The sequence below is a fragment of the Chitinibacter tainanensis DSM 15459 genome (assembly GCF_000429785.1).
GTDB classification, from domain to species: Bacteria; Pseudomonadota; Gammaproteobacteria; order Burkholderiales; family Chitinibacteraceae; genus Chitinibacter; species Chitinibacter tainanensis.
Genome location: NZ_AUCN01000019.1, coordinates 117,013 through 198,594, shown reverse-complemented (window position 1 = coordinate 198,594; position 81,582 = coordinate 117,013). Strand labels below are relative to the sequence as shown.

The following is an 81,582-nucleotide window of genomic DNA, read 5'->3' as shown; positions in this document are numbered from 1 at the left end:
CCTTCCCATCCCGAACAGGACAGTGAAACGCCTCAGCGCCGATGATAGTGCGGGTTCCCGTGTGAAAGTAGGTCATTGCCAGACTCCCCTAAAGAAGCCCAGCTCAGAAGAGCTGGGCTTTTTGCTTTGGGCCGCGGAAGTGGAAGAGCGCAGAACAGAAGCAAAGCGAAGCCCAACACAACACCCACGACAGACAGCAGCACCGCGAACCGGCCGTGCCCAAGCTTGCGGCGCAAACCCAACCCCCAAAACAAAGCCCAGCGTAGCTGGGCTTTGTTCATTCAGGCATGGAATACAGTAATCGTGGCTGATGTGAATGGATTTTTAGTGGGGGTATATCTCTTAGGCTATTAATATGTATGGTCTATGGGGGGGTACCCAGCCTAGTATTCATCTCGGTTAATTTCAAACCTTAGAGCAATATTTAGCTCGTCCGTGCTTTTTGCAGATTACGTGGCGTGTCGATCACATTTCCGCGTTGCAACGCGCAATGATAGGCCAGTAGCTGCAGTGCAATCACATAGGTGATCGGGCTGAGGCTACCTAAGCCGGTTGGCATGTGGATAACATGAAAACGCTCGCTGGAGGCAAGATTGCCATCGCTTAACACAAAGATCTCGCCGTGATTGCTGCGGATTTCGTGCAGATTGCTTAGCATGCGCTCGGCGTGTTCATTCCAGGGCAGGCAGGCAATGACCGGTAGTTCTTCATCGATGAGCGTAATTGGGCCGTGTTTGAGCTCGCCAACGGCATGGCCAGTGGGTTGCTTATCAGTAAATGTGCATCACTCAATGCTGAAAATAAAGCGTTGTATCTTTGATTCTTGCTGCTCTGTTAATTGTATGAATTGCCAACCTGAGCGAATTGATTTAAGTCCATTCGTGAGCAATTGCTCTGATTGGGAGGCGAGGCAAAGGCTGCAACAAATAAAGCCGATGCCGGGTAGTTCAATCCGACACTGTGTGAGTACATCACCGATCGCGAGATCTAGTTCGGGGTAAAACCCAAGAAAGCCCACACCACTTAAGCTAATGTCAGATATGCGGACATCAATCGGGTCTGTTGCGGTTTGCAAAATACAGCGTGCATTGATTTGCTGAGGGATCTTGGCTCGATATAGGTTGCGACGTTGAGAATCAAGAGTCATTAGAAAAGCAGCTCTTTGATTTCACCGAGAGGCTGTGCACCGGCTTCGTCTGTGTTGCCGCCACCACTCAAGCCTAATTCACTGTTGGTGTTGGGGAATTCTTGCAAATAGTACTCAGAAATTGGTCCGCGCTCAGTTTCTGTCGTCTTGGTGATGATGCCTTCCGGAACCGGGCGGGTTAGCTCAGGAGTGGCATTTAACGCGCTGCTCATGAAGTTTACCCAGACTGGCAAAGCGGCAGCTCCACCAGTTTCTCTTGCCCCAAGACTGCGAGGTTGATCGAAGCCAATCCAGGTAATTGCAACCAACTTCGGGCTATAGCCAGCAAACCAAGCATCAAAAGCATCATTGGTGGTGCCGGTTTTACCCGCAAGATCGTTACGCCCTAAGGCCTTGGCTTTGGTTGCCGTGCCCATTTTAATAACATCACCCATCATGCTGGACATGATAAAGGCATTGCGTGGATCGAGTGTACGAGGTGCGTTTTGACCTGCGATTTCTGGTTGGGTTTTGGCAAGAATTTTACCGCGACTGTCTTCAATCCGATCAATGAAATAAGACCGCACCCGAAAACCGGTATTAGCAAAGACGGCGTAGCCTTCTGCCATTTGTAAGGGCGTGACACTACCTGCACCAAGCGCCATGGTAAGGTAGGCTGGGTGATTTTTTGGGGGGAAGCCAAAGCGAGTAATGTGCTGTTGAGCATAGTCTGGCCCAATGGCTTGCAAAATTCGAATAGAGACTAAGTTCTTGGAAAGGGTTAACGCTTTCCGTACCGACATCATGCCGGAAAAAGACCCATCATAGTTTTTAGGTTCCCAGCGCTGACCGTTGGCATCTGATTGATCGATGACGAGTGGTGCATCATTAATTTGCGTGGAAGGGGTTACGCCACGCTCAAGCGCGGCAGAGTAAATAAATGGCTTAAAGCTAGAGCCTGGCTGGCGCCATGCCTGAGTAACGTGGTTAAAATTATTGCGATTAAAATCAAAGCCGCCGACCAACGCGGTTATTGCGCCGTTGTCAGGGTTGAGCGCCACCATTGCGCCTTCAACTTGTGGTAACTGTGCAATCGTCCAGCCTTGGGCACTTGCGCGCACGCGAATGATCGCGCCGGGTCGTATCCGATTGGCTGGCGGGGCTTTCTCGGATAGCGCTGATCTAGCAAATTTGAGACCGTCGCCCTTTATGGAGATACGCTCTTCACCCTTGATGTAGGCTGTTACTTCTTTGCTGGAAACGGAGATTGCAACTGCAACTTTTAATTCATCAGCATCTTTAGTGTTGGCAAGGGCTTCATCTAGCAGGTCTTCTGATCCCGACTTGAGCAAGTTAGTGTCGACAAACCCTTCAGGGCCGCGATACCCGTGTCTCGTGTCATAGTCGATCAGGCCCGTGCGTAAGGCATCATAGGCAGCTTGCTGTTGTTGGCTATTGATCGTGGTGTAAACCTGAAAACCATCGGTGTACGCTGAGTCTTTATATTTCTCATGAATCATTTGCCTTACCATTTCGGCAACGTATTCTGCGTGAATTGGATAGGCATTACTACCACGCTGCACTTGGATTTCGGCCACTTTTGCGACTTCATATTCCGCAGTCGTGATCATTTGTAATTCGTGCATGCGGCGTAGCACGTAAAGTTGACGTAGCTTTGCTCGTTTAGGGTTAACGACAGGGTTGTACGCTGAAGGTGCTTTCGGTAGACCCGCCAGCATTGCAAATTGGGCGATACTGAGTTGATTCAGCGGCTTGCCGTAGTATGTTTGAGCTGCCGAAGCAAACCCGTAAGCGCGCTGTCCTAGGTAAATTTGGTTGATATAAAGCTCAAGAATTTGATCTTTTGAAAGATTGTGTTCAATTTTGAACGATAATAGTGCTTCGTTGAACTTTCTTGATATTGTCTTTTCGTTGGATAAATAGAAATTTCTAGCTACCTGCATCGTGATAGTGCTGGCGCCAGATCTCGCTTGGCCGGAGATTAAATTACCTGCAATTGCACGAACTACACCTAAATAATCGATGCCGCCATGTTGATAAAATCGCTCATCTTCCGCGGCCAGAAGTGCATTGATCATTTGCTTGGGAACCTGATCAATTGGCGTGAAAGCTCTGCGTTCCTCGCCAAATTCACCGATTAATACCTTATCTTGAGTGTAGATGCGTAAGGGGACCTTAGGCTTGTAGTCCGTGAGGGCCTCCAAGGATGGGAGCTTGGGGTATGTTACTGTAATCGCCATCACAACGAGCGCAGCTGCAAGCAGGGATAATCCGCCAGCTACGGCCAACAAGCTTAAAAATATTTTCTTGATCATTGCGATAACGAGTATTTGTTTATAGAGTTGGTTTTAAGCGTAATGTACTGCGAATACCTGTTTGTTGCAAAAAGCATCTTCCGCAGAATGTGAGCTTTACACTTAGTTAGCCCCACTGCTAGCATTTTTTGCATGATATAAAAGAGGATTATTGCGTTGAACCTCGATTTCTTAAAGCCATCAGCTCCCCCGCTTGTCGGGGTGGACATCAGTGCCTCTGCGGTCAAGATGGTAGAGCTGAGCCAGACGGGGCGCAATTTTAGCCTAGATCGCTATGTGATTGAGCCTTTGCCCAAAGATGCTGTAACGGATAGCAACATCACTAATCCAGAGGCTGTTGCGGAGGCTGTGCAGCGTGCTTGGAAACAACTAGGTAGCAAGGTAAAGAACGTTGCTGTGGCTTTGCCTGCATCGGCAGTTATTACCAAGAAGATCCTTGTTGCTTCAGGAATGAGTGAGCGGGATCTTGAGATGCAGGTCGAAACGGAGGCGAATCAGTACATTCCGTTTTCTTTGGATGAAGTGAATTTAGATTTTCAGGTGCTCGGTCCTGCACCTAACAATCCTGACGAAGATGAAGTACTCATCGCTGCCGCAAAAAAGACTAAGGTAGAAGAGCGAGTCGCAGCCATCGAAGACGCGGGGCTTAAGGCTGTGGTACTGGATGTTGAGTCTTATGCAACTCAAGCCGCTTTTGAGTTAATGCGTCCGCAACTGCCTAATGGTGGTGAAAATCAAATTGTGGCGGTGGTGGATATTGGCGCCACAGCCATGCACATGAATATCTTCAAAGATGGGCAATCGATTTATAGCCGAGATCAAGGCTACGCGGGTAACCAGTTAACCCAAGAGATTCAGCGTAAATTCAATATGTCATCTGAAGAAGCTGAATCTGCCAAGCGTCAAGGTGGCTTGCCAGATAATTATGAGCCTGATGTGCTCCAGCCCTTCATGGATACGATGGCATTAGAGATCTCTCGCTCTTTGCAGTTCTTCTATACATCAAGCAATTACACGACAGTTGATCATATTTTACTGGCCGGTGGGTGTAGCGTGATTCATGGCTTGGATGAGGCAGTTTCCAGCCGCACTCAGGTGGCAAGTACTATGCGGGCCAATCCCTTCTTTAGTATGTCTACTGGCAAGGTTCGTGGTAAACAGATTCAATTAGATGCGCCTTCGCTCCTGATCGCGTGTGGTTTGGCTATGCGGAGGTTTGATCCTGCATGATACGTATTAACTTACTTCCTCATCGCGAGGAAAAAAGACTGGCAAGGCAACGGCGTTATGTTGCATTGCTCGGTTTCTCATTCGTTGCGGCTTGTTCGATCGTTCTCGCGGGTTACCTCTTGTTAGCAACTAAGATAGAGGCCCAGAATGAGCGGAATCAATTTCTGACGGCTGAAAATGCGAAACTCGACAAAGAGATCGCAGAAATCGAAAAGCTAAAGTCAGAGAAGCAGGCGCTTCTGGATCGCAAACAGATTGTTGAACGCTTACAATCCAATCGAACTGAAACCGTTCACATTATGGATCAATTGACACGGCAGGTTCCTGAAGGCGTGTACTTAAAAGATGTTAAGCAAGTGGGAGAGCAACTGACCTTGAATGGCTTGGCCCAATCAAATGCTCGGGTTTCCACTTTGATGCGTAACGTCAATGATTCTCCGGTGTTCGAACAGCCGTTGTTGATTGAAACCAAAGCGGCAAGTGTTGGAAATCAGCGTCTATCTGAATTTACATTGAACATTAAGGTTACCCGTGCTTCTTTGGACGCATCCATGGTCGCGTCAAAACCTGCGGTTGCTAGGGGGCAATAATGGCTGTTACGTTAGACGATTTCAAAAATCTAGATCCCAAAGACGCTGGCAACTGGCCGATAGTCGTTCAGCTGACTTCTGCGGTTGTCTTAGTAACAGTCGTTGTTGCTGCGGGCGTATTTTATTTTTGGCAGCCACAATTTGATGAGCTGGATGCTGGTGTTCAGCAAGAAGAGCAGCTGAAGCAGCAATATCTCGAAAAAAAGAAAAAGGCGATTAATCTTGAAGCGTATCGCCAACAATTGCTAGAGATCCAACAGGCATTTGGAGCATTGCTTAAGCAGCTACCCAATAAGTCTGAAATGGAAACATTGCTGACCGAAATTAATCAAGCAGGCGTTGGGCGCGGCTTGATGTTTGAATTGTTCAAGCCCGGCTCTGAACTAAAAACCGCAGAGTTTGCAGAAATGCCAATCAACATTAAGGTTACTGGCTCGTATCACGATCTCTCTGCATTCGTGAGTGATGTTGCGCAGCTGTCGCGAATTGTTACTCTTGGTGATATTAAACTTTCAGTGCCTAAAGACCCTAGCCTTTTATCTATGGAAGCAACGATTAAAACCTATCGTGCGCTTGATGAGGCGGAGCAACAGGCAATTCGTCAGGCTGAAATTGAAGCCCGTAAAAAGAATCGGCAATAAGAGGGCGATAACATGCTAAGACTTAAAACTATCGCCCTATTGCTTCCCTTCTGCACTCTGCTTAGTGGTTGTTTTTCTGAAGAAAATGCAGATTTGAAAGTTTGGATGCAAGAGCAAACTGAGGGATTGCGTGGTCGGGTGGAGCCGTTGCCGGAGGTTAAGCCGTATCAGCCCTTCGCCTATGAAGCATTTTCTCTGCCTGATCCATTTCGGCCAAGTAAAATGGAGCTGGCAAAGAAAGCTGGTACGGGTGGTATCGCTCCAAACACTAATCGTCCTAAAGAAGTGCTTGAAAACTACGATCTGGAAAAGTTAAGAATGGTTGGCACCTTGCAACAAGGCAAAACTATTCAGGCTCTGGTGAAGGCTCCGGATGGTAATCTTTACCGAGTAAAAACGGGAAGCTACATGGGGCAGGATTTTGGTATGGTTACCAAGGTAACTGAAACCGAAATTACCCTAAAAGAAATTGTTGAAGATAGTGGTGGGGATTGGGTTGAGCGCACCACAACCTTGGGTCTGGATGACGCGGAGCAAAAAAAATGACTTTAACTAGAATTCTCGGTGGTTTCGCGAAGGTTGCGCTGCTGTTGTGGGCTCCGCTTGCATTTGCTGCTGAGGCTGCAAATATTACTGGTATTGAAGTGAGTAATGTCAGTGCAGAAAAGCAGATTGTTAAGGTGATGTTTAGTGGTACACCTCCTGCTGCCACCAGCTTCTCAGTCAATACACCTCCCCGCATAGCGTTTGACTTTGCCAATACAGCAAATCAAGCGGGCAAAAGCTCTGTGCAGGTTAACGGCGCCGCCTTGCGCCTGATTAATATTGCCGAAGGTACTGGCCGAACACGACTGGTATTTAATTTGCAAAAACCAGCAGCCTATGAAACAAAAGTTGATGGCAATGCTTTGCTAATTTCTGTTGATGGGGCAGCTGGTGCCACTACGGCAAAAGATGCAGCACCAGTGAGAGCGGGCACTCAATTTGCCGAATCAAAAGCAACGGGCAAGCGCGAAGGTATTCAGGATATTGACTTTCGCCGCGGCTCATCGGGCGAGGGTAAAGTGATTATTGATTTATCCAGCTCAAATGTCGGCATTGATATTCGCCAACAAGGCAAAAAACTACTGGTTGAATTTTCCAAAGTGGGTTTGCCCAAAACGTTGGAGCGTAGTTTGGATGTGGCGGACTTCGGTACCCCGATCCAGCGTGTAGATACCTTTAGCCAGGGCGATACAGTGAAAATGCTGATTGAGCCAAAAGGTACTTGGGAGTATTCGGCCTATCAAACTGAAAATCGCTTTGTTGTTGAGGTACGCGATACCAGTGACGCTAAAAAATCAGCGCAGAGCAAGCCAAACTACAAAGGTGAGAAACTCTCACTGAACTTCCAGAACGTTGAGATTCGCACTGTGCTGCAGGTGATTGCGGAATTCACCGGCATGAACATTATCACTAGCGATACGGTGAATGGTGCACTCACTCTGCGACTTAAAGATGTGCCTTGGGATCAAGCTCTGGATATTATCTTGCAAGCCAAAGGTCTGGATCAGCGCAAATCTGGCAACGTCATGTGGATTGCACCACGTGATGAGCTAGCATCTAAAGAGAAGCAAGAGCTGGAAGCTAAAAAGCAAATTGCTGAGCTCGAGCCAACTCGTACAGAATATTTCTCACTGAAATATACCAAAGCCGATGAGATGAAAACGGTACTTACCGACGATAAGCAGAAACTGTTGTCGCCGCGTGGTAGTGCTGTCATTGTGCCGCGTACTAACCAAGTGATCGTGCAGGATATTCCATCCAAACTGGAGCAGATTCGTGAATTGATTGCGAAGACGGATATCCCTGTGCGTCAAGTTATGATTGAAGCGCGTATCGTAGAGGCCGAAGATGGCTTTAGCCGCAACTTGGGCGTGAAGTTTCATGGCCTGTACATGAAGAATGATTATGGCGCGGCAGGTGGCTTGACGACTAAAGACTACAAAACAAGCAGTGGTACAACTTATCCGGGCCCTGCCTTGGCTGGGAATACACCGCAAGTTAGCTTACCAGCGGCAGCGATTGGTGGTTTCAATCCAGCTTCGATCGCCATGATGGTAGCGGGTTCTGATGGCTTGCTCGGTTTGGAGCTGAGTGCACTGGAACAAGATGGCAAAGGTAAGATTGTTTCTAGCCCGCGCCTAGTTACTGCAGATCAAGTCGAAGCTGTGATTGAAGATGGTCAAGAGATTCCTTACTCTGAGTCATCCCAAAATGGTGCATCGACTGTGTCCTTCAAGAAGGCAACCCTGTCTTTGAAAGTGACGCCTCAAATCACGCCTGATGGTAATGTATTCATGGATGTCGCCGTGAATAAAGACAGCCGCGGTGAAAATACCCTGAGCGGTCCAGCCATCAATACCAAGCAAATCAAGACTAAGGTTTTGGTGGAGAATGGCGGTACGGTTGTTATCGGTGGTATCTACATCGAAGATACGACCAACACCGTAACTCAGGTGCCAATGTTGGGCGATATTCCTGTAGTGGGCAATCTCTTCAAAAATCGTGCACAAAGTACTCAAAAGCGTGAGTTACTGATCTTCCTGACCCCACGGGTGCTACAGTCAGATCTGACGCTGCGCTAATTATTGAGTAGGCGGTGTAGATCATCGCCTAGCAGCAGCGATTCAAGTAAAATGCCTGGTATGAAAATGCCAGGCAATTTTTTTTTAGTCGGCCTCATGGGGGCTGGCAAAACAACCGTGGGGCGAGCCTTAGCAAAGGCGAGTGGCAAAACTTTTCATGATTCTGATCATGAAATCGAGGCTAGAACCGGTGCCCGTATCCCGACGATCTTCGAACTTGAAGGCGAGGTGGGTTTTCGTGCGCGCGAGGCTGAGGCGATTGCTGAACTCACCCAGCTACAGAATATCGTGCTGGCCACCGGCGGTGGTGCGGTACTCAATCCGGATAACCGGGCATGTCTGCGGCGCAATGGTTATGTGATTTACCTCTGCGCATCGCCTGAAGAACTATATCAACGCACCTGCCACGATAAAAACCGGCCTTTACTGCAGACCGCCGATCCAAAAGCACGCTTAGCCGAGCTGTTTGCTATCCGTGATCCTCTTTATCGTGAAGTGGCCGATCTGGTTATCGATACTAGCAACCAAAGTGTCAATTCACTGCTGCAACTACTGATTAAAGAACTGGAAAAGAACCAATGACCCACATTGTGCCGGTAGACATTGCTCACGCCCCGTACAACATCCATATTGGTCGTGGATTGCTCGCCCAAGCCGAATTGATTGTGGCTCAGCTTGCGCAGCCGCGGGTGGCGATTGTTAGCAATGAGACTGTTGCGCCATTGTATTTGCCGCAGTTAAAACAAGTGCTAGAGGCCAAGGGCGTCACTGTACAGGCCATCATTCTTCCCGATGGTGAGCAATACAAAACTTGGGAATCGCTAAATCAAATTATGGATGCGCTACTCACCGAGCGTGCGGAGCGGAAAACCACCCTAATCGCGCTTGGTGGTGGGGTGATTGGCGATATGACGGGTTTTGCCGCTGCAATTTATCAGCGCGGCATCCCCTTCATTCAAATTCCGACCACCTTGCTCGCGCAGGTTGATTCTTCCGTGGGTGGCAAGACGGCGATCAATCATCCGCTGGGTAAAAACATGATTGGCGCTTTTTATCAGCCCAAGCTTGTGTTGGCCGATTTGGACACTTTAAGCACCTTGCCGGATCGCGAATTTAGCGCCGGCATGGCCGAGGTAATTAAGTACGCGTTTATTGATGACCCTGAGTTTTTGCTCTGGCTTGAGGCGAATATCCAGGGCGTGATGGCGCGGCAGGACGATCTCTTGGCTTATGCGATCGAACGCTGCTGTTTGAATAAAGCGCGAATTGTCGCCGCTGATGAAAAAGAAACCGGCCAGCGGGCACTACTGAATCTCGGCCATACCTTTGGGCATGCTATTGAAGCGGGCTTAGGCTATGGCGCTTGGTTGCATGGTGAAGCGGTTGCCGCAGGGATGGTGTTGGCTGCACATGCTTCGCAAGCGCTGGGGCAGTTGGCGGCCGCAGATGTGGCCCGCGTGACAAACCTACTCTTGGCTGCCGGTTTACCAGTGGTGGCCCCTGATCTTGGCGCCGCGCGCTATAAGGCGCTAATGGCGCAAGATAAGAAAGTAGATGCTGGCAAGATCAAATTCATTCTGCTGCGCCAGCTGGGTGAGGCTTATATTGGTGAGCTGCCAGAATCTGTAATTGATGCCGCGTTGGCAGCGGGCTGCGCAGCTAAATAATCGGCTAGTGAAATCGCTAAAGCGGCTTTGGCCTTGTCGAGCGGCAAGGTCAGGCCGCTTTTTTCTTCGGTGCTGAGCGGGCTAACGATCAGCTCGAATACCTGATCCAGCCCGATATTGGCTGCGCTTCCAGCCAAAAACCATTGCCCATCGCGGTTGGATTCCACCCAGCCTTTTTCGGCCATTTGGTCGAGGAGGTTTTGCGTCGCATCGACCCCTAATCCCACCCGTTTGCGCAGCTCATCGATGTGCAGAATATAAGAATTCGTATGCGCCTTGGCTAACTCGGCCAAAATACTCATCGCTTGCTCAAAGCGCGTGCCATGGTGCTGGCTCCATTGCCAACCATCATTGTGCCAGTACGAAAGCGTCGCAGAAATCACTGCACCCGTCAGCACGATCACCCAGCAGACATACAGCCACAACAAAAAGATCGGAAAGCTGGCGAACGCACCATAGACAAGTTTGTAAGTACCAAATTGTTTTAAGTAGAGGGCAAACAGCCATTTCATGACCTCCAGCAGTGCTGTGGTGATCAGTGCCGCAGTCGTGGCGTGATGGCGCGGTACGAAGCAATTGGGCAGGGCCATGTACAGCAGCGTGAGCGAACAGAACACCAAGAGTGGCGGACCGATTTTGATCAAGCTGAAATCAAAACCGCTGGCAAAGCCGCCGGCCTGATTCGAAATCCAATTGGTGAGTGAAAGGCTTAAGCCGATCAATAATGGCGCCAGGGTTAGGGTGGCCCAGTAGGTTAGCGTGCGCGGCAATAGCTTACGTTGCCGGCGGACGCGCCAAATGTCGTTCACTGATTTCTCAATCGTGGTCATCAACAGGATTGCAGTGGCCAGCAAACCAATCATCCCGAAGGCCGTGAGGCGATCGGCGTTGTCGGCAAATTGCCGCATATACACACCCACGACCTTGCCGGCGGCATCGGGCACCAGATTGGAAATGATAAAGCCACGAAAACGGCTACTCAGCCCGCTGAACATCGGAAAGGCCGAGATCACCGTCAGTGCAATCGTAAATAGCGGTACCAGGGCCAGTAGGCTGGTGTAGGTAAGGCTGCCCGCGGTATTCAGGCAGCGATCAGCCACTAGGCGCTGGCCAACAAAGCGGCTAAAACCCAAAACTCGGCGCCACAGGGGCAGGGGGCTGGAAGCAGTCATCATCACTTTATACCGACAGAATCCCTTTATAATACCGCAAACTTTCTATGAGCCCGATCATGAGCGATATTCTGGTCTTGTATTACTCCACGCATGGTGCCACGCGGCAAATGGCGCAGCTGATTGCCCGTGGTATCGATAGCGTGCCGGGCATGCAGGCGCGTTTGCGTACCGTGCCCCGCATTTCTACCGTCTGTGAAGCCACAGAGTCGGCTATTCCCGCGGCTGGGGCGCCTTATGTGGAGCTCGCCGATTTACAAGAATGCGTCGGTATTGCCGTGGGTAGCCCAACCCGGTTTGGCAATATGGCTGCGCCGATGAAGTATTTTTGGGATTCCACCATCTCCGAATGGCTGCAAGGCACCTTGATTGGCAAGCCCGCCTCGGTGTTTACCAGCTCGGGCACCTTGCATGGCGGTAATGAATCAACCTTGCTCACAATGATGTTGCCGCTGTTACACCACGGCATGTTGATCGTTGGTACGCCTTATTCTGAAAGCGCCTTACTCTCGACCACCACCGGCGGCACCCCTTATGGCCCTAGTCATTGGGCGGGTACGGATTCCAGCCAGCCAATCTCCGAGGCGGAGCGCCAACTGTGTATTGCGCAGGGCAAGCGGCTGGCCGAAGTGGCTCGCCAGCTGATGCAGGGGGCGGCATGAGTTTATCACCCAAGCAGTTGCCTATCTGGCAGTGGCTCACGGTAGCTTGTGTACTGGCCATGGTATTGCTCACCATGCTATGGGAGCTATGGCTTTCACCGCTATACCCCGGGGGGTCATGGTTGGCGGCGAAGGCGCTGATTATGTTGCTGCCACTGCGCGGGCTTTTGCATGGCCGGCGTTACACCTTTCAGTGGTACACCATGTTTGTGCTGCTGTGGTTGCTGGAAGGAATTATGCGGGCGTATGCCGAGCAAGGGCTGGGCCAGATTTTGGCGCTGTTGCAGGTGGTGTTGGCCGTGGTGAGTTATGCGAGCGCTAACTTGTACGCCAAATATTCGCGCCCAAGTCTATTGGCGCAGTATGCCGAGCAGCAATCTGCCGCCTGAGCATATTAAATCGATGCAAATAAAAGCCCCGCCGATCAGGCGGGGCTTTGTTTTTGCGGTGGGCGACCTAGGGCTGGCTCGGGTCAAGTCAGCTTTGAGTGTGAAACGGCAGGCTTATGGCCTTGGTTTCGCGAAATGATCGGGTACATCATTTCGTTCCCGTTGTGGCAAACCTGTGGGGCGTAGCCCTTAAACTGGTTGCGGGTGCACGCGCTCGGCGTTGTTATTGATTTTATTCAGCGCAGAAATATAGGCTTTCGCGCTGGCAACAATAATGTCGGTATCCGCGCCTTGGCCATTCACGATCCGGCCATCTTTGGCCAGACGCACCGTAACTTCACCTTGGCTGTCGGTGCCGGCGGTGATGGCATTCACTGAATACAACTGCAATTCGGCGCCGCTGTTGATCAGCGATTCGATGGCTTTGAAGGTTGCATCCACCGTGCCATCGCCATGCGCCAAGGCGCGACGCTCTTGGCCCGCCTCGGTCATCACCAGCTCAGCCTGCGGTGTTTCACCGGTTTCTGAAACCACTTTCAGCGACACCAGTTTGAAGTGCTCTTGCTCGATCGAGATCAGCTCGTCCGATACCAGAGCATGCAAATCTTCGTCGAAAATTTCGCGCTTTTTATCCGCCAATTCTTTAAAGCGCGCAAAGGCGGCGTTCAGTGCTTCTTCGCTGGCGATCTCGATGCCCAATTCCTGCAGCTTGGTGCGGAAGGCATTGCGGCCCGACAATTTGCCCAGTGTGAGGCGGTTGGTGCTCCAGCCCACTGATTCGGCGCTCATGATTTCGTAGGTTTCGCGATGTTTCAGCACGCCATCTTGGTGAATGCCGGATTCATGCGCAAACGCATTGGCGCCGACAATCGCTTTGTTCGGTTGCACCGGATAGCCGGTGATGGTGGAAACCAATTTACTGGTCGGCACAATTTGCGTAGTGTCGATGCGGGTTTCCACGCCGAAGATGTCTTTGCGGGTGCGGGTGGCCATCACGATTTCTTCCATCGCAGCATTGCCGGCGCGCTCGCCCAGACCGTTAATCGTACATTCCACTTGGCGTGCACCACCCAAGACGGCAGCCAGTGAATTGGCAACCGCCATGCCCAAATCATTGTGACAGTGCGCTGACCAGATCACTTTATCGCCACCCGGAGTTTTCGCGATCAGCTCGCGGAAAAACGCTTCGGTTTTTTGTGGTACGGCATAGCCCACGGTATCCGGTACGTTCAAGGTGGTGGCGCCGGCTTCGATTACGGCGCCAAAAATACGGGCCAGAAAGTCGATGTCCGAGCGCAATGCGTCTTCTGCGGAAAACTCCACATCCGTGGTGTATTCGCGGGCAATTTTCACCGCGTTAACGGCGGCCTCAACCACTTGATCCGGTTCCATGCGCAATTTGTGCTGCATGTGAATCGGGCTGGTGGCAATAAAGGTATGAATCCGGCCGCGTTTGGCATCTTTGATGGCTTCACCGGCCGCGCGCACATCCCGCTCGTTGGCGCGAGCGAGCGAACAGACGGTGCTGTTTTCTATAATGCCGGCGATGGTTTTGATGGCATCAAAATCACCGGGGCTGGCGGCGGCAAAGCCGGCTTCAATCACATCCACGCCCAGTTTTTCCAGCTGGCGAGCAATCCGGATTTTTTCTTCTTTGGTCATTGAGGCGCCGGGCGACTGTTCGCCATCGCGCAAGGTGGTGTCAAAAATAACCAAACGGGTATTGCTCATGGTGTGCTCCTGTTGACTGAATGAGGCAGCGGGTGTGCTGCGCATATAGTGCTGGATATTCAAAGTGCGGCCTTGGCGGGTAGCCAATTGAGCCAGCTTGTCCACTTGGGTGAGGGGCAAGCTGCCGCGTTCACGCCATTTATAAATTGCAGCGCGGGACACCGGGTCATCCGGAAACATGGCATTCAGGGCTTCGGCCAGGTTGCTCGGGCCGCCGAAATCGGCGATTAGACGTTCAATGTCCAATGACATGGGGTTTTTCTCCGCGTTGATGAGTTCAGAATACGGCTTGTTTGACATTGAGTCAAATTTTTTGCGCAAAAAAATGGCGCCAATGTGATTTTGGCGCCACGGTATTCGACTTTTAAATTAATAATTAGACATTATGTCTGATTTTGCTTGGTACGGGGCTTGATGATAAAGCGCCATAACCAGTACAGATAGCCCGAGGCTGCGTAGCAAATGAAGAAACTAAACAACACCAGCGCCGGGCGTGAGGCGCCGATCACCAGCACGAGGGTGGCAATCAGCAGCGACATGAACGGTACTGTTTTGCGCATATGTAGCTCTTTAAAGCTCCAAAAGGGCACATTCGATACCATGGTCAGGCCGGCAAACAGTGTAAATAGCAGTGCGGCATACGGCATGAGCTCGGCCAGATGCAGCAAATCATCGTGGTATTCGATATTGATCCACACCAGCCCTGCCACCAGGGCCGCCGCCGCCGGGCTAGGTAGGCCTTGAAAGAAACGTTTGTCGACCACCTGAATGTTGGTATTGAAGCGGGCTAGGCGCAGCGCCGCACCGGCACAGTAGATAAAGGCAACCGCCCAGCCGAATTTGCCAAAGGGTGAGAGTGCCCATTCATACATTACTAGCGCTGGCGCCACGCCAAACGACACCATGTCGGATAGGCTATCGAATTGTGCGCCAAATTCGGATTGGGTGTGCGTCATGCGGGCTACGCGCCCATCCAGGCCATCAAGAATCATGGCGGCGAAAATCGCCAACGCGGCTTGCTCAAATTTGCCGTTCATCGCCTGCACGATGGCATAAAAGCCACCAAACAAAGCAGCCAGCGTGAATAAATTGGGAAGCAGGTAAATACTTTGGCGGCGCAGATTCAGCGCGGGTTTCTGTTGCATTGCTCTAACCTCGGCGGTCGGCCTACTAGCGGGATGGTCGATTGTAACCGAGCCGCAGGCGGGCTGACAGGGTTTGTCTGCGTGGGGCGGGGTGGCTGCGGTATAATTGCCGCTTTGATTGATAGAGGCCGTTGCGGCTAAGGGGCTGTGGTGTCAGATCGTTTGTTTGTTGCGCTTCAACACGTTTTACCCAAACGTCTCCTCACCGAGTTGCTGGGTAATCTGGCCGGTCGGCAGGCAGGTAGCCTGACCACGCAAGTGATCAAGTCGTTTGTCGCCAAGTATCAGGTCAACATGGCGGAAGCGGCCAATCCCGATCCCGCCAGCTACGCCACTTTCAACGAATTCTTTACCCGGCCACTCAAAGTCGGCGCCCGGCCGATAGCCGCTGCGCCGCTGGTGTGTCCGGTGGATGGCGCGATTAGCCAGCTGGGCAAAATCGAGCAAGAACAGATTTTTCAGGCCAAGGGCAAGCATTTCACCGCCACGGCCTTGCTCGGCGGCGATGCTGCGCTGGCCGCGCCGTTTCGCGATGGCCAGTTTGCCACCATTTATCTCAGCCCCAAGGATTATCACCGTATTCATATGCCCTGCCGTGGGCGGCTGACCGAAATGATTTATGTGCCCGGCGAGCTGTATTCGGTTAATCCGGCGACCGCCCGTGGCGTCGATGCGCTGTTCGCGCGCAATGAGCGTGTGGTGTGCATGTTTGATTCCGAATTCGGATCGTTTGCGCTGGTGCTGGTGGGGGCCACCATCGTGGGCAGTATGGCCACCGTCTGGCATGGCGTGGTGAATCCGCCACGGGCCAATGCGGTATGGCGCAAGAGCTATCTCGACCAGCAAATCGTGCTGGAAAAAGGCGAAGAAATGGGGCGTTTCCTGCTTGGCTCGACCGTCGTGTTGCTCTTTCAGCCGGGCACGCCAGCCTTCGCGCCCGACTGGGTGGCTGCGCGGCCAGTACGCTTGGGCGAAATGATGGCGGCATAAGGGGTATTTGCCGCAGTGTAATATGTGTGGTGCTTTCTGGGGCTATACTGGTTTGGGTATATTGATCTGATCCTGGAGAACACCACATGCGCCGCATTCTCGTTGCCGTCTGTTGCTGGCTGGGCTTGGCCACCACGGCAATGGCGCTGCCCAGCAGCTTGCGCGTGTGCTGGGAAGAGGGTGAAAAGCCGCCGTATCTGATGATTGAAGATAACGGCGCGGTGCGCGGGATTGCCGTCGAGATGCTCACTGACATCCTCTGGCATGCCGGCATCCGCCCCGAACACGTGATCCGCCCGTGGCGCCGCTGCCTAGCGGAGCTAGAAGCCGGGCAGGTCGATCTGGTGCCCAATGCGTCTTACCGCAGCGACCGCGCGCAATACGCACTCTATAGTGATGCGCTCTACGAAACCCATCTGGCACTGTTTTACCGTAAAGACCGTTTTCGCATTCCGCCCCGAGTTACCGACCGCGATAGTATGCAAGGCTTTCGTCTAGGGGGGGTGCTGGGCTTTAACTATGACCAGTATCAGGGCCTGGTGCGCATCGACACCAGCGCGCGCGACCGCGAAATGTTGCTGCGTATGCTGCAGGCCGGGCGGTTTCATTTAGCGCTGGAGCAGGTCGAAGTGGTGCGGATGATGGCGCAGCAAGGCTTGCTGGATTGGCGCGAGCTCGCCTATGTGCCCGACCCGATTGTGCCCACGCGCGCATTTCATGTGTTGATCAGCAAACGTCTGGCTGAGGCGGTGCCGGTGAAGGCGGTGATAGATCGCGGGATTGAACGCTTGCAGCGCAGCGGGCAATGGCAGCGAATTCATGATCGCTATCTAGGGGTATTGGCGGCCACTAATTAATTGATTTGGCTTTGGCGGCAATACTTGGGTGGGTATGTGTCGCTCTGTAGTGCTAGTGGCCAGTCTTGAGTCCAGACCATAATCTTTCGATATAAAAAAACCGGCATTGAGCCGGTTTTTTTATTGACCACTATTTTAGCGAGCGAAACGCGATTGGGCGAGGCGCTAGCGGCGTCGTGTACGTAAAGTACACGAGCTGCGCAGCAACAAAGCCCACTCGCGTTGCAGCTGCTAAAAATTAGTTTTTGGTTTGGTCAACGATCTTGTTCGCTTGAATCCAAGGCATCATCGCGCGCAGTTTGCCGCCTACTACCTCGATGCCGTGCGCTGCGTTGTTGCGACGCGCTGCAGTCATTGAAGCGTAGTTAGTTTGGCCTTCCAAGATGAATTGCTTAGCGTATTCACCAGTTTGGATGTCTTTCAGCGCTTGACGCATGGCTTTGCGCGATTCTTCGTTGATCACGCGTGGGCCAGTTACGTATTCGCCGTATTCAGCGTTGTTAGAGATCGAGTAGTTCATGTTCGCGATACCGCCTTCGAACATCAAGTCAACGATCAATTTCAATTCGTGCAAGCACTCGAAGTACGCCATTTCTGGTGCGTAGCCGGCTTCAACCAGGGTTTCGAAGCCCATTTTCACCAGTTCAACCGCGCCACCACACAGTACGGCTTGTTCGCCGAACAGGTCAGTTTCAGTTTCGTCTTTGAAGGTGGTTTCGATGATACCAGTGCGGCCGCCGCCCACGCCCCAAGCGTAAGAAAGAGCTACGTCTTTGGCTTTGCCAGTCGCGTCTTGGAAGATCGCGATCAGGTCAGGCACGCCGCCGCCGCGTACGAATTCTGAACGTACAGTGTGGCCTGGTGCTTTCGGCGCGATCATGATCACGTCGAGGTCTTTGCGTGGCACAACTTGGTTGTAGTGAATCGCGAAGCCGTGTGCGAAGGCCAGAGTTGCGCCTTGCTTGATGTTTGGCTCGATTTCTTCTTTGTACAGTTTTGACTGGAATTCGTCCGGAGTCAGGATCATTACTACGTCAGCGCCGGCCACTGCAGTTTTAACGTCGGTAACTTTCAGGCCGTGAGCTTCAGCTTTTTTTACAGTGGCTGAGCCAGCGCGCAGACCAACAGTCACATCAACGCCTGAATCTTTCAGGTTGCAAGCGTGGGCGTGGCCTTGTGAGCCGTAACCGATGATGGCTACTTTCTTGCCTTTGATGATTTCTGGGTTGGTGTCTTTATCGTAGTAAACGTTCAATGCCATGATGATGCTTCCTTTGCTTAGTATTGATAATGCTTGTCAGTGTTAAACCCAAAGTTCCCGCGCCTCGTTGCTTTGTCTGGCGTGAAAACTTGTGGTTGGCTGCTTATGGGTATTGCTCTGCAGGTCTTGCCTGTGGTGCTCTACAGGCATATACCCTGCTTATAGTTTTAGAATGCGTTCGCCGCGGCCGATGCCGGAGGCGCCGGTGCGTACGGTTTCCAGAATCACCGACTGATCCAGCGCCTTGATAAAGGCGTCGAGTTTTTCACCCGTGCCGGTCAATTCGATGGTGTAGCTTTTTTCGGTGACATCAATGATGCGGCCGCGGAAGATATCCGCCATCCGTTTCATTTCTTCGCGATCTTTGCCGGTGGCGCGTACTTTGATCAGCATCAGTTCGCGCTCGATGTGATCGGCCTCGTTCAGGTCGATCACTTTCACCACCTCGATCAGCTTGTTGAGCTGCTTGGTGATTTGCTCGATCACATCTTCCGAGCCATGGGTAACAATCGTCATCCGGCTCATGGTGGGATCTTCGGTGGTTTGCACCGTTAGCGAGTCAATATTGTAACCGCGGGCCGAAAACAGCCCGGTGACGCGCGACAGGGCGCCGGCTTCATTTTCAATCAGGACAGACAAAATGTGACGCATTCTTCATCTCTCCTTAGCACAGGTTGCCGTAGTCACGGTTGTTTTCAAAAGGCACCAGCTGCATGTTTTGCATATGCGGTGGCAGATCCATCTGGCTCAGGCCCTTACCGTTTTGTACCATCGGGAATACGTTGGTCTTCTGATCGGTCAGGAAATCCATAAACACCAGGCGCTCTTTCAGGGCAAAGGCTTCGCGCAGCGCGCCTTCCACGTCGCTTGGCTTGTCGATGCGCATACCAACGTGGCCATAGGCTTCGGCCAGTTTCACAAAGTCGGGCAGGGCATCCACATACGACTCGGAATAGCGCGTGCCGTAGAAGAACTCTTGCCACTGGCGCACCATGCCCAGATAACCGTTGTTCAGGTTAATGATTTTCACTGGCGTGTGGTATTGCTTGCAAGTCGACAATTCCTGAATATTCATCTGGATTGACGCTTCGCCAGTTACGCAGGCTACGGTCGCATCGGGGTTGGCCAATTGCGCGCCCATCGCGGCTGGCAGGCCAAAGCCCATCGTGCCCAAGCCGCCCGAGTTAATCCACTGGCGTGGGCGGTTAAATTTGTAGTACTGCGCGGCAAACATCTGGTGCTGGCCTACGTCCGAGGTAATGATCGCATCGCCACCGGTCACTTCACACAGTTTCTGAATCACAAACTGTGGCTTGATGATGGTGTCGTGCGGCTCGTACCACAGGCTGTTGGGTTTGCGCCAATCGTTGATCTGATCCCACCATGCGCTCAGGGCTTTTTCGTTCGGGCGCAGATTGCCTTCTTTCAGTACGGCGATCAGGTCTTTCAGGACTTCTTTTACATCACCCACGATCGGTACATCGACTTTCACGCGTTTAGCGATCGAGGATGGATCGATATCGATGTGCACGATGCGCTTGGCTTGCGATGCAAAATGCGCAGGCGATGAAATCACGCGGTCGTCAAAACGCGCGCCGATCGCAATGATCGTGTCGGCGTATTGCATGGCCATATTGGCTTCGTACGTGCCGTGCATACCCAGCATGCCGACGAATTTATCATCGGTACCAGGATAAGCGCCCAAGCCCATCAGGGTATTGGTACACGGTACATTCAGCAGCCGCACCAACTCGGTGACTTCGGCTGAGGCATTGCCCAGTACGGCGCCACCACCCACGTAGATGAATGGGCGTTTGGCTTCGGCCAGCATTTGGGCGGCTTTTTTGATCTGCCCTGGGTGGCCTTTGGTTGGCGGATTGTAGCTGCGAATCGAAACCGATTTCGGGTATTCGAATACCGCTTTGTGAATGGTGATGTCCTTCGGAATATCGATCACAACCGGGCCAGGACGGCCGGTGGTGGCGATATGGAAGGCTTTTTTCACCGTTGGCGCGATGTCTTTAACATCTTTCACCAAGAAATTGTGTTTCACGATCGGGCGTGAACAGCCGACCATGTCGACTTCCTGGAAGGCGTCCGAGCCGATCATGGGCGTGCCCACCTGGCCGGAAATCACCACCATTGGAATTGAATCCATATAGGCGGTGGCAATGCCGGTAATGGCGTTGGTGGCGCCAGGGCCGGAAGTCACCAGGGCGACACCGATTTTGTGAGAAGAACGTGAGTAAGCGTCGGCTGCGTGAACGGCAGCTTGCTCGTGACGCACCAGCACGTGTTTGAATTTGTCTTGTTTGAAAATCGCATCATAGATTTCCAAAACCGCGCCGCCCGGGTAGCCGAAAACGAACTCTACGTTTTCTTCTGCCAGACACCGCGCCAGAATTTCTGCGCCCGAAATTTCCATCGGTTTTCGTCCTGAGTCAATGTTGATCGGTCATGTTCTGCGGCAATCCGCTCGCCATGGGAGCGATACCCCTCACGCACAGGCGTGCGTATTCATCCGCGGGGCGGGTCAGTGCAGCCAGACGGCTTACGCAGTCGGCCAGCAAAGCCTCATTTATACCGAGCTTTGGCGCCAGAATACAGGCTTTTGGCCTGTTTGAGATACGAGCTTGATGCATTGGCGCAAGCGATCCGGTGCTGCTCGCAACGCTTAACGTCATCGGGCAGCGGGGTGTGACTTGGTGTAGGCCTCTAAAGTTACCCGATGGCGGCGGCGTTGGCAAGTTTTTCTGGCCGTTTCTATTGGGGTTTGCTAGTATCAATGCCCTTGTTTTTGCTGCGATATTTCGCTGCGCTTTACAAAAGGAAACCAATTGTCTTCTGCGGTGACGCTGGATGCCTTTTTGCGCGAGGTCGAGCAACGGGCCTGGCGGCAAGCCTGGATCGCCCTGCGTGATGAGCAGGCGGCGCTGGATGTGGTGCAGGATGCGATGTTCAAACTTGCCAGCCATTACGCCGACAAACCCGCCACTGAATGGCCTTTGCTGTTTCAGCGAATTTTGCAAAACACCATTCGCGATGCCCAGCGGCGCACGCGGGTACGCAATCTGTGGCAGACGCTGTTTTCGGCTCTGGGCGGCGGCCCGCAAGATACGGACGAATCTGATCCGCTGGAGTATTTGCCCGGTGCCGTTGATGAGCGGGCCGATGCGGCCAGCTGGCTCAATAGCAAACAGCACATTGCGCTCATCGAAGCAGGCTTGGCGCGCTTGCCGGCGCGTCAACGGGAAGCCTTTCTGCTGCGTTATTGGGAAGAGCTGGATGTAGCCGAAACGGCGGCGGTGATGGGATGTTCGACGGGGAGTGTGAAAACGCACTGCTCGCGGGCCTGCCACACTTTGGCCGCGTGGCTGCGCGAGCAAGGAGTCACACTATGAATCAGCAAACCCCCGATCAAATTGGCGCGCGCTTAAGTGCGGCCTTGCGCTCGGCGCAACCCCAGACGCGCGTGCAAGCGGCGCTGGCGCAGGCGCGCCGGCAAGCACAACAACCCGCCGTGGCGGCGCATGGCGCGGTGCTGAGCTGGGTAGGGCGGCATCCGCTGGCTGGCGCAGCGCTGATGCTTGGACTGGTGTTGACGGCCGTGTGGTGGCAGCAGCAAACGCCGCTGCGTCCGGCCAGTAATCTGGAACTGACGCAGCAGCTGGTGGACGAAGTGTTGTACGATAGTTTGGATGATGTTTAAGGCCGCACCGCGGTCGGAGTTTACACTTGAAACCGGATGAGCATTTTGAAGCGCATTTAGGCGCTGCTGCCTGGGGCCGCCGACTGGTGGCCTTTATTTATGAGCTGCTGCTGTTGGCGGCGGTCTTGCTGATTGCCGAGGGCGTCTTTCAGGGGCTGATGCAGCTTTTGCTGGGTATCACGCCAGAGCACTTATCTGATGCGCTATGGGCGCGCATACTCAATGGGGTATGGGTGCTGGCGGTGTGTTATGCCTACTTTGGCTGGTGCTGGACGCGCGGGCAAACGCTGGCGATGATGACCTGGCGGATGCGCGTGGCCCCACTCACCGGTGAGTTAAGCTGGCGACAGGCCAGTATTCGCTTCGCGGTGGCCACGGCTTTTTATGCGCCGCTGTTGCCGCTGTGGGTGCTGGCGATTTATTACCCGCAATACCATTGGCTGGCGTGGCTGGGCAGTATCTGGTTTTGCGTGCCGTGGATTACGGCCCGTTTCGATGCCGACGGCCAGTTATTGCATGATCGGCTGGCGAAAACCCGGATCGTGAATTCACCCAGTAAAAAGTAAGCCGGAAGCCGCGCTTCGCTAGTGGGTTTGATATTAAATCTGCAACCGCCTACGGGCGGTTTGTTTTTTATGCCGCTCACGGATGACATGGTGTTGGTGCGTGACTGGCCACGCGGCAAGTGCTGAGGTTGATGCTGCGTATGCTCAGCGCGTCACTCGATTTTCAGCCACAGGCTGCTGTCGTGTAGCGGGGTTTCGGCGGGTAGATTCGGGTTGGTGAGCTGCAGTTTGCGCGCGGAGCGATATTTGCTGAGCGGAAACACCGGCGCGGTCACTGGGTGGTTTTTCATGTATTCCTGCAGGCTGCCATCGTCCACCGCCAGCCGTAGGCCTTGCTCAATCCGCTTTGCCAGGGCTTCATTGCGTTTGGCGGTGAAAAAATACATCGGCAGTTTATACACCAGCAAGAGCTGGTCGTAGATCATCAGCTCACTGCGCTTGAGCCCCGCCATTTCGGCGTACACTTCGTTGAGGCCGCGCGGGAAATAATCGGCGCGGCGATTCAGTAGCATCGGGTACATCATTTCAAAGCGCGGCGGGGTTTCGAGCTTGAGCCCCGCATGGCGCAAAATCGCCGTGTCGGGCCACTGGGCGCCCTGAATGCCGGTGAGTTTGGCCAGCTCTTTAACGCTCTTGATCTGATCAAAGCGGGCTTTATCCGCCTTGCGGATCACCAGCGCGCGATAGCCCAGCAAGCCCCCTAGCAGCGGGATACGAATCGGGCGCAGCATTTGCTCGCGCTCGCGGTCGGTACCGGCCCAATCCAGATCAATGACATCGCCCTGGCTGAGCTCCAGTAGTGCGCGGTTTTGCGACATGTCTGCACGGATCAGCTGAATCCGCGCCGGGCCTTGGCTGGCGGTTTTGTCCAAGGCCAGTTGGGCGAGGCCAATGAAGTAGGCGTGGCTGGTGTCGGCGCTGCCTTGCGGCGGGCGCATGCGCACCACCACGGGGTTGGCCGTGGCCAGCGCCGCATACAGCAGTAATAGTGCAGAAATTACCCAGCGCCCCAGCATCTCGCCATCCTAGTGAATGTTCTGCCTTGATCTTACTCCGAACTGGCGCTAGCTGGCCGTGCTGGCGCTGGGCGGTGCAAGATTCATGCAACAGGCATAGCTTGGTGTTGCAGGGGTATATCGCCGTAGGGCCTAGATCGTCTGCTTTCTAGGCTGATACCGCTGGCGGTATGTGTAGAGCGCCAAGGCAAGTAGCGCCAGCGCCCAGCCCACGATGACCGGCGTATCGCCCCAGCGTTGATAGGGCGTAGTGCCGATCTGGTGACGCACAGTGCCATTGAGTACGCCGCGGGTTTGCGCGGGTAGACTGCTCACCAGCTCGCCGCGCGGATTGATAATCGCGGTTTTGCCGGTGTTGGTGGCGCGGATCAGATAGCGGCCATTTTCCAGCGCGCGGGCGCGGGCCATTTCGGCGTGCTGCTCCGCCGCCCACGAGCCATCAAACCAGGCCATATTGGTGAGGTTGACCAGCAGCGTGGCATTGATGGCATTGCGGCGGATTTCGTTGCCAAATGCATCCTCGTAGCAGATATTGGCGGCGATCTGGCCACCTTGCAGCGCAAATGGTGGCTGTACGGGGGCGCCGGGCGAGAGCCCTACCAGTGGCATATTCAGGTAGCGATAAAACACCCCAAACAGCTCGCGCGCCGGAATATATTCGCCAAACGGCACCAGATGATATTTGGCATAGGGCGTGCGCGTAGGCTGGGCCAGATCGACTGCGGCATTAAAATGCTGCTGCCCGTCGGCGCTGCTGGTGGCCGTACCAAAAATAATACTGGCTTGGCGCTGGTGCGCGAGCGCGCGTAAATCATCCAGATACCAATCGGGAATCGCCCCGAAAAACGCCGGAATGGCGGTTTCCGGAAACACAATCAACTGGCCTTGGCTTTGCTGGGTGAGATCGCGATAAATATTCAGGCTATCCAGATACGCGGCCTGGCTCCATTTCATCGATTGCGGGATATTGCCCTGCAAGAGGCTGACCCGCAGCGGCGCGCCGGTGGGCTGCGTCCACTGAATCTGTTGCAGCAGGGCGCTGGTGCTGAGTAGCGCAAATACCAGGCTGGCCCCCAAACGCAGCTCTGCCAGCACGAGCCCGCTGGCGATCGCCAGCAGCCAGCCCACGCCATAGCTGCCGATCAGCGGATAAAACCCGCCCAGCGTCGCCAATTGCGAGCCGCCCAGCGAGGCCCACGGAAAACCAGTAAAAATCCAGCCGCGTATCCATTCGCTTAGTACAAACAGCGTAGGGGCAATCAGGGCGAGTTTGAGTGCTTTGCCAGCGGGCCAGCGCCAAGCCAGCCCCGCTGCCAGCATGGGAAACAGCGCGAGAAACAGTGCAAAGCCAAAGGTACAGAGCGCCGCCATCCAGACTGGCATACCCCCGTGGGTATGTAGGCTGATATAAACCCAGCTGGCGTTCGCCAGAAAATACCCCAGACCCCAGCTCAGGCCATAGACCAGCGCTTGCCGAGTGCTACCGGCATGCTGGATGCCCAGCAGCCACGCCACCAGGCTAAGCGGCAGTAGCCAGAACTGCCCCAACGGGGCAAAGCCGGCGACACTGAGCGCGCCAGCGAGCAATAAGAACGGAATGGCCCAGAGGGGGCGGGCAGGAAAACAGCGCATGGTGAGCTTCGGCAATAAAAACGGGCTGATCAACGATCAGCCCGCAGTGTACCGTGTGATGATGACCGGGTGGTGATCAATGTTCGGCTTCGTGACGTTCCAGATGTTTATCGATCTGCACCGAGTGCACGCGGCGGCTATCGGCGCGCAACACCAGGAAATGATAGCCATCGATGATGGTTTCTTCGCCACGCTTGGGCACGCAACCAAAGGCCAGGGTCACAAGGCCGGCCACGGTGTCGACTTCTTTATCGCTAAAGTGGCTGCCGATGGTCTCATTCAGATCGGCGATTTCGGTTTCGCCTTTCACGCGCCAGTTGCCACGGCGATCGGGGATGATTTGGTCTTCGTCGTCATCGTCGTCGTATTCGTCTTCGATATCGCCAACGATCTGTTCGATGACGTCTTCAATCGTCACCAAGCCCGCCACGCCGCCGTATTCATCCACCACAATCGCCATATGGTTGCGATTATTGCGAAAATCTTTCAGTAGAACATTCAGCCGTTTGGCTTCGGGGATATACACCACCGGGCGCAGGAGATCGCGGACATTAAATTCAACGTCTTCGGCGTAATAGCGCAGCAAATCTTTGGCGAGCAAAATGCCCACCACATTGTCTTTGCTGCCATCAATCACCGGAAAGCGCGAGTGCGCGGTTTCGATAACGCGGGGGATAAACTCGGCGGGCGTGTCGTTGATGTCGATGACATCCATTTGCGAGCGCGGCACCATCACATCGCGCACTTGCATATCGCCGACATTGAGCACGCCTTCGATCATGCCGAGCGCATCGGCATCGAGGAGGTGGCGTTCAAACGCCGAGTGCATGATTTCAACCAGTTCGCCGCGGTTTTCCGGCTCCCGTAACAGGAAATGGGTGAGTCGCTCAAGCCAGCTTAGCTTGGGACTCGGGGACGAGGCATCGTCCATGGTGGATACAGCTCCTTGCAGTAAAAAAAGCCCAGATCAAAGGCGATAAAATCGGCCTTTTTCGCTCCGGTACGGGTCATCATAACCCAAAGACGTGACAATTTCTGTTTCCAGCGCTTCCATTGTCTCGGCCTCGGCATCTTCCAGATGATCGTAGCCCTGCAGGTGCAAGGTGCCGTGCACGATCAGATGGCAGTAGTGCGCCAATAGCGGTTTGCCCTGCTCGATGGCTTCGCGCTCCACTACGCTGCCCACCAGCACCAGATCGCCAGTCAGCGGCATATCGGGGATATGCGGCATGTCTTCGCTGTAGGTGAAGGTCAGGACATTGGTGGCGTAGTCTTTGCCGCGGTAATCGCGATTCAGGCTTTGGCCTTCTTCGGCATCAACAAAGCGCAAGGTGATTTGCGCATGATCGATTTCTGGGGCCAGTGCCGCATTCACCCAGCGGCGCAGCAGGCTTTTGCGCGGAATGGGCGAGCGCTGGCTTTCGTTTTGAATGTCGATTTCCACATTCGGGCGCAGTTGGGTTTTGCTCATGGTGATGATTTGCTTCGTTGGCGTTTTAGTTCGGCATACAGCCAGTTTTTGGCCGGCTGTTCCGCTTGGTTGGCGCAGCGCACGGTGTAGGGCTGGCCGGTGAGGTAACTTTTGCTGGCGACTTCGTTGATAAAGTCTTCCGTGGTTTTGATCTTGTCGCGCGCCTTGCCGAATTTCATCGTCAGGTGCTCTTGCGCCGCTTTGGCGTCGTAGCTGCTGCCGCTGCGGATAAAGGTGCAGCCGGTTTGCCCCACCCAGCGCAGCAGTGCTTGCACTTCCTGCTCGGCGGCTGGGGTAATGGCCTGCGCCGGTAAGCTGGCCAGCAAGGCGAGCGTACAGACTCCGCGGCGCATCATGCGCGGGATTCCTGCGCGGCGCGCTCGGCCTGTTGCTGGGCTTTGCGCTCGGCCGCGGCGGCATCGCGCGCTTGCTGGGCTTTATCGTAGGCATTGACGATTTTCTGCACCAGCGGGTGGCGTACTACGTCTTCGCTGGTGAAGTGATGAATACCAATCCCCCGCACGCCTTGCAGCACTTCCTGCGCATCGATCAGCCCCGATTTGACGTGCTTGGGCAGGTCGATCTGGGTTGGGTCGCCGGTAATGACGGCTTTGCTGCCAAACCCAATCCGCGTTAAGAACATTTTCATCTGTTCGGGCGTACTGTTTTGCGCCTCGTCCAGGATGATAAAGCTGTGATTGAGCGTGCGGCCACGCATAAAGGCCAGCGGCGCAATTTCGATGATGTTTTTCTCGAATAGCCGCGTGACATGGTCAAAGCCCAGCAAATCGTACAGCGCGTCATACAGCGGGCGCAGGTAAGGATCGACCTTTTGCGTCAGATCGCCCGGCAAAAAGCCGAGCTTCTCGCCAGCTTCCACTGCGGGGCGTACCAAGATCAAACGCTTGACGGTATCGCGCTCCAGCGCATCAACGGCGCTGGCCACCGCCAGATACGTCTTGCCGGTACCGGCGGGGCCAATGCCGAAGGTGATGTCGTTATCCTGAATGGTTTTCAGGTAGACATTTTGCCCCGGCGTACGGCCACGCAGATCGGCGCGGCGCGTGCGCAACACGGGCACATCAGTTTCGGTTTGGGCGTCTTCCGGGCCACGGATAATTTCGATCAGCCCCAGCTGAATGTCGTCGACTCCCAGCTCTTTACGCGCCGCTTCGTTGTAAAAATATTCCAGCGCATCAAGTGCCTGATTGACGACCTTGGTGCGGCCAGCGACTTTGAAATGCTCGTTACGGCGCGAAATCGTCACATCGAGCGCGTTTTCAATTTGTTTCAGATTTTCGTCGAGCGGACCACATAAATTGGCCAAGCGGGCGTTATCGATTGGGGTGAAAGCAAGGGTGTCGGTGTGCACTGGGTGATGGGTTCTTTTAACAGAATGCATGGATTATCGCAGAAAATCATCGCTAAGATGGGTTTAGGGCGCGGATCGAATGATTGACTGCCTTGTCATTCTTTGTCGGCTACGGTCAAGTTGCGATGAATTTAATACGCCGCCGATTTTGGCCTCAACCAAGGCATTCAAAATGGGATAAACCAAGATCGGATCCCACGCGATGAGTAGGTAATCAACGCCAGCATTGAGTGCGAGGATGGCGCCAGCTTCGCTGCCACCATCTTGTTCACGTGCGCCTGCCATGCCCAAATCATCGGTGATGAGTAAGCCTTGGTATTGCCAGTCTTGCCGGATTAGCTGTTCGATGACTTTGGGCGATGATGAGGCTGGGCGCGATGCATCCAGTGACGCTAATTTGGCGTGCGAAAGCATGATGAACGAATGGTGGTTATGCAAGGTGCGAAAAGGTTGCAAATCGCTGGCGCTTAATTCTGCGGGCGGGGTATGAATGCTTGCACTATCTGCGTGGGTATCTTCAAAGACGCGCCCTAAGCCGGGAAAATGTTTGAGCGTACATTGCACTTGATGTTCGGCTAAGCCTGCGCAGTAGGCGCGTGCCGCATTCGCAACTTGTACCGGATCGCGTCCCAGTGCTCGGCGGCTGATTTTGGAATATTTATCGTCAGGATTATGAATGCCGTGATCAAGGTCGACGACGGGGGCGAAGTTGAGCGTAATGCCCAGTTGTGCCAACCCTTGCCCTTGCTCGCGGCCGTATTCTTGGGCGGTTTGTGCTGGATGATTGCTGTCGCGCAATAACTGACCCAGTGGCTTTTGCAACGGTAATGGAGGCGACATCCGCGATACCAAGCCACCTTCCTGATCGGTGGCAATGATGAGCGGAGCCAAGCCACTGCGTTGGCGCAAGCTTTGCCAGTTGGCAATCAATTGCCGAATATCATTGGCCTGTTTTCCTTCAATATTGCGACGAGTAATAAACACGCCACCAATGAGGCCACGGCTGATGAGTTCAGTGATTTCACTCTCTTGGGTAAAGCCAACAATCAGGTGTTGGCCGATTTCGTGTGCGATGGCGGGTGGGAGCTCGAAAGCGCGTTGTTGTTGCCTGTGTGCCTCTAGTTGCCAGTGGCCGCTAAACACCATTGACGTACCGCTGAGTACCATCACCAGTGGCCAGCCGAATGGTTTGAGCCGCCATGCGAGCAGCAGCAAGACGCCACCCGTCGCTAAACTCACTGGTAGGGCGATGGCGCGCAGCGCAACGAGTCCAGCAAGATCCCAATGGCGCGACAGCACTAGCAGGCAAGCTGCAGCCAAGATCGTGCAGGCGGAGAGCAAGCCACGAAAAGAAGTCGACATGGTGGGCTTTGTTTGAGCTTAGTTTTTCGATGGAGTTTTTGATGGGGATTGCTTTGAAGGCCTTGTGTATAAATGTCTTGATCAACATACCTGCCATCTTCATATTCTGAGAATGGCAGGTAAACAGCTCAACTACGACTTATTCTTCAATAATCACCAATTCGCCGCCCAAGGTGTGCGGATACACCTTGGTGATGCGTACATCCACCACCTGATTAATCAGGCGCGGGTTGCCCGGGAAGTTGACGATGCGGTTGTTTTCAGTGCGCGCCGAGAGCTCGTTGCTGTCTTTTTTCGAGACTTTTTCCACGATCACACGCTGAACTGTGCCCAGCATATTCTGATTGATTTCGCTGGCGAATTCTTCGATGCGGGCTTGCAGGCGTTTCAGACGCGCGACTTTCACTTCTTCCGGCACATCATCCGGCAGATCGGCGGCCGGTGTGCCCGGGCGGCGGCTGTAGATAAAGCTAAAGCTCGCGTCAAATTTCACGTCTTCGATCAGTTTCATGGTGCGCTCGAAGTCTTCTTCGCTCTCGCCCGGGAAACCAACGATAAAGTCGCTGGATAAGCACAGATCAGGCCGTGCCTCGCGCAGTTTGCGCACCAGTGATTTGTATTCCAGCGTGGTGTAGCCGCGTTTCATGTTCACCAGCACGCGATCGGAGCCGGCCTGCACGGGCAAGTGCAGATGCGACACCAGTTTCGGCAGCTTTTTATAGCAATCGATGATGCGCTGGGTCATTTCTTTCGGGTGGCTGGTGGTGAAACGCAGGCGCTCTACGCCCGGGATTTCATGAATGTATTCCAGCAGCATGGCCAGATCGGCGGTTTCGCCGTCTTCACCTTCCAGAATTTTGCCGCGGTAGGCGTTCACATTCTGGCCCAGCAGGTGGATTTCTTTCACGCCTTGCTGCGCCAGATTGGCTACTTCCACCAGGATATCTTCAAACGGGCGCGATACTTCGTCGCCGCGGGTATAAGGCACCACGCAGAATGAACAGTATTTCGAGCAGCCTTCCATAATCGACACAAACGCCGATCCGCCTTCGACGCGCGCGGGCGGCAGATTGTCGAATTTTTCGATTTCCGGGAAGCTGATGTCCACTTGTGATTCGCCGGTTTTGCGTTTTTCCGCAATCAGCTCAGGCAGACGGTGCAGGGTTTGCGGGCCAAATACCACATCCACATACGGCGCGCGCTTCACGATGGTGTCGCCCTCTTGGCTGGCCACACAGCCGCCCACGCCGATCACCAGATTCGGGTTCAGCTTTTTCAGCTCTTTAATCCGGCCCAGATCCGAAAAGACTTTCTCTTGGGCTTTTTCCCGCACGCTACAGGTGTTAAACAAAATCACATCGGCTTCTTCGGCGTTATCTGTGCGCGTTAGGCCTTCGGCGGCGTGCAGCACATCCACCATTTTGTCCGAGTCATACTCGTTCATCTGGCAGCCAAAGGTTTTGATAAATACTTTTTTGCTCATTGCGTAGACTTCTTCGTTGGGCGACACATTCAAAAAATCAACAGCGCCCAGCGGGCGCTGTGGGGGTATGGCGCTAGCCGGTAATTAATACCTAGGCTGGCGAGCTATACCCTTATTGTTCGTTGGCGATGGCCTTTTGCTGCTCGGCGCGAACCTTCAGCAGCTTGGCTTCATCTTCACTCACCAGCCAAATGCGCCAGACAAAGCCGGTGTTGGGCTCGGTTTGGTACCACACGGTGGCCGATTGCGGCAGCTGGTTGGGCATAATCAGCGTGTTATTCACGCTGCGGATCTGCAGCCCGGGTGCGGTGACATACACTTTGTCGTCCAATTTGACCTGCGGCGGCAGAAAACCCTGCAATTGGGCCAATTTGCCATTGGGCAAGACGCGGGCGGCGAAACTGCTCATTGAAACAGTAAGTAGCAACAAAAACAGCAACTTGCGCATGGGCTAAGCTCCGGTGAGATGGGTGTATGGTAACAAGCTGCGCCCCAAATTGAAAGAAAAATTCAAAAGGGGGTTGACAGCTTTCTAGGGCGCATCTATCATGCTGCTTCTCTTGGCTATGTAGCTCAGTCGGTTAGAGCACAGCACTCATAATGCTGGGGTCACAGGTTCGATTCCCGTCATAGCCACCAGTTAAGAAAAGCCCGCTAATGCAAATTAGCGGGCTTTTTGCATTTCAGCTTGCCCGTCATGGATTGCAATCAATCGCGATCCGGAATGCGGCTAATCACCCATGCCCCAGTGGCCATGCCCACAAGCAAGATGCCCTGCAGCCATTCTCGCCCCTGCAGTAGCCAGAGCGAGATGCCCGCGCTCACTAGCATTAATCCCCAAGCACTATATTTGATTTTCCGTGGCAGACTGTGGTGGGTTTCCCAGTCGCGCAGCGGTGGCCCAAACCAGCGGTGCGCCAGCAGCCAAGCGTGCCAGCGCGGCGAAGCGCGCACAAAGCAGCTGGCGGCAAGCAGAATGAACGGCGTGCTTGGCAGGCCGGGGAGCAAGATGCCGAGCACGGCCAGTACCAAGGCCAGCCAGCCGGTGAGTAAAAGTAAATAGTGTTGCCAGCGGGGAAGAGGTGGGCGCATTGATGAAAGCCTATTGGATGATTCATCTTATGGCTTGAGCGCTGGGCTGGCAATCACGAGCAAAAATGCGGGTTAGCTGGCGGTTTTTCACGAAAAATTAATAATATTCATTCTTGCTTCTGTTTTTTCTTGCGCTAGGCTGACTCTAAATGTGGCGGACGGAGGATGGGTGATGCCAAGTGAATGGATTGAGTTGGGTTTGCTGGTGGTGCTGGTGCTGTGGCTCGGGGTGAGCTGGTATTGCTACCACAAGGAAGGGCGGGTGATGGTTGGTAGTTATCAACCGCCAGCTGATGGGTTTGTGCTGCATTTATATGCCAGCACGCGGCAGCTCACGCAGGATCGATTGCCTTAGCGTGATGGAGTAGCAAAAAGCCGGCGCGAGCCGGCTTTTTTATTGTTGCGAATGGCGACGCGGCGCCGGCCTTGCTCAGAAATCGGGGGCGATTTGCTCGGCGTAGTCGTAGAGTGCGGCCAGAATTTGCTCGGCGCGCTCGTCGCCGGCTTCGTCGAGGCTGTCGGCGAGGCGATCGATCTCGCTGCTGTAGGCTTCCAGGGTTAGCGCGTTTGCGGCGCCGTCGAACAGGCGGGCACTGCGCCATTGCTCCCAGCGTTGCAGCTCTTCTGGATTGAGGCTGGCGGGGAAATTGCGGGCGCGGTAGCGAAATAGCAGCTCTTCCAGCTGGCGATCTTCAAAATGCACGATTTCGCTGGCCAACTGCTCGCCTTTTAGTGTGCGCAGGCGGCTGAGGGTGCGGCGGTCGGTATTGGAAACAAAACCACCGTACAGATTGGCGTCCACATCTTGTTTCTCACCTGCTTCGCGGGCAAAAACTTCGCTCCACGGCAGGGCGCCGGCCTGAGTAAAGGCTTGGGCGTGCTGCTGAATTTGCGCCAGATCGAGCTGCCAGCGGCTGATTTCACTCTCGCGCAGCACTTTTAAATTGCCGACGACGATGGGTGATTTGTTGGCGTGAATAGTTTTGATCGGCAGGCGCGGCGTGTCGCCGAGTTCGTCCTGCCGGCTAAACATTCGCCGGCGGATTTCGGCTGCGTCGAGGGTAAATAGCTCACGCGGATCGTGCGCCAAATCCCAGACGATGATTTCGTTTTTATTGGTGGGATGGGTGGCCAGTGGCCACACAATGGCCAGATTGCCGCGCTCTACGCCGTACATGCCGGAGGTATGTAGTAATGGTCGTGGCTGGGCGAGGTTGATTTCGTCAAACACTCGCTGTTTGCTGCGCAGGGCGAGGCAAAAATCAAATAGCTTGGGCTGTTGCTGGCGGATGAGTCGGGCTAGCGCGATGGTGGCGCGAACGTCCGAGAGTGCGTCGTGAGCGGCTTCGTGTTGCAGCCCATTGGCGGCGGTGAGGTGCTCCAGCTTGAAGCTGACGCGACCATCGTCGTGGCGCGGCCATTCGATCCCATCTGGGCGCAGGGCATAGACCGTGCGCACAACATCCAGTAAATCCCAGCGGCCGCAGCCGTTTTGCCATTCGCGCGCATAGGGGTCGATCAGATTGCGCCAGAATAAAAAGCGCGTGACTTCATCATCAAAGCGAATGGTGTTGTAGCCAACGCCGATGGTTTCCGGGCTGGCCAGAGCGCGCTCGATGGCGGCGGCGAATTGGTATTCAGGGATGCCTTGCTCGCAGCATTGCTGCGGCGTAATGCCGGTGAGTAAGCAGGCTTCGGGGTTGGGCAGGTAATCATTGGCCGGCTGACAAAACAGATTCATGGCCTCGCCGATTTCATTGAGCTCGGCATCGGTGCGTATGGCGGCAAATTGGGCGGGGCGATCGGTTTTTGGATTAACGCCAAAGGTTTCGTAATCGTGCCAGAGAAAAGTCAGGGCCATGATGCTGTCGGCAAACGGTAAAGCGCCGTTATACCTGTGGTGCGCTAGGGCGGCAAGCCGCGGCTGGGCTGCATGTTGCCACTGCAGGACAATACTAGCTGGGGGTATTGTCTCGCATGGCCTGCGGTGCTGGCTTGCAGGGGGATACCCTAATTGCTTTTGCGTGGGCTGAGCGAGCGATAAGGGGCGGCGAGCGGGTCGCCAATAAACACCCCCTGAGCCGGCCAGGCCACGCTTTTCCAGTAGGCCTCTACCGCCGTGGCGCCGTTAATGTAGTGAAACAGCAGCACTTGCGGGTGGGGAAACTTTTGCGGGTAATTGTAGGGCTCGCTCACCGTGCCGTAGCTGGCGGTGGCGCCCGCTTCCAGCCAGCGCAGGCTGCTCATCTGGCTGCTGTCGGTGAGCTGGCCACCAAACGAGGTTAGGTGATCGGCCAGAGCGCCCGGCTGAAATTTCAGCGTCTCGAGGTCGTTCACTTTGGCGAGGCCGGTTTGGTAAATCACGATGTCGCGCTTGCCCTTCAGGCTGTCGGCTTGCAGCTGTTCAATTTTGAGTGGCAGGCCTTTGATGGCTTGGCTAGGTGGAAAGAGGCCGGCGCGCGAATTGCGGGCTTTGTCGCTGGTGGCCACAAAATAGGCGCTGCCTTTGGGTTGATTGCCCCAGGCGGCGAGGCCGGTATCGATCAGTTGTTTGCCACTGGGCCAGTCTTTGGCGGCCAGCAGCATGCTGGGGCGCAAGTGCAGATCGGTAAAGGGCTGGGTGCTGCTGTGATTGAAATACGGTGACTCGGGCGTGGGTTTGCCCATGTCGCTGCAAAGCCCTTCCTGATAGCCGAGGGTTACGCCATAGGTGATGCTTAAGCAATTGACACGGTAAGGTTTGGCCCAGGCGAGTGCCAGCGCCTGAATGTCAGGACCAAAGTACTGTTCGATTTTGCCGCGTAGTTGCTCTAACTCGCCCTCGGTAATCCAGGCGCGATCGGTGGGCAGCTCAATGCGCAGTATTTGCTCGGGTTTGAGCTGGCGCTGCTCGGCGTAATAATCGCCCATTTGCTCCGAAAGCGGGTCTTTACTGTTAATCACGAGACCGAGTTGGCCGCTGTGCAAGGTATAGGGTCGTGCGGCAGGGGTTTCGGCGTGGCTCAAGGTCGCGAGCAAAGTGCAGAATAAAGACAGAAAGATGCGGCGCACGGGCAGTCTCATGGCGGGCAAAATTGGATGATAGCTGCAAATGCGGTGTGTGGCAGCTGGATGCTGCTGAGGCGTGCGTAGGGGAAATTTGGACGAAAAAAAACCAAGCACTTGGCTTGGTTGTTTTCGTTTCAACTCAGAAGAGTTGCTGTGGTCGGGGCGGTGGGATTCGAACTCACGACCACCTGGTCCCAAACCAGGTGCGCTACCAGACTGCGCTACGCCCCGACGACAGAGCCCGAATATTACCGATGCGTTGCCACTCGGTCAAGCCTTTGGCGGGGTTAAAATGGGGTGAATTAGCTAAATCGCTGAGTTGTAAGCACAATGTGTCAGCATTCACTTGGCGGTGGCCAGTGAGTGCGATCTGCTTTACAGGCGGCATCAGGGTAAACGCCTACAATCGGCGTATTCTTGAATGCGCGGGTAAGGGGAAGACGATGCGGGGATGGCGAATGATCGGGGTGGCACTGCTTGTTATGCTATTAAGTGCCTGCAGCAAAATCACCATGGCCAATTACCACAAACTAAGCTCGGGCATGACGCGCAGCGAGGTGGTGGCGATTCTGGGTGAGCCCACCGAGAGCTCGGCCGGCAGTTTGCTCGGGCTGGAGGGGGAGGTGGCCAAATGGGAAGAAGGCAAATTGCGCATCAACGCCACGTTCGTGAATCAAAAGCTGGCCATGCACAGCTTGGAACGACCCGAGTTGGCCAGTCGCGAGTAGTGTGCGTGCATCCCAAAAAAAGCCCGAGGTATTTTGCCCCGGGCTTTTGTTTTTGCGTGGTTTCGGTTCATACCTGGGGAGTGTAGCCCGCCAGAAAAACCCGCACTGCGTGCTCGACCCGGTAATTGATTTTTTCTAGCGTCGGCTCGGCCACCGAGAGCTGCATCTGGCGCACGATGCCGGCATCGCAAAGGGCAAAAAATTGCTCGGCCGCCAGCAGTGGGTCGGGGATGCGCAATACGCCGGTTTGATCCAGATGCGCCAAATAGCGTGAGAGATTGCTCATCGCTACCGCCGGGCCTGAGGCCTCCAGTGCCTGTCCCAGCTCGGGAAACTGCATCACTTCGGCCAGCACAATCCGAAAAAACGTGCGCTGCTTCATTTCGATAAGCCCTTGCAACCATTGCTGGCCGATCAGAGTCAGGATCGGTGCGGGCGGCGCATTGCTGAATTCGGCCGGCGGTGGTGGCGTGCCCTCTTTACAGCATTCGCTTTGAATCAGGGCGACAAATAGCGTTTCTTTGCTGTCGAAATAGTTGTACAGCGTGCCTTTGGAAACGCCGGCCGTTTTGGCGATGCGCTCCATGCTGGCGGCTGCGTAGCCGCTATCCATGAACACCTCGCGTGCGCCGGCCATGATCTGCTGACGTTTGTTTTCACTCGATTTACTGATGGCTGGGGTATTCATTACCAAGGTTCCAAAATTTGATTCTGTTTGCATATTGACCGAACCGTTCAGTCAATATAGCATGGTTCACCAATGCACCCAAATGGTCGTGCTGGCGCAGTGTTGCAAGCTGACCAAAGGCGCAAAACCACCGATTTTCCCATAGGAACGCAGCCCGATGCGACTCCGTCATTCCCTGATTCCGCTGTTGGCCGCCGGCATGTTGTCGGCCTGCGCCGTCAATTTGCCCGCACCGACCGCGGCGCAGCTCGATCCGAATGCCAATGAATGGCAAGCCAGCTCGCCCGTAGCGGCCAAGCTCGCCGAGCAAGCGCAATGGTGGCAGGCCTGGCAAGACCCAGTGCTGTTGCAGCTGCAAACCGCCGCCCAGCAAGATAACCCCACGTTACAGCTCGCCGCCGCGCGGATTCGTGAAGCGCGCGCTAAAGCCTATTCGGCCAAGGCCTACCTCTGGCCTACGCTGAGTGGTTCGGCCAGCGGCACCCGGGCGAAAAACGAGCTGATGTCGCCCGCCAGCGTGAATAACAGCGGCAGTGTGGGGCTGGATGCCAGCTGGGAAATCGATTTGTGGGGCGGCGTGCGCGCAGCCGAGCAGGGGCTGCTGGCCAATCTGGCGGCCCGCACTACCGAATGGCATGACGCCCGCGCCAGCATGGCGGCTGAGGTGGCCAATGCCTATGTCACCTATCGCGCCTATCAGGTGATGCGCCAAATCGTGCAGCAAGATTTGCAATCGCGTGAGCGCAGCTGGCAGCTTACCCAAGATAAAGCCCGCGTCGGGCTCAGCAGCCCGGTGGATGTCGCCTTGCTCGATGCCAGTGTGGCCGAAGGGCAAGCGCAGTTATTTGAAATGCAAGACGGCGAGGCGGTCGCGATCAAAGCCTTGGTGGCGCTCACCGGGCTAGAAGAGAGCGAAGTGCGGGTGTTGCTTGCCCAAGGCGAAGCGGCTCTGCCGGCGCCGACCGGTTTTCAGGTCGCCAGCCTGCCCGCCGAAGTGATTAGCCAGCGGCCGGATATTCGCATCGCTGCCGAGCAAGTCAAAGGTGCGGCCGCTGACGTGGGCGTGGCCAAAGTGGCTCGTTTGCCGTCGCTAAGCCTGTTTGGCGCGATTAGCGTGGGCGAAGTGCGCAGCGGCGGCAGCACCACGGTTTCGGGCACCAGCTGGTCGTTTGGCCCGACGTTGAAATTGCCGATCTTTAATGCCGGCCGTTTGAAATCCGATCAGGATGCCGCCGAAGCGCGCTACGACCAAGCGCTGGCTAATTATCAACAGCTGGTGCGTCAGGCCGTGCGCGAAGTGGAAGAAAACATGGTGCGCCTTGATGGCGCGGCCAAACGCGTTAGCGCCACCCAGCGCGCGGTGGCGGGCTATCAGCGTCAGCTCGATTCGGGCGAGGCCATGTGGAAGGCCGGGGCGGCAAGCTTGTTGGATCTGGAAGTTTCGCGCCGGCTGCTGCTGGGCACGCAAACGCGCCTGATCAGCCTGCAGCGCGAACAATTAGCACAGTGGGTCGCCTTGTATAAAGCCGTGGGCGGCGAATGGCCGCTAGCCGCCGGTGAAGCGCAACCCTAATAGGGTATATGCAGCTAAGCCTTAATGAATAAAGCATACATATTGATACTGGAGTAGGGTAATGAACAAGATTCTGCAAAGCCTGAACCATCCTGGCCTGCGCCAGCGTAAAGTTTGGCTCAGTGTCCTCGCGGCGCTCACCGTGCTGGGCGCCGGAGGTGTGGTGGTGGCCGCCAGCGGTAAAGAGGGCGCAAACGCCGCGGCGTCTGCGCCGGCCAATGCGGTGCTGACGGTGAAACTGATTCAGCCGAAAGTCGTGAACTGGCCACAAGCGATCAGCGCCAACGGCAATGTGCTGGCCTGGCAAGAATCGCAAATTGGCAGCGAAAGTGGCGGTTTACGCCTGATCGAGGTCAATGCCCAGGTGGGCGACGTGGTGAAAAAAGGCCAGCTCTTGGCGCGCTTTAATGATGAAACTATTCAGGCGGAAGTCGCCCAAGCCAAGGCCGCAGTGGCCGAGGCCGAAGCGGCGCAGCAAGAAGCCCAAGAAAACGCCAATCGCGTGCGCCAGCTGGGCAATACCGGCTCGCTCAGCGCGCAACAGATTACCCAGGCACTGACGCAAGAGCGCACCGCGCAGGCGCGGGTGCAGGCGGCCAAGGCACAACTCACCACCGCCCAAGTGCGACTAAATCAAACCCGCGTACTGGCACCGGATGATGGCGTGATTTCTGCCCGTAGCGCCACGCTGGGCGCCGTGGGCCAGCCCGGCCAGGAGCTGTTCCGCCTTGTGCGCCAAGGCCGCCTGGAATGGCAGGCCGAAGTCACCGCCGCCGAAAGTGGTCGCGTGGCCGCCGGGCAAGTGGCCAGCGTGGTGCTGGCCAATGGCCAAACGCTGAAAGGCAAAGTGCGCCAAGTGGCGCCCACCGCCGATCTGAAATCGCGCAATGTACTGGTGTATGTCGATCTGGCTAGCAATGGCCGCCTGAACGAGGCCAAGCCGGGGATGTTTGCCAAAGGGCAGATCGAAGTCGGCAGCGGCCAGGCGCTAGCCTTGCCGGGCAGCGCGGTCTTGCTGCGCGATGGATTTGCGCAGGTCTTCACCGTGGATGCCAATCAGAAAGTCAAACAGCTGCGGGTGAAAATCGGTCGCCAGGCGCAAGGTCTGATGGAAGTCATCGGCCTGCCAGCGGATGCACGCGTGGTGGCCAGCGGCGCGGGCTTTTTGGCCGATGGCGATACGGTGCGTATTGCTAAATAAGGTTGTTCTTGATGTATAGGGCTGCAGGCCTTTTTGGCCGCTGCTTGTGACGATATACCCTATCTAGGAAAGACAATGAATTTTTCTGCCTGGTCGATTAAGAATCCGATTCCGGCCATTATGCTGTTTGTCCTGCTCTCGCTGGCCGGCTTGTATTCCTTCAAGCAAATGAAGGTACAGGATTTTCCGGACATCGAGCTGCCGATGGTGACGGTGACGGCGGTGCTGGATGGGGCCGCGCCGGCCCAGCTGGAAACCGAAGTTGCCCGTAAAATCGAAAACTCGGTCTCGGCGCTGCAGGGCGTGAAGCACGTGTACACCAGCATTACCGATTCGGTGGTGACGGTCACCGTGGAATTCGTGTTGGAAAAGAAAATCGGCGATGCCGTCGATGATGTGCGCGATGCGGTCTCGAATGTGCGCGGCGATTTGCCGGCCGATGTGAAAGACCCGGTGATTGGCAAAGTGGAGTTTTCCGGGGTGCCATTCCTGGTGTACACGATTGCCGACCCCAAGCTGGATGAAGAGCAGCTGTCATGGTTTGTTGATAACCAGATTTCCCGCGCGGTGCGCTCGGTGCCGGGCGTGGGCAGTGTGGAGCGTGTGGGTGGGGTTAACCGCGAGGTACGGGTAGAGCTCGATCCCGAGCGGATGGCGGCGCTGGGTGTGAGCAGCAGTGATATTTCCCGGCAACTGGCACGCACGCAAAAAGATGCCTCGGGTGGCCGGGTAGATCTGGGCGGCAGTGAACAAGCCTTGCGCACCATTGCCACCGTGCAAACGGCGGCCGAGCTTGCGCAGCTGGAGCTGCCGCTGGCCGATGGACGCCGTGTACGGTTGGAGCAAGTGGCGACAGTCACCGACACCATCGCCGAGCGCCGCACGATAGCCCAGCTCGATGGCAAACCCGTGGTTGGTTTTGAGATCACCCGCGCCCGGGGCGCCAGTGAAACAGAAGTCAAAGCGGCGGTACTGAAAGCGCTGAATAAACTGCAGGCCGAGCATCCAAGCCTGACCATTACCAATGCCTATGATATGGCCGAGCCGGTGCAGGAAGGCTTTGATGGCTCGATGCATCTCTTGTATGAAGGTGCGCTGCTGGCGGTGGTGGTGGTGTGGTTCTTCCTGCGCGATTGGCGCGCTACCTTGGTCTCGGCTGCGGCTTTGCCGTTGTCGGTGCTGCCCACTTTCATTGGCATGTATTTGATGGGCTTCACCCTCAATGTGGTGACGCTGCTGTCGTTAGCGCTGGTGGTCGGGATTTTGGTCGACGATGCGATTGTGGAAATCGAAAACATCGTACGCCACCTGCGCATGGGGAAATCACCCTATCAGGCGGCGATGGAAGCAGCCGACGAGATCGGGCTGGCGGTGATTGCCACTACCTTTGCCCTGATTGCGGTGTTCCTGCCCACGGCGTTTATGAGCGGGATTCCCGGTAAATTCTTCGTCTCTTTTGGCTGGACTGCCGCGCTGGCGGTATTTGCCTCGCTGGTGGTGGCGCGTTTGCTCACGCCGATGATGGCGGCCTATATCCTCAAGCCGCTGGTGGGGGAGGAAAAAGAAGGCCGGCTGATGCAGAAGTATCTGCGCTGGGCCGATTGGTGTTTGCGCCATCGCAAACTCACGGCGCTGTTCTCGGTACTGTTTTTCGTGGGCTCGCTGGCCTTGGTGCCGCTGTTGCCGAAAGGTTTTGTGCCAGCCGACGATCGCTCGCAAACGCTGGTAAAAATCGAGCTGCCACCTGGCGCTACGCTGCAGGAAACCTTTGCGCTGGCCGAACAGGCGCGCGCGATTGTTGGCAAAATGCCGGAAGTCACGCAGGTGTATACCGCCGTGGGCGGCGGTAAAGCCGGGGGTGACCCATTTGCGGCCGGTCAATCGAGCGTGACCAAAGCCAATCTGACTCTGACGCTGAAACCGCGCACTGAGCGCAGCCGGACCAAAACCGAGCTGGAAAAAGATTTGCGGGTCGCTCTGCAGGTCATTCCTGGCGCGCGGGTGACGGTGGGCCTAGGGCAAAACGGCGAAAAACTGCAGATGATCATCAAATCGGATGATCCGGAAGCCCTTGCGCAAGCCACGGCCAATGTGGAAAAAGACCTGCGCACCTTGCCGGGCATTGGCGCGGTGATTTCCAGCGCGAGCCTGGTGCGGCCAGAGCTGATTATCCGGCCCGATATGGCTAAAGCGGCCGAGATGGGCGTGACCGGGCTGGCGATTGCCGATACGGTGCGGGTGGCGACGGTGGGCGATTTTGACAATGCCCTGCCGAAGCTTAATCTGCCGGAGCGGCAGATTCCGGTGGTAGTGCGCTTGCCGGATGCCTTCCGCACCGATCTGGAAGCCATCAAGCGCTTGCGTGTGCCTTCAAGCAATGGTGGCGAGGTGATGCTGGGGCAGGTGGCGAGCGTTGAGATCACCAGCGGGCCGAGCGTGATCACCCGCTTTGATCGCGGCCGCAATGTGCAGTTTGATGTGGAACTGAATGGCCGTCCGCTCGGTGAGGTGAGCGCCGAGGCCGATCAGCTGCCGGCCTTTAAAAATCTACCGGCAGGGGTATCGCGCCAGGCCTTTGGCGATGCCGAGGAAATGGGCAAGCTGTTTGCGAGCTTTGGCCTGGCCATGCTGACCGGTGTGCTGTGTATCTACATGGTGCTGGTGCTGCTGTTCCGCGACTTTATGCAGCCGGTAACGATTTTGGCGGCTTTGCCTTTGTCGATTGGTGGCGCCTTTGTGGCGTTGCTGGTGGCCAATAGTGCGTTTGCCATGCCATCGTTGATTGGCCTGATCATGCTGATGGGGATTGCAACCAAGAACTCGATCTTGCTGGTGGAATATGCGATTGTCGCGCGGCGCCAAGGCATGACCCGCTTTGAGGCGCTGATTGATGCCTGCCACAAACGGGCCCGACCGATTGTGATGACCACCATCGCCATGGGCGCCGGGATGTTGCCGATTGCGATTGGTTGGGGGGTAGACCCAAGTTTCCGCGCGCCGATGGCGATTGCGGTAATTGGGGGGCTGATTACTTCGACTTTCCTGTCCTTGCTGGTGATCCCGGTGGTGTTTACCTTTGTGGATGACCTGGTGCAGTGGGTAGCCAAAAAGCGCGGTAAACCTGCGGTGGTATAAGTCTTAAGCCGGTAGCTCAAAGAAAAAGGCCATGCATTGCATGGCCTTTTTGCTTCGGCGGGGGGCTTTATTTGCGCGCCAATGCCAGCATGCCACCGACCGCAAAAAAGGCCGCGCCACAGCCGCGGTTGAAGGCGCGAATGCGGCCCCCCCCTTGTAGCCAGCTTGCCATGCGGTTGCCGCCCCAGGCATAAGCAATTTGCCAGCTGATTTCGATCACAAAAAACGAAGCCAGCAAAATGGCCCATTGCGGCCCTTGCGGGAGTTTCAGATCAATAAACTGCGGCAAGAATGCGCCGGCAAACAAAATGGCCTTGGGGTTGGAGAGCGCCACCGCGAGGCCAGTCTGAAATCGCGCTTTGGTACTATTGGCGTTCGCATCCGGAAGGCGTAGGGTGTCGCCTGCTTGCCAGCATTGAATGCCCAGATAAACCAGATATAAAGCACCAACTACTTTTAATACGGTGAAGAGGGTGACCGAAGCAGCTAAAATCGCTCCCACCCCAACGGCCGAGAGCCCAATCAGAATACTTAGCCCCGTAATGGCGCCGGCCATGGTGGCTAAGGTGGCTTGCCACCCATAACGCACGCCGTGGCTAAGCATCAGCAGCATATTCGGGCCCGGCGTGGCAGAAATAAACAGGGTGGTGGCGAGAAAGGCGAGCCAGAGATTGAAATTCATGGGAATTGCCGTCGCGAAGAAGTCGGCCTACCTTTGTACACCATCTACGCGCTGCTGAAAAGTTAGGCAATGCGGGCGCTGAAGCGCAGGCGATTTGCCACGTCGGTGTGGCAATGCTTGCAATCGGGGCGCATTGTCATAAAAATATTGAATATTCAAGCGGCTAGCCAGCGTACCGTTTCCAGAGAAGAATAAGTGTCACAACAACGCCTTCATCAGCAAGCCGAAGATTCCGGCTCCTCTTTTGCCCGTATCCGCAAAGTGCTGGTGGTGCTATCGCTCTGCGTCTGTCTGATCGCCTTGGCGATTCTTAGCCATTCGATCTGGCGCAGCCGGCAGGAAACGCTGGCTAAAGCCGAGCAGGAAATGTTGCTGCTGGCGCGGGCACTGGAAGAGCATGTGGGCCGCACGATGGAAGGCACCTTGTTTGCGTTAAATGCCATCGGGCATGACGATGTGTTTCGCAGCTGCCTGAGTGCACATGATGATGCCTGTTTGCATGCCTATATGCAGCGCACAGTTGAGCGCTATCCACAGCTCAATACGATTGCCGTGGCGTATCCGAATGGCGATTTGGCTGCCAGCAATCTGCAATATCCGCTGAGCCCGCGTAATCTCTCGACTGTGAGTTATGTGCGGGTACTGCGCAGCCGGCCGCAACTGCCATATTTTATTGGCGAGCAGCAATTAGACCCCACCGGTAAGCAGGAAACTCTGCCCTTTGTCACACCGGTGCAAAATAAAGACATGCCCACCATGGCATTGCTGATCGCCGGTTTGAACCCCGATTACTACCAGCAGTTTTACGACAGCATCAATCTGAATCGCGAGCTGGTGATTCGGGTATTCCGCGAAGACGGGATTTCTTTGCTGCGCTTTCCGCAGGCGGTGCAGGAAGTCGGGCGAGATATTTCGCAGTTTGGCTTTTTTGACAAAGTATTTCGCGAAGCACCCAGTGGGGTATTTCAGGAAACCAGCAAAAGCGACAACCTGACCCGCGTCTATGGCTGGCGGCGTGTACAGGGCTGGCCACTTGGGGTGTCGGTCGGAATTGATCGTGAGCTGGTGCTGGCGCAGTGGCGGCAGGAAACGCTGGTGAATGTAGCGATTGCCTTGCTCCTGCTGCTCTCCGGGGGCGGTTTGCTCTTGTATGTATTGCAGCAATTACGCCGGCTGGAGCGCACCGAAGACACGCTGTTCTTAACCAAAGTAGCGGTGGAGAATGGCGCAGATATGGCCATCTGGCTCGATCCGCAAGGCCATGTGCGTTATGTGAATGCCACCAGTTGCAAACGACTGGGTTATAGCGAAGCCGATCTGATGTCGATGCGCTTTCGCGATCTGCACCCGGATTTCAAAGCCGATACGTGGCCAAAATTCTGGCAAAAACTGCGGCATCACCGGCATTTGTTTGATGAAATTACGCTGCGCACCCGCACGGGTGAAGAGTTTCCGAGTGAAATGCACTCGAACTACATCCTGTTTCAGGGGCAGGAATACAACTGCGCGGTAGTGCGGGATATTTCCGAGCGCCGGATGGCCGAAGAGGCCATCGGTAAATCCGAGCAGCAACTACGCCTGGCTTTGGAAGCCTCTAGTACGGGCCTATTTGATATGCCGCTGGATGGCCGCCGCACTGCGGTCACTAGCCCGGAATACGATCGCCTGCTTGGCTATCAGCCGGGCGAGTTGATCGAAACGTTTGAGAAATGGAAAGAGCAGCTGCATCCTACTGATCGTGAGCAAGCGGTATCTGCGTATCGAGATTACTACGTGGGCAATTCGGCGCAGTTTGCAGTTGAATTTCGCCGGCGCAGTAAAACCGGCGACTATCGCTGGTATCAGACGCGCGGGCGCTTTGTGGATTTTGATTCGCGGGGTAAACCCAGCCGGCTGATCGGCACCATGACTGACATTACTGAGCGGAAAGAGGCGCAAGATCGAATTACCGAGCTGGCTAATTTCGATACGGTGACTGGGCTGGCTAACCGCAATCTGTTGCGCGATGAGTTACGCCTCGCGCTGGCCTCGGCCGAGCGTTATAAACGCAAGCTGGCGCTCCTCTTTCTGGATCTGGATCGCTTTAAAACCATTAACGATTCCTTGGGCCATGCTGCGGGCGATATGGTGCTGGCGCAGGTGGCTTCGCGCCTACGCAGTGTGGTGGGCAAGCAAGATATCCTCTCGCGGCTAGGCGGGGATGAATTCGTCATTGTGCTGGCAGATCTGCCCAATGCCTTGGTGGCAGGGGATATCGCCGAGCGAATTTTGGGCTGTTTTAGCGAGCCATTTGTATTGGAAGCCGGTAATTTTGCGACCTCCACCTCGATCGGGATTAGTGTGTATCCGGATGACGGGCAGGATGCAGATGAGCTGATTAAAAACGCCGACGTGGCGATGTATCAAGCCAAGAGCAATGGCCGTAACAATTATCAGTTTTTTACCGCGGATATGAATGCACGGGCTTCCGAGCGCCTCAGCCTCGAAACCAGTATGCGCGATGCGCTCAGCCGCGGTGAGTTCGAGGTGTTTTTCCAGCCGCAAGTGGGCTTGGATTCGGGGCGGGTGATTGGTGCCGAGGCGCTGATACGATGGAATCACCCCACGCAGGGCCTGATTTCGCCAGCCAAATTTATCCCGATTGCCGAAGAGTCGCGCATGATTGTGCCGCTGGGCAACTGGATTTTGCGCCGCTCGTGTGAGCTCGCTGCGCAGTGGCAGCGCGAAGGGCTGCCGCCGTTTACCGTGGCGGTGAACCTATCACCTCTGCAATTGCATCAGGCCAATTTACTTGAGCTGATTCAAGATGCGCTGGATTCGGCGGGGCTGGACCCGAAATACCTCGAGCTGGAAGTGACCGAGTCGGTGGTGATGCAGGAAGTCGAGCATGTGATGGCCATGCTGCATGGCATTAAGCGCTTGGGCGTGAAATTATCGCTGGATGATTTCGGTACGGGGTATTCCAGCCTGTCATACCTCAAGCGCTTTGCCTTTAATAAGCTAAAGGTTGATCAGAGCTTTGTGCGTGATATCACGAGCGACCCGAATGATGCGGCGATTGTGCTGGCGATTATTGGCTTGGGCAAAACGCTGGGTATGTCGGTGCTGGCTGAAGGGGTGGAAACCGAGGCGCAGCTGGAATTCCTGCGCCGGGCGCAGACTGATTCGATTCAGGGTTATCTGTTTAGCCGGCCACTGGCGGCTGGCGAGTTTCGCAATTTGATTGCGGCGCAAAAAGAACTGCCGCTGCCGGTGCTGCAGGCGATCGACATGCAGCGTTGAGTCGGCCCTTTGCCGCACCCATAAAAAAGCCCCGCACTGCGGGGCTTTGCTTTTACTGCCTTGCTTATTCGTCGTTGGCTTTGAGCTCTTCGACCAGCGCCACATAGTTTTGCATGGCGGTGTCGCTGCTGGTACCGGCCAGTTTGCTCCAGGCATCGTATTTGGCTTGGGCTACAAACTGGATCGCTGACGGGCGATCACCGCTGACATCGCCTTCGGTGGCTTGCTTGTACAGCGCGTACAGCTTGAGTTTGGTTTGCACATCGGGGGCTTCGTTGAGTTCCACCACTTCTTTCTGGGCCACGGCAAAGCGCTGGGCGAGATCGGACATGCTTGAGCTCCGTATTAAAACGATCGTTTAAAAACTGCTTTGTAGTATAGGCAGGATTGCCTACGCTTGCCAAGCCTTGGCCGCGCTCCGGCTGGAAGCTTGGCCGGACAGCCGCAGGTAAACGCGGTAAAATCAAGGCCATCCAAGCTAAGTGCAGAAGAGGGCAAGCGATGACGGTGGCGACATTGCCAGCGCAGCTGGCGTATCTGAATGGCCGCTTTGCGCCATTGAATGAGCTGCAGGTTTCGGTGCTGGACCGCGGGTTTTTATTTGGCGATGGCGTGTACGAGATGATTCCGGTCTACTCGCGCTGCATTTTCCGCTTGGCCGAGCATATCCGGCGCCTTGGGCGTAGCCTGGCGGCAGTGGGGATTAGCAACCCGCATAGCGAAGCTGAGTGGCAGCAGCTACTCACTCAGCTGATGGCCCAGCAAGATTTTGCCGACCAAAGCCTGTATGTGCAGGTCACTCGGGGCGTTGCGTATCCGCGCAATCATGCTTTTCCGCAGCCCGCAGTGGCGCCAACGGTGTTGGCCTTTAGTGATCCGCTGGAATTACCGCCCGCTAGCCAGTATCAGCAAGGTGTGCATGCGCTGACGGTGCGCGATATTCGCTGGTTGCGCTGCGATATCAAAGCCTTGTCGCTCTTGGCCAATGTCTTGGCCAAGCAGCAGGCGGTGGATGCCCGCTGCGCGGAGGCGATTATGCTGCGCGATGGCTCGCTGATTGAAGGTGCGGCCAGCAATATTTTTCTGGTGAAAGATGGGGTACTGCTGGCGCCGCCAACCGGCGAATTGATGCTGGCCGGCATTACCTATGAGCTGGTGCTGGAGCTGGCGCAACAGTATGGCCTGCCGCTCGCGGTGCGGCCTTTGAGTGAAGCCGAGCTGCGCGAGGCGGACGAGGTCTGGCTGACTTCGTCATCGAAAGAGATTCTGCCGATCGTCAAAATTGATGATCAGCCAGTAGGAAATGGCCGACCCGGCCCCATTTATCAGACCATGTTGTCTGTTTACCAATCGTATAAAGCCACGGTAATGCGCCGTGGCGAGCAAGTGTGAGAGTAATTGAATGGCATTGATCGATATTCCCAGCCAGAAGCTGGAAGACCTGGTGACCTTTCCGGCGCTGATTCCGGTGAAAGCGGTCAGCCAGAAAAACCTGGCTGAGGCCGATTTTCGTGCGGCAGTCTTGCTGGTAACGCAAACCCATGTGCCGGCCTTTCAGGATGAGCACATCAGTATGCGCGCCTCCAGCGCCGGCAGCTATTTTTCGGCCACGCTGATGGTGACCTTTGATAGCGTTGAGCAGGTGTATGCGCTGGATAGCGCCTTGCGCGCTCACCCGCTGGTATTGCGGGTTTTGTAATGCAGCTGGCTGAAACACTCCTGCAGGGTATGGCGCTGCCGGCTAGTATTGTTGATGGCTACGTCGATATACCCCTTGAGCCATTCCCGCATGTGCTGCGGGTGCGCAGCCTTGGGCTGGTGGATTACGCGCCGACCTGGCAGGCCATGCAGCAATTTACCGCGCAGCGCAATGCCGATACGCTGGATGAATTATGGCTACTGGAACACCCGCCCGTGTTCACACAGGGCCAAGCGGGCAAGGCCGAGCATATTCTCGCTAGCAGCGAGATTCCGGTGGTGCAGATTGATCGCGGCGGGCAAGTGACTTACCACGGCCCGGGGCAATTGGTGGCGTATTTGCTGCTGGATTTGCGCCGCTACAAGCTCGGTGTACGCGAGCTGGTGCGCAAGCTGGAAAACAGCGTGATCGGCGTATTGGCCGAGTATGCCATTCAGGCTTATGGCAAGGTCGATGCGCCCGGCGTGTATGTAGAGCGCCCGGCCAGCGCCTTGCAGGCCGCGCATGAGGCTAAAATCGCGAGCCTAGGGCTACGCATTCGCAATGGCGCGTGCTATCACGGTCTGGCCTTGAATGTGAGCCTAGATCTGGCGCCGTTTGGCTTGATTAACCCTTGCGGCTATCAAGGCTTGCAGGTCACGCGCATGGCCGACTACGGGATAGACGAGACACCCGCGACTTTAGCCGTTAAAATGGCAAACCAGATCGCGCAGCAGTTGAAAGTTGCCAGTTAAATCAATGCTTTAACCGTACAGTTTGTGCGGTTATCGGGAACACCATGACAGACACCACCAAAGCGCCGAGCAAAGAAGTCGGCGTCAAGCTCAAGGGCGAAGCCAAAACGGCCCGCATTCCGATCAAGGTGATCCAGCCGGAAACCAAACTGAAAAAGCCGGAATGGATTCGGGTGCAAGCGGCCAGCCACAATAGCCGCTTCTATGAAATTAAAGACATTTTGCGTAGCCAAAAGCTGCACACGGTGTGTGAAGAAGCCTCATGCCCGAATATCGGCGAATGTTTCGGCAAGGGCACTGCCACCTTCATGATCATGGGCGACATCTGTACGCGGCGTTGTCCATTCTGTGATGTGGGCCATGGTCGCCCCAATCCGCTGGACGTGAATGAGCCGCAGCATCTGGCCGAAACCATTGCTGCCCTGAAGCTGAAATACGTGGTGATTACCTCGGTGGATCGGGATGATCTGCGCGACGGCGGTGCGGCGCATTTTGTGGAATGCATCCAGAAAACCCGCGAGCTGAGCCCCGAGACGCAAATCGAAGTGCTGGTGCCGGATTTCCGCGGCCGGATGGACATTGCGCTGGATATCTTCCAGCAGGCGTTGCCCGACGTGATGAACCATAATCTGGAAACCGCCCCGCGCCTTTATAAACAAGCGCGCCCGGGCTCGGATTACCAGCATTCGCTGGATTTGCTGAAAGAGTTCAAGCGTCTGTATCCGCATATCAACACCAAATCCGGCATTATGGTGGGCTTGGGCGAGACGGATGAAGAAGTCTACCAAGTGATGGAAGACATGCGCGCGCACAATATTGACATGATCACCATCGGCCAGTATCTGCAGCCATCCAACGGCCACTTGCCGGTGCTGCGCTATGTGCACCCTGACCAATTCAAAGCCTTTGAAACCCGCGCTTACGAGCTAGGCTTTAAACATGCGGCGGTGGGCGCGATGGTTCGCAGCTCTTACCACGCGGATCAACAGGCGCATAACGCCGGCTTGTAAACGCCGGCGCAGTTCAGATGTGAACAAAACGGGGCTTAGCCCCGTTTTTTATTGGTATTGCCCTGTAAACAAACAATAATATAGCGTTGCGGTTGATACAGGGAGTAGGTATATGAGTAGCTTACCCAAACACCAGCTGACCATGACGGTGCTGATGACGCCGGATATGGCCAATTTTTCCGGCAAGGTGCACGGTGGCGCCTTGCTCAAGCAGCTGGATCAGGTGGCCTATGCCTGCGCCAGCCGCTACGCCGGCGCATACGCTGTCACCTTGTCGGTTGATCAGGTCACCTTCAAGCAGCCGATTTTTGTCGGTGAATTGGTGCATTTCATGGCTAGCGTCAACTACACCGGCCGCACCTCGATGGAAATCGGCATTCGCGTGGTGGCGGAAAACATCCGCGCGCAAACCCAGCGCCATACCAATAGTTGCTACTTCACCATGGTAGCGATGAGCGAAGAAGGCACACCGCTGGAAATCGAGCCGCTGATCGCGAGCAATGAGCAGGAAGTCATCCGTTGGGTGGAGGCCGAAGCGCGCCGCAATCAGCGGCTGCAACAGCGCTAGCCAGATTAGCCTGGCTGCGCGGCAGACTTACAGGCCGTTCTGTAGCTCGAAGCGATGGCGCGTAAATAGCTGGCGGATGGCGGGGTTGCTGTGGGTGAGGCCCATTTGCAGCGCCGTGGCCACCCATGTGCCGCGTTGGCTTTGCTTGGTGAGCTGTAGCAGCAGGGTTTCACTGCTGCGGTAATGGTTGGTTTGCAGGGCATGCATCAGTGCAGTTTGGCCTTGCAGATCGGCCAGCTGCAAATCTGCGCCTGCCTCGAGCAACAGCCGAATCACCGCATGCTGGCCACGGGTGGCCGCTTGCATCAGCGGGGTCATGCCATTTTTGGTTTGGCTATTAAGTTGCGCGCCATGCTCCAGCAGCAGGCTCATGGCTTGCAAATGGCCTTCGGCGGCGGCCCAGTGCAGGGCGGTAAAGCCGCCATCATCCTGCGCTTCGGTATTGGCGCTGCGCGAGAGCAGCAAACCCACGAGCGGTAAATGATCGAGGGTGGCCGCCCAGATCAGCGCGGTTTTACCAAGCTCATCACGGCTCTCGATTTCCACGCCCGATTTCAGCAGCACCAAAGCGCGTAGCGTATTGCCGGTTTCTACCGCATGAAAAAACTCTTTGCGGGTGCTGATGCGGTCGTCGTTGCTTTGGTCGTAATCGATATCAACGATGTGATCCCAAGCTTGTTCGGGCTCGGGCTCTTCGGGCGGGAATTGCTGCTGATGCAACCGTTGCAGGGCGAACAGCTCGGAGGCGACTTCGGGCGGGAAGCCTTGGCGGTCACCGCGTTCATCCACTGCCAGCTCGGCAATATAGGCTTCCAGCTGCTCGCTCCCCCAATACAACAGCACCTGCTCCAGGATCCGCGGATAGCAGTTTTCCAGCTGGTGGGGATAAAAGTCGGCATTGGGGCCTAGTAGGCTGACGATCGCCGGATGCAAGATGACATACTCATACGCGGTTGGGAAGAATGACTGTACCGGCTGTAAGGTTTTCCTTCAAGTGAAATTCTGCGCATAAAAAAACGCCACTGCACGGGCAGTGGCGTTTTCGCGCGAGGCGCAGGCGATTACATCATGCCGCCCATGCCACCCATGCCGCCCATATCAGGCATTGCAGGTGCGTCGTCTTTTGGCAGTTCAGCTACCATGCAGTCAGTGGTCAGCAGCAGACCTGCTACTGAAGCCGCGTGTTGCAGGGCTGAGCGAGTAACTTTAGCTGGATCCAGTACACCCATCTCAACCATATCGCCGTATTCGCCAGAAGCCGCGTTGTAACCGAAGTTACCTTTGCCTTCCAGTACTTTCGCTACGACTACGCTTGGCTCGTCGCCGGCGTTTTGTACGATCTGGCGCAGTGGGGCTTCGATCGCACGCAGTACGATCTTGATACCTGCGTCTTGATCAGCGTTAGCGCCTTTCAGTTCGGCGATGGTAGAGCGTGCACGCAGCAGCGCAACGCCACCACCAGCTACGATGCCTTCTTCAACTGCGGCGCGAGTCGCGTGCAACGCGTCTTCAACGCGGGCTTTCTTCTCTTTCATTTCCACTTCAGTGGCTGCGCCCACCTTGATCACTGCTACACCGCCAGCCAGTTTGGCTACGCGCTCTTGCAGTTTTTCACGATCGTAATCGCTGGTTGATTCTTCCACTTGTTTGCGGATAGTTGCTACGCGTGCTTTGATCGCGTCTTCAGCGCCAGCGCCGTCGATGATGGTGGTGTTTTCTTTCGCCACTTCGATGCGTTTGGCTTGACCCAGCAGTGACAGATCCGCTTTTTCCAGGCTCAGACCCACTTCTTCGGCGATCACAGTACCGCCAGTCAGAATCGCGATGTCTTCCAGCATGGCTTTACGACGGTCACCAAAGCCTGGGGCTTTCACGGCAACGGTTTTCAGGATGCCGCGGATGTTGTTCACCACCAGTGTGGCCAGTGCTTCGCCATCAACGTCTTCGGCGATGATCAGCAGAGGACGGCCAGCTTTAGCGACTTGTTCCAGAACTGGCAGCAGATCGCGGATGTTGCTGATTTTCTTATCAAACAGCAGCACGAATGGGTTATCCAGTGCGGCGATTTGTTTGTCTGGGTTGTTGATGAAGTACGGTGACAGGTAGCCGCGGTCAAACTGCATACCTTCAACTACGTCCAGCTCGTCTTCCAGACCTGAGCCGTCTTCAACGGTGATCACGCCTTCTTTACCTACTTTGTCCATTGCCGCAGCGATTTTCTCGCCGATCACAACGTCAGAGTTGGCAGAGATCGAACCAACTTGGGCGATTTCTTTGCTAGTGGTGCATGGTTTAGCGATGGTTTTCAGCTCAGCCACCAAGGTTGAAACGGCTTTGTCGATACCGCGTTTCAGATCCATTGGGTTCATGCCGGCGGCAACGTATTTCATGCCTTCTTGCACGATGGCTTGAGCCAATACGGTTGCTGTCGTCGTGCCGTCACCGGCGATGTCAGAAGTTTTAGACGCCACTTCTTTCACCATCTGCGCGCCCATGTTTTCGAACTTGTCTTTCAGTTCGATTTCTTTGGCAACCGATACACCGTCTTTGGTGATAGTTGGGGCGCCGAATGAGCGCTCCAGTACCACGTTACGGCCTTTCGGGCCCAGAGTTACTTTAACGGCATTGGCCAGTACGTTAACGCCGTTAACCATTTTTGCGCGTGCGCTATCACCAAACAGAACTTCTTTAGCAGCCATGTTATTTCTCCAAATTCTTCAGTTCACTGGATACGGCCATGGGCCGATCCCTTAACAAAGTTAAAGCCGGGCTTAGTCTACGATGGCGAAGATGTCTTCTTCGCGCAGTACGGTCAGTTCTTCGCCGTCGATTTTCACGGTTTGGCCGCTGTATTTGCCTAGAATCACTTTGTCACCCACTTTGACGGTCAGGGCACGTACTTCGCCGTTTTCCAGCACTTTGCCTGAGCCAACTGCGACCACTTCACCCATATCTGGTTTTTCAGTCGCGCTGCCTGGCAGAACGATGCCAGAAGCAGTTTTCTCTTCGGCTTCAACGCGCTTGATCACAACACGGTCGTGTAATGGACGGATTTTCATGGTGTTAAAACTCCTGAGTAGGACAGTCAAATTACAGTTGTCTGGTTAGCGGAGTGAGCGCTTAGCACTCGCCCCGTTTGAGTGCTAAATGGTAGGGACGCCGAGGCGGTTTTTCAAGAGCCTGCGTGAAAAATTTCTCGGCTTGTCATGCTCGCGGCACAAGGGTGGAGGTTGGTGCAGCAATGCGGGAAATGCTATGGGGGTATAAGCCGGTAGGCTTTGATCTAAATGAGTTTGAGTGAAATACAGGGTGGGGTATTGAGGCGCAGAAAAGCAAAAAGCCCTGATCGCAGGATCAGGGCTTTGAATTTTGGCGGAAGCGCAGAGATTCGAACTCTGGGGGGACTCACATCCCCGACGGTTTTCAAGACCGCTGCCTTAAACCACTCAGCCACGCTTCCGTCTTGGAGTGAATAAAAAAGCCCCGAACATGTCAGAGCTGATTTATCACGATACTTCAAAAGAACTGGCGGAAGCGCAGAGATTCGAACTCTGGGGGGACTCACATCCCCGACGGTTTTCAAGACCGCTGCCTTAAACCACTCAGCCACGCTTCCGTTCTTGAAGTGGGACGCATATTAGCAAGGTTTTACCGGCTTGTCTCGTCTTTTTTGCAAAAAAACGAAATTTTTATAGTTTCTCCAAGACGGCAAAGTTGGCCAGTGAGGCGTTGGCGGTGTGTTCCAGCGCCGGCGAGAGGCGAATGCGGTAGGTTTTACCCTGTGCGGCTAGGCGAAATTCGCGGTTGTCGGCAAAAAACGCCTGCGGCAACACCAGAAAGCGATGCTGGTTGATCGCGGTGTTCTCGGGCGAATACACGCCTTGGAAGCTGCGATTGCCCAAGAGTGGCGTCAGCTCCACCACGATTGGGGTTTGCGACACGGTTTCAATGCCCACATGCACCTGGCCATCACCATTGCGGGTGATGCGGCGCACGATGCCGACCGCCACCGGGCTCATGCCCACGCCATCCATGCCGACGATCTCGCCCACTTGCAAGGGCTCATCGCGTTCAGTCTGGTAAGTAGCGCCTAGGCCAGTGGCGCTTTCGTTTTCAATCGTCCAACGCTCAACCTTGCCGCTTGCAGGCTGGCCGCGCAAATGCGTAATCACATCATCCAGCCCACGGGTGACATTGATGGATTTTTGCGTGCTACGCCGCTCGGATTTGCGTACCGGAGCGGGGGTGTCACGTGACCATAAATTGATCAGTAGCTGCATCAGATCCAGATTGGCCGGTGAGCCCGATTCTTCTGGCAGGCCCAGTTGCTGGGCGGTTTCGCCCTGATTGAGCTTTTCGATGGTTTCCTTGATATGCAAAACCAGCGTTTCGGTAAACCAGTAGCGCCAGTTTTCACCCACCATATCGCGGCGTAGCCGTTTGGGTGGGGTGGAGCCCGCAACGTTAATTGCAAACAGCTGGCGATTGGGTTTGATCTGGGTTTCCAGATCGAGGCGGCTTGCCCAGCGATGTAGCCATTGGCTCACTAATTCGATCTGGGCCGGCTGCATTTTTTCCGGGTGTGCCAGCGCCAGCATCAGCAAAATCATGTATTCGCGGCGAATGTCGGTGATTTCGCTTTCGGGATAGGGTTGCAGCGGGGTGGTGGCAAAGCCTTGCTGTTCGGCATATAGATACAGCCGATTGATATTGCGCCAGGTGCGGCTATCGACTTCCATATAGCGCAGCAGCGCCCAGCGGGCTTGCTCAACAAAATACATCAGGCCGCGCAGGGTGAAGATTTGCAGCTCTTTTTCCATGCCGCGCGGCACGCCCTGGCTGGCTTGCTTCACGCAATAGCGATAAGCGTCGCCCATGTCGTTCCAGAAAGCGAGCAGGGTAGGCAGCACTTGTTTGGGCTTGGCGCCATCATCCAGCGCTTTGCCCTGATAGATTTCTACCAGATGGTTTTGCAGCGAGCGGGCTTTTTCGTCCAGATAGGGGACCGTCTTGAAACGCTCTTTAGCGCTGATTTTGGCGTTGCCATTGAGTTGCTTCAGGGCTTTTACGATTTCGATTTGCGCTTGCAGGATGTCACTTTCCGGAAGCTCCTGCATCATGATGGTGGCGGACTTAAGATTGTGTACGCCTTCCTGCTCGCGTTTGCCAAACAGGGCACCAATCAGACTTTTGAAGTCAAACATGGTTGTTTCCTGAACTATGTCTTTTGAATATTTTGTTGTGCTGCAACGATAACTGGGCGGCCTGCCAGCGGCAAGTGCCGGCTTCGGTTTGCACCCAGAACGGCGCTGTGCGGCGTATCTTCTGTGACACAGTGCACATTTTGCCTTGATTATGGATCATTGTAATTAGAAAAAACGTTGGTGTGCGCTGTGATAAAATGGCGTATTTTCAGCCCCTTGCCGCTATCCGCGACGATGCTGGGCGCAGTATTCACTTTCCCACAGGGAACACGATTCAATGATTAGTTCTAATGGCATTACGATGCAGTTTGGCGCCAAGCCACTGTTCGAAAAAGTCTCGGTAAAATTTGGTGATGGCAACCGCTACGGTCTGATCGGTGCCAACGGTTGCGGTAAATCGACCTTTATGAAAATCCTCGGTGGCGATCTGGAGCCAAGCGCGGGCAATGTGTCGCTGGAGCCGGGCGTGCGGCTGGGTAAACTGAAACAGGATCAGTTTGCCTATGAAGATCAGCGCGTGATCGATGTGGTGATGCAAGGGCACGTTGAGCTGTGGGCCGCGATTGCCGAGCGGGATGCCATTTACGCGAATCTCGAAGCGACCGAAGACGACTATATGCGCGCAGCCGAGCTGGAAGGCAAAGTGGCCGAATATGATGGCTACACCGCCGAAGCGCGCGCGGGAGCTTTGTTGTTGGGTGTGGGGATTCCGACCGAGCAGCATTTTGGCCCGATGTCCGAAGTTGCCCCGGGCTGGAAGCTGCGGGTGTTGCTGGCGCAGGCGCTGTTCTCTAACCCGGACGTGCTGCTGCTCGATGAGCCAACCAATAACTTGGATATCAACACCATTCGCTGGCTGGAACACACGCTGAATGAGCGCGATTCCACCATGATTATCATCTCCCACGATCGTCACTTCTTGAATCAGGTGTGTACACACATTGCCGACGTGGATTACGGCAATATCCAGATTTATCCGGGCAATTACGACGACTATATGCTGGCCTCTACGCAGGCCCGCGAGCGGATGTTGGCCGATAACAGCAAGGCCAAAGAGCGCGTGGCCGAGTTGCAAGCCTTTGCCCAGCGTTTTGCCGCCAATAAATCGAAAAGCCGCCAAGCGACCAGCCGTTTGAAACTGGCCGACAAGATCAAAGAAGGCATGGTGGAAGTCAAACCGTCTTCACGGCAAAACCCGTATATCCGCTTTGATATGGACGACAAGCAAAAGCTGCACCGTCAGGCCTTCGAGCTGGCCGGTTTGTCCAAATCATTTGATAAACCGCTGATTCAAAGCCTGGACTTCATCTTTGAGGCCGGCCAGAAACTGGCGGTTATCGGTGGTAACGGGGTGGGTAAATCAACGCTGATGAAAATGCTGGTGGGCGTATTGCCACCCGATGCTGGTAGCGTGAAATGGGCTGAAAAAGCCGAGCCGGGTTATTTCGCGCAGGATCACGAAGAAGATTTCGCCGAAGACATCACCTTGTTTGACTGGATGAAGCAATGGGGCCAGCCGGGGGATGATGATCAGGTGATCCGCGGGATTCTCGGTCGCTTGCTGTTTAGCGGCGACGATGTGAAAAAATCGGTGAAAGTGCTGTCGGGTGGGGAAAAGGGCCGCATGTTGTACGGCAAACTGATCCTGCAAAAACCCAATGTACTGGTCATGGACGAGCCGACCAACCACATGGACATGGAGTCGATCGAGTCGCTGAATATGGCGCTGGAGCTCTACAAAGGCACGCTGATCTTCGTTTCACACGACCGGCAGTTTGTGTCATCGCTGGCCACGCAGATTCTGGAGCTCAATGGCGATGGTAGCTACACGCATTTCTTGGGTGGCTACGAAGACTATCTGGCCAGCCGCGGTTTGGAATAAACCCAACAGCAGCTTTAAGCGCAAAACCCGGTGCAAGCCGGGTTTTTTATTGCCCGCGGTAGGTGGATTGCAGGCAGGGTTGCACAGCGAGATAAGAAAAAACCGAGCCTAAGCTCGGTTTTTCGTGGGGTATTGCCTGCAAGGCTAGATCAAGATTGCCTTGGCGGGCGATACGGTCGCTAGTATCTTATTTGCGACGGAAGTGACCACCTGCTGGTGGGCCACCACGCTCGTCTTTGTGACGGAAAGTGACGCGGCCTTTGGTCAGATCGTAGGGCGACATTTCCACGGTCACACGGTCACCAGCGATAATACGGATATGATTCTGGCGGATCTTGCCGGAAGCATAGGCGGTGATCTCAATGCCATTGGTTAGGGTCACGCGGAAGCGGGTGTCCGGGTAAACCTCGGCCACAACACCTTCCATCTCTACTACATCTTCTTTTGACATGCTTTATTCCAGTAAGGCTGACGCCGATCTGTTTGAGCGCCATTTTTTCAAAATAAGGGCGAACTATACAGGTTTTTGCCGAAAAATGCGCCATTTTTTACGATGTACGGCGCGTAACCATATGTATTTAAGCTTGATTCGCCACAGTTCTCCTCAGTAAGCTTCTGCTTTTGCCGTTTGCAGGATCATCGTCATGTTGGCTCGCCTTTTGCCACTCTCTGCCAGCGTGTTGCTGGCCGCTTGTGCGACTACTTCGCCCCAGCCCGCCGCCAGTGTGGCGCCCAGCCCGACCCCGGCGCTGACTACCCCAAGCCCAATCCCGACGCCAACGGCAAGTCCGAGCCCCAGCCCTAGTCCGGTGATGAGCGCCACCCCCGCGCCCACCGTAAAACCCACCCCCAAACCTAGCTTGAGCGAGGCCCAAGCGCGTGCGCTGCTCAATCAGCTGTTGCCGCCTAAAATCGCCGATCGGGCGGGCTGGAATGATGACATTCTGGATGCGTTTACTGCGCTGAAAGTGGCCTACACGCCAGAGAATTTCTGCGCGATGGCGGCGGTGATCGAGCAGGAATCGAGCTGGCAGGGCGATCCGGTGGTGCCGGGCTTGCCCAAAATCGTCTGGAAAGCGATTGAAGAGCGGGCCGGCAAATATCGCATTCCTTTGCTGGCCGTGCAAACTGCGCTGCTCAAGCCATCGCCGACGGGCCAAAGCTACAAAGCGCGGATTGATAATCTGCGCACCGAGCGGGAAATGAATGATCTCTTTGAAGATCTGGCGGCCGAAGCGCAAAGCCTGAAATTACCGCTGAATATGAAAAATCCGATCCGTACCGGTGGGCCGATGCAGGTGAGTATCGAGTTTGCACAGCAACACACCCAGGTGTGGCCTTATCCGTATTCGCGCAAGGGCAGTGTACGCAGCGAAGTCTTTACCCGTCGCGGTGGGGTGTATTTCGGCGCAGCCATTCTGCTGCAATACCCGGCGCCCTATACCGAGATGGTGTATCGCTTCGCCGATTTTAATGCCGGGCGCTACGCCAGTCGCAATGCGGCATTCCAAGCCGTAGTCGGCAAGCTTAGTGGCCGCGAATTGGTATTGGATGGGGATTTACTCACCTATCGCGATGGCAATCCGGTGGGCACCAGTAGCACTCAGTCGGCCTTGTATATCTTGGCTGGCGCGCTAGGGCTCAGTCGCGCGGAGATTGATCGCGATCTGAAGCAGGAAAAATTGCTGGGTCTGAGCAATAGCCCCCTGTATCAACGGGTATATGCGCTGGCGGAAAAAAATGGCCAGAAATATCCGCGCGCCAGCATGCCGCAGATTGACCTGAAAAGCCCGAAAATCACCCGCAAACTCACGACGGAATGGTTTGCTAATCGGGTGAACTGGCGGTATGGCCTGTGCCTGGAGCGCTTGAAGTAAACCGTCGCCAGCGCAGCGAGGTAGCTGCGTTTGCGCTGCTTGGCACCCTTATTTATAATTTGGATAAATTATTTCCAATTTATAGAAGGCCTTGAAATGAAGTTTACCCTCCGCCAGTTGGAAGTGTTTGTCGCTGTAGGGCAGGGCGAGAGTGTGTCGCGGGCTGCCGAGCAACTGAAACTCTCGCAATCGGCGACCAGCACCGCGCTGGCCGAGTTGGAGCGGCAGTATGAAATCCGTCTGTTTGATCGCGTGGGTAAACGCTTGCAGCTCAATGAACTGGGCGCACAACTGCTGCCACGCGCGATTGAGCTCTTGGATCGCGCGCAGAGTGTGGATGCCATGCTGGCGGGGCAAGTGGGCCTAGGGCCTTTGCGGGTGGGCGCTTCGCTGACCATTGGCAATTATCTGGCGACCTTGCTTATTGGGGATTTTATGCGCCAGCACCCCGGGAGCCGGGTGAGCTTGGCGGTGCACAATACCGCCACCATCGTGCAGCAAGTGGCGCATTTTGAGCTGGATTTGGGCTTGATTGAGGGCGATTGCCAGCATCCGGATTTGCTGGTGACCCCGTGGGTGCCGGATGAGTTGGTGGTCTTTGCCGCGCCGGAGCACCCGCTGGCCCAGCAAGCGCAGGTGAGTTTCGAAGACCTAGTGGGCGCGGCTTGGATTGTGCGCGAGCTGGGTTCCGGTACACGGCAGACGTTTGAATTTGCCATGCGCCATGCGCTTTCTCGGCTAGATATCCGGCTGGAACTCGAGCACACCGAAGCGATTAAGCGTGCGGTTGAGTCGGGTTTGGGGATTGGGTGCATTTCCCGCCTGGCGCTAAAAGATGCTTTCCGCCGGGGGAGCTTGGTGCCGCTGGCAGTGGAAGGACTCGACTTGGCGCGGCGTTTTCACTTTGTGGCGCATAAGCAGAAATATCAAACGCCGAGCATGGCCGCGTTTATGGCGCTGTGTCAGCAATTTACGGCGAATGCGCATAGTACCGACGAAATCCAAATGCCGCACATTCGCTAGGGTATTGCCCTGCGATGCCTGTGTTGATTTGATTTTGGGGTAATACATGGCTAGGTATATCGCATTGCTCATAAACAAAAACCCGCTAGTTGGCGGGTTTTTGTTTGGCTGTGCTGCGGCTTAGTGAATGCCGCCGCTTTGCTGGTAGCGACGCTCAAGGTGGTTTACCCCAGCGGCCAGCAACAAAGTCATAATCAGATACAGGAAGGAAATCGTTAGATACGGCTCCCAATAGCGCGAATATGCCCCAGCGACGGTACGCGCGGCGTAGGCGAGCTCGGCTAGGCCAATGGCCGAGACCAGCGAGCTGTCTTTCAGCAGCATAATCGCTTCGTTGCCCAGCGGCGGCAGCATACGGCGGAAGGCTTGCGGCACGATGATAAAGCGCATCGTTTGGCCGTAGGTCATCCCCAGCGAGCGGGCCGCTTCAAATTGGCCTTTGGCAATCGATTGAATGCCCGCACGGAAAATCTCGGTAATGTAGGCGCCGGCATTCAGTGTGAGGGCCACCAGGCCAGAGAGAAATGCACCATAGTCCTGACGCAAAGTACTGGCGAGTTCGCCTTGTAGCAGCAGGCCACTATCGGGGTGTACCAGTACCGGCATTACCGCAAAATGCGTGAGCAAGATCTGCACAAATAGTGGTGTGCCACGGAAAAAAGTGACGTACGCGGCCGCTGGCCAGCGCAGCAGAAACTTCACCGGGTATTTCCACGGGCCATGCTTCACCTCCGCCAGGCGCGCCATGCCGGCAAACAGCCCGATCAGGGTGCCGAGCACCACGGCCACAAGGGTGATCCCCAGCGTCATTTTGACGCCATCGATGAACAGGTCGCGGTATTCCCAGACCATCTGCAGCTGGAAATGCTGCAACAGCGGTACTGTGTGTTGTACCTGTTCCCAAAATTGAATGAAGTCCATAGTCTTACCAATTACGCGCGAACAGAGACGACAAAGCACAACCGAAGTTGCGCTTTGTCGGGCTGGCGCTGAGCCGTGGGCTAAACCAGCGGCTTATTTGCCGAAGTATTGCTTGTAGATTTTGTCGTAAGTGCCGTCAGCTTTGATGGCGGCCAGACCTTTGTTGATCTGCTCCAGCAAGGCTTTGTTGCCCTTTTTCACGGCAATGCCGTAGTACTCTTTGGCGAAGCTGGCATCATCGATGGTGCGCAGTTTGCCTTTGCCGTTGTTGGCAATGAAGTTAACCACGACGCCATTGTCGGCGATCACGGCATCAACACCACCGCTTTGCAGCTCTTGAATAGCCAGCGGAGTTGATTCAAAGCGTTTGATGTTTGGGCTGGTTTTACCGAGCAGCTTTTGGGCTGCTTCATCACCAGTTGTACCAGTCTGAACACCGATCTTTTTGCCTTTCAGATCAGCCAGTTTGTTGATTTTGCTGCTGTTGTTGACCGCAATCAGCTGCTTGGCTTCGAAGTAGGGCTCCGAAAAATCCATGGTCTGTTTGCGTTCAGGGGTGATGGTTACTGCAGAGATGACAATGTCGCGGTCGCCGTTGTTCAGCGAAGCAAAAATGCCTTCCCAAGGGGTGTTGATAAATTTCACCTGAAAACCGCCTTTGGCAGCGATGGCTTTCAGTACTTCGATATCAAAGCCGACGATCTCTTTTTTCTCGTTTTGCGATTCAAAAGGAGCGTATGCAGCATCGGTGCCCACTTGGTAAGTTTTGGCTGCTTGAGCTGAGGTGTTGAACATCAGACCGGCGAGTAAAGCCGTGGCTAGAAAAGTAAAACTTTTGCGCATTGTTGTCGTCTCCTGCAGGTCGAAAAAAGGGGCAGGAAGGCACACACGAGGTTTGCCAATCTCTGCCCCGATGCTAGTAAGGTTTGCCGAATCCGATAATCAGGTGTTTCCCTATTTCGTCGGCAGACTTGCCCAGCATTTTACGCTGAGAAGTCGCTCAGGCAATTAATTCTTCCAGCCCGCTCGACAATTCGTCGATTTCAATCAGTTTTTCTTGCAACTCGGCGGGGTTTAGCCCGGCAATCGCGAGGCTATCAGCCGGCAGGGCCGCCGCGATTTCTTCTTGGCTAGCATCATTGGCCTGTTGGCGGGCAATTATTTTTGCCAAATGCAGGGTGGCTGTGAGTTTGTCGGTCGGCTCTTGCGCCGCGGGGGCATTTTGGTATTTCAGCGCTTGCTGAATGGCAGGTGGGAAATTCCAGCGCCGCGCCAGCTCTTCGCCGACCATGACGTAATCGAAGCCAATATTATTGCCTTCGAGCGCAACACGATCAGCACCATTTTCTACGAACTGATCGATTTTAACCGCCAGCTCAGGGGCTACGATATGAATCAGCATTTCACCAATGTTATGAATCATGCCGGCGGTGAAAGCCACTTCGCCATTGATCTTGGCGGGTTTCGCCAGCCATTTGGCCAGCGTGGCCACTTGCAGGCTGCTGCGCCAGAATTTTTTACGATCAAAACCGGGGGTGGCAACAAAAGCGCCGGTAATGCCGGATGCCACCACCAAGGTGCGCACGGTGTTAAAACCCAGTACGACCACAGCTTCCTGCACCGAGCCAATCTGGCGGCTAGCACCAAAATGGGCTGAGTTGGCTAAGCGCAGCACTTTGGCAGTGATGACTTGATCTAGAGAAATCTTTTTGGCAATCGTATCGATATCAATGTCGTCGTTGCTGAAACTATCGATTAATTCCTGCACGACTTTTGGAATGGTGGGCAGTTTATGGGTTTGCTCGAACACTTCTTCCAATTTCATGGCGACACTCCCGTGGCTTTGTTTTTATCGGCGGAAACCTGAATCCATACTAGAACACCCCCGTTTATCCTGCTAGCTCCAAAATAAAAAAACCACACCTAAAACGGTGTGGTTTTTTCGATTTGTGTTCAGTGAGGACTAGATCACAGTTTGGTTTCAACTTGCTGCAGCGGTGCCGACTCGCTGGCTGGGTTGCGGCTCGCTTGCAGATCGCTACGACGGCGGCGAACTGGCGCTGCCGTCGTAGCGATTTCTACAGGGGCGGCAGTGCTAGATTTGGTCTCAACTAATTGCAGCGGTGCGCTGGTTGCGGCGCTGGCGGCATTGGCATCGACTACATCTTTGCGGCGGCGGCGTTGCGGGGTGGCTGGCAACTCAACGTCTGTAGCTGCAGGTGCACTTTCATTGCGGGTCGCCACTTGGACCAGACCAACAGCTTCAGGGCTGGCGACCACGAATGCCGGAGTAGCCAAAGCCGGGGTAGCCGGTTCGGCTAGCGCTACAGTTTCTACTGCTGGCGTGCTTGGCGCGGTTTGAGCGATGATTTCAGCTACTGCGGACTCAGCAGCGGCTGCTTCGGTCGTTACTTCTGCTGTATCAGCACTGCTCGCTGCTGCTTGGCTTGGTGTTGTCGTTGGGGCTGCCTCGGCCAGTGGGGCTGCTTCTGCAGCCGCAGGAGTAGCTGTGCTAGTTGGCTCGGCTACAACTACTGGTGCTGGCTCTGCCTGTACTGCGGCTGGCGCAACAACTGGCGTCGCCTCGGCTTGCGGGGTTGCGGGCGCAACAGCAGGGGGGCTCACATCAGTTACTGCTGAGTCAGTAGATTCTGCTGCGCTTTCGCTGTCAACAGCTGCGTCCTGCGCCACTTGGCGATCACCGCGGTCGCGACGGTCGCGACGGTTGCGGCGACGACGGCCACGACCCTCTTGTTGGCCTTCGTTGCTTGCTACGGCTTCTACTTCAGGGGCGTTCACCGCTGCGGTCGTGTTGAGCAACTCTTCGCTCGCCGCCTGTTCGGTGCGCGCTTCCATCTTTTGGCGTTGCTCGTCATTACGAGGCTGGCGTTCACCACGTGGCTGGCGTTCGCGCGGCTCACGCGCTGGCTTTTGCATATCTTCTTCAATACGCGGTTTGCTACGTTGCTGACGCTCGGCGCGTTCTTGGCGTACTTCTGTTTGCGTATTTTCGTTCCGTTCAGAACGATCTTGGCGCTCGTTGTTACGCTCGCCGCGTTCGCGTGGCTGACGGCCTTCGCCGCGTTGCTCGTTGCGGTCACGACCATTGCGGCGCTCATTGCGGCCGCGTGGCTGGCGGGCGGGTTTGGCTTCTTCAACCGGCTTGGTTTCGGCTGGGCTGCCTGTAAACCAATTCAGAATACGTTTGAAGAGCGATGGCTGAGCCTCGGTGGCTTTTTTCTCGCTGGTGCGGCTGCTGGCTGGGCGATCAGTGTGGGCTGGCGCAGGTTGCGTTGGCGTGATGCCTTTTACTGCCGCTTCCTGGCGTTTGGCTTGCTCTTCTTTGGCCTGGCCTGGCTTGTATCCTTCCTCGGCAGGTTGTTCCACCATACGGTAAGACGGCAGCGCATCTTCAAACTGTGGCACGTCTTCCGTGCGCAGACGCTGAATCTTGTAGTTTGGTGTTTCCAGATGCATGTTCGGGATCAGCATAATCGCCACTTTCAGGCGGGCTTCAACGGCGAACAATTCGGCGCGTTTTTCATTGAGCAGGAAGGTGGCGACATCGACGGGCACTTGAGCATGTAGCGCGCCGGTGTTTTCCTTCATGGCTTCTTCTTGGATGATGCGCAAAATATGCAGCGCTGAAGACTCGATGCCGCGGATAAAGCCAGTGCCATGACAGCGTGGGCAGGCGATATGGCTGGTTTCTTCGAGTGACGGTTGCAGGCGTTGGCGTGACAACTCCATCAAACCAAAGCGGCTGATTTTGCCGGTTTGCACGCGAGCACGGTCGTGGTGCAGTGCTTCACGCACTCGGTTTTCAACGTCGCGCTGGTTTTTCGGGTTTTCCATGTCGATAAAGTCGATCACGATCAAGCCACCGACGTCGCGAAGGCGCATCTGGCGAGCGATTTCATCCGCGGCTTCCAGATTGGTACGCAGTGCGGTTTCTTCGATATCGCCGCCACGGGTGGCTTTGGCCGAGTTCACGTCGATAGACCACAGGGCTTCAGTGCGATCAAGCACGATGGCGCCGCCAGAAGGCAGGCTAACTTCGCGAGAGTAAGCCGTTTCGATCTGATGTTCGATCTGGAAACGTGAGAACAGCGGCACGTCGTCTTGGTAGAACTTCACCTTGTGCACATTGTTTGGCATTACATGGCCCATAAACTGCTGGGCTTGCTCGTAAATCTCGCGTTTATCGATCAGCAACTCGCCGATATCCGGTTGGAAGTAATCGCGGATAGCGCGGATCACCAGGCTGGATTCTTGATAAATCAGGAAGGCGCCATTTTGTGCTGTTGCAGCACCTTCAATGGCGCGCCACAGTTGTAGCAAATACGCCAAATCCCATTGCAGCTCTTCCGTATTGCGACCAATTGCAGCTGTGCGTGCAATCAGGCTCATGCCGTTCGGCGTTTCCAGCTGGTCCATTGCGGCGCGCAATTCATTGCGCTCTTCGCCTTCGATCCGGCGAGAAACACCACCGCCACGGGGGTTGTTGGGCATCAGGACCAGATAACGGCCAGCCAAGCTGATGTAGGTGGTGAGGGCTGCGCCCTTGTTGCCGCGCTCGTCTTTTTCAACTTGCACGATCACTTGCTGACCTTCGCGCAAGCTGTCCGCTACGCGACCACGGCCGCCTTCGCCTTCGGTCATGTACGAGCGGGCAATTTCTTTAAACGGCAGGAAACCGTGCCGGTCACAGCCGTAATCCACAAAGCACGCTTCCAGGCTCGGCTCGATACGAGTGATAACGCCTTTGTAGATGTTGGATTTACGTTGTTCTTTGCCGACGGTTTCGATGTCCAGGTCAATCAGTTTCTGGCCATCGACAATCGCCACCCGCAGCTCTTCGGCTTGGGTGGCATTAAAAAGCATACGCTTCATGAGTACAGGGCTCCTGCGCGCACAACACCGCAAGAACTAGGATTTAACAGGCAGATCGAATGACGGCAGTTCGGCAACATACAAAGGCAACCTTTGCCAGGAAATGGCTAAAGGCCCAGCAAAAACGCTAGATTGGCAACTTGGTGTGTTGGCTTAGAAACTGGGTATCGGCTCCAAACAGTGATCTGTATGCTCTGTTGAGTCAGCAGTAGTTGCGCGATCAATTGGCTAACTACCGCAATAAATCCGGTGTGTGCGCTACGAAAATAAAATCCGCTACTTGGTATTGCGCGGTGAGCTTCATAACCGCGAATCAGAGGATTTTGCTGTTCAGCCCGGCATTTTCTATTGTGAGCCCCGCGCTGTTTGCCCGTGGTACGGGCCGGTGGTCAGGATAGCGCCACGGCGGGAAAGAAATCACAAAGCCAAACTGGGGCTGGATGCAGTAAAATCAACGATTCAATTTCGTTGTTGAAACCGATTTCTTGCATGCCAGACCGGCGGATTGCCGATTTTTGCTGGTGATGTAAAAGCGGTTTCAAATCTCTGCCGGGCGTACAAACTTGCGCGGAGAGAACCAGCTGCTTGTTGCAGCGTGCCATAGAGTATATGCCAAGATGTCCGACACAAGCAAAGCGTCCGTGAGCTTTATTACCGTTGATGCGGATGATGCCGGCCAACGGCTGGATAATTTTCTGCTCAAGCGCCTGAAAGGGGTGCCCAAGAGTCATGTTTATCGCATCGTGCGCTCGGGCGAAGTTCGCGTAAATAAAGGCCGGGCGGATGTAACCACTCGCGTGCAGCCCGGTGATGTGATCCGGGTGCCGCCAGTACGGGTGGCGGAGCCTGAGGTAAAGCCCGCGAGCGCAATAGCTGCCGCTGATCAGCTGCAAATCCCGGTGGTGTACGAAGACGATGCCTTGCTGGTGTTAAACAAACCCGCCGGGATCGCCGTGCACGGCGGCTCAGGTTTGAGTTTTGGCGTGATTGAGCTCTTGCGCGCCCAGCGCCCGCAAGCGAAGTTCATGGAGCTGGTGCACCGCCTGGATCGGGATACCTCGGGTTTGTTGCTGGTGGCCAAAAAGCGCAGCGCCTTAGTGAAAATGCATGAAGTGCTGCGGGATAGCCACGGGATTGATAAACGCTATCTGGCTCTGGTGGAGGGGGTGTGGCCGCATACCCGCTGCCACGTCAAAATGAAACTCCTGAAATATGAAACGCCCGACGGCGAGCGGCGGGTAAAAGTGCATGCTGATGGTTTGTCGTCTCACACCATTGTGAACCGCAAACAAGCCTGGGCGAGTGCTTCTTTGCTGGAATGCGAGCTTAAAACCGGCCGCACGCATCAAATTCGGGTGCATCTGTCGGCCAGTGGCCATGCCATTCTGGGTGATGACAAGTATGGCGATGCTGCGGTGAATAAAGCGCTGCCAAAGCAAGGTTTGCGGCGGATGTTTTTGCATGCCTGGCGCTTAAGCCTTAAACACCCACTCAGCAATGAGCCCCTGACGCTGGAAGCCCCGCTGCCGGATGAATTGCAGCATTACCTCGATACACTTGAGCAAACAAGCAAGAAGGAAGCCTGATGAACGCGCGATTTGAACTGCTGGTGTTTGACTGGGATGGCACTTTAATGGATAGCACCGGCATGATTGCCCGCTCGATCCAGCGCGCTTTTGCCGATGTGGGTTTGCCCGTGCCGGAGGATCGTGAGGCGCGATATGTGATTGGTTACGGCTTGACCGAGGCCATGAGCCATCTGGCGCCGCAGGCAAGTGAAGCCCAGATCCGTGCGGTGGTGGATGCTTACCGCCAGCATTTCTTGGCTAAAGACCAAGAGCTGCAGCTGTATCGGGGGGTGGAAACCGGGCTAGCGCGCCTGCAACAGGCGGGTTATCGGATGGCGGTGGCTACTGGTAAATCCCGGGCTGGCCTCGATCGCGTATTGCGCGCCACGGGCCTTGGGGCGTTTTTTGAGGTGACGCGCACCGCCGATGAGGCGTTTTCTAAGCCGCATCCTGCGATGCTGGAATATATTCTCGACTTTACCGCAGTGAGCCCAACGCGGACGTTGATGATTGGCGATACCACTCATGACCTGCAGCTGGCCATTAATGCCGGTACCGCGAGTGTGGGCTTAAGTTATGGCGCCCATGCGGCCGATGAATTGCAGGCACTGGCGCCGTTGGCAATGTTTGACGATTTTCCTGCCTTGGTCGACTGGATACTGACCGATGCGTAAGATCTGTGCTGCGGCTGAGCTTGTCGAACGCGGCTTGGCGGTGCGCTTTAGTGTGACTCGCGCTGGTCGGCCTCGCGCGGCGTTGGCGATTCGCTATGGCGGGCAGGTGTTTGGCTATCTGAATGAATGCGCGCATGTGCCCATTGAGCTCGATTTCAATCCGGGCGATGTGTTTGATTTATCGCGCGAGTATTTAATTTGTTCGACGCATGGCGCCTACTATCAGCCGGATAGTGGGGTATGTGTTGGCGGCCCTTGTGTAGGCAAGCGTTTGCAAGCAATACCCCTGGTTGAGCAAGATGGGGCCATTTGGTTGTCTGAGGAAAATGAAGCATGAGTGATTCACTAGAGCGCGATGCGCTGAAAGAAATTCTAACCGCATCAATCAAAGAACATCGTCGCAGCCGCCGCTGGGGGATTTTCTTCAAACTGCTGACCTTTAGTTATTTATTTCTATTCCTCGCGCTAGTGATGGGCTGGATTGGCCCCAAGCAAAGCGAAAGTGCCTCAACTGGCCCGCATACGGCCGTGGTCGACCTCAACGGCATGATTGCCGCGGATACCGATGCCAGCAGCGCCATGGTTTTGAGTGGCCTGAAAGCCGCGTTTGAAGATAGCAATACCAAAGCCGTGGTGCTCCGGGCCAATAGCCCGGGCGGTAGCCCGGTGCAGGCCGGCATGATGTACGACGAAATTCGCCGGCTGAAAAAAGCCCATGCGCAGATCCCGTTTTATGTGGTGATCGAAGATGTGTGCGCTTCCGGTTGCTACTATGCTGCGGTGGCTGCCGACAAAATCTATGCCGATAAAGCCTCGATGGTCGGCTCGATCGGGGTCTTGATGGATGGTTTTGGCTTTACTGGGGCAATGGAAAAACTGGGCGTTGAGCGTCGGTTGATGACGGCTGGCGAAAACAAAGGTTTCCTCGATCCATTCTCGCCACAAAACGAAGCGCAAAAACAAAAAGCGCTGAATATGTTGAATGAAATTCACCAGCAATTTATCAGCGTGGTGCAGGAAGGGCGCGGCAAACGCTTGGTCAAAGATAATCCGGATCTGTTCTCCGGTCTGGTTTGGTCGGGTGAAACGGCTCTGAAGCTGGGGCTGGTGGATGCGCTCGGCTCAGTTGATACGGTGGCGCGTGATGTGGTCAAAGCTGAAAATGTGGTCGATTTTACGCCACAGCCATCGTATGCTGACCGTCTGGCGCGTCAATTTGGCGTGACCATGGCCAATACGCTCGGTAGCAAACTGAGCCTGCAGCTGAAATAAGGAGCCGGCACGATGGCGCGCCGCAAACGCCCGGAAGAGCACGAAAATCATGAACGCTGGCTGGTGTCCTATGCCGACTTCATAACATTACTGTTCGCCTTTTTTGTGGTGATGTACGCCATTTCGTCGGTGAATGAAGGCAAATACAAAGTGCTTTCAACCTCTTTGATTGATGCCTTCAAGCAGCCCAAAACCTCGGCCGAGCTGATTCGTCTGGATAATCAGCCTGTGCCGGGCGCGCCGCAAAAGCTGATCGTGATCCCCGCGCCGACTGTGCAGCCCAATGCTGGTAAATTTGAAGAACAAACTAAGAAAATGCAGGGCATTGCTGGCGATTTGCAGCAATCGCTTGGCACCTTGATTGACCAAGGCAAAGTGCGGGTTACCCAATCCAAACGCGGGATTGCGGTGGAAATCAGCGATTCGATTCTGTTTGATACCGGCCGCGCCGAGCTAGCACCTGAAGCGGTGGATGCGTTGCTGGCGATTGCCGAGCGGATTAAAAACACCGACAACCTGATTCAGGTGGAAGGCCATACCGACAATCAGCCGATTCGCGGTATTTTCCCTAGTAACTGGGAGCTCTCGGCGGCGCGGGCCGCCAGCGTGGTGCGCCTGTTTGAGTCGGCCGGCGTGGCCTCGCAGCGGATGGTGGCGGTGGGCTATGCCGAGTTTCGGCCGATTGAGCCGAATGATCGGGTTGAGGGGCGGGCCCGTAATCGCCGCGTGACGCTGAATATCCTGGCTGATAATCAGGATGAAATTGCCGTCATTGCGCAATAAACCACAACGGCACGGGGGAGTGACTTGCGACTACAACAAGCTGCCAACCCGGCCATCGTGGAGCGGATTACCCGCTTAGTTTATCGCAGCGCCGTTCCTGGCCAGGTGATCTGCATCCTGACCGCCCTAGTCTTAGCTGCCGCGTATCTCTCGCAAGTTTCACTGCAATTTCTGGCAGCTTGGTTAGCCGTGACCTGGGCCTTGGCCGGCTGGCGTTTGCATACTGCCTATGGTTATCTGCGGGCCCAACAGGCCGGCCTGGTGGATTACGCTGCTTGGAGTGCGCGCTTTGAGCGAGGAGTGAACCTCACCGCGCTGATCTGGGGGGCGGGCGGTTACTTCTTTATGCAAAATGGCTCGGATATGCATCGGCTATTCACCGCCTTTGTCTTGTCGGGGCTGGTCTCCGGTGCAGTACCGATCTTGGGCGCGCATTATCGGGCTCTGCGCAACTTTGCCATTATTATTTTGTTGCCCATTTTGTTCTCCGCCTTAATTGGCAAAGGCCCGTTTGACGGCGTTTTGGCCGCCATGTGCTTGATGTATCTGGTGGTGGTGGTGAAAGGTGTGCGGCATTACAACGATGCGATTGTGGAGAGTATCGAACTTGAGCTGGAGCAGAAGCAGTTAGTGCAACAGCTGGAGCAGGCCCGCAACAGCGCCGAGGCGGCCAGCAAAGCCAAAACTGAATTTATTGCCAATGTCTCCCACGAAATCCGCACCCCAATGAATGGCATCGTGGGGATGGCCCATGTGATGGAGCATTCTGGTTTAAATCCGGCGCAGCGGCAGGATTTAAGCGTGATTCAGGCTTCGGCTGAATTACTACTGGCCTTGGTGAATGATGTACTCGATTTATCCAAGATTGAGGCTGGCCAGCTCGATCTCAGTGCTAAACCATTTTCTTTGAATACTACGCTGCAGCGCACGGTGCAGATGTTTGCCGAAGTCAGCCGTGAAAAGCACGTTGATTTGCAGCTACAGTTGCTGGCTAACACTGATGTCATTGTGCAAGGCGATCAATTGCGACTGCAGCAAGTTTTGGTCAATCTGCTGGGTAATGCGGTCAAATTTACCCAGCAGGGGCAAATTTGTGTGCGGGTGGCGCAACAGGGCGAGCAATGGTGCTTTGAAGTTAGCGATACCGGCATCGGTATCGCTAAAGATCAGCTTAGCCAGATTTTTGAAGCCTTTGTGCAAGCGGATGGTTCGCGCGCGCGCCAATATGGTGGCACCGGGCTTGGCCTCACCATTGCGCGAAAGTTGGTCAGCCATCTAGGCGGGGAATTACAAGTTGAGTCGCAATTGGGGAAAGGCACTTGTTTTCGCTTCCAAATCCCGCTGCCGCTAGTAGGCGCAACGCCCGAGGTGGTGACGGATGTGCCCACCAAGGCATTGCCGGCATTAAAGGTGTTGCTGGCAGAAGATAACCCTACCAACCGATTGGTGGCCACCAAGCTGTTGCAAATTGCAGGGCATCAGGTGGTGCAGGCCGAAAATGGCCAGCAGGCCATCGAACATGTTCAGCAGCAAGACTTTGATCTGGTGTTGATGGATGTGCAGATGCCTTTGGTGGATGGGCTGGAGGCTACCCGACAGATCAGGCAATTACCGCGCGGCGCTCATTTGCCGATTATTGCCTTAACTGCAAACGCGCTGGAGGCTGACCGGCAAGCTTGCCTTGCCGTTGGGATGAATGCCTTTATCACCAAACCGGTGAAGCCTGAAGTTTTGCAGGACACCATGCACCGTGTGTTGCAAACGACGGCCTAGGTTTGCCGTTCGGCGGGCTACCATACTATAAATTAGGCAGACCCCATCTTGGATGTGCATTGTGCCTGAGGCTTTACCCACTGACGTAGCCAAAATTGCCGAAAAGATCACGCACATCAATCAATTAGTCCTTCACGATGTAGCGGCAGCATTGGCAGAGAGTAGCCAATTACAGGTGCTTTGCCAAGGTCACTTGCCGCAGCTCCTGCGTACCCAGCTCGAGGTTTTGCACTGCCGCTGCCTATTGGCTGCAGGGCAGTTTCGCCTTGCCTTGCGGCTGATTAACCATGCGATTCGCCAGCTAGATGAACAATCCGCGGCGCAACCCAGAGCCGAGCTGCTGCAAATGCGCGGCATTATTTTGTTCCAGCTAAAGCGCTACCTGAGTGCGGCGGAAGATCTGGCACAGGCGACCGAGCTGGCGGTAGAGGCGATGCAGATTCATATCGCCATTGATTGTTATATGCATATCGCCAGTATTTACCGCATTTATGGCCTGGAGCACGATTTACTGGCGCTATTGCGCTTAGGCTTTTATTTGGCGGGTTCGATTAATGATCCTAAATCAATTGGTAAGAGCGCGATTCATCTGGCAGGCCGCTACTTTAATGATGGCCAGTATCAGGAGGCGCTGGATGTGCTGTATCAAAGCGAGGCCAGCATCCTCGATTGCGGGGATATGACTTGGGTGGTGGAGGCCGGCAATATCATGGCCAACTGCTACCGGCGGCTCAATAAAGCGCATGAGGCGGAGTTGTATTTTGATTCGATGTTGGCGCTGGCCTTGCATCACCAGCTAAGCTGGGCGCGTTCGCTGATCGCCATTCATTACGCCACTTTTCTGGCTGAGCGCGGTGATCGGGTGGCGGCGATGTCCCTGCTGGATAGCGCTCAGGAGGGGGCATGGCAATTTAATGATATGGATCTGCAACAGCGCTACCTCAGCTGCCGCATCGAGATTTTCAAGCAACAAGGGCTGCATGCACAGGCTTTGCAGGCCCTGCGGGAATTAGAGCAAATCCGCATCGCGCAAGTAGAAGGTGAGCAAAACCCGCGTAGCCGTCGCAAGCTGGCACGGTTGGGGCGTTTGCAGCGGGTAATGGCCACGGTCAACCGCACCCGGCGTGATTTTGAAAGCTTGCTGGGGCTGGTGGTCTCGCGCAGCAATATCAGCCGTGGTCGGCTGTTTCGCGATAAATGCGCCACGCTGCCGGCAGAGCATGCGATTGTGGTGGTGAGTATCGAAGCGCCATTGGCCACTCGACGGGTCGTCGAGGATAAGGTAACCGCCATTTTGCGCGAGTTTTGCGTCAGCGGGGATGTCTGGGTGCGCCATGGGCTGGGTCAGTATCTGATTTATTTTCACGATGGCCTGCAGCGCAATAACGTGTTGCAGCAGCAGCTAGTGCAGCACGTGCAGCATTTTCCCTGGGATTGGCATGAAATACCGGCGCCACTGGTGGCCAGCCGGCAGGTTTCGCCCCAAGAAGTCGCTCAGTTACTCAATATGCGAGGGAATACATGGAAAGCCTGAGCGCCCAACATGATATTGCCGAATTGATCAGTGCGGTGGAGCTGGGCTACTGGCAATCCAATGCGGCGCAACATCGCGATTGCCGGCGTTTGCTCGAGCTGTGTCTGGCACGGCGACACCCGATGCTGGGCTATGCCTATCTGCTGTATGGCCGCACCTTTCTGATTGTGGGGGATTTGCCTTGCGCCCGTGAAAAACTCAAACGTGGCCTCGCGCATTGTCGGCGACATCAACAATTTGAGCATTATCCGCTTGGTTTACTGTGGCTTGGGGTCGTTGAGCTGCAGCAACAACGCTATAGCAGAGCGCTGAAAGCCTGGGGGGATGCGATTCAGCTGGCTCTGGAGCAATCCAACCTTGATGTGGTGATCGAATGTTGCCTGAATCTGGGGGTGCTGTACCGTACTGCCGGCTTGCAGACTGAGAGCGGCGAAGTCTTGATGGCCAGCTTCTCGGTAGCTGAATCCATCGACAGTAAAAAGCTCTTAGCCAAAAGCGGGATTTATGTTGCTGAGTCCTTGATGATCGAGCAGCGTTATGCCGAGGCATTAGCGGTGCTGTTGCGCGCCGAGCATGATGTGATTTTGCATGGCGACGTTACCTGGATCGCTCAGCTCTGTGGCAACAAAGGCTATTGCCTGTGGCGCACCGGCAATCTGGCTGGGGCAGAAGCCTGTTTTGATACCTCGCTGACCATGGCCCGCGCCTTCAAGCTTGGCTGGGTGTATATCTTTGTGGCGTTGTACTTCGCGCGCTTTTTGTTAGAGCAAGAGCGCATAGCCGAGGCCAACGAAATTATCGACAGTGCATTTGCGTATTTTGATCTTTACCCCGAGCGGCAGTTTTTAGTGCAGTGGTATGAGCTCAAATACAAAGTGCTAAAGAGTCTGGGCCGGTACCCTGATGCACTGGTGGTACTGAAAACCCAGCAGGGCCTTAAGCTAGCGGCACTCAGTGAAGATTATGAGGCGGCTAGCTCGCCGCATCTGGTGGGTGATTTGCGCCGTCGTTATCAGGCCTTGCGGCGGATTTTTCGCAAGATTGAAGGCTTGGTGGAGCTACCGAATGTTCGGGCGGGGATTCGGCAGCTGACGGATTTTCGGGCCCGCTGCGAGGCTGGGCGCGGTGTCGACCGGCTGATCGAATTAGTGGTGCGCCCGCAAAACAAAAAAACCGTCATTCAGCGCACCATGCTGACCATTCGCGAATACTGCTCAGGCAAAGATGCCTGGGTCAAGATCGCTGATGGACGGTTTCTGATTTATCCGGGGCATAGCGATAAAAGTCTGTTTGAGTTTGCCCATTGCCTCGTGAAGGCGATTGAGGCCCTGGCCGGTGGACGATTGAGCGAGCAGCCGATTCAGGCGCGCTCGCGCATTTTGCTGGTGGATGATGATGTCATTGCCCAGCTGAATATGGTGATTGATCGGGGATGGCATGACGCAGGATGAATTTTCGCGAGTAATGCAACGTCAGGCGCAATTCCGGCTGCGTAATTACGATCAGGCGCTGAGTTTGGCTAACGAGCTGGAAGCTTTGGCAGGTGCTGATCTTTATCAGCAGTTGCAAGCCCAGTATTTGCAGGGCGAAGCGCTAGAGAAAGTCGGTGAATTTGCCGCTGCCAAGCAACGTCTGCTGGCGGTTGAGCGCCAACTGGTGCGTCATTACAAACAAGACCCGCTATTGCTCGATCTGTATGAATGTCTGGGGAAAGCCTGTTATGCAATTGGCGAGCTCAATCTAGCGCTGGAATACTGGAGCAAATGCCTGGAGTTGGCGCTGGGGCAGCAGTCGATAGTGCATTACATCAAGGCCTACACCGGGATAGGCGGGGTGTATTTGTACTTTGGCTTGTTTGAAGAATCGCTGCGCCATCATTTGCTGGCGCTCGAGTTTGCCCGCGAGCTGGATGACCCCGTGCTGCTGATGATGCTCAATCTGTGGCTCGGTAGCGATTACAACGAGCTGGGGCGCCATGCCGAGGCGCTCACCCATCTTACCGAAGCGCGTAATTTCTACCGCCGCCAGGCTGATGCAGGGCAGGTGAGTGAGGTATTAATGCACAGCGGTTATTCCTGCTTGGGTTTGCGGGATATACCCTCGGCATTGAAATTCTTCAACGAGAGTATTCGGCTGGCAGAAAGTCATCATCATGGCTGGCCATTGGCGATGGCTAACGCCGGTTTAGCCGAGGTCTATCTGGCGCAAGGGCAGGCTGAACGAGCTTTGCAATTTGCCCAGCAAGCCCACGAATTTGCGCTCCAAAATGCCTCGATTCACCATGAGCTGCGCGCCTGCCGGGTGAAATCGCTGGTGCTGGAGGCGCTAGGGCAGCATGCCGAAGCGCTGACTGCCTATGAGCGACACTGTGAGCTATCGGTGCAATTGGCCATCGAGCGCAATACCACCCAATTACAAAGTGCGGTGCTGCGGCGGATTAACCGCTCGGAGATTCGCCTGAAGCTGATGCGCGCCGAGCAGCAGCGCGAAATACTGGAAAACGAAAAGATCCAGCGCCAGGCGGAGTTTTTGGCGGAAAAAAATGCCTTGCTGGCCGTTAACAAAGCCAAGAGTGATTTTCTGGCCTTGGTTAGCCATGAAATACGCACTCCGTTATCGGGGGTGATTGGCATGCTGCGCCTGGCGCGGGGGCAAAAAGAGCTGAGCGATACGACACGCGAACAGCTCAGTATTGGTTTAGAAAACGCCGAAACGCTGCTCACCATCATTAACGATATTCTCGATATTTCGAAAATCGAAGCCGGCAAAATCACGCTCGAGACCATTCCTTTTGATTTACACCAATTAATCAATCAGGTGGCGGCGCTATTTGCGCCAAAAGCGGCGGAAAAAGGCGTGCGCTTTGTCGTGGATTTGGCGCATTTGCCTAAGCAAGGCTGCTTGGGCGATCCGACCCGGCTGCGGCAGATCTTGTTTAATCTGGTGGGCAACGCGATCAAATTTACCGAGCAGGGCAGCGTCACCATTGGGGCCTATCGGGATGGGGAGCAGATTAAATTCTCGATTGCGGATACGGGTATTGGCCTGGATGAGCAAAGTCTGGGGCGCTTATTCAATAAATTCGAGCAAGCCGATACGTCGACTACTCGCAAATATGGTGGTACGGGCCTTGGTTTATCCATCTGCCAGGCGCTGGTCGGTTTGATGGATGGCTCGATTGGCGTGACCAGCCAGTTGGGCGAAGGCACGTGTTTTCGGGTGGAGCTACCGCTAGAGCCGGTCGATTTGCAGGCCACGGTCCGCGACCCAGTGCAATTAAGCCCATTGCCATGCCAGTTGCGCATTTTGTATGCCGAAGACATTGCGACCAATCAATTGATTGTGGGTGGCCTTTTGGAAGAAATGGGGCAGCGCATGCAGGTGGTGAATAATGGGCAGGAAGCGGTGGAGCTGCTGACCCGGCAGCGCTTTGATCTGGTATTGATGGATGGCCGTATGCCGGTGATGGATGGACTGGAAGCCACGCGCGTCATCCGGCGGGGGCAGTATCAAAGCCGGGCGATACTTGATCCGCAAAGCTATGTTGTGGCGCTGACGGCCAATGCCGCAGCAGAAGAGCAGCAAGCCGGTTTTGCCGCCGGGATGAATGATTACCTGCTCAAGCCGATTGATCCGGTCAAATTGCACGCGGTGTTGCTACAGGCCGTGGCCTATCAGCAGCAGCGCGGGGTGGAATTGCTGCCTATGCTGGAAAAAGCCCCTACGCCATCTGTGGCGACTGGTACGGCCGATGCGGATTGGTTGCGCGAGCTGAGTCGGGCTGGCGTGGCGGTGGATGAGGCGCTCAATCGCCTGAATGGCAATCACGAACGTTTGCGCCGCTGGTTGCAGCAATTGTTTAGCGAGCACCAATCGCTGATTGATACCTTGCCCGATTATCAATCCCGCAAAGATGCCGCTGGCCTGATCGGGCCGGTGCATGCGCTGCGCGGGGTGGCGGGCACTTTGGGCGTTATGGCGATTTATCAGGCGGCGGGCACGCTGGAGCAGGCGTTGGGGCAATTTCAGCGTGGCCAAGTGGCGCAATGGCCGGTGCTCACGGGCTTGCAGCAAGTATGGGCGCAAAGCAAAGCGCGGCTGTTACCCTTGCTGGGTGAGCCTGTGAGTGGTGAGACGACCCAGCGCGACGATTGGCCCGCCTTACCCACTCAGGCCCGTGCGGCAGGTTTGGAGCTTGCGCAGGCGCTGGCGAGTAAAAGCCTGCGCGCGCGGCAAAAGCTGCAGGCTTTACAGCTGGTGCTGGGGGAGCAAGCGGCGGATTATGGCGTGGCGCAACTGAAACAAAGCCTGGAGCAACTGGATTACCCGGCTGCATTACGGCAATTACGCCGGCAGCTACCTGAGAAAATGGATGAAAACTGATCCTTATGTGCTGGTCGTGGATGACCAGATGGCTAATATCGAAGCGTTGGGCGAATTGCTCACCGCCGAATACGATGTGCACTTTGCCCTCAGCGGCGCTGAGGCCTTGGCGCATGTGCGCGAGCACGCGCCGGATCTGATCTTGCTCGACATTATGATGCCGGATATGGATGGCTACGAAGTCTGCCGTCAGTTGCAGCAATATCCGCCCGCCCGCGAAACGCCGGTGATCTTTATTACTGCATTGGCCACCCCCGAAGAAGAAACCCGCGGGCTGGATGCGGGGGCGGTGGATTACATTGTGAAGCCGTTTAATCCGGCGATTGTGCGGGCGCGGGTGCGCAATCATCTGGCGCTTAAGCAAGCGAAAGATCAGCTGCGAGTGCTGGCACAAACCGATAGCCTCACTAGTCTGGCGAACCGGCGCTATTTATTTGAACGGCTCAGCCTGGCTTTTGCCAAAGCGCTGGATAACCCGCAGCAACAGTTTGCGGTGATTTTGCTCGATGTGGATTACTTCAAACGCTACAACGATCAGCAAGGCCATCTGGCAGGGGATTTTTGCCTGCAACGCGTGGCTGGCGTGCTCAAATCAGCGCTGCGCAACCCCGATGATGTGGTGGCCCGCTACGGTGGGGAAGAATTTTGCTGTTTGCTGGCCGGCGCTTCGCTCGACGAAGCGCGTGGTATTGCCGAGCGCATTTGCCGCAGCGTGGCCGAGCTTGCCATCCCACATCCCAAAGCCTTGCCTGCCAAGATTGTGACCATTAGCGCTGGCGTGAGCGCCTATCGCCCGAGTCTGCATTCGCTGGAAAGCGTGTTGCAGCTGGCCGATGAGGCGCTGTACGAGGCCAAAGCAGCGGGCCGTAATCAGGTGATGGTGAAGGTATAGCCAGAAACGCTATATTTAATATGGCCTAGCTGGCTATACCCCTTTAGGCAGTCTCTCCGTCTTCATTCTTGGGGTGCAGTTTGGCTTCCAGTTTGGCCAGCGCAATGTACAGCACCGGGGTGATAAAGAGGGTAATCAGCTGCGAGAACACCAGGCCGCCCACAATGGCCACTCCCAGCGGTTGGCGCAATTCGGCGCCCGCACCCAACCCCAGCGCCAGCGGCATTGCCCCCATAATCGCGGCCAGTGTGGTCATCATGATCGGGCGAAAGCGCTTGGCGCAGGCTTCGCGGATGGCTTCGCTGGGGCTCAGCTGCTGTTTGCGCTGCGCTTCCAGCGCAAAGTCGATCATCATAATCGCGTTTTTCTTCACGATGCCCACCAGCAGCAAGATCCCGATCATGGCGATGAAGGTTAGCTCTAGCCCCGTAAGCTGCAGGGCCAGCAGCGCGCCAATTGCCGCCGAAGGGATCCCCGCCAGAATAGTCAGCGGATGGATCCAGCTTTCGTACAACACCCCCAGCACCACATAAATCACGGCGACCGCCGCCAAAATCAGCCACAGCTGGCTGGTTTGCGATTGCTGATACAGCGCCGCATCCCCAGCAAAACCGCCAAACACGGCTTCGGGCAGGCCGATCTCCCGCTCGGCCGCCACAATGGCTTGCGCAGCATCGGATAGCACCACGCCCGGCGCCAGATTAAACGACAGCGTGACGGCAGGCAGCTGGCCTTGGTGATTAATACTGGTCGTCACCGCCGTGCGCTCCACCGTGGCAAAGCTGCTGAGTGGAATGAGGGCGCCAGTTTTGCTGCGCACATGCAGCAGGCTGAGCTTTTGCTCATCAGCGCGATAAGCATCACTCAGCTGCATTAACACCGAATAGCTATCTTGTGGCGCGTAGATAGTGGCCACTTCGCGCTCGCCATAAGCGGCGTAGAGGGTGTCGCGCAGGCTTTGCATATCAATGCCGAGCTCCGCGGCTCGATCGCGTTGCACCTGAATACGCGCTTGCAGGGTTTTTTGCTCGGCGTCCGAAGTGACATCGCGAAATTGCTCACGCGCCATCAGCGCCGTTTGCAGCTTGCCGGCCCATTGCTCCAAATCGCTGGCATTCACGGCTTGCAAGGTATATTGATAACCGCTTTTACTGCTGCGAGCGCCGACATTCAAGTTTTGCGTCGGACGGAAGAACACCCGCACGCCAACAATTTTGCCGGTGGATTTGCGTAGGCTTTCCAGCGTTTTTTGCATATCCGCGCGGTCTTTGCGCGGTTTTAGCGTAATAAACAGCCGCCCGCCACCGCCCGAGCTACCCACGCTGGAAGCAACATAATCGACGTTCGGATTGTTCTGTACCGCTTTTGCCACCTGCTGCTGTAGTTTCAGCTGCGCGGGGTAGGCAATATCGGGTGCCATATCAATGCTGGCCTGAATCTGGCCAATGTCTTCCTGCGGAAATAGCCCTTTGGGAATCGCCAGATACAGCCAGGCGGTTGTGGCGAAGGTGGCGAGCGTCAGCAGTAGCATCCAGGCTTTGTGGCGCAGTGCCTGATCGAGCAGGCGACGGTAGCCAGCCAGCAGCGCGTTAAAACCGGCTTCAAACCAGCGGCTCCACGCCGGCGCAGGCTGGTGATCGGCCGCGGTTTCCGGGCGCAAAAAGCGCGCGGCAAATAAGGGGATGAGTGTCAGTGATACGGCCATCGACACCAAAATGGCCAGCGAAACTACGATGGCAAATTCGTGAAACAGCAAACCCATGGTGCCGGGCATAAAGAAAATCGGGATAAAGACCGCAATCAGCGACAGTGAAATCGAGACTACGGTAAAACCCACTTCGCCAGCGCCCTGAATGGCGGCATCCCACGGGCGCATGCCTTCTTCGATATGGCGCACGATGTTTTCCAGCACCACAATCGCATCATCCACCACCAGCCCCAGTGCCACGGTTAGCCCCATCAGTGAGATATTGTCGAGGCTAAAGCCCAGCCAGTACATCAGCGCAAAGGTGGCCAGCAGCGAAATGGGCAGCGAAACCGAAGGAATCAGAGTGGCCGCAGCACGGCGCAGGAACAGCAAGACCGACAACACCACCAGCCCCAGTGTCAGGAGTAGGGTGAGGTTTACATCGTGAATCGATTCGCGAATCGAGGTCGAGCGATCGTTGATTTGCCGCACTTGCACCGAATCGGGCATCTGCGCCGTGAGCTTGGGCAGCATGGCTTTGATCGCATCGACGGTGGCAACAGTATTGGCGCCGGGTTGGCGTTGTACCGCCAGAATGATCGAGCGCTCGCCATTGATCCAGCTACCGGATTTAACGTTTTCCACGCTGTCTTCAACGGTGGCCACATCTTTGAGCCGCACCGGATTGCCATTGCGGCTGGCGATCACCACTTCGGCAAATTCGGCGGCGTTTTTCAGCTG

At 55.3% G+C, this 81,582-nt stretch carries 71 protein-coding genes, 4 tRNA genes, 1 rRNA gene and 1 pseudogene (1 of these 77 only partly in view); 40 read left to right on the top strand and 37 right to left on the bottom strand.

The window, feature by feature from the left end:
* Nucleotides 1-84 (top strand): 5S ribosomal RNA (rrf, locus tag G482_RS20965); the annotation flags it as partial.
* Nucleotides 85-424: 340 nt separating this feature from the next.
* Here rrf and G482_RS0108450 read toward each other — a convergent pair.
* The 3 genes and pseudogenes from G482_RS0108450 to G482_RS0108440 form a co-directional block, all read right to left on the bottom strand.
* Nucleotides 425-748, bottom strand: a pseudogene (locus tag G482_RS0108450) (SIS domain-containing protein); the annotation flags it as partial.
* Nucleotides 749-784: 36 nt separating this feature from the next.
* The gene (locus G482_RS0108445; protein ID WP_028449678.1) at nucleotides 785-1,147 is read right to left on the bottom strand and encodes a flagellar brake protein; all 363 of its coding nucleotides are present in this window, start codon (nucleotides 1,145-1,147) and stop codon (nucleotides 785-787) included.
* Nucleotides 1,147-3,462 carry a penicillin-binding protein 1A gene (locus G482_RS0108440; protein WP_034619283.1) on the bottom strand — a complete coding sequence of 772 codons (2,316 nt, stop codon included), beginning with the start codon at nucleotides 3,460-3,462 and terminating at the stop codon, nucleotides 1,147-1,149. The genes G482_RS0108445 and G482_RS0108440 overlap by 1 nt, the downstream gene beginning before the upstream one ends.
* A gap of 156 nt (nucleotides 3,463-3,618) precedes the next feature.
* Between G482_RS0108440 and G482_RS0108435 the strand changes: the two genes are divergently transcribed.
* From G482_RS0108435 to aroB, 7 genes are read left to right on the top strand one after another with little or no spacing between them, the layout of a single operon-like run.
* Entirely contained in the window at nucleotides 3,619-4,692 is a 1,074-nt protein-coding gene (locus tag G482_RS0108435; protein ID WP_028449676.1) for a pilus assembly protein PilM, read from the top strand.
* Nucleotides 4,689-5,282 (top strand): PilN domain-containing protein, encoded by a 594-nt coding sequence (locus tag G482_RS0108430; RefSeq protein WP_028449675.1) that lies wholly within the window; start codon nucleotides 4,689-4,691, stop codon nucleotides 5,280-5,282. The genes G482_RS0108435 and G482_RS0108430 overlap by 4 nt, the downstream gene beginning before the upstream one ends.
* On the top strand, nucleotides 5,282-5,923 hold the full coding sequence (locus G482_RS0108425; RefSeq protein ID WP_028449674.1) for a type IV pilus inner membrane component PilO: 642 nt from the start codon (nucleotides 5,282-5,284) through the stop codon (nucleotides 5,921-5,923). Before G482_RS0108430 ends, G482_RS0108425 begins: the two co-directional genes overlap by 1 nt.
* Before the next feature lie 12 nt (nucleotides 5,924-5,935).
* Complete coding sequence (locus tag G482_RS0108420; RefSeq protein ID WP_034619280.1) at nucleotides 5,936-6,469, top strand: pilus assembly protein PilP; 534 nt, start codon at nucleotides 5,936-5,938, stop codon at nucleotides 6,467-6,469.
* A complete protein-coding gene (locus tag G482_RS0108415) occupies nucleotides 6,466-8,550 on the top strand; it encodes a type IV pilus secretin PilQ (protein ID WP_028449672.1) in 2,085 nt (694 codons plus the stop codon). Before G482_RS0108420 ends, G482_RS0108415 begins: the two co-directional genes overlap by 4 nt.
* 51 nt (nucleotides 8,551-8,601) lie before the next feature.
* Nucleotides 8,602-9,132 carry a shikimate kinase gene (locus G482_RS0108410; protein ID WP_028449671.1) on the top strand — a complete coding sequence of 177 codons (531 nt, stop codon included), beginning with the start codon at nucleotides 8,602-8,604 and terminating at the stop codon, nucleotides 9,130-9,132.
* On the top strand, nucleotides 9,129-10,217 hold the full coding sequence (gene aroB / locus G482_RS0108405) for a 3-dehydroquinate synthase (RefSeq protein ID WP_051258850.1): 1,089 nt from the start codon (nucleotides 9,129-9,131) through the stop codon (nucleotides 10,215-10,217). The genes G482_RS0108410 and aroB overlap by 4 nt, the downstream gene beginning before the upstream one ends.
* Here the strand turns inward: aroB and G482_RS17830 are convergent.
* On the bottom strand, nucleotides 10,151-11,392 hold the full coding sequence (locus G482_RS17830) for a YihY family inner membrane protein (protein ID WP_051258849.1): 1,242 nt from the start codon (nucleotides 11,390-11,392) through the stop codon (nucleotides 10,151-10,153). The two genes, aroB and G482_RS17830, sit on opposite strands and share 67 nt — an antisense overlap.
* Nucleotides 11,393-11,436: 44 nt before the next feature.
* Between G482_RS17830 and wrbA the strand changes: the two genes are divergently transcribed.
* Nucleotides 11,437-12,051: an NAD(P)H:quinone oxidoreductase gene (wrbA, locus tag G482_RS0108395; protein WP_211227591.1), complete on the top strand. Its 615-nt coding sequence runs from the start codon at nucleotides 11,437-11,439 to the stop codon at nucleotides 12,049-12,051.
* Complete coding sequence (locus tag G482_RS0108390; RefSeq protein ID WP_051258848.1) at nucleotides 12,048-12,440, top strand: DUF2069 domain-containing protein; 393 nt, start codon at nucleotides 12,048-12,050, stop codon at nucleotides 12,438-12,440. The genes wrbA and G482_RS0108390 overlap by 4 nt, the downstream gene beginning before the upstream one ends.
* A 189-nt stretch (nucleotides 12,441-12,629) precedes the next feature.
* On the opposite strand, the gene G482_RS0108385 is transcribed toward G482_RS0108390, so the two are convergent.
* A complete protein-coding gene (locus G482_RS0108385; protein WP_028449667.1) occupies nucleotides 12,630-14,423 on the bottom strand; it encodes a 2-isopropylmalate synthase in 1,794 nt (597 codons plus the stop codon).
* A gap of 131 nt (nucleotides 14,424-14,554) precedes the next feature.
* Nucleotides 14,555-15,316 carry a CDP-diacylglycerol--serine O-phosphatidyltransferase gene (gene pssA / locus G482_RS0108380; RefSeq protein WP_028449666.1) on the bottom strand — a complete coding sequence of 254 codons (762 nt, stop codon included), beginning with the start codon at nucleotides 15,314-15,316 and terminating at the stop codon, nucleotides 14,555-14,557.
* A gap of 150 nt (nucleotides 15,317-15,466) precedes the next feature.
* Here pssA and asd point away from each other — a divergent pair, with 150 nt between their 5' ends.
* Complete coding sequence (asd, locus tag G482_RS0108375) at nucleotides 15,467-16,306, top strand: archaetidylserine decarboxylase (protein WP_028449665.1); 840 nt, start codon at nucleotides 15,467-15,469, stop codon at nucleotides 16,304-16,306.
* 86 nt (nucleotides 16,307-16,392) lie between these two features.
* Nucleotides 16,393-17,163: a substrate-binding periplasmic protein gene (locus G482_RS0108370; protein WP_028449664.1), complete on the top strand. Its 771-nt coding sequence runs from the start codon at nucleotides 16,393-16,395 to the stop codon at nucleotides 17,161-17,163.
* 238 nt (nucleotides 17,164-17,401) lie between these two features.
* Here G482_RS0108370 and ilvC read toward each other — a convergent pair whose 3' ends face one another.
* The 3 genes from ilvC to ilvB form a co-directional block, all read right to left on the bottom strand.
* On the bottom strand, nucleotides 17,402-18,418 hold the full coding sequence (ilvC, locus tag G482_RS0108365; RefSeq protein WP_028449663.1) for a ketol-acid reductoisomerase: 1,017 nt from the start codon (nucleotides 18,416-18,418) through the stop codon (nucleotides 17,402-17,404).
* A gap of 165 nt (nucleotides 18,419-18,583) precedes the next feature.
* Nucleotides 18,584-19,075, bottom strand: coding sequence for an acetolactate synthase small subunit (gene ilvN / locus G482_RS0108360; protein ID WP_028449662.1), 492 nt, complete (start codon nucleotides 19,073-19,075; stop codon nucleotides 18,584-18,586).
* Between the two features lie 13 nt (nucleotides 19,076-19,088).
* Entirely contained in the window at nucleotides 19,089-20,849 is a 1,761-nt protein-coding gene (gene ilvB / locus G482_RS0108355) for a biosynthetic-type acetolactate synthase large subunit (RefSeq protein ID WP_028449661.1), read from the bottom strand.
* A 412-nt stretch (nucleotides 20,850-21,261) separates the two neighbouring features.
* Between ilvB and G482_RS0108350 the strand changes: the two genes are divergently transcribed.
* The 3 genes from G482_RS0108350 to G482_RS0108340 are packed head-to-tail and all read left to right on the top strand — an operon-like array spanning nucleotide 21,262 to nucleotide 22,699.
* Nucleotides 21,262-21,825: an RNA polymerase sigma factor gene (locus tag G482_RS0108350; protein WP_028449660.1), complete on the top strand. Its 564-nt coding sequence runs from the start codon at nucleotides 21,262-21,264 to the stop codon at nucleotides 21,823-21,825.
* The gene (locus tag G482_RS0108345; protein WP_028449659.1) at nucleotides 21,822-22,133 is read left to right on the top strand and encodes a hypothetical protein; all 312 of its coding nucleotides are present in this window, start codon (nucleotides 21,822-21,824) and stop codon (nucleotides 22,131-22,133) included. Before G482_RS0108350 ends, G482_RS0108345 begins: the two co-directional genes overlap by 4 nt.
* Before the next feature lie 26 nt (nucleotides 22,134-22,159).
* A complete protein-coding gene (locus G482_RS0108340; protein ID WP_051258847.1) occupies nucleotides 22,160-22,699 on the top strand; it encodes an RDD family protein in 540 nt (179 codons plus the stop codon).
* A 152-nt stretch (nucleotides 22,700-22,851) separates the two neighbouring features.
* Here the strand turns inward: G482_RS0108340 and G482_RS0108335 are convergent, their stop codons facing one another.
* From G482_RS0108335 to G482_RS0108290, 9 genes are all read right to left on the bottom strand, one after another.
* Nucleotides 22,852-23,715: a transporter substrate-binding domain-containing protein gene (locus tag G482_RS0108335; protein WP_028449657.1), complete on the bottom strand. Its 864-nt coding sequence runs from the start codon at nucleotides 23,713-23,715 to the stop codon at nucleotides 22,852-22,854.
* Nucleotides 23,716-23,847: 132 nt separating this feature from the next.
* A complete protein-coding gene (lnt, locus tag G482_RS17825) occupies nucleotides 23,848-25,347 on the bottom strand; it encodes an apolipoprotein N-acyltransferase (protein WP_034619279.1) in 1,500 nt (499 codons plus the stop codon).
* 76 nt (nucleotides 25,348-25,423) lie between these two features.
* Complete coding sequence (locus tag G482_RS0108325) at nucleotides 25,424-26,278, bottom strand: CorC family transporter (RefSeq protein WP_028449656.1); 855 nt, start codon at nucleotides 26,276-26,278, stop codon at nucleotides 25,424-25,426.
* 36 nt (nucleotides 26,279-26,314) lie between these two features.
* The gene (gene ybeY / locus G482_RS0108320) at nucleotides 26,315-26,818 is read right to left on the bottom strand and encodes an rRNA maturation RNase YbeY (protein WP_028449655.1); all 504 of its coding nucleotides are present in this window, start codon (nucleotides 26,816-26,818) and stop codon (nucleotides 26,315-26,317) included.
* Nucleotides 26,815-27,174: a DUF5329 family protein gene (locus G482_RS0108315; RefSeq protein WP_028449654.1), complete on the bottom strand. Its 360-nt coding sequence runs from the start codon at nucleotides 27,172-27,174 to the stop codon at nucleotides 26,815-26,817. The genes ybeY and G482_RS0108315 overlap by 4 nt, the downstream gene beginning before the upstream one ends.
* Nucleotides 27,171-28,220 (bottom strand): PhoH family protein, encoded by a 1,050-nt coding sequence (locus G482_RS0108310; protein WP_084414550.1) that lies wholly within the window; start codon nucleotides 28,218-28,220, stop codon nucleotides 27,171-27,173. Before G482_RS0108310 ends, G482_RS0108315 begins: the two co-directional genes overlap by 4 nt.
* Before the next feature lie 33 nt (nucleotides 28,221-28,253).
* On the bottom strand, nucleotides 28,254-29,552 hold the full coding sequence (locus G482_RS0108305; protein WP_084414548.1) for a glycoside hydrolase family 3 N-terminal domain-containing protein: 1,299 nt from the start codon (nucleotides 29,550-29,552) through the stop codon (nucleotides 28,254-28,256).
* A gap of 139 nt (nucleotides 29,553-29,691) precedes the next feature.
* Nucleotides 29,692-31,035, bottom strand: coding sequence for a tRNA (N6-isopentenyl adenosine(37)-C2)-methylthiotransferase MiaB (gene miaB, locus G482_RS0108295; RefSeq protein WP_028449651.1), 1,344 nt, complete (start codon nucleotides 31,033-31,035; stop codon nucleotides 29,692-29,694).
* 112 nt (nucleotides 31,036-31,147) lie between these two features.
* Complete coding sequence (locus tag G482_RS0108290) at nucleotides 31,148-31,483, bottom strand: hypothetical protein (protein WP_028449650.1); 336 nt, start codon at nucleotides 31,481-31,483, stop codon at nucleotides 31,148-31,150.
* 114 nt (nucleotides 31,484-31,597) lie between these two features.
* Here G482_RS0108290 and G482_RS0108285 point away from each other — a divergent pair.
* Nucleotides 31,598-31,674 (top strand) — tRNA-Met (locus G482_RS0108285).
* A 69-nt stretch (nucleotides 31,675-31,743) separates the two neighbouring features.
* On the opposite strand, the gene G482_RS0108280 is transcribed toward G482_RS0108285, so the two are convergent.
* On the bottom strand, nucleotides 31,744-32,127 hold the full coding sequence (locus tag G482_RS0108280; RefSeq protein ID WP_028449649.1) for a YbaN family protein: 384 nt from the start codon (nucleotides 32,125-32,127) through the stop codon (nucleotides 31,744-31,746).
* A gap of 172 nt (nucleotides 32,128-32,299) precedes the next feature.
* Between G482_RS0108280 and G482_RS0108275 the strand changes: the two genes are divergently transcribed.
* Nucleotides 32,300-32,482 carry a hypothetical protein gene (locus G482_RS0108275; protein ID WP_028449648.1) on the top strand — a complete coding sequence of 61 codons (183 nt, stop codon included), beginning with the start codon at nucleotides 32,300-32,302 and terminating at the stop codon, nucleotides 32,480-32,482.
* Between the two features lie 75 nt (nucleotides 32,483-32,557).
* On the opposite strand, the gene sbcB is transcribed toward G482_RS0108275, so the two are convergent.
* The 3 genes from sbcB to G482_RS0108260 all read right to left on the bottom strand — a co-directional run bounded on the left by sbcB (nucleotide 32,558) and on the right by G482_RS0108260 (nucleotide 35,406).
* Nucleotides 32,558-33,988 (bottom strand): exodeoxyribonuclease I, encoded by a 1,431-nt coding sequence (gene sbcB / locus G482_RS0108270; protein ID WP_051258845.1) that lies wholly within the window; start codon nucleotides 33,986-33,988, stop codon nucleotides 32,558-32,560.
* Nucleotides 33,989-34,137: 149 nt separating this feature from the next.
* Nucleotides 34,138-35,178: a TIGR03790 family protein gene (locus tag G482_RS0108265; protein ID WP_169721061.1), complete on the bottom strand. Its 1,041-nt coding sequence runs from the start codon at nucleotides 35,176-35,178 to the stop codon at nucleotides 34,138-34,140.
* Between the two features lie 151 nt (nucleotides 35,179-35,329).
* Nucleotides 35,330-35,406 (bottom strand) — tRNA-Pro (locus G482_RS0108260).
* A 251-nt stretch (nucleotides 35,407-35,657) separates the two neighbouring features.
* Here G482_RS0108260 and G482_RS0108255 point away from each other — a divergent pair.
* The gene (locus tag G482_RS0108255; RefSeq protein ID WP_169721060.1) at nucleotides 35,658-35,903 is read left to right on the top strand and encodes a hypothetical protein; all 246 of its coding nucleotides are present in this window, start codon (nucleotides 35,658-35,660) and stop codon (nucleotides 35,901-35,903) included.
* Nucleotides 35,904-35,970: 67 nt separating this feature from the next.
* On the opposite strand, the gene G482_RS0108250 is transcribed toward G482_RS0108255, so the two are convergent.
* Nucleotides 35,971-36,591, bottom strand: coding sequence for a TetR/AcrR family transcriptional regulator (locus G482_RS0108250; RefSeq protein ID WP_028449644.1), 621 nt, complete (start codon nucleotides 36,589-36,591; stop codon nucleotides 35,971-35,973).
* Between the two features lie 157 nt (nucleotides 36,592-36,748).
* On the opposite strand from G482_RS0108250, the gene G482_RS0108245 reads away from it, so the two are divergent.
* The 3 genes from G482_RS0108245 (at nucleotide 36,749) to G482_RS0108235 (ending at nucleotide 42,500) form a co-directional block, all read left to right on the top strand.
* Nucleotides 36,749-38,164, top strand: a complete 1,416-nt coding sequence (locus tag G482_RS0108245; protein WP_028449643.1) for an efflux transporter outer membrane subunit — start codon at nucleotides 36,749-36,751, stop codon at nucleotides 38,162-38,164.
* A gap of 61 nt (nucleotides 38,165-38,225) precedes the next feature.
* Nucleotides 38,226-39,365 (top strand): efflux RND transporter periplasmic adaptor subunit, encoded by a 1,140-nt coding sequence (locus G482_RS0108240; RefSeq protein WP_081986734.1) that lies wholly within the window; start codon nucleotides 38,226-38,228, stop codon nucleotides 39,363-39,365.
* Nucleotides 39,366-39,440: 75 nt separating this feature from the next.
* Nucleotides 39,441-42,500: an efflux RND transporter permease subunit gene (locus tag G482_RS0108235; RefSeq protein ID WP_028449641.1), complete on the top strand. Its 3,060-nt coding sequence runs from the start codon at nucleotides 39,441-39,443 to the stop codon at nucleotides 42,498-42,500.
* Nucleotides 42,501-42,567: 67 nt separating this feature from the next.
* Here the strand turns inward: G482_RS0108235 and G482_RS0108230 are convergent, their stop codons facing one another.
* Nucleotides 42,568-43,182 (bottom strand): LysE family translocator, encoded by a 615-nt coding sequence (locus G482_RS0108230; RefSeq protein WP_028449640.1) that lies wholly within the window; start codon nucleotides 43,180-43,182, stop codon nucleotides 42,568-42,570.
* A gap of 195 nt (nucleotides 43,183-43,377) precedes the next feature.
* Here G482_RS0108230 and G482_RS19535 point away from each other — a divergent pair, with 195 nt between their 5' ends.
* Nucleotides 43,378-46,464 carry a bifunctional diguanylate cyclase/phosphodiesterase gene (locus tag G482_RS19535; RefSeq protein ID WP_051258843.1) on the top strand — a complete coding sequence of 1,029 codons (3,087 nt, stop codon included), beginning with the start codon at nucleotides 43,378-43,380 and terminating at the stop codon, nucleotides 46,462-46,464.
* Nucleotides 46,465-46,528: 64 nt separating this feature from the next.
* Here G482_RS19535 and G482_RS0108220 read toward each other — a convergent pair whose 3' ends face one another.
* Entirely contained in the window at nucleotides 46,529-46,795 is a 267-nt protein-coding gene (locus G482_RS0108220) for an acyl-CoA-binding protein (protein WP_028449639.1), read from the bottom strand.
* A gap of 170 nt (nucleotides 46,796-46,965) precedes the next feature.
* On the opposite strand from G482_RS0108220, the gene G482_RS0108215 reads away from it, so the two are divergent.
* From G482_RS0108215 to G482_RS0108195, 5 genes are all read left to right on the top strand, one after another.
* Nucleotides 46,966-47,856, top strand: coding sequence for a D-amino acid aminotransferase (locus tag G482_RS0108215; protein WP_034619278.1), 891 nt, complete (start codon nucleotides 46,966-46,968; stop codon nucleotides 47,854-47,856).
* A 10-nt stretch (nucleotides 47,857-47,866) separates the two neighbouring features.
* Nucleotides 47,867-48,163: a YbeD family protein gene (locus tag G482_RS0108210; RefSeq protein WP_034619277.1), complete on the top strand. Its 297-nt coding sequence runs from the start codon at nucleotides 47,867-47,869 to the stop codon at nucleotides 48,161-48,163.
* Nucleotides 48,164-48,258: 95 nt separating this feature from the next.
* The gene (lipB, locus tag G482_RS0108205) at nucleotides 48,259-48,897 is read left to right on the top strand and encodes a lipoyl(octanoyl) transferase LipB (RefSeq protein ID WP_211227596.1); all 639 of its coding nucleotides are present in this window, start codon (nucleotides 48,259-48,261) and stop codon (nucleotides 48,895-48,897) included.
* A gap of 44 nt (nucleotides 48,898-48,941) precedes the next feature.
* The gene (lipA, locus tag G482_RS0108200; RefSeq protein ID WP_028449635.1) at nucleotides 48,942-49,907 is read left to right on the top strand and encodes a lipoyl synthase; all 966 of its coding nucleotides are present in this window, start codon (nucleotides 48,942-48,944) and stop codon (nucleotides 49,905-49,907) included.
* Between the two features lie 112 nt (nucleotides 49,908-50,019).
* Complete coding sequence (locus tag G482_RS0108195; RefSeq protein WP_028449634.1) at nucleotides 50,020-50,475, top strand: acyl-CoA thioesterase; 456 nt, start codon at nucleotides 50,020-50,022, stop codon at nucleotides 50,473-50,475.
* Between the two features lie 27 nt (nucleotides 50,476-50,502).
* Here the strand turns inward: G482_RS0108195 and G482_RS19530 are convergent, their stop codons facing one another.
* The 6 genes from G482_RS19530 to G482_RS0108165 all read right to left on the bottom strand — a co-directional run bounded on the left by G482_RS19530 (nucleotide 50,503) and on the right by G482_RS0108165 (nucleotide 55,679).
* Nucleotides 50,503-51,408 carry an ankyrin repeat domain-containing protein gene (locus G482_RS19530; RefSeq protein WP_051258842.1) on the bottom strand — a complete coding sequence of 302 codons (906 nt, stop codon included), beginning with the start codon at nucleotides 51,406-51,408 and terminating at the stop codon, nucleotides 50,503-50,505.
* Nucleotides 51,409-51,536: 128 nt separating this feature from the next.
* A complete protein-coding gene (gene groL / locus G482_RS0108185; protein WP_028449633.1) occupies nucleotides 51,537-53,174 on the bottom strand; it encodes a chaperonin GroEL in 1,638 nt (545 codons plus the stop codon).
* 72 nt (nucleotides 53,175-53,246) lie between these two features.
* Nucleotides 53,247-53,534, bottom strand: coding sequence for a co-chaperone GroES (gene groES, locus G482_RS0108180; protein WP_028449632.1), 288 nt, complete (start codon nucleotides 53,532-53,534; stop codon nucleotides 53,247-53,249).
* Between the two features lie 311 nt (nucleotides 53,535-53,845).
* Nucleotides 53,846-53,935 (bottom strand) — tRNA-Ser (locus G482_RS0108175).
* A 66-nt stretch (nucleotides 53,936-54,001) separates the two neighbouring features.
* Nucleotides 54,002-54,091, bottom strand: a tRNA-Ser gene (locus G482_RS0108170).
* A gap of 73 nt (nucleotides 54,092-54,164) precedes the next feature.
* Nucleotides 54,165-55,679 (bottom strand): cyclic-di-GMP receptor FimW-related protein, encoded by a 1,515-nt coding sequence (locus G482_RS0108165; RefSeq protein ID WP_028449631.1) that lies wholly within the window; start codon nucleotides 55,677-55,679, stop codon nucleotides 54,165-54,167.
* 277 nt (nucleotides 55,680-55,956) lie between these two features.
* Between G482_RS0108165 and G482_RS0108160 the strand changes: the two genes are divergently transcribed.
* Nucleotides 55,957-57,561 (top strand): ABC-F family ATPase, encoded by a 1,605-nt coding sequence (locus G482_RS0108160; protein WP_028449630.1) that lies wholly within the window; start codon nucleotides 55,957-55,959, stop codon nucleotides 57,559-57,561.
* Nucleotides 57,562-57,748: 187 nt separating this feature from the next.
* Here the strand turns inward: G482_RS0108160 and infA are convergent, their stop codons facing one another.
* On the bottom strand, nucleotides 57,749-58,012 hold the full coding sequence (gene infA, locus G482_RS0108155) for a translation initiation factor IF-1 (RefSeq protein WP_028449629.1): 264 nt from the start codon (nucleotides 58,010-58,012) through the stop codon (nucleotides 57,749-57,751).
* A gap of 193 nt (nucleotides 58,013-58,205) precedes the next feature.
* On the opposite strand from infA, the gene G482_RS0108150 reads away from it, so the two are divergent.
* Nucleotides 58,206-59,438 (top strand): DUF1615 domain-containing protein, encoded by a 1,233-nt coding sequence (locus tag G482_RS0108150; protein WP_028449628.1) that lies wholly within the window; start codon nucleotides 58,206-58,208, stop codon nucleotides 59,436-59,438.
* 96 nt (nucleotides 59,439-59,534) lie between these two features.
* Nucleotides 59,535-60,461 (top strand): LysR family transcriptional regulator, encoded by a 927-nt coding sequence (locus tag G482_RS0108145; RefSeq protein ID WP_028449627.1) that lies wholly within the window; start codon nucleotides 59,535-59,537, stop codon nucleotides 60,459-60,461.
* Nucleotides 60,462-60,581: 120 nt separating this feature from the next.
* Here the strand turns inward: G482_RS0108145 and G482_RS0108140 are convergent, their stop codons facing one another.
* From G482_RS0108140 to G482_RS17810, 4 genes are all read right to left on the bottom strand, one after another.
* Nucleotides 60,582-61,382 (bottom strand): amino acid ABC transporter permease, encoded by an 801-nt coding sequence (locus tag G482_RS0108140; protein WP_051258841.1) that lies wholly within the window; start codon nucleotides 61,380-61,382, stop codon nucleotides 60,582-60,584.
* Nucleotides 61,383-61,475: 93 nt separating this feature from the next.
* Nucleotides 61,476-62,177 carry a basic amino acid ABC transporter substrate-binding protein gene (locus G482_RS0108135; RefSeq protein WP_052190440.1) on the bottom strand — a complete coding sequence of 234 codons (702 nt, stop codon included), beginning with the start codon at nucleotides 62,175-62,177 and terminating at the stop codon, nucleotides 61,476-61,478.
* Nucleotides 62,178-62,382: 205 nt separating this feature from the next.
* On the bottom strand, nucleotides 62,383-63,207 hold the full coding sequence (locus tag G482_RS0108130; protein ID WP_028449624.1) for an HDOD domain-containing protein: 825 nt from the start codon (nucleotides 63,205-63,207) through the stop codon (nucleotides 62,383-62,385).
* 143 nt (nucleotides 63,208-63,350) lie between these two features.
* Nucleotides 63,351-66,275, bottom strand: a complete 2,925-nt coding sequence (locus G482_RS17810) for an Rne/Rng family ribonuclease (RefSeq protein WP_034619276.1) — start codon at nucleotides 66,273-66,275, stop codon at nucleotides 63,351-63,353.
* Nucleotides 66,276-66,892: 617 nt separating this feature from the next.
* Between G482_RS17810 and G482_RS0108115 the strand changes: the two genes are divergently transcribed.
* From G482_RS0108115 to G482_RS0108070, 10 genes are all read left to right on the top strand, one after another.
* A complete protein-coding gene (locus G482_RS0108115; RefSeq protein ID WP_028449622.1) occupies nucleotides 66,893-67,861 on the top strand; it encodes an RluA family pseudouridine synthase in 969 nt (322 codons plus the stop codon).
* Nucleotides 67,861-68,517 (top strand): HAD-IIIA family hydrolase, encoded by a 657-nt coding sequence (locus G482_RS0108110; protein ID WP_028449621.1) that lies wholly within the window; start codon nucleotides 67,861-67,863, stop codon nucleotides 68,515-68,517. Before G482_RS0108115 ends, G482_RS0108110 begins: the two co-directional genes overlap by 1 nt.
* Complete coding sequence (locus G482_RS0108105) at nucleotides 68,510-68,854, top strand: Rieske (2Fe-2S) protein (protein ID WP_028449620.1); 345 nt, start codon at nucleotides 68,510-68,512, stop codon at nucleotides 68,852-68,854. Before G482_RS0108110 ends, G482_RS0108105 begins: the two co-directional genes overlap by 8 nt.
* A complete protein-coding gene (locus G482_RS0108100; protein ID WP_028449619.1) occupies nucleotides 68,851-69,789 on the top strand; it encodes a S49 family peptidase in 939 nt (312 codons plus the stop codon). Before G482_RS0108105 ends, G482_RS0108100 begins: the two co-directional genes overlap by 4 nt.
* Nucleotides 69,790-69,801: 12 nt before the next feature.
* On the top strand, nucleotides 69,802-70,572 hold the full coding sequence (gene motD / locus G482_RS0108095) for a flagellar motor protein MotD (RefSeq protein WP_028449618.1): 771 nt from the start codon (nucleotides 69,802-69,804) through the stop codon (nucleotides 70,570-70,572).
* 24 nt (nucleotides 70,573-70,596) lie between these two features.
* On the top strand, nucleotides 70,597-72,345 hold the full coding sequence (locus G482_RS17805; protein ID WP_051258840.1) for an ATP-binding protein: 1,749 nt from the start codon (nucleotides 70,597-70,599) through the stop codon (nucleotides 72,343-72,345).
* Nucleotides 72,346-72,406: 61 nt separating this feature from the next.
* Nucleotides 72,407-73,879, top strand: coding sequence for an ATP-binding protein (locus G482_RS0108085; RefSeq protein WP_156905371.1), 1,473 nt, complete (start codon nucleotides 72,407-72,409; stop codon nucleotides 73,877-73,879).
* A complete protein-coding gene (locus G482_RS0108080; RefSeq protein ID WP_028449616.1) occupies nucleotides 73,867-75,330 on the top strand; it encodes a tetratricopeptide repeat protein in 1,464 nt (487 codons plus the stop codon). The genes G482_RS0108085 and G482_RS0108080 overlap by 13 nt, the downstream gene beginning before the upstream one ends.
* Nucleotides 75,317-78,262, top strand: a complete 2,946-nt coding sequence (locus G482_RS19525; protein ID WP_051258839.1) for a tetratricopeptide repeat-containing hybrid sensor histidine kinase/response regulator — start codon at nucleotides 75,317-75,319, stop codon at nucleotides 78,260-78,262. The genes G482_RS0108080 and G482_RS19525 overlap by 14 nt, the downstream gene beginning before the upstream one ends.
* The gene (locus G482_RS0108070; protein ID WP_028449615.1) at nucleotides 78,252-79,154 is read left to right on the top strand and encodes a diguanylate cyclase domain-containing protein; all 903 of its coding nucleotides are present in this window, start codon (nucleotides 78,252-78,254) and stop codon (nucleotides 79,152-79,154) included. The genes G482_RS19525 and G482_RS0108070 overlap by 11 nt, the downstream gene beginning before the upstream one ends.
* A gap of 43 nt (nucleotides 79,155-79,197) precedes the next feature.
* On the opposite strand, the gene G482_RS17795 is transcribed toward G482_RS0108070, so the two are convergent.
* Nucleotides 79,198-81,582: the 3' portion of an efflux RND transporter permease subunit gene (locus G482_RS17795; RefSeq protein ID WP_034619275.1), read on the bottom strand. 717 nt of this gene lie beyond the right edge of the window; the window shows 2,385 of its 3,102 coding nt (coding positions 718-3,102); the start codon falls outside the window, past its right edge; the stop codon is at nucleotides 79,198-79,200.

Excerpts from the sequence above, each read along its gene's own strand:
- sbcB (WP_051258845.1), bottom strand. The coding sequence starts at position 33,988 with ATGGCCCTGACTTTTCTCTGGCACGATTACGAAACCTTTGGCGTTAAT.
- G482_RS0108160 (WP_028449630.1), top strand. The coding sequence starts at position 55,957 with ATGATTAGTTCTAATGGCATTACGATGCAGTTTGGCGCCAAGCCACTG.
- G482_RS0108420 (WP_034619280.1), top strand. The coding sequence starts at position 5,936 with ATGCTAAGACTTAAAACTATCGCCCTATTGCTTCCCTTCTGCACTCTG.
- G482_RS0108110 (WP_028449621.1), top strand. The coding sequence starts at position 67,861 with ATGAACGCGCGATTTGAACTGCTGGTGTTTGACTGGGATGGCACTTTA.
- G482_RS0108425 (WP_028449674.1), top strand. The coding sequence starts at position 5,282 with ATGGCTGTTACGTTAGACGATTTCAAAAATCTAGATCCCAAAGACGCT.
- G482_RS0108210 (WP_034619277.1), top strand. The coding sequence starts at position 47,867 with ATGGCATTGATCGATATTCCCAGCCAGAAGCTGGAAGACCTGGTGACC.
- G482_RS0108115 (WP_028449622.1), top strand. The coding sequence starts at position 66,893 with ATGTCCGACACAAGCAAAGCGTCCGTGAGCTTTATTACCGTTGATGCG.
- ilvB (WP_028449661.1), bottom strand. The coding sequence starts at position 20,849 with ATGGAAATTTCGGGCGCAGAAATTCTGGCGCGGTGTCTGGCAGAAGAA.
- G482_RS0108370 (WP_028449664.1), top strand. The coding sequence starts at position 16,393 with ATGCGCCGCATTCTCGTTGCCGTCTGTTGCTGGCTGGGCTTGGCCACC.
- G482_RS0108235 (WP_028449641.1), top strand. The coding sequence starts at position 39,441 with ATGAATTTTTCTGCCTGGTCGATTAAGAATCCGATTCCGGCCATTATG.
- G482_RS0108165 (WP_028449631.1), bottom strand. The coding sequence starts at position 55,679 with ATGTTTGACTTCAAAAGTCTGATTGGTGCCCTGTTTGGCAAACGCGAG.
- G482_RS0108100 (WP_028449619.1), top strand. The coding sequence starts at position 68,851 with ATGAGTGATTCACTAGAGCGCGATGCGCTGAAAGAAATTCTAACCGCA.
- G482_RS0108390 (WP_051258848.1), top strand. The coding sequence starts at position 12,048 with ATGAGTTTATCACCCAAGCAGTTGCCTATCTGGCAGTGGCTCACGGTA.
- G482_RS0108430 (WP_028449675.1), top strand. The coding sequence starts at position 4,689 with ATGATACGTATTAACTTACTTCCTCATCGCGAGGAAAAAAGACTGGCA.
- G482_RS0108140 (WP_051258841.1), bottom strand. The coding sequence starts at position 61,382 with ATGGACTTCATTCAATTTTGGGAACAGGTACAACACACAGTACCGCTG.
- G482_RS0108250 (WP_028449644.1), bottom strand. The coding sequence starts at position 36,591 with ATGAATACCCCAGCCATCAGTAAATCGAGTGAAAACAAACGTCAGCAG.
- G482_RS0108145 (WP_028449627.1), top strand. The coding sequence starts at position 59,535 with ATGAAGTTTACCCTCCGCCAGTTGGAAGTGTTTGTCGCTGTAGGGCAG.
- G482_RS17810 (WP_034619276.1), bottom strand. The coding sequence starts at position 66,275 with ATGAAGCGTATGCTTTTTAATGCCACCCAAGCCGAAGAGCTGCGGGTG.
- groES (WP_028449632.1), bottom strand. The coding sequence starts at position 53,534 with ATGAAAATCCGTCCATTACACGACCGTGTTGTGATCAAGCGCGTTGAA.
- G482_RS0108230 (WP_028449640.1), bottom strand. The coding sequence starts at position 43,182 with ATGAATTTCAATCTCTGGCTCGCCTTTCTCGCCACCACCCTGTTTATT.
- miaB (WP_028449651.1), bottom strand. The coding sequence starts at position 31,035 with ATGAGCAAAAAAGTATTTATCAAAACCTTTGGCTGCCAGATGAACGAG.
- G482_RS0108305 (WP_084414548.1), bottom strand. The coding sequence starts at position 29,552 with ATGTCGACTTCTTTTCGTGGCTTGCTCTCCGCCTGCACGATCTTGGCT.
- G482_RS0108335 (WP_028449657.1), bottom strand. The coding sequence starts at position 23,715 with ATGCTGGGGCGCTGGGTAATTTCTGCACTATTACTGCTGTATGCGGCG.
- G482_RS0108315 (WP_028449654.1), bottom strand. The coding sequence starts at position 27,174 with ATGATGCGCCGCGGAGTCTGTACGCTCGCCTTGCTGGCCAGCTTACCG.
- G482_RS0108150 (WP_028449628.1), top strand. The coding sequence starts at position 58,206 with ATGTTGGCTCGCCTTTTGCCACTCTCTGCCAGCGTGTTGCTGGCCGCT.
- G482_RS0108345 (WP_028449659.1), top strand. The coding sequence starts at position 21,822 with ATGAATCAGCAAACCCCCGATCAAATTGGCGCGCGCTTAAGTGCGGCC.
- G482_RS0108245 (WP_028449643.1), top strand. The coding sequence starts at position 36,749 with ATGCGACTCCGTCATTCCCTGATTCCGCTGTTGGCCGCCGGCATGTTG.
- G482_RS0108290 (WP_028449650.1), bottom strand. The coding sequence starts at position 31,483 with ATGCGCAAGTTGCTGTTTTTGTTGCTACTTACTGTTTCAATGAGCAGT.
- G482_RS0108080 (WP_028449616.1), top strand. The coding sequence starts at position 73,867 with ATGGAAAGCCTGAGCGCCCAACATGATATTGCCGAATTGATCAGTGCG.
- ybeY (WP_028449655.1), bottom strand. The coding sequence starts at position 26,818 with ATGAGCAAAACCCAACTGCGCCCGAATGTGGAAATCGACATTCAAAAC.
- G482_RS0108215 (WP_034619278.1), top strand. The coding sequence starts at position 46,966 with ATGACGGTGGCGACATTGCCAGCGCAGCTGGCGTATCTGAATGGCCGC.
- lnt (WP_034619279.1), bottom strand. The coding sequence starts at position 25,347 with ATGCGCTGTTTTCCTGCCCGCCCCCTCTGGGCCATTCCGTTCTTATTG.
- G482_RS0108410 (WP_028449671.1), top strand. The coding sequence starts at position 8,602 with ATGCCTGGTATGAAAATGCCAGGCAATTTTTTTTTAGTCGGCCTCATG.
- G482_RS0108445 (WP_028449678.1), bottom strand. The coding sequence starts at position 1,147 with ATGACTCTTGATTCTCAACGTCGCAACCTATATCGAGCCAAGATCCCT.
- G482_RS17830 (WP_051258849.1), bottom strand. The coding sequence starts at position 11,392 with ATGATGACTGCTTCCAGCCCCCTGCCCCTGTGGCGCCGAGTTTTGGGT.
- G482_RS0108310 (WP_084414550.1), bottom strand. The coding sequence starts at position 28,220 with ATGCATTCTGTTAAAAGAACCCATCACCCAGTGCACACCGACACCCTT.
- lipA (WP_028449635.1), top strand. The coding sequence starts at position 48,942 with ATGACAGACACCACCAAAGCGCCGAGCAAAGAAGTCGGCGTCAAGCTC.
- G482_RS19525 (WP_051258839.1), top strand. The coding sequence starts at position 75,317 with ATGACGCAGGATGAATTTTCGCGAGTAATGCAACGTCAGGCGCAATTC.
- G482_RS0108275 (WP_028449648.1), top strand. The coding sequence starts at position 32,300 with ATGCCAAGTGAATGGATTGAGTTGGGTTTGCTGGTGGTGCTGGTGCTG.
- G482_RS0108255 (WP_169721060.1), top strand. The coding sequence starts at position 35,658 with ATGCTATTAAGTGCCTGCAGCAAAATCACCATGGCCAATTACCACAAA.
- motD (WP_028449618.1), top strand. The coding sequence starts at position 69,802 with ATGGCGCGCCGCAAACGCCCGGAAGAGCACGAAAATCATGAACGCTGG.
- G482_RS0108280 (WP_028449649.1), bottom strand. The coding sequence starts at position 32,127 with ATGCGCCCACCTCTTCCCCGCTGGCAACACTATTTACTTTTACTCACC.
- G482_RS0108415 (WP_028449672.1), top strand. The coding sequence starts at position 6,466 with ATGACTTTAACTAGAATTCTCGGTGGTTTCGCGAAGGTTGCGCTGCTG.
- G482_RS0108220 (WP_028449639.1), bottom strand. The coding sequence starts at position 46,795 with ATGTCCGATCTCGCCCAGCGCTTTGCCGTGGCCCAGAAAGAAGTGGTG.
- G482_RS0108385 (WP_028449667.1), bottom strand. The coding sequence starts at position 14,423 with ATGTCATTGGACATTGAACGTCTAATCGCCGATTTCGGCGGCCCGAGC.
- G482_RS0108070 (WP_028449615.1), top strand. The coding sequence starts at position 78,252 with ATGAAAACTGATCCTTATGTGCTGGTCGTGGATGACCAGATGGCTAAT.
- aroB (WP_051258850.1), top strand. The coding sequence starts at position 9,129 with ATGACCCACATTGTGCCGGTAGACATTGCTCACGCCCCGTACAACATC.
- G482_RS0108130 (WP_028449624.1), bottom strand. The coding sequence starts at position 63,207 with ATGAAATTGGAAGAAGTGTTCGAGCAAACCCATAAACTGCCCACCATT.
- G482_RS0108195 (WP_028449634.1), top strand. The coding sequence starts at position 50,020 with ATGAGTAGCTTACCCAAACACCAGCTGACCATGACGGTGCTGATGACG.
- pssA (WP_028449666.1), bottom strand. The coding sequence starts at position 15,316 with ATGCAACAGAAACCCGCGCTGAATCTGCGCCGCCAAAGTATTTACCTG.
- G482_RS0108440 (WP_034619283.1), bottom strand. The coding sequence starts at position 3,462 with ATGATCAAGAAAATATTTTTAAGCTTGTTGGCCGTAGCTGGCGGATTA.
- groL (WP_028449633.1), bottom strand. The coding sequence starts at position 53,174 with ATGGCTGCTAAAGAAGTTCTGTTTGGTGATAGCGCACGCGCAAAAATG.
- G482_RS0108105 (WP_028449620.1), top strand. The coding sequence starts at position 68,510 with ATGCGTAAGATCTGTGCTGCGGCTGAGCTTGTCGAACGCGGCTTGGCG.
- G482_RS0108135 (WP_052190440.1), bottom strand. The coding sequence starts at position 62,177 with ATGTTCAACACCTCAGCTCAAGCAGCCAAAACTTACCAAGTGGGCACC.
- G482_RS0108240 (WP_081986734.1), top strand. The coding sequence starts at position 38,226 with ATGAACAAGATTCTGCAAAGCCTGAACCATCCTGGCCTGCGCCAGCGT.
- infA (WP_028449629.1), bottom strand. The coding sequence starts at position 58,012 with ATGTCAAAAGAAGATGTAGTAGAGATGGAAGGTGTTGTGGCCGAGGTT.
- wrbA (WP_211227591.1), top strand. The coding sequence starts at position 11,437 with ATGAGCCCGATCATGAGCGATATTCTGGTCTTGTATTACTCCACGCAT.
- G482_RS0108325 (WP_028449656.1), bottom strand. The coding sequence starts at position 26,278 with ATGGACGATGCCTCGTCCCCGAGTCCCAAGCTAAGCTGGCTTGAGCGA.
- ilvN (WP_028449662.1), bottom strand. The coding sequence starts at position 19,075 with ATGCGTCACATTTTGTCTGTCCTGATTGAAAATGAAGCCGGCGCCCTG.